Annotated in this window: 111 protein-coding genes, 1 pseudogene and 1 other annotated feature (2 of these 113 only partly in view); of the genes and pseudogenes, 80 read left to right on the top strand and 32 right to left on the bottom strand. The window is 37.2% G+C overall.

From position 1 onward, the window contains the following. A protein-coding gene (locus AC3B5D_RS08445; RefSeq protein ID WP_489840463.1) for an SLC13 family permease crosses the window boundary here: on the top strand, window positions 1–551 show its 3' portion. It extends 547 nt beyond the left edge of the window; 551 of the gene's 1098 nt are visible here — the last part of the coding sequence; its start codon lies off the left edge, out of view; its stop codon occupies window positions 549–551. 125 nt (window positions 552–676) lie between these two features. Continuing rightward, complete coding sequence (locus tag AC3B5D_RS08440; RefSeq protein WP_489840464.1) at window positions 677–1282, top strand: sugar O-acetyltransferase; 606 nt, start codon at window positions 677–679, stop codon at window positions 1280–1282. A gap of 63 nt (window positions 1283–1345) precedes the next feature. Here the strand turns inward: AC3B5D_RS08440 and AC3B5D_RS08435 are convergent, their stop codons facing one another. After that, window positions 1346–1942, bottom strand: a complete 597-nt coding sequence (locus tag AC3B5D_RS08435; protein ID WP_489840465.1) for a sugar O-acetyltransferase — start codon at window positions 1940–1942, stop codon at window positions 1346–1348. A gap of 413 nt (window positions 1943–2355) precedes the next feature. On the opposite strand from AC3B5D_RS08435, the gene AC3B5D_RS08430 reads away from it, so the two are divergent. Together AC3B5D_RS08430 and AC3B5D_RS08425 are read left to right on the top strand one after the other, a co-directional pair. Further along, window positions 2356–3546: an aminotransferase class I/II-fold pyridoxal phosphate-dependent enzyme gene (locus AC3B5D_RS08430; RefSeq protein WP_489840466.1), complete on the top strand. Its 1191-nt coding sequence runs from the start codon at window positions 2356–2358 to the stop codon at window positions 3544–3546. Between the two features lie 14 nt (window positions 3547–3560). Then, a complete protein-coding gene (locus tag AC3B5D_RS08425; protein ID WP_489840467.1) occupies window positions 3561–4550 on the top strand; it encodes a D-2-hydroxyacid dehydrogenase in 990 nt (329 codons plus the stop codon). A 261-nt stretch (window positions 4551–4811) separates the two neighbouring features. Here AC3B5D_RS08425 and AC3B5D_RS08420 read toward each other — a convergent pair whose 3' ends face one another. Continuing rightward, entirely contained in the window at window positions 4812–5315 is a 504-nt protein-coding gene (locus tag AC3B5D_RS08420) for a YbhB/YbcL family Raf kinase inhibitor-like protein (protein WP_489840468.1), read from the bottom strand. Between the two features lie 463 nt (window positions 5316–5778). Between AC3B5D_RS08420 and AC3B5D_RS08415 the strand changes: the two genes are divergently transcribed. After that, on the top strand, window positions 5779–7836 hold the full coding sequence (locus AC3B5D_RS08415; protein ID WP_489840610.1) for a heavy metal translocating P-type ATPase: 2058 nt from the start codon (window positions 5779–5781) through the stop codon (window positions 7834–7836). 45 nt (window positions 7837–7881) lie between these two features. On the opposite strand, the gene AC3B5D_RS08410 is transcribed toward AC3B5D_RS08415, so the two are convergent. Both AC3B5D_RS08410 and AC3B5D_RS08405 read right to left on the bottom strand, forming a co-directional pair. Then, entirely contained in the window at window positions 7882–8223 is a 342-nt protein-coding gene (locus tag AC3B5D_RS08410) for an MmcQ/YjbR family DNA-binding protein (protein ID WP_489840469.1), read from the bottom strand. A 34-nt stretch (window positions 8224–8257) separates the two neighbouring features. After that, the gene (locus AC3B5D_RS08405) at window positions 8258–9199 is read right to left on the bottom strand and encodes a LacI family DNA-binding transcriptional regulator (protein WP_489840470.1); all 942 of its coding nucleotides are present in this window, start codon (window positions 9197–9199) and stop codon (window positions 8258–8260) included. A gap of 72 nt (window positions 9200–9271) precedes the next feature. Between AC3B5D_RS08405 and AC3B5D_RS08400 the strand changes: the two genes are divergently transcribed. From AC3B5D_RS08400 to AC3B5D_RS08390, 3 genes are all read left to right on the top strand, one after another. Continuing rightward, on the top strand, window positions 9272–9412 hold the full coding sequence (locus AC3B5D_RS08400) for a hypothetical protein (protein ID WP_489840471.1): 141 nt from the start codon (window positions 9272–9274) through the stop codon (window positions 9410–9412). 148 nt (window positions 9413–9560) lie between these two features. After that, the gene (locus tag AC3B5D_RS08395) at window positions 9561–9986 is read left to right on the top strand and encodes a LytTR family DNA-binding domain-containing protein (protein ID WP_489840611.1); all 426 of its coding nucleotides are present in this window, start codon (window positions 9561–9563) and stop codon (window positions 9984–9986) included. Continuing rightward, window positions 9983–10435, top strand: a complete 453-nt coding sequence (locus tag AC3B5D_RS08390) for a DUF3021 domain-containing protein (RefSeq protein ID WP_489840472.1) — start codon at window positions 9983–9985, stop codon at window positions 10433–10435. Before AC3B5D_RS08395 ends, AC3B5D_RS08390 begins: the two co-directional genes overlap by 4 nt. A gap of 303 nt (window positions 10436–10738) precedes the next feature. On the opposite strand, the gene AC3B5D_RS08385 is transcribed toward AC3B5D_RS08390, so the two are convergent. The 3 genes from AC3B5D_RS08385 to AC3B5D_RS08375 all read right to left on the bottom strand — a co-directional run bounded on the left by AC3B5D_RS08385 (window position 10739) and on the right by AC3B5D_RS08375 (window position 12798). After that, entirely contained in the window at window positions 10739–11662 is a 924-nt protein-coding gene (locus AC3B5D_RS08385; RefSeq protein ID WP_489840473.1) for a 2-dehydropantoate 2-reductase, read from the bottom strand. An 82-nt stretch (window positions 11663–11744) separates the two neighbouring features. Beyond that, complete coding sequence (locus tag AC3B5D_RS08380; protein ID WP_489840474.1) at window positions 11745–12341, bottom strand: hypothetical protein; 597 nt, start codon at window positions 12339–12341, stop codon at window positions 11745–11747. A gap of 1 nt (window position 12342) precedes the next feature. Beyond that, on the bottom strand, window positions 12343–12798 hold the full coding sequence (locus AC3B5D_RS08375) for a GNAT family N-acetyltransferase (protein WP_489840475.1): 456 nt from the start codon (window positions 12796–12798) through the stop codon (window positions 12343–12345). A gap of 229 nt (window positions 12799–13027) precedes the next feature. Here AC3B5D_RS08375 and AC3B5D_RS08370 point away from each other — a divergent pair, with 229 nt between their 5' ends. Together AC3B5D_RS08370 and AC3B5D_RS08365 are read left to right on the top strand one after the other, a co-directional pair. Then, window positions 13028–13966 carry a nucleoside hydrolase gene (locus tag AC3B5D_RS08370; RefSeq protein ID WP_489840476.1) on the top strand — a complete coding sequence of 313 codons (939 nt, stop codon included), beginning with the start codon at window positions 13028–13030 and terminating at the stop codon, window positions 13964–13966. A gap of 149 nt (window positions 13967–14115) precedes the next feature. After that, window positions 14116–14808 carry a Fic family protein gene (locus tag AC3B5D_RS08365; protein WP_489840477.1) on the top strand — a complete coding sequence of 231 codons (693 nt, stop codon included), beginning with the start codon at window positions 14116–14118 and terminating at the stop codon, window positions 14806–14808. 1050 nt (window positions 14809–15858) lie between these two features. Here AC3B5D_RS08365 and AC3B5D_RS08360 read toward each other — a convergent pair. Continuing rightward, window positions 15859–16407, bottom strand: coding sequence for a TetR/AcrR family transcriptional regulator (locus tag AC3B5D_RS08360; RefSeq protein WP_489840478.1), 549 nt, complete (start codon window positions 16405–16407; stop codon window positions 15859–15861). A gap of 173 nt (window positions 16408–16580) precedes the next feature. Between AC3B5D_RS08360 and AC3B5D_RS08355 the strand changes: the two genes are divergently transcribed. From AC3B5D_RS08355 to AC3B5D_RS08340, 4 genes and pseudogenes are all read left to right on the top strand, one after another. Continuing rightward, a complete protein-coding gene (locus AC3B5D_RS08355) occupies window positions 16581–17585 on the top strand; it encodes a lipocalin-like domain-containing protein (RefSeq protein ID WP_489840479.1) in 1005 nt (334 codons plus the stop codon). 61 nt (window positions 17586–17646) lie between these two features. Further along, the gene (locus AC3B5D_RS08350; RefSeq protein ID WP_489840480.1) at window positions 17647–18663 is read left to right on the top strand and encodes a lipocalin-like domain-containing protein; all 1017 of its coding nucleotides are present in this window, start codon (window positions 17647–17649) and stop codon (window positions 18661–18663) included. A 331-nt stretch (window positions 18664–18994) separates the two neighbouring features. After that, window positions 18995–19445: pseudogene (locus AC3B5D_RS08345) on the top strand (recombinase family protein). 138 nt (window positions 19446–19583) lie between these two features. Further along, complete coding sequence (locus tag AC3B5D_RS08340; RefSeq protein WP_489840481.1) at window positions 19584–20276, top strand: N-acetylmannosamine-6-phosphate 2-epimerase; 693 nt, start codon at window positions 19584–19586, stop codon at window positions 20274–20276. Between the two features lie 219 nt (window positions 20277–20495). Here AC3B5D_RS08340 and AC3B5D_RS08335 read toward each other — a convergent pair whose 3' ends face one another. From AC3B5D_RS08335 to AC3B5D_RS08325, 3 genes are read right to left on the bottom strand one after another with little or no spacing between them, the layout of a single operon-like run. Next, on the bottom strand, window positions 20496–20819 hold the full coding sequence (locus AC3B5D_RS08335; protein WP_489840482.1) for a CHY zinc finger protein: 324 nt from the start codon (window positions 20817–20819) through the stop codon (window positions 20496–20498). Then, window positions 20809–21783 (bottom strand): biotin--[acetyl-CoA-carboxylase] ligase, encoded by a 975-nt coding sequence (locus AC3B5D_RS08330; RefSeq protein WP_489840483.1) that lies wholly within the window; start codon window positions 21781–21783, stop codon window positions 20809–20811. The genes AC3B5D_RS08335 and AC3B5D_RS08330 overlap by 11 nt, the downstream gene beginning before the upstream one ends. 12 nt (window positions 21784–21795) lie before the next feature. After that, window positions 21796–22356: a biotin transporter BioY gene (locus tag AC3B5D_RS08325; RefSeq protein WP_489840484.1), complete on the bottom strand. Its 561-nt coding sequence runs from the start codon at window positions 22354–22356 to the stop codon at window positions 21796–21798. 208 nt (window positions 22357–22564) lie between these two features. Between AC3B5D_RS08325 and guaD the strand changes: the two genes are divergently transcribed. Beyond that, window positions 22565–23911 (top strand): guanine deaminase, encoded by a 1347-nt coding sequence (guaD, locus tag AC3B5D_RS08320; protein WP_489840485.1) that lies wholly within the window; start codon window positions 22565–22567, stop codon window positions 23909–23911. A 46-nt stretch (window positions 23912–23957) separates the two neighbouring features. Continuing rightward, window positions 23958–25289: a uracil-xanthine permease family protein gene (locus AC3B5D_RS08315; protein ID WP_489840486.1), complete on the top strand. Its 1332-nt coding sequence runs from the start codon at window positions 23958–23960 to the stop codon at window positions 25287–25289. A gap of 137 nt (window positions 25290–25426) precedes the next feature. Here the strand turns inward: AC3B5D_RS08315 and AC3B5D_RS08310 are convergent, their stop codons facing one another. Continuing rightward, window positions 25427–26206, bottom strand: coding sequence for a hypothetical protein (locus AC3B5D_RS08310; RefSeq protein ID WP_489840487.1), 780 nt, complete (start codon window positions 26204–26206; stop codon window positions 25427–25429). Between the two features lie 188 nt (window positions 26207–26394). Between AC3B5D_RS08310 and AC3B5D_RS08305 the strand changes: the two genes are divergently transcribed. The 3 genes from AC3B5D_RS08305 to AC3B5D_RS08295 all read left to right on the top strand — a co-directional run bounded on the left by AC3B5D_RS08305 (window position 26395) and on the right by AC3B5D_RS08295 (window position 29672). Continuing rightward, a complete protein-coding gene (locus tag AC3B5D_RS08305; RefSeq protein ID WP_489840488.1) occupies window positions 26395–27732 on the top strand; it encodes an MFS transporter in 1338 nt (445 codons plus the stop codon). A gap of 404 nt (window positions 27733–28136) precedes the next feature. Continuing rightward, window positions 28137–29261: a vitamin B12 independent methionine synthase gene (locus tag AC3B5D_RS08300; RefSeq protein WP_489840489.1), complete on the top strand. Its 1125-nt coding sequence runs from the start codon at window positions 28137–28139 to the stop codon at window positions 29259–29261. A 156-nt stretch (window positions 29262–29417) separates the two neighbouring features. Further along, window positions 29418–29672 (top strand): hypothetical protein, encoded by a 255-nt coding sequence (locus AC3B5D_RS08295; protein ID WP_489840490.1) that lies wholly within the window; start codon window positions 29418–29420, stop codon window positions 29670–29672. 77 nt (window positions 29673–29749) lie between these two features. Here AC3B5D_RS08295 and AC3B5D_RS08290 read toward each other — a convergent pair whose 3' ends face one another. Continuing rightward, window positions 29750–30862 (bottom strand): alpha-hydroxy-acid oxidizing protein, encoded by a 1113-nt coding sequence (locus AC3B5D_RS08290; protein ID WP_489840491.1) that lies wholly within the window; start codon window positions 30860–30862, stop codon window positions 29750–29752. 179 nt (window positions 30863–31041) lie between these two features. On the opposite strand from AC3B5D_RS08290, the gene AC3B5D_RS08285 reads away from it, so the two are divergent. From AC3B5D_RS08285 to AC3B5D_RS08275, 3 genes are all read left to right on the top strand, one after another. Then, the gene (locus tag AC3B5D_RS08285) at window positions 31042–31551 is read left to right on the top strand and encodes a 3H domain-containing protein (RefSeq protein WP_489840492.1); all 510 of its coding nucleotides are present in this window, start codon (window positions 31042–31044) and stop codon (window positions 31549–31551) included. A 109-nt stretch (window positions 31552–31660) separates the two neighbouring features. After that, the gene (locus tag AC3B5D_RS08280) at window positions 31661–32851 is read left to right on the top strand and encodes an MFS transporter (protein WP_489840493.1); all 1191 of its coding nucleotides are present in this window, start codon (window positions 31661–31663) and stop codon (window positions 32849–32851) included. A 161-nt stretch (window positions 32852–33012) separates the two neighbouring features. Next, window positions 33013–33768, top strand: a complete 756-nt coding sequence (locus AC3B5D_RS08275) for a MerR family transcriptional regulator (RefSeq protein ID WP_489840494.1) — start codon at window positions 33013–33015, stop codon at window positions 33766–33768. A gap of 172 nt (window positions 33769–33940) precedes the next feature. On the opposite strand, the gene AC3B5D_RS08270 is transcribed toward AC3B5D_RS08275, so the two are convergent. Together AC3B5D_RS08270 and AC3B5D_RS08265 are read right to left on the bottom strand one after the other, a co-directional pair. Continuing rightward, window positions 33941–34612 carry a matrixin family metalloprotease gene (locus tag AC3B5D_RS08270; protein WP_489840495.1) on the bottom strand — a complete coding sequence of 224 codons (672 nt, stop codon included), beginning with the start codon at window positions 34610–34612 and terminating at the stop codon, window positions 33941–33943. Between the two features lie 146 nt (window positions 34613–34758). Continuing rightward, on the bottom strand, window positions 34759–35649 hold the full coding sequence (locus AC3B5D_RS08265) for an ArsR/SmtB family transcription factor (protein ID WP_489840496.1): 891 nt from the start codon (window positions 35647–35649) through the stop codon (window positions 34759–34761). 230 nt (window positions 35650–35879) lie between these two features. Here AC3B5D_RS08265 and AC3B5D_RS08260 point away from each other — a divergent pair, with 230 nt between their 5' ends. Together AC3B5D_RS08260 and AC3B5D_RS08255 are read left to right on the top strand one after the other, a co-directional pair. After that, window positions 35880–36848, top strand: coding sequence for a glycoside hydrolase family 43 protein (locus tag AC3B5D_RS08260; RefSeq protein ID WP_489840497.1), 969 nt, complete (start codon window positions 35880–35882; stop codon window positions 36846–36848). 28 nt (window positions 36849–36876) lie between these two features. Continuing rightward, on the top strand, window positions 36877–38121 hold the full coding sequence (locus tag AC3B5D_RS08255) for an oligosaccharide MFS transporter (RefSeq protein WP_489840498.1): 1245 nt from the start codon (window positions 36877–36879) through the stop codon (window positions 38119–38121). A gap of 80 nt (window positions 38122–38201) precedes the next feature. Here the strand turns inward: AC3B5D_RS08255 and dsdA are convergent, their stop codons facing one another. Continuing rightward, window positions 38202–39515: a D-serine ammonia-lyase gene (dsdA, locus tag AC3B5D_RS08250; protein ID WP_489840499.1), complete on the bottom strand. Its 1314-nt coding sequence runs from the start codon at window positions 39513–39515 to the stop codon at window positions 38202–38204. Window positions 39516–39687: 172 nt separating this feature from the next. On the opposite strand from dsdA, the gene proB reads away from it, so the two are divergent. Further along, a complete protein-coding gene (gene proB, locus AC3B5D_RS08245) occupies window positions 39688–40515 on the top strand; it encodes a glutamate 5-kinase (RefSeq protein WP_489840500.1) in 828 nt (275 codons plus the stop codon). Beyond that, window positions 40515–41762 (top strand): glutamate-5-semialdehyde dehydrogenase, encoded by a 1248-nt coding sequence (locus tag AC3B5D_RS08240; RefSeq protein ID WP_489840501.1) that lies wholly within the window; start codon window positions 40515–40517, stop codon window positions 41760–41762. Before proB ends, AC3B5D_RS08240 begins: the two co-directional genes overlap by 1 nt. A gap of 175 nt (window positions 41763–41937) precedes the next feature. On the opposite strand, the gene guaA is transcribed toward AC3B5D_RS08240, so the two are convergent. After that, on the bottom strand, window positions 41938–43491 hold the full coding sequence (guaA, locus tag AC3B5D_RS08235) for a glutamine-hydrolyzing GMP synthase (RefSeq protein ID WP_489840502.1): 1554 nt from the start codon (window positions 43489–43491) through the stop codon (window positions 41938–41940). 298 nt (window positions 43492–43789) lie between these two features. Between guaA and AC3B5D_RS08230 the strand changes: the two genes are divergently transcribed. The 9 genes from AC3B5D_RS08230 to AC3B5D_RS08190 all read left to right on the top strand — a co-directional run bounded on the left by AC3B5D_RS08230 (window position 43790) and on the right by AC3B5D_RS08190 (window position 54437). Then, window positions 43790–44869 carry a BMP family lipoprotein gene (locus AC3B5D_RS08230; RefSeq protein ID WP_489840503.1) on the top strand — a complete coding sequence of 360 codons (1080 nt, stop codon included), beginning with the start codon at window positions 43790–43792 and terminating at the stop codon, window positions 44867–44869. A gap of 239 nt (window positions 44870–45108) precedes the next feature. Further along, the gene (locus AC3B5D_RS08225; RefSeq protein WP_489877260.1) at window positions 45109–45762 is read left to right on the top strand and encodes a GTP pyrophosphokinase; all 654 of its coding nucleotides are present in this window, start codon (window positions 45109–45111) and stop codon (window positions 45760–45762) included. 33 nt (window positions 45763–45795) lie between these two features. Further along, the gene (gene rlmD, locus AC3B5D_RS08220; protein ID WP_489840505.1) at window positions 45796–47247 is read left to right on the top strand and encodes a 23S rRNA (uracil(1939)-C(5))-methyltransferase RlmD; all 1452 of its coding nucleotides are present in this window, start codon (window positions 45796–45798) and stop codon (window positions 47245–47247) included. A gap of 156 nt (window positions 47248–47403) precedes the next feature. Further along, window positions 47404–47964, top strand: coding sequence for an ECF-type riboflavin transporter substrate-binding protein (locus AC3B5D_RS08215; RefSeq protein ID WP_489840506.1), 561 nt, complete (start codon window positions 47404–47406; stop codon window positions 47962–47964). A 58-nt stretch (window positions 47965–48022) separates the two neighbouring features. After that, window positions 48023–49708, top strand: coding sequence for an ABC transporter ATP-binding protein (locus AC3B5D_RS08210; RefSeq protein WP_489840507.1), 1686 nt, complete (start codon window positions 48023–48025; stop codon window positions 49706–49708). A 6-nt stretch (window positions 49709–49714) separates the two neighbouring features. Beyond that, window positions 49715–50542 (top strand): energy-coupling factor transporter transmembrane component T family protein, encoded by an 828-nt coding sequence (locus AC3B5D_RS08205; protein WP_489840508.1) that lies wholly within the window; start codon window positions 49715–49717, stop codon window positions 50540–50542. 78 nt (window positions 50543–50620) lie between these two features. Beyond that, window positions 50621–50866 (top strand) — a binding site (T-box leader). Between the two features lie 56 nt (window positions 50867–50922). After that, complete coding sequence (locus tag AC3B5D_RS08200) at window positions 50923–52293, top strand: FAD-binding oxidoreductase (RefSeq protein ID WP_489840509.1); 1371 nt, start codon at window positions 50923–50925, stop codon at window positions 52291–52293. A 17-nt stretch (window positions 52294–52310) separates the two neighbouring features. Next, a complete protein-coding gene (locus AC3B5D_RS08195; RefSeq protein ID WP_489840510.1) occupies window positions 52311–53471 on the top strand; it encodes an aminotransferase class I/II-fold pyridoxal phosphate-dependent enzyme in 1161 nt (386 codons plus the stop codon). 39 nt (window positions 53472–53510) lie between these two features. After that, the gene (locus AC3B5D_RS08190; RefSeq protein WP_489840511.1) at window positions 53511–54437 is read left to right on the top strand and encodes an L-lactate dehydrogenase; all 927 of its coding nucleotides are present in this window, start codon (window positions 53511–53513) and stop codon (window positions 54435–54437) included. Window positions 54438–54535: 98 nt separating this feature from the next. Here the strand turns inward: AC3B5D_RS08190 and AC3B5D_RS08185 are convergent, their stop codons facing one another. Further along, entirely contained in the window at window positions 54536–55393 is an 858-nt protein-coding gene (locus AC3B5D_RS08185) for an aldo/keto reductase (protein WP_489840512.1), read from the bottom strand. A 155-nt stretch (window positions 55394–55548) separates the two neighbouring features. Between AC3B5D_RS08185 and AC3B5D_RS08180 the strand changes: the two genes are divergently transcribed. Then, a complete protein-coding gene (locus AC3B5D_RS08180; protein WP_489840513.1) occupies window positions 55549–56133 on the top strand; it encodes a TetR/AcrR family transcriptional regulator in 585 nt (194 codons plus the stop codon). A gap of 450 nt (window positions 56134–56583) precedes the next feature. Here AC3B5D_RS08180 and AC3B5D_RS08175 read toward each other — a convergent pair whose 3' ends face one another. Next, window positions 56584–57330 carry an amino acid ABC transporter ATP-binding protein gene (locus AC3B5D_RS08175; protein WP_489840514.1) on the bottom strand — a complete coding sequence of 249 codons (747 nt, stop codon included), beginning with the start codon at window positions 57328–57330 and terminating at the stop codon, window positions 56584–56586. A 5-nt stretch (window positions 57331–57335) separates the two neighbouring features. Next, complete coding sequence (locus tag AC3B5D_RS08170; RefSeq protein ID WP_489840515.1) at window positions 57336–58037, bottom strand: amino acid ABC transporter permease; 702 nt, start codon at window positions 58035–58037, stop codon at window positions 57336–57338. 422 nt (window positions 58038–58459) lie between these two features. Here AC3B5D_RS08170 and AC3B5D_RS08165 point away from each other — a divergent pair, with 422 nt between their 5' ends. The 13 genes from AC3B5D_RS08165 (at window position 58460) to AC3B5D_RS08105 (ending at window position 71704) form a co-directional block, all read left to right on the top strand. Then, entirely contained in the window at window positions 58460–59272 is an 813-nt protein-coding gene (locus AC3B5D_RS08165) for a transporter substrate-binding domain-containing protein (RefSeq protein ID WP_489840516.1), read from the top strand. Window positions 59273–59353: 81 nt separating this feature from the next. Further along, window positions 59354–59629 carry an acylphosphatase gene (locus tag AC3B5D_RS08160; RefSeq protein WP_489840517.1) on the top strand — a complete coding sequence of 92 codons (276 nt, stop codon included), beginning with the start codon at window positions 59354–59356 and terminating at the stop codon, window positions 59627–59629. 97 nt (window positions 59630–59726) lie between these two features. Beyond that, window positions 59727–60623 carry a prenyltransferase gene (locus tag AC3B5D_RS08155; RefSeq protein ID WP_489840518.1) on the top strand — a complete coding sequence of 299 codons (897 nt, stop codon included), beginning with the start codon at window positions 59727–59729 and terminating at the stop codon, window positions 60621–60623. Window positions 60624–60885: 262 nt separating this feature from the next. Further along, window positions 60886–62034 carry an AI-2E family transporter gene (locus AC3B5D_RS08150; RefSeq protein ID WP_489840519.1) on the top strand — a complete coding sequence of 383 codons (1149 nt, stop codon included), beginning with the start codon at window positions 60886–60888 and terminating at the stop codon, window positions 62032–62034. 107 nt (window positions 62035–62141) lie between these two features. Next, on the top strand, window positions 62142–63587 hold the full coding sequence (locus tag AC3B5D_RS08145) for a glutamate--cysteine ligase (RefSeq protein WP_489840520.1): 1446 nt from the start codon (window positions 62142–62144) through the stop codon (window positions 63585–63587). 56 nt (window positions 63588–63643) lie between these two features. Continuing rightward, window positions 63644–64054, top strand: a complete 411-nt coding sequence (locus tag AC3B5D_RS08140) for a DUF6508 domain-containing protein (protein ID WP_489840521.1) — start codon at window positions 63644–63646, stop codon at window positions 64052–64054. Window positions 64055–64249: 195 nt separating this feature from the next. Continuing rightward, window positions 64250–65593, top strand: a complete 1344-nt coding sequence (locus tag AC3B5D_RS08135) for an amino acid permease (RefSeq protein ID WP_489840522.1) — start codon at window positions 64250–64252, stop codon at window positions 65591–65593. 73 nt (window positions 65594–65666) lie between these two features. Then, on the top strand, window positions 65667–66560 hold the full coding sequence (locus AC3B5D_RS08130) for an alpha/beta hydrolase fold domain-containing protein (protein WP_489840523.1): 894 nt from the start codon (window positions 65667–65669) through the stop codon (window positions 66558–66560). 14 nt (window positions 66561–66574) lie between these two features. Then, window positions 66575–66793, top strand: a complete 219-nt coding sequence (locus tag AC3B5D_RS08125) for a hypothetical protein (RefSeq protein WP_489840524.1) — start codon at window positions 66575–66577, stop codon at window positions 66791–66793. Window positions 66794–67196: 403 nt separating this feature from the next. Beyond that, on the top strand, window positions 67197–67961 hold the full coding sequence (locus AC3B5D_RS08120; RefSeq protein WP_489840525.1) for a LytR/AlgR family response regulator transcription factor: 765 nt from the start codon (window positions 67197–67199) through the stop codon (window positions 67959–67961). A gap of 335 nt (window positions 67962–68296) precedes the next feature. Continuing rightward, entirely contained in the window at window positions 68297–69070 is a 774-nt protein-coding gene (locus AC3B5D_RS08115; protein WP_489840526.1) for a (S)-acetoin forming diacetyl reductase, read from the top strand. Window positions 69071–69251: 181 nt separating this feature from the next. Next, window positions 69252–70196, top strand: a complete 945-nt coding sequence (locus AC3B5D_RS08110) for a YihY/virulence factor BrkB family protein (protein ID WP_489840527.1) — start codon at window positions 69252–69254, stop codon at window positions 70194–70196. Between the two features lie 137 nt (window positions 70197–70333). Then, window positions 70334–71704, top strand: coding sequence for an NAD-dependent succinate-semialdehyde dehydrogenase (locus tag AC3B5D_RS08105; RefSeq protein ID WP_489840528.1), 1371 nt, complete (start codon window positions 70334–70336; stop codon window positions 71702–71704). Between the two features lie 59 nt (window positions 71705–71763). Here AC3B5D_RS08105 and AC3B5D_RS08100 read toward each other — a convergent pair whose 3' ends face one another. Next, the gene (locus AC3B5D_RS08100; RefSeq protein WP_489840529.1) at window positions 71764–72825 is read right to left on the bottom strand and encodes a tRNA dihydrouridine synthase; all 1062 of its coding nucleotides are present in this window, start codon (window positions 72823–72825) and stop codon (window positions 71764–71766) included. Between the two features lie 237 nt (window positions 72826–73062). Here AC3B5D_RS08100 and AC3B5D_RS08095 point away from each other — a divergent pair, with 237 nt between their 5' ends. Continuing rightward, window positions 73063–74058, top strand: coding sequence for a YeiH family protein (locus AC3B5D_RS08095; RefSeq protein ID WP_489840530.1), 996 nt, complete (start codon window positions 73063–73065; stop codon window positions 74056–74058). A 252-nt stretch (window positions 74059–74310) separates the two neighbouring features. Next, window positions 74311–74862 (top strand): 3'-5' exonuclease, encoded by a 552-nt coding sequence (locus AC3B5D_RS08090; RefSeq protein ID WP_489840612.1) that lies wholly within the window; start codon window positions 74311–74313, stop codon window positions 74860–74862. Window positions 74863–74872: 10 nt separating this feature from the next. Here AC3B5D_RS08090 and AC3B5D_RS08085 read toward each other — a convergent pair whose 3' ends face one another. Then, a complete protein-coding gene (locus AC3B5D_RS08085) occupies window positions 74873–75694 on the bottom strand; it encodes a LysR family transcriptional regulator (protein ID WP_489840531.1) in 822 nt (273 codons plus the stop codon). A 109-nt stretch (window positions 75695–75803) separates the two neighbouring features. Here AC3B5D_RS08085 and AC3B5D_RS08080 point away from each other — a divergent pair, with 109 nt between their 5' ends. The 3 genes from AC3B5D_RS08080 to AC3B5D_RS08070 all read left to right on the top strand — a co-directional run bounded on the left by AC3B5D_RS08080 (window position 75804) and on the right by AC3B5D_RS08070 (window position 79196). Beyond that, on the top strand, window positions 75804–76784 hold the full coding sequence (locus AC3B5D_RS08080) for a TDT family transporter (protein ID WP_489840532.1): 981 nt from the start codon (window positions 75804–75806) through the stop codon (window positions 76782–76784). Between the two features lie 128 nt (window positions 76785–76912). After that, window positions 76913–77425: a GNAT family N-acetyltransferase gene (locus tag AC3B5D_RS08075; RefSeq protein ID WP_489840533.1), complete on the top strand. Its 513-nt coding sequence runs from the start codon at window positions 76913–76915 to the stop codon at window positions 77423–77425. Between the two features lie 370 nt (window positions 77426–77795). Beyond that, entirely contained in the window at window positions 77796–79196 is a 1401-nt protein-coding gene (locus AC3B5D_RS08070) for an APC family permease (RefSeq protein ID WP_489840534.1), read from the top strand. Window positions 79197–79380: 184 nt separating this feature from the next. On the opposite strand, the gene AC3B5D_RS08065 is transcribed toward AC3B5D_RS08070, so the two are convergent. Further along, on the bottom strand, window positions 79381–79767 hold the full coding sequence (locus tag AC3B5D_RS08065; protein ID WP_489840535.1) for a hypothetical protein: 387 nt from the start codon (window positions 79765–79767) through the stop codon (window positions 79381–79383). After that, the gene (locus AC3B5D_RS08060; RefSeq protein ID WP_489840536.1) at window positions 79760–81079 is read right to left on the bottom strand and encodes a Y-family DNA polymerase; all 1320 of its coding nucleotides are present in this window, start codon (window positions 81077–81079) and stop codon (window positions 79760–79762) included. The genes AC3B5D_RS08065 and AC3B5D_RS08060 overlap by 8 nt, the downstream gene beginning before the upstream one ends. A 158-nt stretch (window positions 81080–81237) precedes the next feature. Here AC3B5D_RS08060 and AC3B5D_RS08055 point away from each other — a divergent pair, with 158 nt between their 5' ends. Continuing rightward, window positions 81238–82710, top strand: coding sequence for an MDR family MFS transporter (locus tag AC3B5D_RS08055; protein ID WP_489840537.1), 1473 nt, complete (start codon window positions 81238–81240; stop codon window positions 82708–82710). Window positions 82711–82791: 81 nt separating this feature from the next. Here AC3B5D_RS08055 and AC3B5D_RS08050 read toward each other — a convergent pair whose 3' ends face one another. Together AC3B5D_RS08050 and AC3B5D_RS08045 are read right to left on the bottom strand one after the other, a co-directional pair. Next, window positions 82792–84639, bottom strand: a complete 1848-nt coding sequence (locus AC3B5D_RS08050) for an FAD/NAD(P)-binding protein (RefSeq protein WP_489840538.1) — start codon at window positions 84637–84639, stop codon at window positions 82792–82794. Continuing rightward, complete coding sequence (locus AC3B5D_RS08045) at window positions 84639–85301, bottom strand: NAD(P)H-hydrate epimerase (RefSeq protein ID WP_489840539.1); 663 nt, start codon at window positions 85299–85301, stop codon at window positions 84639–84641. Before AC3B5D_RS08045 ends, AC3B5D_RS08050 begins: the two co-directional genes overlap by 1 nt. Window positions 85302–85442: 141 nt before the next feature. Here AC3B5D_RS08045 and AC3B5D_RS08040 point away from each other — a divergent pair, with 141 nt between their 5' ends. Further along, window positions 85443–85781 (top strand): hypothetical protein, encoded by a 339-nt coding sequence (locus AC3B5D_RS08040; RefSeq protein ID WP_489840540.1) that lies wholly within the window; start codon window positions 85443–85445, stop codon window positions 85779–85781. A 118-nt stretch (window positions 85782–85899) separates the two neighbouring features. After that, on the top strand, window positions 85900–86604 hold the full coding sequence (locus tag AC3B5D_RS08035; RefSeq protein ID WP_489840541.1) for an MIP/aquaporin family protein: 705 nt from the start codon (window positions 85900–85902) through the stop codon (window positions 86602–86604). A gap of 145 nt (window positions 86605–86749) precedes the next feature. Here AC3B5D_RS08035 and AC3B5D_RS08030 read toward each other — a convergent pair whose 3' ends face one another. Further along, on the bottom strand, window positions 86750–87235 hold the full coding sequence (locus tag AC3B5D_RS08030; protein ID WP_489840542.1) for a phosphatidylglycerophosphatase A family protein: 486 nt from the start codon (window positions 87233–87235) through the stop codon (window positions 86750–86752). A gap of 62 nt (window positions 87236–87297) precedes the next feature. Next, window positions 87298–88212, bottom strand: a complete 915-nt coding sequence (locus tag AC3B5D_RS08025) for an NADP-dependent oxidoreductase (protein WP_489840543.1) — start codon at window positions 88210–88212, stop codon at window positions 87298–87300. Window positions 88213–88575: 363 nt separating this feature from the next. On the opposite strand from AC3B5D_RS08025, the gene AC3B5D_RS08020 reads away from it, so the two are divergent. Both AC3B5D_RS08020 and AC3B5D_RS08015 read left to right on the top strand, forming a co-directional pair. Further along, a complete protein-coding gene (locus tag AC3B5D_RS08020) occupies window positions 88576–89904 on the top strand; it encodes an APC family permease (protein WP_489840544.1) in 1329 nt (442 codons plus the stop codon). 111 nt (window positions 89905–90015) lie between these two features. Next, on the top strand, window positions 90016–90462 hold the full coding sequence (locus AC3B5D_RS08015; protein WP_489840545.1) for a transposase: 447 nt from the start codon (window positions 90016–90018) through the stop codon (window positions 90460–90462). A gap of 295 nt (window positions 90463–90757) precedes the next feature. On the opposite strand, the gene AC3B5D_RS08010 is transcribed toward AC3B5D_RS08015, so the two are convergent. Next, window positions 90758–92149, bottom strand: a complete 1392-nt coding sequence (locus AC3B5D_RS08010; RefSeq protein ID WP_489840546.1) for an amino acid permease — start codon at window positions 92147–92149, stop codon at window positions 90758–90760. Window positions 92150–92574: 425 nt separating this feature from the next. Between AC3B5D_RS08010 and AC3B5D_RS08005 the strand changes: the two genes are divergently transcribed. From AC3B5D_RS08005 to AC3B5D_RS07995, 3 genes are all read left to right on the top strand, one after another. Continuing rightward, a complete protein-coding gene (locus AC3B5D_RS08005; RefSeq protein WP_489840547.1) occupies window positions 92575–93984 on the top strand; it encodes an APC family permease in 1410 nt (469 codons plus the stop codon). 147 nt (window positions 93985–94131) lie between these two features. Then, complete coding sequence (locus AC3B5D_RS08000; protein ID WP_489840548.1) at window positions 94132–95121, top strand: asparaginase; 990 nt, start codon at window positions 94132–94134, stop codon at window positions 95119–95121. Window positions 95122–95144: 23 nt separating this feature from the next. After that, complete coding sequence (locus AC3B5D_RS07995) at window positions 95145–95465, top strand: YdbC family protein (RefSeq protein WP_489840549.1); 321 nt, start codon at window positions 95145–95147, stop codon at window positions 95463–95465. 90 nt (window positions 95466–95555) lie between these two features. Here AC3B5D_RS07995 and AC3B5D_RS07990 read toward each other — a convergent pair whose 3' ends face one another. Next, the gene (locus AC3B5D_RS07990; protein WP_489840550.1) at window positions 95556–95930 is read right to left on the bottom strand and encodes a PaaI family thioesterase; all 375 of its coding nucleotides are present in this window, start codon (window positions 95928–95930) and stop codon (window positions 95556–95558) included. A 135-nt stretch (window positions 95931–96065) separates the two neighbouring features. Here AC3B5D_RS07990 and menB point away from each other — a divergent pair, with 135 nt between their 5' ends. The 7 genes from menB to AC3B5D_RS07955 all read left to right on the top strand — a co-directional run bounded on the left by menB (window position 96066) and on the right by AC3B5D_RS07955 (window position 104085). Next, the gene (gene menB / locus AC3B5D_RS07985; protein ID WP_489840551.1) at window positions 96066–96884 is read left to right on the top strand and encodes a 1,4-dihydroxy-2-naphthoyl-CoA synthase; all 819 of its coding nucleotides are present in this window, start codon (window positions 96066–96068) and stop codon (window positions 96882–96884) included. Between the two features lie 97 nt (window positions 96885–96981). Next, window positions 96982–98433 (top strand): o-succinylbenzoate--CoA ligase, encoded by a 1452-nt coding sequence (locus AC3B5D_RS07980; protein WP_489840552.1) that lies wholly within the window; start codon window positions 96982–96984, stop codon window positions 98431–98433. 295 nt (window positions 98434–98728) lie between these two features. After that, complete coding sequence (locus AC3B5D_RS07975) at window positions 98729–99259, top strand: GNAT family N-acetyltransferase (RefSeq protein ID WP_489840553.1); 531 nt, start codon at window positions 98729–98731, stop codon at window positions 99257–99259. Between the two features lie 150 nt (window positions 99260–99409). After that, on the top strand, window positions 99410–100090 hold the full coding sequence (locus tag AC3B5D_RS07970) for a YjjG family noncanonical pyrimidine nucleotidase (protein ID WP_489840554.1): 681 nt from the start codon (window positions 99410–99412) through the stop codon (window positions 100088–100090). Window positions 100091–100231: 141 nt separating this feature from the next. Further along, entirely contained in the window at window positions 100232–101584 is a 1353-nt protein-coding gene (locus tag AC3B5D_RS07965; RefSeq protein ID WP_489840555.1) for an APC family permease, read from the top strand. Between the two features lie 573 nt (window positions 101585–102157). Continuing rightward, a complete protein-coding gene (locus AC3B5D_RS07960; RefSeq protein ID WP_489840556.1) occupies window positions 102158–102853 on the top strand; it encodes a response regulator transcription factor in 696 nt (231 codons plus the stop codon). Continuing rightward, window positions 102853–104085 carry a sensor histidine kinase gene (locus AC3B5D_RS07955; protein WP_489840557.1) on the top strand — a complete coding sequence of 411 codons (1233 nt, stop codon included), beginning with the start codon at window positions 102853–102855 and terminating at the stop codon, window positions 104083–104085. The genes AC3B5D_RS07960 and AC3B5D_RS07955 overlap by 1 nt, the downstream gene beginning before the upstream one ends. Before the next feature lie 250 nt (window positions 104086–104335). Here AC3B5D_RS07955 and rpiA read toward each other — a convergent pair whose 3' ends face one another. Continuing rightward, window positions 104336–105037, bottom strand: a complete 702-nt coding sequence (rpiA, locus tag AC3B5D_RS07950) for a ribose-5-phosphate isomerase RpiA (protein ID WP_489840558.1) — start codon at window positions 105035–105037, stop codon at window positions 104336–104338. A 125-nt stretch (window positions 105038–105162) separates the two neighbouring features. Between rpiA and mutY the strand changes: the two genes are divergently transcribed. The 10 genes from mutY (at window position 105163) to AC3B5D_RS07900 (ending at window position 113662) form a co-directional block, all read left to right on the top strand. Then, complete coding sequence (gene mutY, locus AC3B5D_RS07945; protein ID WP_489840559.1) at window positions 105163–106263, top strand: A/G-specific adenine glycosylase; 1101 nt, start codon at window positions 105163–105165, stop codon at window positions 106261–106263. 35 nt (window positions 106264–106298) lie between these two features. After that, window positions 106299–107195, top strand: a complete 897-nt coding sequence (gene rihC, locus AC3B5D_RS07940) for a ribonucleoside hydrolase RihC (protein WP_489840560.1) — start codon at window positions 106299–106301, stop codon at window positions 107193–107195. A gap of 129 nt (window positions 107196–107324) precedes the next feature. After that, window positions 107325–108044, top strand: coding sequence for a 16S rRNA (guanine(527)-N(7))-methyltransferase RsmG (gene rsmG, locus AC3B5D_RS07935; protein WP_489840561.1), 720 nt, complete (start codon window positions 107325–107327; stop codon window positions 108042–108044). 13 nt (window positions 108045–108057) lie between these two features. After that, window positions 108058–108828: a ParA family protein gene (locus tag AC3B5D_RS07930; protein WP_489840562.1), complete on the top strand. Its 771-nt coding sequence runs from the start codon at window positions 108058–108060 to the stop codon at window positions 108826–108828. Continuing rightward, complete coding sequence (locus AC3B5D_RS07925; protein ID WP_489840563.1) at window positions 108815–109720, top strand: ParB/RepB/Spo0J family partition protein; 906 nt, start codon at window positions 108815–108817, stop codon at window positions 109718–109720. Before AC3B5D_RS07930 ends, AC3B5D_RS07925 begins: the two co-directional genes overlap by 14 nt. 11 nt (window positions 109721–109731) lie before the next feature. Next, the gene (locus tag AC3B5D_RS07920; RefSeq protein ID WP_489840564.1) at window positions 109732–109917 is read left to right on the top strand and encodes a DUF951 domain-containing protein; all 186 of its coding nucleotides are present in this window, start codon (window positions 109732–109734) and stop codon (window positions 109915–109917) included. A 28-nt stretch (window positions 109918–109945) separates the two neighbouring features. Beyond that, the gene (gene ychF, locus AC3B5D_RS07915; RefSeq protein WP_489840565.1) at window positions 109946–111049 is read left to right on the top strand and encodes a redox-regulated ATPase YchF; all 1104 of its coding nucleotides are present in this window, start codon (window positions 109946–109948) and stop codon (window positions 111047–111049) included. An 11-nt stretch (window positions 111050–111060) separates the two neighbouring features. Continuing rightward, a complete protein-coding gene (locus tag AC3B5D_RS07910) occupies window positions 111061–111801 on the top strand; it encodes a DUF1129 domain-containing protein (protein WP_489840566.1) in 741 nt (246 codons plus the stop codon). 31 nt (window positions 111802–111832) lie between these two features. After that, window positions 111833–112522, top strand: coding sequence for a response regulator (locus tag AC3B5D_RS07905; RefSeq protein ID WP_489840567.1), 690 nt, complete (start codon window positions 111833–111835; stop codon window positions 112520–112522). An 18-nt stretch (window positions 112523–112540) separates the two neighbouring features. Further along, window positions 112541–113662 carry a sensor histidine kinase gene (locus AC3B5D_RS07900; protein ID WP_489840568.1) on the top strand — a complete coding sequence of 374 codons (1122 nt, stop codon included), beginning with the start codon at window positions 112541–112543 and terminating at the stop codon, window positions 113660–113662. A 106-nt stretch (window positions 113663–113768) separates the two neighbouring features. Here the strand turns inward: AC3B5D_RS07900 and AC3B5D_RS07895 are convergent, their stop codons facing one another. Continuing rightward, a complete protein-coding gene (locus AC3B5D_RS07895; RefSeq protein ID WP_489840569.1) occupies window positions 113769–114287 on the bottom strand; it encodes a DUF1836 domain-containing protein in 519 nt (172 codons plus the stop codon). A 194-nt stretch (window positions 114288–114481) separates the two neighbouring features. Between AC3B5D_RS07895 and AC3B5D_RS07890 the strand changes: the two genes are divergently transcribed. Further along, window positions 114482–115343, top strand: partial view of an MDR family MFS transporter gene (locus tag AC3B5D_RS07890; RefSeq protein WP_489840570.1) — the 5' portion only. The gene runs 371 nt beyond the window's last position; 862 of the gene's 1233 nt are visible here — the first part of the coding sequence; it begins with the start codon at window positions 114482–114484; its stop codon lies beyond the right edge, outside the window.

Below are 115343 nucleotides of genomic sequence, written 5' to 3'. Positions count from 1 at the left end.
TGTCTATCGATTTAAAACCCGTTGAAAGCATTGACCGGCGTCAATTATTCTTTTTGGTTGTGACAGGTTTGATTTTAATTGCGACCATTTTTGGTTGGTTACCCTTTAATACGGTTGTACCAATTATGTTGATTATATTCCTTATTTATAATCATAAAATATATAAAATGGTGGATTATGGATTATTAACCACATTCTTGTTCTTTTTTATTGCAACTAACAATTTAGCCAACATACATATCGTACAAGATTTAGTTAGTTCCCTATTTGATACGCCGGCACATGTCTTATTTGGTAGTTTTGCATTAAGCCAAATCATTTCAAATGTGCCATCAACAATTTTAATTTCGACATTTACGAATCATGCACATGAGTTGTTTCTAGGAACGAATATTGGTGGATTAGGAACCATTATTGCTTCTATGGCTAATTTAATTGGCTTTCGTGTTTATCGCCAAATTGAACCAGATTCATCTTCAACGTTCTTAAAGTTATTCATGGTGCTGAATTTTGTTATGGCTGCAGTACTATTAGTATTATTTGGTCTATAATTGAAAGATAGCTAGATCCGATGAAAATCATCGGGTCTTTTTTGATAAAAAACTATTCAGTTGTTTTTAAAACATTTATAATAACTAATGAGAGTTTAACTTTTATCGTGAGTCGGAGAGAGACTATGCCTAAAAAATTAGACGAACCAGATGTTGCAGCTTTAGCGAAAAAGCCTATCTTTGATAAGATAGCCGATGGTGATTGGTATCAATATGGTCAGGAACCTCAGTTGCAGGCGATTGTTAAAGCAAGTACGCAGGCCATTCAAAAAATTAATCAGATTGCGATTACTGATTTTGATAAAGCATTAAAAGCGTTACATCAATTAGTGCCAAATATGGCTGACGATGTGGAAGTTTATTTTCCAGTTGTTAATATTGAATATCCTGATAACTTATTTATTGACCAAGGCACATTTATTAATTTGAATTTCACTATCTTAAGTGCTGGTAAAATAACGATTGGTAAAAATTGCTTCTTGGGACCTAATACGCAGTTATACACGCCAAATCATCACCCTAATAATAAGCAATTACGGCGCGAAAATTGGCAATATGATTTGCCAATCACGATAGGTGATGATTGTTGGTTTGGGGGTTCAGTTATCGTACTACCTGGTGTCACGATTGGTGATAACGTTGTTGTTGGTGCTGGTAGCGTGGTAACTCACGATATGCCTAGTAATACGGTGGTTGCAGGCAACCCTGCACGAATTATCCGTCACGTATAAACTAAAAACTGAGAGGTAACATCTAAACAACTTGTTCAGCTTGTCGCTTCTCAGTTTTTTTGTTTAAACAAAGTCTTGACCGATAAAACCAGTTTTATCATCATCAGTGATTTGACGTAATATATGACAAGGATTGCCAACTGCGACAACATGACTTGGTATGTCATGGGTCACCACGCTGCCAGCACCAATGATGACATCGTCACCAATGGTCACACCTGGCAGAACAGTGACATTTGCAGCTAGCCAGCATCGATTACCAATTGTAATTGGCTTAGCGATACAACCACCCAATTCACGTTCACGTGCATCAAAGGAATGATTACTTGTGTATAGGCCAACTTTAGGACCAAAAAGTACACGATCACCAATCGTTACTTTCGCACCATCTAAGATGACAGCGTCATAATTCGCATAAAAATAATCACCAACATGAATGTTACGACCAAACTCACATCGAAAATTTGGGTTAAGATCAGGTGCAATACCAGTACTACCAAATAAATGCTGGATGAGCTGTTCTTTTTTTTCTGGATCAGTTTCAGCGTTGATTTCAGTCGTTAACTTGGTTGAACGATGTCGTTCGGCTACTAAAAGTGGATCTAAGTCATTATATGTTTTGCCAGTGGCCATATACGCAAATTTTTCTTCTAAATTCATGTTATCCCCCTCAATAAAACGTTAACACTAGGTTAGCACAAAGTGTTTTTTTTAAAAATCATCACAATTTTTCGTTGACAAATCTCATTAAATTAGACTATGATTAGAACTATATTAAGAGCCAGGAGTTATTATTCATGAAATTACACAATATGACAAAATTGAATAACTGGAACTATTACTTTCGTTTCTTTAGGTAGTGTTTGTGTCTAACTAATATTAGGTACAAACACGAGATCATGTTTGTACCTGTGGGAATGAGAGCGATTTGGCTCGATTTAAAAAGCCCAACAGGTTAGAAAATAATCTGTTGGGGGAGAATGACATGTCTGTAATGACCCTTGAGATTGTTTTCAATCAAGAGGGCTTTTTTTCGTAGAAATCATACTTGTATTAATGATTAAAGGAGAAAAATGATGGACATGACAACGCATCTTAATAGACGACTAGCAGATGTCAAAGCTTCGAGCATTTTAGCATTTGCAAATTTTGCACAACAAATACCGAATATTGTTAATTTTACGATTGGTGAACCAGATTTTGATGTACCAGAGCATATTCAACAAGCTGCTATTCATAGTATTCAAGAAAATCATTCGCATTATGCTCCTGCTAATGGGACACAGGCATTACGAGAACAAGCTAGCAATTTCTTAGCCACTAAATATCAACAAACGTATGCACCAGATGAAATCATTGTGACAGAAGGGGCAACTGAAGCAATTTATACAGCCATTAATTCAGTACTCAACCCAGGTGATAAAGTCATTATTCCGACACCAACATTCCCATTGTATATTGCAGATGTCACAGTGGCAGGTGGTCAACCAATTTTAGTCGATACGTCATCAACTGGATTTAAATTAACACCAACGGTACTCATTGAGACGTTAAATCGGGTTGGCGATGATGTGAAAATGGTTGTCCTTAATTATCCAAGTAATCCAACTGGGGTTGTGTATTCACAAGCTGAGTTAGATGCCTTAGGAGATGTTCTGCGGGGTAAGCCGATTTTTGTATTATGTGACGAGATATATAGTGAATTAAACTATGATCAACCGCATACGTCATTAGTGAAATCATTACGAGAACAGACCATCTTAATTACGGGTGTTTCAAAATCACATGCAATGACTGGTTGGCGAATTGGCTTCCTATGTGCACCCAAAGCAATTAGTGATGAGTTAAGCAAGATCCATCAGTTTACGATCACAAGTGCCGCAACAGTGGCGCAAGATGCTGCAACAGAAGCTCTTGGACATGGGCAGGATGATGCATTGCCTATGAGAGATGAATATCGGCAACGGCGAGACTTTATTTTAGAAACGTTGGATGAATTAGGCTTTGAAACCGTGAAGCCAGAGGGAGCATTTTATATTTATACCAAGATGCCATCTGATTTAGAAAAGGATGATGAAGTATTTGCATATGATTTAGCGAAACAAGGGGGTGTTGCAGCGGTACCAGGATCTTACTTTGGACCTGGTGGTGAACATTATCTCAGAATGAGTTATGCCACCAGTATGACCGAAATTAAACGTGGTATGACCCAGTTACAGGAATATGTTGCCAAGCAACGGGCAACACAGAGTAGTATAGATTAAAGGAGCAAATAGAAATGAAAATTTTGTTATTGAGTGTTCGACCAGATGAAGAAACAGCGATTAAATCATGGGGTGAACAGCATCCAAATATTGATTTAACAATAGCTGAATGGGAATTACATTCAGATACAGTTGATAAGGTTGCTGGTTATGATGGGGTAGTAATTCAGCAACGTAGTCAAATTGAGTCAGACGTTTATCCACGTTTGCATGAACTTGGCATCAAACAAATAACAACAAGAACAGCTGGCTATGATGTGATCGATGTTCAAGCAGCTAAGACCAATGGACTTGTGGTTAGTAATGTACCTGCTTATTCACCACGGTCAGTTGCTGAGTTGTCTTTGACACATACACTACGTTTGATTAGGAAACAAGAATTAGTTGATCAACGTGTCCGAGAACAAGATTTTCGTTGGGCTGGTTTGCAAGGTAGTGAAATTCATTCATTAACGATTGGTATTATTGGTGCTGGACGAATTGGTGGGACTGCTGCTCGGTTATTTCATGCATTGAATGCAAATGTGATTGCTTATGACATTAAACCAAATCATGAGCTAGATGATGTGTTAACGTTTAAATCATTTGAAGAAGTCTTACAACAAGCAGATGTTATTTGTTTACATGTTGATTTAAATGAAACATCACAGGGATTAATAAATGCAGCAGCATTAGCACAAATGAAACCGACAGCATACTTAATCAATGAATGTCGCGGTCCAGTAGTGGATACAACAGCATTGATCGCTGCTTTGCGCGAGAAACGATTAGCAGGAGCAGCATTAGATACGATGGTTGGTGAAGAGACTTTCTTCAATTTTGATTTACGTGGACAGCAGTTACCAAATCAAGATTTAATCACGTTACGAGAATTTGATAATGTTATTATTACGCCTCATGTTGGGTTCTATACTAATATTGCTGTGCAAAACATGGTAGATATTAGTTTGGATGATACGTTAGCTATTATTAATGGCAAGACAATTGCACATCAAGTTGGATAAAATTTAAGAGAGTGTGAAAAAAGATGCTTTGAAGCCGATTGTAACAACAATTAGATGATTTTGGTTTGCAGTATAACGAAGAACCGGAAGCGCCTAATTGTTGTTATAGTGAGACTCCGGTTTTTTGGAACACGTTTAAAGGCGCTAATCTACCAATCAAAATTGATAGATTAGCGCCTTTTTCAGCTGATTATAACGACTTATGTCTCAGTCCCTTTTCATTTATATGTTTGATGAACAGCTAATGTTTCACATGAAACATTAGTTACTTCGTGCAGGTAAGTCTAATGAATCAACTGCCAGAACGTGACCTTTAATGGCGCGTCGGAAATCATTTAAGAAATAGCCAGCTTTGAGATCTAATTTAGTATCTAGTGCAAACACTTTAATAGTGTAATCATGAGTTTTATCAGGTGGCATTGGTCCAGTATAACTTTGCGTTAGTGTTGGATTATCTAAACGATATTGTGCATATTTTGAATTAGTACCTGGTACGTATGAAATGTCTTTATGAGCAATGTCTTCAGGAATATCACTTACTGGTAAATTAGCAGCTAACCAATGAATCCAAACAAATCCAGCAACGGGTACAGAATCGTAGTCAATAAATACAACTGAAAGTGATGCTGTGCCCGTGGGAATATCATGTACCCGGATTGGAAAATTAACGACAGGTGTATCATCCAAGCGATATTCTGCTGGCGCAAATTTTGCATATTTATCCGGTATGAAATGGTTGTTATCTAATGTCACATCGATTTTCATGAAAAAGCCTCCAAAATTATGATTAGATTTAATCTAACATGTCTATTCAAATAGCGCAATTGTTAACAATCTACAATAATTTCTATACCCATTCAATGGACTAAAATGATGACTTGCTGAGAGTGAATGAAACAGCGGCGTAATTGATTATTCAAAACATTAAGAATTGTGGCATGACTATGCGACAATAAAAGTGTTATTTAAAGAATCAGTGTTAATAGACATTTTCAGACGACGTGCAAAGAAAATACCTAATGAGAAATCAATGTTTGCGCCATTGCTAATTTTGTCAAAGGCAGTGTTTTATTGCTGATTAAGTAGTTATTTTTTATAAAAGTATCTCATTAACTTTGGTGACTACCAATTGGTAATACTTATTGAAATAGATTTTAGTTGCTATTTTTTGTTTACAATTGTAAACTATCGATAGAATATGAAACGAAGGGGGCTTAATCAGATGAACATGAATGAACATGAAGAACATATGAATATGGAGATGCATGAGGAACAGATGGATATGCATCATCAATCTGATATGGGGCATGATGATATGATGATGCATGGTGGTCACATGATGCACATGGGTAATTTAAAAAAGAAATTTTGGTGGTCAATTATTATAACGATTCCCTTATTATTGATGTCATCAATGATGGGGATGAATCAACCACTTATTTATTTTCAAGGTAGTGACTGGGTAGTTGCCCTATTAGGGACAATTATCTTCTTTTACGGTGGTATGCCATTCTTTATTGGTGCAAAAGGAGAATTACAAGAAAGAAAACCAGCAATGATGACCTTGATTACAATGGGTATTACCGTTGCATATGTTTACAGTATTTATTCAGTTGTGGTGAACAATATGTTACATGTTTCACCACATGTGATGGATTTCTTTTGGGAATTGGCGACATTGGTTGACATTATGTTGTTGGGTCATTGGATTGAAATGAATGCGGTCAGTCATGCTGGTTCAGCACTTAATGAATTAGTAAAATTATTACCTAATCAGGCACATTTAATTAATGATCAGGGACAAATCATTGACGTGAAATTACAAGATGTTGTCACAGGTGATCATTTAATTGTTCGTGGTGGTGAAAAAATACCAGCTGATGGGCAAGTTATTAAAGGTGAATCAGCCGTCAATGAAGCGATGGTTACAGGTGAGGCAAAGTTAGTTCAAAAACAAGTTGATGCTAAAGTTTTTGGTGGTTCTGTTAATGGGGATGGGACAATTCAAATTAAAGTTACCGGAATTGGTGAAAATAGTTTTTTGGCACAAGTGACAAAGATGGTTACATCTGCACAAAATGAAAAGTCAGATCGTGAAAATATTGCTGATCGTGTTGCATCTTGGCTATTTTATGTGGCATTAACGGTAGCGGTGATCAGCTTTATTGCTTGGTGGGTGATAAGTGATTTAGCAACAGCTTTACCACGTGCAGTGACTGTTTTGATCATTGCTTGTCCACATGCACTGGGATTGGCTATTCCGTTAGTTATTGCTAGAAGTACTTCTTTAAGCGCTAAAAAGGGATTGTTAATTCGTGATCGTAATGCCATGGAACAGGTTAAAGCGTTGAAATATGTGTTAATGGATAAGACCGGGACCTTAACAGAGGGAAATTTTAAGGTTAATGCATATGGTAGCTTGACTAATGATCTGTCAAATCATGATATATTACGGATGATGGCCACGTTAGAGTCAGGTTCGTCACATCCACTAGCTGTTGGTATCACAAAGAAAGCACAAAAAGAAAATATTTCATATCAGACGGTTAATAGTGATCAAATTAAAGGTGTGGGCTTAAAAGGACAAGTAGATAATCAGGATTATTTCATTGTTTCACCTGGTTATTTAGAGAAAAATAAGCTAGCCATTGATAATCAACACTTTGATAAGTTAGCAAGTGAAGGTAATTCATTAAGTTTCCTTGTACAGAATGATCAGGTATTAGGATTTGTTGCACAGGGTGATCAAATTAAGCCAGCAGCAAAGCAGTTAGTGACAAGATTGCAGGAGCAGGGAATGATACCCGTGATGTTAACTGGTGATAATCAACAAACAGCCCAAGGCGTTGCCAAAGAATTAGGCATAAAAGAGTTTAAAGCACAATTACTACCTGAAGACAAAGAAAAAGCTGTCAAAAAGTATCAGAAAATGGGAAAAGTCATGATGATTGGTGATGGTGTGAACGATGCACCCAGTTTAGCCCGTGCGGACATTGGTGTTGCCATTGGTAGTGGGACAGATGTTGCCATTGAATCGGCAGACGTGGTATTAGTTAAGAGTGATCCACATGATATTATCCAATTTATTGAATTAGCACAGCGGACCACACGGAAGATGACCCAAAATCTTTGGTGGGGAGCTGGTTATAATATTGTTGCAATCCCATTAGCAGCAGGTATTTTAGCGCCAGTTGGATTTGTATTAAGCCCAATGGTAGGGGCGGTGTTGATGTCATTAAGTACAATTATCGTTGCCATTAATGCACTAACGTTAAAAGTTGAATAGCTACAAAGCAGCATCAGATAACGAGTTGTTATGTGATGCTGCTTTTTATGATGTTAAGGAACTACTTTCATGAATCATATGCAATAGTTCTTTTTTTGAGACATCTGTATTGTTAACAGAAATGGTATTCCAATGGGTTTTATTCATATGGTAGCCGGGGAAAATACCTTGGCGTTCACGCATTAATTCGCCATGTTCAGGTAGCAATTTCAGATCAATCAGTAATTCACCATCTTTTTCAAAAATCAAGGCAATGATTTTACCATTAGTCTTTTGTTTCATCACGGTCCAAAGAATTTTTTCAGTACGTTTACCACCATTGAATGGATAATCTTCGAATGAATTGGTATGTGTTTTAACAAGATTAATTAATTCCTGACGTTTCATGAAAAGTCTCCTAAAATATGATAATAATACGAGACTAGTTTGTTGGTAAAGTTGTCTCACCAATGATTAATTCTGGCAGTACATAGACAGAGTCTACATTTTTCCCAGCTAATTCTGCCAATAATAACTTCACCATGTGTTCAGCAATTTTTTTAAGGGGTTGTTGTATTGTTGTCAATGGTTGTTCAGCTAATTGGTGAATGTATATACCATCAAACCCGACAATGCCAACCTCGGTAGGTACTTGTAATCCTTGTTCACGACTAGCACGTAGCGCACCAAGTCCCAAACGATCTGTTGCGGCTACAATGCCTGTATGGGCAACTAAATTATCGTTCATAAAGAAGTCTTGGACAACATGTTCATCGTTTGGTAAACGATGAATTTCAGGCTGATAGCCAGCAACTTGCATTGCCTTGTGGTAGCCGTTTTCACGGTTTGTTTCAAACGGTTCATCAATGTCCATACCTAAGAATAGGATACGTTGATAGTTTTGATTCAGTAGTAGTTGCGTTGCTAAATATGTACCTGCTGTATTGTCAATGTCCACGGATGTGACACCAGATTCGGTACCGTACAATACAACTGGAATCGGTAAGTTATGTAGAACATCGAAATCTGTTTGGCGAGCACCGCTGACTAAGAAACCATCAACATTTGTTAAATCAAAATTACGATCATGACGCATTTCTAAAGTATAACCTTTTGCTTGTAAGGCATCGGTTAAGTGCATCAGTAAGTGGGCGTAATAGGGTTCAATTTCGTTAATATCGTCTAACAAGATAAAGGCAATATTGTAATGACGATTATTTGCTAGTGCTCTACCAGCACGATTTTGTACATAACCTAATTGTTCAATGACCCGTTGAACATCTGTTTTAATTTCAGATGATACCTGTTCAGGATGATTGATCACACGAGAAACAGTCATTTTTGATACATGAGCTTCGCTTGCCACGTCTGATATTGAAACCATAATATTGACCTCGATGCTTTACACTGAAAACGCTTTCTAAAATTTCTAATTTCATAATACCATGAATATTGTATGAAGATAAACTGGCAAACGATTTGGGGTAACATTGGTGGTGTGATTGCTAGTTCATTGCCATTTTGCCTTACAGTAATTGGCGTAGCAAACATAGCTACTCAAGGTGAGTTACTAGCATCAGTTAAATGGTCATTTTAAAAAGCACTAACGTTTATAAAAAAATTTGCACCGATTAATCAATTAAATTGACCAATTATATAAAATTAAATATTGATGAGAATAAATCAGGTATAATAATGCTTATAAAATATAAGACTTATTGGAAAGGAGCATTATTCAATTGAAAGTGAATTTTTTTATAGATGATGACCAGCCAGAACACATTGATTTTCATGTCAAAAAAATAACTCCTGAAATGCAAGCAATTGTCAATAATTTACAACAACAACACACGCAATTATGGGGATATCAAGGTAAGACAGTAGTCCCATTGCAGTCAGATAAAATAATTAGAATTATGACATCATCTGGTGAAGTTCACGTGCAAACTGATTCAGGTATGTATCGAGCGAAACAGCGCATCTATCAATTAGTAGCATTATTACCAGAAAAATTCATTCAAATTTCGAGTGGTGAGATTATCAATTTTGATTTTATTGATCATCTGGAACTGAGTGGTAGTGGAAACATTAAATTAATTCTAATCACTAAAGAAGAAACCTATGTATCGCGACGATTTGTTTCAAAAATAAGGAGGAGGTTAGGTATATGATTCGACAAATGACGAAACGTTTCTTTATGGGCATGCCTTTTGGAATTACATATGGGCTGTTAGTTTCACTGCTAAATGATTATGGACGAGGCAGCCAAATTTACCAACCATACGAAGCACGATTTGCTGAGCACTTTTCTAGTTCGTTACATGCATTTACTGTTGCTATTATCCTATGGGCATTAATTGGATCACTTTTTTCAACTACGTCAATATTATTTCAAAAAGAAAATTGGAGTTTGACGCGACAAACACTAACCCATTTTGTCATAACAGTTTTAGGGTTTATGATGATTGCTTATTTTGCAGGATGGTATCCGTTAAATATTAACAGTATTGCAAGTGAATTGATTGTCTTCGTTATTATATATGTTGCCACTTGGAGTTATACAATGATTCGTGTGAAAAGAAGTATTGATGCTATCAATAAAAAAATTAAAAATAAATAATTTACAAAAATGGGAAGAGTTAAGATTATTTTAATGATTCATTATTTGGAAGAAACATACCAAGCAGATTTGGTCTGTGTGCTTGATTACGGTATCATCTAAAATAATAAAATGAAAATATTCAAAAAATAAGTTGGTATGATAAATAAATCATTCTTATAAATTAAAAATATATTTTAGTAACTTTAAATATGTACAAATTTCAGGTAATCAAGTACAAATCGTATCAAAAGATACAAAACAAACTTTGATATTTTGATAAATAAAAAGCGACTTAATTTTTAATCAAGTCGCTTTTTCTAATTACAATACAATGTCTTCTCGAGCGTGGATCAACCTTGTAATGAATTCGTTTATTGGGGTAGGAATACTTTGCTCTTTTCCCATACGTGCAATTGCACCATTGAGATAGTCAATTTCCGTACGACGACCAGATGCAATATCTTGATGCATTGATGGATAGTGGTCGCCAGCTTGATCAGGCGCTAGTGATGCATTAATCGTTGCCATCGCTAATTCAACAGTTAAAGGAATGTCTTTGGCTTGAGCAACAGCTGTAAACTCATTAACGATTTGCTGTATTAGCATTGGTGTAGCATCACTTTTGTTAAGATCCATAATCTTACAATCTAAAATGGTGCATAGTGTATTTAGCACACTATTTAAACAAGCTTTTTTCCAAATAGACAATAAAACATTATCGCTTTGTCGAGCATCTAATCCGGCTTCATTTAAAGTATTGTTAATTTTAACAACTGTTTCATGTGAAACATTTTTAATTGCTTGAAATTCAATATAACCTGAACCATTCAAAGCAATAGCTCCAGGACCAATTAACTCGCTAGTCCATAAAGTGGTACCCACTAGCAAAGCTAGGTTTGGAGCAACCTTTTGAATAGTTTCTAAATTACCAATACCGTTTGATAAACATAAAATAGCCGTCTTGTCAGTTAATAAATGTGCAATTCTTTTAAGCATATCACTTAACTGCATAGCTTTTGTAAATAGTAAAATCAGATCAAAGTGATCATGAACATCTTCAGGAAAAGCAGCTGGAATTTTAACAAACTGTTGTTTTCCAGCTATTTCTACAGAAAGACCGTTTTTATTAATATTGGCAATATGTTCTGGCCATAGATCCAATAGTGTGACTTCATTACCAGATTGTTGGAGCATGTAGCCAAAACGGCTTCCCATAGCGCCACTACCCGCAATTGCTATTTTCATGATGTATCCTTTCTATAAAAGCATTTTTGTATAGCTCATAGAATCATTTTATCAGATTTACATTGAATATAGGATCGCTAATTTAGGAAGCCATCTTGTTGGTCGATAACAGGTGCTTTCGCTTAATCACGATAAGCATTAATGAGGTGTTCAGTATTAATAGATAAACAGGAAATGCATAGGTACTAAATGACCAATGTGTTGTCGCAGCAAGAATACCAGTTGTTGCAGAAATAACGCCACCTGAGTAATAAACAGGTGTCTCGGTTGTCGGATAGAACCAGGCCTTACGTAAAGTTGGAATAGATGCAATTCCATCACTTAAAATTGAAAACACAATTGCTAAGATTGGATTATTAGTTAGTTGCCAAATAATTAATGCAAAGATAGCAACAAGACCACATAAATAATCAATGGTATTTAATTGCCAATAAGCAGATTTATTAAAGAGCGATGCAATAAACACGAGCATTGGCATAAATCCAGCCATAAAAACAGGCAAAATTGCCCAATCAAATCCGCTAGCTGAAATGCTTGCAACAACAGAGATTAAGGGAGAAATACCCCACAATAACCAAGTCACTTTATTAGGTTGTACTTTGCCCTGCAGAGTCGCTATTAAATAGAATGAGCCAAATATAATAGAACAGGCAGCACCAATTAAAACAAGATATTGCAAACTAATGTCCTCCAACTAAAGTCATATCAATATGAGGAATGTTGTCTTCTAAATAGACGTCAGAAACCGGTTTGAATCCAAATGATTCATAAAATTGACGTAGATAGTTTTGTGCACCAATTTTAATGGCTTGATTAGGATAAATACGGTGAATTTCTTGAATGGTTGCTGAAACAATTTCGCGACCATAATGCTGACCACGGAAAGACTTTGCGACAAGTACACGACCAAAACGAATATACTGCGGATTATCATCAGCGATAATTCGAGTATAGGCAACTAATTGATCATCAATCGTCAGGCAGACATGGCGGGCTTTAAAGTCGGCTTGATCAACTTCTTGATAGGCACACTCTTGTTCAACAACGAATACTTTGGTGCGCTCTTGCATAATGGTTATCATATTTGAACTTGTGAGTTCATCAGTATTTTTAATAATTAATTGTTTTTTTGTCATAAATAATATCCTTTTAGTGATTACCTGATTAGGTAATTATAAAAATTTTCCCTAATGCTTTATATTAGCATATAAATTTTACGTATTATCAATTAAATATTCTGATTTCGGTAACAATGATTTAAAATTTAGAAAGTAAAAAGTGTGTTTTCCGAATTTTTAACTTGACTAGCGTGGCTAAATTTCGTATTGTTTAAAGAAAATAACGAGAATTAGTGGGGAATTTTTAATGATAAACGTGTATTTCAATCACGATGGCAACGTTGATGATTTAGTATCATTATTACTTTTGTTACAGATGCCGGATGTTAATCTTTTGGGTGTTGGGGTGACTGATGCTGATGGGTACGTTGAACCGTCAGTTTCGGCATCAAGAAAGATTGTTGATTTATTTGGTCATGAAGGGCGTCAACCATTAGACATTGCGAAGTCAAACTCACGTGCAAGTCATCAATTTCCAAAAGAATGGCGTTTAAGTTCATTTTCTTTTGATGATTTTCCAATTTTAAACGAACACGGGACACCAAAAACACCAGTTGCTGAAAAACCAGGACACCTTGATATGATTGATAAAATTAAGGCATCTGAAGAAAAAGTGACCCTTGTTATGACTGGTCCCTTATCAGATTTAGCTCGTGCCTTAGAGGTTGATCCAAGCATTACCGAGAATATTGAAAGTTTACACTGGATGGGCGGTGCGCTTAATAGTAAGGGTAACGTTGCTGAGCCAGGTGCTGATGATACGATGGAATGGAATGCTTACTGGGATGCAGAAGCAGTTAAGCGTGTTTGGGATTCTGATTTAAAGATTGTGATGGTTGGTTTGGATAGTACTGATCAGGTGCCATTGACACCCGAATTGCGGTCACGTTGGGCAAAGCAACGTCAGCATCCAGCCATTGATTTGATAGGTCAGGGCTACTCATTAGTTCACTCTTTTGAAGCCAATTCAATCTACTATTTATGGGATGTGCTAACAACATTAGCTAGTCGCTATCCAGAATTAGTCGAATCAGTACAAGTAAAAACGGATGTTATCACGACTGGTGAATCAGAAGGTCGTACTTATCAAACAGATGATGGTCGTGAAATTACTTTTGTCACGAGTGTAGATGCAGCTGCTTTTTATGATAAAATCGATGAATTAGCCAAATTAGGCGATAAGTAAATAAAACTTTGAAAAATACGATAATCTGTATGGATTGTCGTATTTTTTGATGGTATATTTTCTATAAATTAGATAATTGGCGTTTTTCATTCGGATTATAATAATGAAACGTGAATAAATGATATATATAACATGAGGAGGAAATTTTAATGACACGCTCACAACAATATCTTGATATATATTGTTTTACACCCGAAGAAAATCGGCGCTTTGCACGATCAAATTTTACCAAGTTAGTATATACTAATGCCCGTTTTGAGGGAGTCAATACGACTTTACCGCAAACGCAAACAATTATGGATGGCATGAGTGTTGCAGGTGTGCCAGTGGCAGATGTTTTAACAATTGTTAATTTAAAACGTGGTTGGCAATATGTCACAATGCAAGAAGTTCCCTTAACTTTGTCACTGGAAAAAGAAATCAATAAAATTGTGGCTGCCGAAGATGCTTTAGTACCTGGTGAGTTACGGCAAGGAACAGGAGGTGTTCATTTAGGACAAAATAAATATTTTGAGCTCCCTATGGTTGATGAAAAAACTGAACAAACATATCTACAAAATTTATTAAGTTCAGAACGAACAACTACGGATAAAGCCTTAACAGTTATGTATCATAATATGCGGCAACAAATTTTTTGGGATGGGAATAAACGGACGGCTACTTTAGTTGCTAATAAAATTATGATTGACGGTGGTGCAGGCCTTATTAATGTGCCGTTAGATAAATGGGCTAAGTGGAATGAGTTAATTGCTGATTTTTATGACACAAATGACATGCAAACCATTAAAGAGTGGACATACCAAAATGGTATTCAGGGCTTAGAAGTGCGGTACAACAAATAAAGTTTATATAAGTAATTTGATCCAAAAAACAATACATAATTGGATGTCAAAAAAATTGAAATGTGTATTCCACATTGTTGATATTGCCTACATTTACTAAATTAATCATCTAGATAGTAATAACGAGCTCACTTTTCCACTTAACACTTGACTATATGTTCACTTAAAACCAGCAATTTATCCAACAAAAACTTATGATGAATAACATTGTACTTGGATAATATTTCGCTAATTAATTTACCTATTTTTGAAGATTTAATAGTTAAAATTAGGCTCAATTTCAAATAGCATGAAAATCGTGAAATTGTCTCATTGAGTTTGTGAAAACTGCTCATTAATTTGATGGTCATTACATCAAATTTATGAGCTTTTTGTTTATTAATAAACCGTTAAAAGTGTTTGTAATGCATGATGATGGAATAGTTCAAAGCGAATTCTTAAAGCATACGTTTTAAAACTATGAAAATCATACGCTGTACGATTAATTTATTTAATACGAGGTGATGAGCGCGTCCTTCAGGCATGACTTCATTAAAATTACCATCATTAGAAATCAAAAAAATAATATTCTTATCTTTTCTTTTAAACCAACTGAATTTAGAATAGAAGCCATTTATGGACATCAATAAACACCTCGTTTCTTATTTTTTAGACAACTATATTTTACGCCGGTATTTTTATTGGTGTTTTTTTCTTGTGAAAAAGAGCAAAATAAAAGCGTGAAATTTTTACTTTCATGCTAAAAAGTATAGAGCCGAAATTAACAACTATTCAACGATAAGACCAAAAGCGCCTTTAAATAGGCGCTTTTTCGTGAATTCTGGTAGTTGCTGGAGGCATGAGTATTTGTTCAAAATTTTTATATACTTATCCACATTAGAGGTCCTTTCCAAAGGGATTTTGTTTGGCAGACTAGTTCCAGCTAGTCTGTTTTTTTCTTTGTCATAAATTATATAGAAAAACAAAGAAAAAGGAACGGATGACTAATCTGTCAGATTAGTTATCCGTACTAAATATTGTAGAACCATTTTCAATACATTTGACTGTCAGCTACTGGTTCTTAATAAATAATGTTGCTGTATTTTGAGCCATTTCACCCACTGAAAGACTATGGTCTTCACATAACCACCATTCAACGATGCCAGCCAGAGCGTGTGATTTGAATTGATTTGAGAAGTTACCGATATATTCATTATTTGAAGAAATCGTGGTTCTCGTTAATTCATTGATGATCTGTTGTTTAAATTTCTGTTGAAAATATTTTACTCCGTCGCCCTTTAGCATTAATACAAAAAAATCATAGTTATCTTCAAAAAATTGGTAAACTGTTTTGAAATAAGATTCTAATTCTGTGGCATCAGAACTAAATTTGATCTGTGCACAAATTTTTTGCAACTCTAAAAGTTTAGCCGCAATACAGTTATTTAATAAATCATATTTATCTTCATAATGAAAATAGAAAGTGCCACGATTAATATCGGCTTCTTTTGTGAGCTCATTAATTGTGATGGTATTAAGATCCTGTGTTTTTAGTAACTTTAATAGTGCTTGTGTAATTGCTGTTTTTGTTTTCTTGACCCTACGATCTTCTTTTTGCATGAGAATCCTCCTAAGATTTTGGTCATTTTTGTTTATTTGTTGAATATTCAACAAAAGGAGAGCAAATAACCATTGAAAGTATGGTTGTTACTGGCTATCATCATAACAAACACTTGTTAAAAATAAAACACTTGTTGAAAATTAATCTGAAAAAATGTGTAAGGAGAGAAAATATGGGTTTATTAAGTAATAAATTAATTCAATTACAGACTAAAAAGGATCCAAAATACAAGGCTTCAGAAAAATTGCTGTGGGACCGAAAGTATAATTCTAGTTCATGGTTTGTAATCGGTCATTTCGAAGATAAGGGACATCGGTTAAATTATTTATATCATTTGATGGTCTGGCCAGATGATCAAACAGGTGAGCCAATGTTAAATTCGGTGGTCTCAGTTACTGATGAAACGACAGGCTTTTATCGGGGAGAAGACAAATTCTATCCCTTAGATCAAGCAGAGATAGCAGAAGATCATTTTGCAATTAAAGTACCCAACGGTTCAATGGAAGGGGACCTAGAGCATCTCCACATTACTGGGGAGCTTGAAGGAGTATCAATGGATATTGACCTTGATTTGAAAGATGCAGTTATCTATAATGCCGGATCTGGTTCGTTTAAATTGGCAATAATTGATGTTAACCAATTTTCTAAGCCTAACATCGACCCAAGTGGCACACTTTTGATAGACGGACAGAAATACGATGTTTCAGGAGATGCCTGGTTTGATCGACAATGGCAAAAAGTTCCCGAAGCAAAAGGAAACAGTACTAATAATGATCCTGTTACTAGTGGAAAAATACATTGGTATTGGTTAGACCTTAATCTAGATTGTGGAGATAAATTAAGTCTGTGGTGTGTAGAGGTCGCTAAAATTACTAGAGCTTGGGCCACCGTTTGGCATACAGATGGGACAACTGAAGTGGTTGATGTTACACCATTTTCAAAATACCACCCCAAAAAATGGCTTAGTCCAGTATCAGGTCAGAACTATCCAATCGAGTTTACGGTCAATATCCCGCAACTGGACGCTGATCTTCATGTTACACCTTATCCTGTGGAACAAGAGATTGCCTCAGAGCACATTAGTAAATATGAAGCGGCGAGCCAAGTGGAAGGTACTTACCTTGGTAAAAAAAGCAAAGGATTTTGTTACGTTGAGCTTGTGGGTGGCTTCTCATAAAATTGATGATTAATTATTAAACTGGAACTCTAAAAATGTAAAATAGTTGGAGGGTATCTTAATGCGAAAAAATTTGAGCGAGAATATACAGACAATGCCGTTAATGATGTTTCCTAAAGTAGATTTATCGAAAGACTTATTACTTAAAAAGGATTTTATTACCAATTCATGGTTTGTATGCGGTCATTTTGAATCAGATGGACATATTTTGAATTTCTTTTATGATGTATTAATTGGTGGTGTTCCCAATCAAAAATCAATGATTATGGAAAGCATGTCTGTTACAGACCAGACAACCAAAGAGACAATTGATTTTAGCAAAGCATATCCTGCTGAAATATGTACTGTATCAGATGATTGTTTGAATATTATTACACCAACCGCATCCTTGTCAGGTACACTTGACCAATTTAATTTGAAAGCTTCCGTAAAAAATATAGATATAAATGTCACATTAATTCCAAAAGGATACCCAATATATAACGCTGGCGATGGCAATTTTAATATTGCACATTTAGCCTCTTATGAATATTCACTTCCACAAATTGAAACAACAGGGACGATGGCAATTAAGGGGAAATCATATACTATTGATGGTATTTCATGGTTTGACAGGCAGTGGGGAGGAGATTCAAAGGCTCCCACTGCTGCAATTCCCATTGTTCCTAAATGGGCATGGATGGATCTCAATCTTGATAATGGAGATTTTTTAAGTCTCTGGGCACTACCAATAAATAAAGAACGAGAAATTGGCTGGGTTACAGTTCTTCATCCAGATGGCACCCAAAGTATTTTTAATATCGAACCACTACTACCAAAGGTAACGGAATATTATCATAGTGATATTACGGGAATTGATTATCCAGTTCATTGGCATATTTCAATTCCTGATGCGGATGCACAATTAGAAGTTATCTCAGATCCAGTTAATCAAGAAGCATACTCAGCTGAAGTTAAGAGCTTGACGCATTTCGAGGGTGCAAGCTTCATCAAAGGTACTTACGGAGGGAACCCCGTTTCTGGCTATTGTTATGTAGAGTTAATGAATTGGGACAGTAATTTTAAAGAAAATATTTAGCGAAGTAAATAGTTTCGTTGTGATATTAATAATATCAGGCAAAAGATGCTGATTCGTTTATCCGATGGAACAAAAGGTCGCCTCAGAAAACATTAGTAAATACGAAATAGTAAATAAAGTAAACCCCTAAAAAAGTTGCCACACCTAATACTTGACTACATTCTCACTTACTTAGAATCAATAACACTAAACAAGTTATAACTTAACGGTTTTGGAAAGTAGGTAATGTAAAGTAGGTAATGTTATGAAGTATGGTTATGCACGAGTGAGTATACCTGACCAAAAACTAGGAAATTAAGTCCAACAATTACAAGCCACAGATACTGAAAAAATTTATCAAGAAAAATTTACCAGCATAACCACGCGTCACCCCCAAAAATTTAATCAACTGCTAAAAATACTAGCCACTGGCGATATGCTAATCATTATCAAGCTTAATCGTTTTGCCAGAAACACTTGAGACGCCTTAGACATCATTCAACAACTTTTCAACCAAGGTGTTTAAAGTCCATATATTGAACATGGGCGTTATTGATGATACATCCACTGGAAATTTTATTTTCACGATTTTTAGTGCGTTTGCCCAATTTGAATGAGACATGATTGTGACGAGAGAAAGCAGGTAGGCAGAGCCTATGCGAGAAAACATGACTCCCATTTTAGAGAGACGACCTGAAATCTATACAGATGAACAAATTCAATTTGCTTATGAGTTACGTCAGCAAGGCATAATTTATAAAATGATTGAACGGAAAACAAGTATTAGCATTAAAACCCAGTAACGATGGTTTCAATCTCTCCATACGAAAAGAAAAATATGGAAAAGTTTATAAAACGGTAATGGTGCATAAAAACATGTTGTGCGATTACCGTTTTTTATCATGTTACAATATTAGAAGAACGACTAGGAGGGAAGTCAGATGGATAAGCAGACATTTGTGAATCAGATTCACAATGGTTTAATTGTTTCATGCCAAGCGTTACCGGGTGAACCACTTTATACTGAAAAGGGCGGTGTGATGCCTTTATTAGCACTTGCAGCACAACAAGGTGGTGCTGTTGGTATTCGGGCAAATTCAGTACGCGATATTAAAGAAATTAAAGCGACGGTTGATTTGCCAATTATTGGTATCATTAAAAGAGATTATCCACCAGAAGAACCTTACATTACGGCAACGATGCAAGAAATTGATGAGTTAATGACAGTCAGGCCTGATGTGATTGCTTTTGATGCGACGTTACGTCCCCGACATGATGGTATCACGGTCAGCGAATTTATTGGCCAAGTTAAGGGAAAATATCCTGATCAATTGTTAATGGCAGATACTGCAACTTTTGCTGATGGTCAAAATGCCTGGCAAGCAGGTGTTGATTTTGTTGGTACTACCCTGGCTGGCTATACATCGAATAGTCAAGTGATTGATGGTCCTAATTTTGAATTAATACAACAGTTAGTAGATGCAGGTATTGATGTGATTGCAGAAGGTAAGATACATACACCTGCTGAGGCAAAAAGAATTCAACAAATGGGTGTTGCTGGTGTTGTCGTTGGTGGCGCTATTACACGGCCAAAAGAAATGACAGCGCGTTTTGTTGCGGCATTACACGATTAAATACATAAGCGCTATAAATATTTAATGGGCTAAAAATAAGACGATATATACAATAAGGACCATGAGTCTAACCAGGTTAATTTGGTAGATTCACGGTCCTTTTAAGTGTGTTTCAAAAGATAAAAGTTATGATAACAACGAGTGTACTGCCTATTTAGGCCTCAATCTGTATCACGATAATCTTCACGTCATATTTGGGGTTAAATATGTTTAAAAAAACTAAGCTTTAAAATAAATATGATGATGTAATTGACAACGTGGATTAAACGAATGTTGGCAAAACGGACAACGATTTTTAGCATAAATTTGATAATCCATTGTATGACGACACACACCACAAAGAATCGACTGCTCATCCGGATTTGTTGGGACAAATTGATGGGTCATTAATTGATCATGGCACAAATAACAAGCAAAATACTGTTGACATGTCTGGCAAAGGAGTGCAGCAACGTCATTTTCAGTATGATAGTGTTGGCAACGACCGTCTTGATCAATGTCAATGCCATATATTGTTGGATCAAGGGGGGGATTAGAAGACATGAGTTTTAATCACCTCACCACTTGTAAATGATTTTGTCATGCCATTTTCATCTTGGATGACTAAACCACCATCGTCAGCAATCTGTTTTGCAACACCAGTAATCGTACGGGTACCTAATTTCAACGTGACACGTTTACCAATGACGTTTGAACGACGACGATATTCTGTTAACAGTGACGCAACATTACCGTCATTGTAAGCTGTAATGATACGTTTTGCTAAGGTAACTAATAAACGGTTGCGATCGATTGACGCTGTTTGGTTAATACCTTGTGCAATATTAGCAAGTTCATTTGGGAAATTTTTCGTTGTTAGATTTAGACCAACGCCCATAATAAAAGCTGATGTAGACTGTGATTCTAGTTCAATGTTGGCTTCTGTGATGATACCTCCAACTTTTTTATCATCGATAAACAAATCATTTACCCATTTTAGGTCAATGTGCTGTTCTGGGAAAAATTCTTCAAGGGTTTGTGCAATGACAACGGCCATGCCGGTAGTTAGTAAACCGACTTGTGACCAATCATCAGATGTATTTGGCAAAATAATAGTAAAATACAAGCCACTAGTAGCTGGTGAAAAGAATGCACGTCCTCGACGACCATAACCATTTGTTTGTGATTCAGCAGCAAAAATAACTGGCTGTGTGATAGGATGCGTTGTTAAATATTGTTTTGCTAAAAATTGTGTTGAAGTCACTTCTTTTTCAATATAGATTGCTTCATAGAGTGGCTCGTTTTCGTAGTAATGAATAATGTCAGCATCTAAAAAGGGCGTGCCTATATATTGATAACCAAGATTTTTACGACTAATAATGTCATGATTTTTCTTTTTTAGCGCATTGATTGCTTTCCAAATACTTTCGCGACTAACGTTTAAGTCTGTCGCTAATTTGTCACCTGAAAGCCAGGTGCCTTTGTTTGCTAATAATTCATATAATACTTGTTGTTTTGTTGTTACCAAAATAGAACTCCTTTAAAAAATACCTTGTAAAGCAGGAAGTTTTCTTAATCGTCTTGAAATGATGACAGATAAAATGGCTTTGATCGTATCACCAGGCAAGAAAGCAATATTTGACGTTAGGGCAGTCATGAATGGCATATGTGACTGGATAGATAGCCAGACTGAACCGATAAAATCAATCAATAAAACACCAGCAACGAGAACAATGATTAATTCTAGCCACCAAGATAGTAATCCCTTTCGATGAAATAGATAAATAATTGAACCAAGGACAGCAGGTACGAATAACCAAGCAAAAAGATAACCACCTGTTGGTCCAATAAAAATAGCAGCACCACCACGACCACCAGATAAAACGGGCAATCCAAACAAGGCTAATGCCAAAAATAAGACTAATGCTAATGTACCATACTTCGGTCCTAGAATTTCACTAGCTAATAGGACACCTAAATTTTGCAAGACGATTGGGATAGGAATAAAGCCTAAGGGGATTCCTGGAAAGATACCTAAAACGATTAAAATCGCAGTCATCATGGCAGCGAGAGCTAATCTGTGTGTTTGATTTTTTTTCATAAAAAGCGTGTTTCCATTCCTAAATTTTTAATACACAATTATTATATGCATTAGTGACCCTTAAATCAATATGTAGGTTACTAATGAATAAAAGCGAACAATTTAAATGATTGATTTGTTTTAGTTAATTTTTTTATACTTATTTAGGTGCGGATGGTGCAAATGTTTGTTATAATTTGATTTGTTCACAAACAATCGAATTTTTGAGGTGACTATTATTATTTATCAAACAGTTCTTAAGGGTGGCTATTATACGGCCCTTGATAAAAATCAAATTATGTATCAAGCAGATAGCTTAATTTGTATCAACGAACAGGGAAACATTGCGCACATTGCAAAGCCAACTGACAGCGACTATTCAGCAATCCTAGAAAAGGCAAAAGCTAATGATTCATTAGTCGTATTGGCAAATGATCAAGTCATTCTGCCAGGATTTATTGACTTACACGTACATGCTCCACAATGGCCAAATGCAGGTTTGGCCCTTGATCGACCATTATATGAGTGGCTGGAGGAATACACATTTCCGTTGGAAGCGAAATTTAAAGATGCTCAATTTGCGCACTTAGTTTATGACAATCTGGTTGAGACGATGCTGGCTAATGGGACGACAACAGCGCTTTATTTTGGTTCTGTAGACAATACCGGAAATGTGGCATTGGCGAAAGCTTGTTTAGCACATCATCAACGAGGATTTGTTGGCAAAGTCGTGATGGATAATCCAGAACAAACACCTGAATATTATCGTGATAAATCAGCACAATCTGCATTAGCAGACACAGAAGAGTTTATTCATATCGTTGAAAAATTAAATGACCAACAACCAATACCTGTCACACCGGTTATTACGCCTCGATTTTTACCGTCTTGTACGGATGAGGTACTGGCTGGTTTGGGAAAATTGGCAGCGAAATATGATTTGCCGATTCAATCACACTGTAGTGAAAGTGATTGGGAAAATGGCTATGCATTGGAAACACATGGTCAACGAGATGCAGCAGTGCTTGATCAATTTGGTTTATTAACAAATAAAGCAGTTATGGCACATGGTACCATGCTAAATGACGAGGACTTGAATAGATTTAAAACACGGGGTGTTGGTATTGCGCACTGTCCAATTTCAAATGTTTATTTTGGAAATGCTGTTATGCCCGCCAGAAAAATTTTGGCTAAGAATGTAAAAGTTGGTTTGGGAACAGATATTTCTGGTGGATTTGATGCCAGTATTTATCAAAATATTCGGCAAGCAATTATGTCGGCACGGCTGTTAAATGATGGTGTTGATAATCGTTTAGCGCCTGAAGAACGTGGGCGTAAAGAGACATCAATTACTGCTAAAAATGCCTTCTATATGGCAACGATTGGTGGTGCCGAAAGTTTGAATTTAACAACAGGTCAGATAAAAACAGGTTATGCAGCGGATTTACAGATTTTGCATACCAAGTATCCAACATTTGGACACCAAAATGCGACGGAGATGTTTGAAAAATTAATGTATCAGACAACATCATCGGAAATTGATCATGTCATGACGCAAGGAATATTTGTTAAGTAAATTGTTTCATGTGAAACATAGTGGACTAAAAGGAGAAGAGAAGTTCATGGCTGAAGAGAAGAGCGGGTTGCTAATTGGTGCGAATGATAAGGTACCGGTTGCTGAGGCAGGTTTATTAGGATTACAACATGTGCTAGCAATGGATGTTTACGTACCACCGCTAATTATTGCAGGACTACTATCATTAAGTGCTACGCAGACAACAGGATTTTTACAGGTTGCATTTTTGGCTTGTGGTATAGGAACATTGCTACAAACATCAGTGTTTATGAAGATGCCAATGTCACAAGGTCCATCTTATGTACCTGTTGGAGCAGTTGCTGGTGTTTATTTTGCCAATGGCGCTGCTCACGGAGGAATGTCTGCTGTTATTGGCGCAACATTAGTTGGTGCTATTCTGTTAATCTTGTTAGGACTCTCAGGTGTTTATCAAAAGATTGTTAATGCATTAGTCCCTGCAATTGTTGGGGGAACAATTATTACTTGTGTTGGACTATCGTTATTACCGTCAGCCTTAAATGATAATATTTTTAAAGCGAGTGGTAATATTTTTCAAAATATTGAATTAGCAGCAATTACAATGGCTGCTTTACTCGTATCAATTGCGATTGGTACATATTTACCAAAATTGCAAAAAATATTTAAGATTGGTTCGATCGTGATTGCTTTAGCAGTTGGGACAATCGCGTCGTCTTTTATGGGCGTTATGAATTGGCAAACGGTTAATGATGCAGCTTGGTTTAGTTTACCTAAGTTTACAGCGCTACATTATGGCATTAGCTTTAATTTATCAGCTATTATTACATTTATTATTATTTTTATGGTGCTAACTTCAGAGACAACTGGTACTTGGTTTGCAATGAGTGCAGTAACCAACGAAAAGATAACTGATCAGCAATGGAATCGTGGTATTATTGGTGAAGGTGTGAGTTGTGCTATCTCAGCTTTGTTGGGTAGCACGCCAATGACAGGTTATTCAACGAACGCTGGTGTGGTATCAATTACTGGTGTTGCAAGTCGTCGTGTTTTCGTTGCTGCTGGTATTTGGTTTGTTATTCTGGGATTTTTTGGTAAATTATCAGCATTATTGGCAGCTGTACCTTCTGCGGTGATTGGTGGGATATTCGCAGTGATTGTCGTTATTATCATGTTGAGTGGTTTGAATGTTATCGGTGACTTGAATATGACTGGCAATAAGGGTTATGTCATTGGTGTACCAATTGTGATGACGCTAGCACTTGTTTTTCTACCTGATAAGGTAACAAACGCAGCGCCACAGTTGTTACAATATTTGTTGGGCTCACCCATTACAGTTGCAGCCATTACAGCTGTTATACTAAATTTATTACTCTTGAAAAGAGAAAACACAACAAAGTAATGACAGATTTATGTTAATTTAAAAAAAGCTCATGCACTAATTGCATTTTGAAAAAGCCATCAATCTTCCTATTTTTATAAGGGAGATTGATGGCTTTAAAAATGGCTCAAAAGACTGCAACCGCATTGTCATAATGATTATTTAATGATAGTTAATTCATTTAATGTTTTGCCAGCTTCGTTTTTGATTTGTAACCAACTGTTAGTACCTGCAAAGTATAGAAAAAGGCCAACTTCATTAACACTTTTCAGAATAATGTCAGTAGTCGTTATATTGTTATCAAAGTCGTTGGTGTGTTCACTACGAAGTTTTTCACCAAAACGTGCAGAAAAGCCAACTGAGCCATCTTTGTTTAAAGGCGTATCTGAACGCATGATTGCGCCTTTCTTAATCAATAATTGATTTCGTTGCTGCCAATAAACAGTCGCTTTGGCACCTTCATAATTGATATAAAAAGGTTCAGTAGCAATTTCCTTTGTCCATTGATGTCGAGGTTTAGCAACCTTTTTGGACTTAATATTTTGAAAATAATAGCCAAAGCGAGCCATAATTGTTATTAAACCAGCGATTGTTGGTTCTAATTGGGTTTGAATATGATGAGGTACTTTTTCAACAATTTTATCAGAGAGTAAGCCATTCGTTTGTGCTGTTAGAATTAATTGGCGGCAGATATATGTTGGTTCAGATTCCCAATTTGAAGTTGGTAAGGTAATCAACATTATATCGTCTGCATTGGTTGTTTGAACGCCAGTGGCCATGACAATATCTTGTAATTGTTTCTTTTGAAATAGTAAGACAATAGTTTGTGTCGCAATATTTGCGGGCATCTTTGGTAATAATTGGATACTGATATTTTTTTCTGTCCAAATGATATCTGTTGTTTTCTGATTGATACAGACAGTTAAGTTAATAGCCATAGTAGTCCGACACTTTCTTTTATGAAATAGTGATTGCTTGCTTTTATCATATCAAAATAAGTACGAAAGAACAGTGAAACACTGAAAAATTTTTTCGATAAAAAATATTTTTTTATTAAAAATAAAGTCATATGAATAAGATTATAATAAATTCGAATCTTAATTTATCATGAAAGGATGTTTACTGTATGGCATTAAGTCAATCAAAAAGGAACCTATTTGTTTTAACATTATTGTTAGGCACTTTTACGATGTCAATTAGCCAATCAAGTTTATCGACAGCATATCCGACATTTATGGCATATTTTCATTTACCTGCGAGTACCATTGCTTGGTTAACAACGGGTTTTATGTTAATGATGTCAGTGGTGATGCCATTATCACCATGGTTAATGAGCAACATGCCATTTAAAAAATTATATCTGAGTTTGTTAGGTATTTTTGCAGTTGGGACGTTATTTATTATTTTGGCACCTAATTTTCCATTAATGATGGTCGGACGCTTGATGGAAGGTTTTAGTGTTGGCGTGTTATTTCCATCATACCAATCAATTATTTTAGCGATTACACCCAAAGAACATCGCGGTACCGTTATGGGAACGGTTGGTTTGGTGATGGGCTCAGCTTTGGCAGCTGGTCCAATTATATCGGGTATTGTACTGCAATTTTTTCATTGGCAAGCTATTTTCGGCCTTTTTTTGATGGTATTAATCATTGTATTTGTATTAGCCTTAAAATTTGTGCAAAGTCCGTTAGCGATAGAAAAGTCGCATTTTGATTTTATTTCAGTGATTTTATCGGCAGGTATAATTGGCCTACTTTACTTTATTAATGAGGTTTCTAAAATGAGCTGGCGTGATTATCCAAACTGGTTGATTTTAGGTGTGTCACTTATTTTATTAGTGATGTTTGTTAAACGACAATTGCATCTGTCAAAACCATTGTTACGGTTGGATATTTTACGCATCACTAACTTTGATTTAGGCGTTGCTCTGACTTCGTTGTCATATATGTCATTAATTACAGTTACAATTATCATGCCATTGTATTATCAGCAAATGTTGGGACTATCACCCTTGTGGTCGGGATTCTCATTGGTACCAGCGGCTGTTTTATTATCTGTGTTAAATAAAAAGAGCGGGCAGTTAGCGGATAAGATTGGTTTTAAAACGGTGATGTTATTTGGCTTTGTCATGTTCATAATTGGTTGGGCGTTGTTACTATTTTGTAGTGACTGGCATAATATTTGGCTAGCAATTATTTGTACAATGATTATTGAAGCAGGGAATGCCTTTTCCATGATGCCTGCAACTACGCTAGGAGCAAATTCTCTAAAAGATGAACTGATTCCACATGGATTATCAATTATTGCGACAGTTCGCCAAATTGTGGGATCAACAGCGATTGTCGTTGCAACAGTTATTTTAGGAACACATCATTTTAAAGGCGTCTTTTTAACAATGATGATGTTAGCAATTATAGCCCTGCTGTTGGTTAGTAAAATAAAAGATTATCATAAAAACTAGTGACGAGAGACTGCTTGTTTATTATAAATAAAAGATCTTTGTATTTTTAAATGTAATGGAATAAATTTTTTTACTTGCATATGCAATTTACCAGTGATAAACTTTTGTTTAAATTAGAATATATTAAAAATAAGATAAGAAGAGTAGTTACCATATATATTTTACAGAGAGTCTTGTTGATGAGATTAGGCATTGAAAATGGTAATGAAGATGAGCTTTGATAATTTTTTATTTGTGAATGCAAATAAAACGTCTGACTTCGTTATCGGTCTGTTGAGGCATTATTTTTGTATGGTATTTTATATAGAATGATGTAAATAGGGATGGTAACGCGATCATTCGGCCCAAAGACAATTATTGTCTTTGGGCCTTTTTTAATTTTAAACACTAAAGGAGTAGATACAATGACAACAGCAACTCAAATAAAATTTCCCAATCATTATGATATCGTGGGTAGCTTTTTACGAACAGATGCCTTAAAAGCAGCTCGTGAGCAGTTTGAAAAAGGTGAGATCACACAAGATCAATTAATAGCAGTGCAGCATGCGGAGACCAAGAAAATTGTTGAAAAACAAGTTACATTAGGGTTAAAGGATGTGACAGACGGTGAATTTAACCGTTCTTGGTGGCATTTAGATTTCCTATGGGGATTAAATGGGGTCGATACATATGATTATCATGAAAGTTACAAATTTCATGGTAGCAAAACGCGGACTGATAACGTGCAATTAGTTGGTAAAGTAGCTTATAATCCAAATCATCCATTTTTTGCAAGTTACGAGTATTTAGCATCTATTACGCCTGATGGTGTGACACCAAAGCAAACGATACCATCACCAACAATGCTTTTCCGTGATAATCGAAGTGACAATTGGTCAAAATTTTATGAAACATATGATGAATATTTAGCCGATTTGGCAACAGCCTATCATCAGACAATCCAACATTTTTATGATTTGGGTGCACGATATGTGCAATTGGATGACACAACTTGGGCATATTTGATTAGTAAATTGCATGAAACAGCTGGTGATCAAAAAGCGCATCAAGAATATTTGCAGATGGCAGCAAATGCTGTGAAGGTCATTAACAGTGCACTAGCTGACTTGCCTGAAGACTTAACAGTCACGACACATATCTGTCGGGGAAACTTTCAGTCAACGTATCTATTTTCTGGTGGCTATGAAGACGTTGCATCATATTTAGGTCAATTAAATTATGATGGTATCTTTCTAGAATTTGATGATAGTCGTTCAGGATCGTTTGCACCACTTGAGCAAATATGGCATGGTGATCAAAATAAGCGCATCGTTTTAGGATTAGTTACCTCTAAAAAGCCAACATTGGAAGATCAAGATGCCATTATTGCTAGGGTTCAAGAGGCAGCCAAAATTATACCGCTGGAAAATTTGGCGTTATCAACACAATGTGGTTTTGCTTCAACTGAGGAGGGGAACAAGTTAACGCAAGAAGAACAGTGGCATAAGTTACGCTTTGTTATTGAAACAGCGAAAAAAATCTGGGCTTAATTAATGTAAGCGTTTCAATAGAGAGACAGTGATGTCAGTGTATCATCAATCATTAAGACAAAGAGTAAGTGAAAATCTGCTATACTAGAACTAATAAGTCAAATGATTGATGAAGTAAATAGATAAACAAGCGTTCTCTTGGAAAGGATTATTATCATGACACTAACACCTCGCATATCAATTGCTACTATGATGACGGTTTTGCCGTTGAAAGGACAAATTTTCTTAGAAAAATCCGCAGAGGGTTATTTCACGACGTCTGATTTGGGTCCCAAGATTACTATTACGGTAAAAAATCCAGATGATATTGAACAAATGTTAACTGAATTTAGTTTCTTTATCGATGAACATTCTGTTGATGAAAATAATAATGAATTAATTCGTTACACTGATTTAGCGTTAATGCGATAAACATCATTAAAGGAGCTGTTGATTGACCAGATCAACAGCTCCTTTTGCATATAACAGCTCAATGTCTTCGTTATATTTTATTGAAATAACTTTGCTTTTTGGACGTCAGCGATTGTTTTTGTGCCTGCCAATTGCATTGTAATCTTTAGCTCATGCGTCAATTGATTAACAACTGAAGCAACACCTTGAGCGCCACCTAAAGCTAAACCATAAATAATGGGCCGTGACAATCCAATTAAATCCGCACCACATGCCAAGGCTTTGAAAGCGTGCGAACCACGACGCACACCGCCATCGAAAATAATTGGGACACGATGATTAACAGCTGTGGCAATACCTGGTAAGACATCAAATGAAGCTGGGCCACCATTTAATTGACGGCCGCCATGATTTGATACCCAGATACCCTTAGCACCAGCATTGATAGCAAGCATGGCATCTTCAGGCGTTTGAATGCCTTTTATGATGACGGGTAAATGAGTATAATCGATCACGCGTTTAATATCTGTTATGCCAATCTGATGTAATTCATTGTCAAAAACATCTTTACCATGTCCAGCCATCTGATTTGATTGACCAGACCCTGACTGATAGTCTTCAAGGTTGGCCATTGGCACAGGAAAATGAAAATCATTAACAATATCGGCTTCTCGATAACCTTCAGCTGTAATATCAGTCGTGACAACGATTGCTTGACAACCTGCTGCAGCTGCTTTATCTAAAAGAAATTTGTTTAAATGATTATCTTGGCTAAGATAAAGTTGGAAGAATTGTGGTGAGCCATGTCCAGCGGCTGCAGCATCCGCAATGCGCTTAGATGAATAAGTACTTTGAGTCATTAGAGAACCGGTAGCTGACATGCCCTCAGCAGTGGCAATTTCACCACGTATATGAGCAATCCCTTGTGCAGCAGCAGGCGCCATAACAAAAGGTGTTTGCAAAGGTAAGCCAAAAATATTAGTGGATGTATCGGGGTTACCAATATTTGATAAAACATGTGGTAGGATTTGTACATGATTAAAGGCAGTTGTATTTTCATTTAGTGTCCATTCATCTTCAGAGCCACCGCGAATAAAATCAAAACTACCTTTTGGCATAATCTCTTTTGCTTGCGCCTCTAAAGAGGGTAGATTAATGACTTGTAGCGGTTGCTCTCGTTCACTTAATTCATAACCATTAATAATTGTCATAGTCGTGTCTCCTAATATTTCATGAGTTCTTTCTAATTATTTTATCATTTAAATTTATTTTTGCTGTAAAATCGTAAAAACTGGCATAATTAATTGTAAAATAGCCTAGAAAGATTTTATTATATGGTCCATCAGGTTATATTTATAGTTAAGGAATAAAAAATAAAAGGGGTGAGCAAATGACAGGTATTCAACGACAAGCGGCGATTAAAGCAGCTTTAAGTAATCCAGATACAGTAATTAGTGCCAATAAGTTTGCCAAGCAATTCCATGTTTCACGCCAAACGATTGTTGGTGATATTGCGTTGTTACGTGCCAGAGGAGAGCAAATTACAGCAACACCACAAGGGTATCGCTATCAAACAAAACAGCAGTATAGTACGATTTTGGTCGTGCAACATGATGCAGATCAGATAGAAGATGAACTAACAGCATTGGTACAAGCAGGTGTCATGATTGCAGATGTGCAAGTCGATCATCCAGTTTATGGTTTATTAAAAGGTGAATTAGCGATTCAATCGATTGCTGATGTCAAACAATTTGTTTATCATCTAGATCAAACAAATGGGGAACCATTATCAACCTTAACGAATGGCCTTCACATGCATCGCATTGAATATAGAGATGTTGCCACTTTGGAAACAGCAAAAAACGCGCTTCGGCAATTACATATTTTATATGAAAATTAATTGGGTTGACAAGACACCCTACGGATTGCTATGATTTAACCATTGCAAGGTGACAAGACACCTAGATGGGAGTGAACTGATTTTAAAGCGATCAGTATTGTGAAGCGTTATGAGTAATATTAAAAAGTTGTTGACGGTAACCGGATTAGCTTGGTTATTTGATGCAATGGATGTTGGCCTATTATCATTTATTTTGGTTGCTATTCAACAGGAGTGGGGACTATCATCTGTCCAAGTCGGATGGATTGGGTCTGTTAATTCTATTGGATTAGCGGTGGGAGCCATTACTTTTGGTGCATTGGCTGATCAAAAAGGGCGTAAGCTCATGTTAATGACAACATTATTAATTTTTTCAATTGCGACAGGTTTATCAGCCTTGACTATTGGATTTGTTAGTTTTATCGTTCTTAGGTTTTTTGTGGGTGTTGGTTTAGGTGGTGAGTTACCAGTTGCCACAACTCTTGTGTCCGAGCGTGTCCCAAAAGAAAAACGTGGCCGAATAATTGTGCTATTAGAAAGTTTTTGGGCGATTGGCTGGTTGATTGCTAGTTTGCTAGCCTATTTCGTTATGCCTCATTTTGGTTGGCGAATCACATTAGTTATTTCTGCATGTACAGCGTTCTATGTTTTCATTTTGCGTCGTCATTTACCAAATGATAAACAAGCGAAAAATGTGACACAAGTACCCAAAGAATCTGTTATAGAAAAGTTAAAGAAATTATTTCATGCGGAGCACCGCAACCAAACGATTATGTTATGGATAGCATGGTTTATGATCATGTTTTCATATTATGGTATCTTTTTGTGGCTACCCAGTGTCTTAATTGGTAAGGGCTTTAGCACGGTGAATAGTTTTGGGTACGTTGTTATTATGACATTAGCGCAATTACCTGGTTACTTTACGTCAGCTTGGTTGGTTGAAAAGTGGGGTCGTAAGCCAGTTATTGCGACATTCTTAGCTGGAACTGCTATTTTTGCAGCTGTATTTGGCTTTTCAACGAGTTTAACCATGATCATGATTTCGGGGATGTTACTATCATTCTTTAATCTTGGTGCTTGGGGTGCAATGTATGCTTATACGCCAGAATTATATCCAGCAGCTATTCGAGCAACTGCTAATGGTGCGGCAGAAGGATTTGGTCGTTTAGGAGGTATTTTAGGACCACTATCGATTGGATTTTTCTTGAGTCATCATTTATCGTTTCCTTATATTTTTGGTGTCTTCAGTGTGGCATTAGTCATCGCAATCATTGTTATTTTGTTCTTAGGCAAAGAAACACGGGGAACGACAATTGATTAGAGACGTTGTTTATTAACGCAGGCTATTCATGATATATACGAGAGAGATTTTCCAATATTGTTTGGGAAATCTCTATTTTTTATATATTTAAAATTTTTAGTTGACCTTAACGCTACGTTACCCTTTATGATGTACTTAACATAAAAGAAGGAGGGATAGTCATGGCCTACACTATAAAAAAAACGGCCGAACTGTCAGGGGTTAGTACACGAACCTTACGCTATTATGATGAAATTTCACTGTTGAAGCCAGCACAAATTAATTCATCTGGTTATCGTTTGTATGGAGAAAAAGAAATTAATCGATTACAACAGATTTTGTATTATCGTGAGTTAAACCTGAATTTAGAGGATATTAAATCCATTTTAGATGATGTAGATTTTGATGTCGAACAAGTACTTGAACAACATTATCAGAAATTATTAGCGAAAAAAGAACGACTTGAAGGATTATTAGATAATCTAGAAAAAACGATGAAGTATTATAAAGGAGAAGTAGAAATGACAGATACTGAAAAATTTATGGCGTTTAAGGAAAAGAAAGTTCTTGAAAATGAACAGAAATATGGTGACGAAATGTGTCATCAATATGGTGAAGATGAAGTTAAGCAGACAAATAAAAAATATTTACGTTTGACAGAAGCTGATTTTGAAGAAATGAAAGCAACCGAAAGAACACTGTTTAACCATTTGAAAAACTACATTAAACAACCCATGATTGAAAGTGAAGTTGCAAAAGAAATTTTTATGTTACATAAAAATTGGTTGAGTTTCACTTTACCAAATTACTCGACAGAAATGCATAAAAATATTGGGACAATGTACGTAGAAGATAGTCGTTTTAAGTCGTATTACGATCTCCATCATAAAGGGACAGCGCAGGCATTACATGATATTATTCAATATTATGCAAATTAGATGATTTAATTGTTTCACATGGAACAATTAAGTTAAGTGGTTAGTCAAAAAAAGGCTGTCAATCAGCCATTTTAACTTGGTTGATTGACAGTCTTTAAATATGTTCTAAAAGATCAAAGCATCGTAATTTATTTTCACATCTTTTAATGTTATCTGCATTACTACATCAATATTATTTTTGATAAATTTTTTTCAAATTAGTAATGTCTTGTTCAGATAAAGTTGTTTTTCCTTGGTCAATTGGATACATGACTGAATCTTTGTTTTGGGTATGATCTAAACCAAGTGCGTGGCCAACCTCATGGATAGCAGCTGATAAACGAATTGGATAAGCAGTGTTAAGAGTGGCTTTACCGTGGTTATAATCAGATTGAATTAACCCATATCTTGAGTAGATTTTAGGACCACCAACACCGAGTTCTTGCAGACTACTTGTACTATTGATTTGTTTATTATAAATACCCAAACGCAGAGTGTTTTTTGAGTTATTTTGATTAGTTGCAGTTATTTTAACAATACCAGTTTTGTTATAAATATTAATTGCTTGTAAGAAAACAGTGCGGACTTGAGTGGGCACATTATTATCAAAATAATAGGTATAAGTGTTCGCCAGGTCTTTATTGACGACGATTGATTCAATACCAGTTGATGATTCAGTTGTTGTTTTCGTTTGTGTTGCTGTTTGTTTCTCAGTGAGCAGTGGAATTTTTTCAGTCCATGTTTTTAAATTAGTTGTTAATGAGGTGACTTGACGATTAAGTTGCTGGCTGATGGTGGGTGTTGTTGCCCAATGATAAACGATGACGGCAACAATAATTAGTATGAGACCTTTAAAAAATTTCAAAATTGCTACCTTCCTTGGGTTGATTGTGCAACAAATTTATCTTCATACAATAACATATGAAGGTATAAATTACCTTATAACTAAAAAGGAGCATCTTTAAATTCTTTTGTGGATAAAGGATTTTGAAGGTGCTTCTTTTTATGTGGTCAACTATAAAATAATTTTAAATTAATGTCTTGGTCATAATTACCAAATCCTTTACCAAAAATGGTACAACCACCTTGATTTTCGGCATCTGTTTTGATAGCTAGCCGGATTTTAAAAGTTTGTCTAGAAATATCGATATCAGATAATGAAATTGAAGTAAATGGTTGCCCGTCTAGGTAGGTACCGTGGTCAGTAATACGCAAAATCTTTTGAATACCATATTGATTAACATTATCTGGTACCCAGTCGGGTGTGTATTTACCACGAGTATCTGAAAAATCACCAGGACTAGTCCATGTACCGATTTTAACGTCATTAATGTAAAAAGTAATGTCTGATGGCCAAACATTATTTGAGAACGGAAATTCTGATCCAAGCTCCATGGAGAGATCTAACATTTCAAGATGTTCATTTTTTGTCAAAAAATTAGGTGATTGATATTCAACAAAACCATTAGAAAACCAAATCATACCTGCATAAATTCGTTGTGGATCCATGAAATAAGCAGGATTATCTACTTTACCAATATAGTCATTAGGACCGGCTAAACCACAAGAGGGTTCAACAGAAAAATCTGTGTAATGTCCCACAGGAATATTGGTTTCATGGACATCAAAAGATGGATAAATTCGTTCAGGAAATCGGACTGAAATGTTATCTACTTTCAGCATGGACAGTTTATTATGACCATTTTTTTCAAAGGCAATAATGCCAGCATCAGCTAAAGTCTGCAAATGTTTCAAAGTGATTGTGGTACTAATGCCAAGATGTGCAGCAATATCCCTGACGTTAAGTTTTTCGTGAGATAAAATTTGAATAATTTTTAGACGCATTGGATTTGCGAGTGCTTTGTAAACGGGTAATGAATTGTCTGAAATATCTAGTTGCATACGCTAACTCCTAAAATAACATAAATGTTTATCATTATTTTAATAATAACATAAACATTTTTTATATAGCAATATAAAGGCTTTTTTGGTGATTTATAAACAATAAAAATGTTATTTGTTGTATAAAAATGGTTTAAAAGATTAACAAAAAGGTATTGAAAGCGTTTGCACTGTGATTTAAAATGAACATGTTGAAAAATAAAGCACACATTGAAAAGGGTGGTAAAAAAATGATCGATAGTTACATCAACCCGTTAATTATTCAACGAGCTGATCCTTACATTTATAAACACACAGATGGCTATTATTATTTTACAGCGTCTGTCCCTGCTTATAATTTAATTGAAATTCGTCGTGCTAAAACGATTAACGGATTAGCTCATGCAATGCCGCGAACTGTTTGGCGTAAACATGACAGTGGTGAAATGAGTCAATTGATTTGGGCACCAGAAATACATTATATCAATGATAAATGGTATATCTATTTTGCTGCTACTGATACAACTGAATTAGATGAATTAGGGATGTTTACACATCGTATGTATTGTATTGCATGTGATAATGATGACCCAATGATCGGAGAAGCAGCTTGGCATGAAAAGGGACAAATTTTAACTGATAAAGATACCTTCAGTTTGGATGCAACATCATTTAATCATAATGACAAGCTCTATTATGTTTGGGCACAAAAAGACAAGACAATTACAGGTAATTCTAATATATATATTGCTGAAATGTTGAATCCTTGGACGCTTAAGACAAAGCCAGTGATGCTTTCAAAACCTGAATTTGATTGGGAAACAAAGATTTTTTCAGTGAATGAAGGACCAGCCGTTTTGCAACGAAATGGCAAGATATTTATCACATTTTCTGGGTCTGCGACTGATGAGAATTATGCAATGGGGATGTTGTGGATAAATGATACGGACAATATTTTAGATGCAAATAAGTGGCATAAACTTGATCATGCAATCTTTCAATCCGATATTGATAATGGTTTATATGGTCCGGGACATAATTCTTTTACCGTTGCAGAAGATGATAAAACTGATTTGTTAGTATATCACGTACGTAATTACTTAGATATAAAAGGGGATCCATTATATGATCCAAATCGTCATACAATGGTGCAACCATTTACTTGGGATGACAAAGGATTTCCAGTATTTGGCAAACCAACCCCATTTAATGTTGAGTAATTTCTTTAATGAAAAGAAGGTATAGATTATGGATCAAACGCAAAATACACAAAAAAAGCATTTTTGGAGTTTTTTTGGCACTGATGTCAGTTATTTCTTTATCTGGCAAATTGTGCAAGGCTTCCTGGTACTTTGGCTAAAACAAGAAGCAGATTTGAGTGGTGGTCAAGCTGGCTTTGTTTTTTCCTTTTTAGCATTTGCATCACTATTTTATCAACCCGTATTTGGTATTATTTCAGATAAATTAGTCTTTAAGAAGACATTACTATTATCAATCACAATAGCTGCTATCTTAATCGGTCCATTTTTTCAGTGGCTATTTATACCATTACTACATTTTAACTCATTGTTAGGCGCAATTATTGGTGGTTTCGCGTTAGCCTATGTTCTTAACGGTGGTGTTGCAGTTATTGAATCTTATGTTGAACGTGCAAGTTTAGCTAATGGCTTTGAGTATGGTCATGCCCGTATGGGAGGTTCAATTGGAGGCGCATTAGCATCATTCGTTGCTGGCTTGGTGTTTGTTAAAAATCCATTCTTGGTTTTCTGGATATGTTCACTTGCTGGGATCATATTGACTTGTCTGGTAATTTTTGGTGATCGTATTAACTTTGCTAATAAAGATGCAGCAGAAGGCGCAAGTTCAGCACCTTTAAATGTTAAAACAATTTTATCCATTTTTAAAATTAAAAATTTCTGGATTTTAAGTATTTTCTTCATGGGAACATCAGCTATTTATGATGTGTTTGATCAACAGTTCCCAGTATTTTATCAAACATTCTTTACTAGTGCTGCTGCTGGAACTGTGGCATACAGTCGTTTGCTTACAACACAAATTGCTTTAGAAGCCTTATTAATGATTCCAATGCCATGGATCATTAATAAAATTGGTGCTAAGAATGGACTGATTGCTTATGGTGTTCTAACTTTCTTACGGATTACATTGAGTGCAATTGCCCCTAATTTCTGGTTCTTAACATTTGTTCGTCTGCTTGCATCATTTGAGATGCCACTCTTCCTCGTCTCAACAATGAAGTACATTGCTGGCGCATTTGATTTAAGATTGTATGCCACGATTTACGCTTTGGCATTTAATTTTGCAAAACAAATATCGTTGTTTATTTTCTCGACAATTGCAGGTGATCTTTATGATAGTGTTGGCTTCCATACGACATATTTCGTCTTAGCTGCATTAGTCGCTTGTGTGACAATTATTGCGGTGTTTATGTTGAAGAAAGAGAACCCAGCTCAGGCGGGAGAAGTCGCGGAGTGATCATCGCACGGATAATTTGGCTAATAAAAAACGATCGGCATCTGGTAACGGATTTCGATCGTTTTTGTGTTTAGAAATTGTTAAATAAGGACGCCTTTTGACTGATTTAAAAGTTGCTTCCCTTTAGCATAATTGTCATCGCGCTCACTTTGTGGCATCATACTTCCCCCGGTTGCCCAAACGATATGAGTTGCATTGGCTGTATTGAATGCGGGTATATTTTTAATAGTTGGTGCAATACCAGTAAAACCGGCAGCCGCTGAAGGCTCAACAGTGATATGTTGTGTATCTTCTAATTGTGTGACATATCGATAAATATCATTGTCAGGGAAGGTGACGCTACCAAATAGCAATGTCCGCATGACCTTACCAGCAACGCGTGATGGACGGCCAACTGCCAGACCATCGGCAGCGGTTAAACCATCTAGACCGATGTCATAGACTGAAATCTGGTCATTTAATTTTGTCATCATACCAAGGGTGACAGAAGGAACATGTGTTGGTTCACAGAAGATGGCGTGCACATCAGGACCTAAGATTGTTTTTAACCCAAAGGTCACGCCACTTGGACTACCACCAACACCTGCTGGCAGATAAACGATGACCGGATGGTCTGAATCAACTACAATGTGCTGATTCTTTAGCTGTTTTTGTAAGCGAACAGCTGCAACAGCATAGCCTAAGAATAAATCGCTTGAACCCTCATCATCTACAAAATGGCTATTTGGATCAAGCGCAGCATCAGCACGTGCTTTCGGGATGACTTCTGAGAAATTCGTGTTGAATTCTTTGACAGTGACACCATTTTCACGTAATTTATCTTTTTTCCATTGACGAGCATCATGTGACATGTAGACGGTTGTTTTAAAGCCGAAAGTGGCAGCAACAATGCCAACGCTTAGTGCAAGATTACCTGTTGAAGCCACGATAACGCCGTAATCAGCAAATAACTGGCGATATTCATCAGAAGCTAAAATACGATAATCATCCATGTAAGCTAAGTTACCATGAGTCATTGCGATTTCTTCGGCAAATTTTAGCACTTCATAGATACCCCCGCGAGATTTGATTGAGCCGGAGATTGGTAATTGGCTATCAGCTTTTAGATACAAATGACCAGCAAGCTGATGGTTTTGATGATTCCAAGTTTTTTGCATGTTATCTAATGAAATCAAGGGAGATTCAATCATGCCGTTTGTTTCAGCCGTTTCCGGGAAGACAGTCGCTAAGTAAGGTGCAAAGCGGTCTAGACGAGCAACGGCATCAAAAATATCTGATTTTGAAAAAGGGAGATCAGCCTGCTGAGCATAATCTGGGTTGCGCCAAAAAATTGGCTGTTCATTGATTAAATCTTTGATTTGGGGATGTTTTGCTACCAACGTTTCTAAGTCCATGTTATCAATCCTTTCGTCTTTAAATTATAGCGTTATTATAACGCGAAGAAAGTGGCACGAAACCAATTGTGTTAAGTAATGTAACATGACCGATGTTTATTTATTGCTATATTATTTTCGTGGACTATTGTAGAATTAAGGTAAAATTTAATGAGAAATGGAGGCGAATCATATGGAGTCAGCCCGCCAGATGACAAATGTTTCGCGGATTGTTGTGAAGATTGGTACGAGTTCTTTGATGCATGCGAACGGTAAATTAAATTTGCAGGCAATTGATCAGTTGAGTTATACCCTAACTGGCTTAGTTAACGAAGGCAAACAGGTGATTTTAGTTAGTTCAGGGGCGATTGGTGCTGGAATGGGTCAATTGGGTTTGCAAAAGCGACCAGAGCAGATTCAAAAGCAACAAGCTTTAGCTTCCATTGGACAAAGTGAATTAATGACGGTTTATCAGCAACGTTTTGCTGCATATGGTCAAAAAATTAGTCAAGTATTGTTAACGCATGATGTGTTAGATTATCCACAAAGTCGTGAATATGTTCATAACACGATGGAACAATTGCTGGAATGGGGAGTCATTCCCGTTGTTAATGAGAATGATACGGTTGCTGTTGATGAATTGGATCATCGAACAACTTTTGGTGATAATGATCAACTGTCTGCAATCGTTGCAATTCATTCTCACGCAGATTTGTTGATTATGTTATCAGATATTGATGGTTTCTATACGAGTAATCCTCATAAAGACCCAGACGCGAAATTAATTAAGGAATTGCATCAAGTGACTGCTGATTCGCTACAAAAAGCAGGTGGTGCAGGATCGGTGTTCGGTACAGGTGGTATGACAACAAAGTTGAAAGCAGCTGCTAATATTTTGGCACATGATCAAATGATGGTTTTGGCAAATGGGGCTAATCCATCAATTATTTTTAATATTATGAATGGTGAAGCGTTGGGAACCTTATTTATTCCTGATGACACCAATGAGGTACATCAATAATGACAGAATTATTAATTGAAATTGGAAAAAATGCACAGCAGGCTGCACAACAGTTAGCACAATTATCAACAGCCGCTAAAAATCAAGCCTTGCTGGCAATTGCGGATGCATTGGAGACCCAAACGACGAAGATTTTGATTGCTAATCAGGCTGATTTAGCAGATACGACAGGACTAGCAGATAAGTTTGTTGATCGTTTGACGTTAAATGCAGATAGAATTGCGGGGATTGCAGCAGGTGTTCGACAGGTTGCTAGTTTGCCAGATCCGTTGGGAAATATTGAACGCGGTTGGACAACACAAGCAGGATTAGAAATTAGTCAAAAGCGAGTACCGTTGGGTGTTGTGGGCATTATTTATGAAGCACGCCCAAATGTCACGGTTGATTCAGCGGTATTGTGTTTTAAATCCGGGAATGCCGTTATTTTACGTGGTGGTAAAGAAGCAATACATACTAATATGCAAATTGCGACAGTTATTCGTGATGTGTTGCGTGAACAGGGATTACCTCAGGATGCAGTGCAGGTCATCACGGAGACCTCACATGAAGTCGCACAGCAATTTATGCGGTTGAACCAGTATGTTGATGTTTTAATTCCACGTGGATCAGCCAGTTTGATTCAAACAGTTGTGCAACAGGCAACTGTCCCTGTTATTGAAACTGGGGCTGGTAATTGTCATATTTATGTTGATGAAACGGCTGATTTGCAGATGGCTGAAAATATTGTGATTAATGCAAAAACACAGCGACCATCTGTTTGCAACGCTACTGAAAAATTACTTGTGAATGCAGCGATTGCTCCACAATTCTTACCACAAATTGCGAAAGCATTGGTCGCTAATCATGTGGCAATTCGTGGCGATGAACGAACCTGTGAAATTTTAGGTGATCAGGCACGACCAGCACAGCCTGAGGATTGGGATACGGAGTATAATGATTACATTATTGCCATTAAAGTAGTTGATACCCTGGACGAGGCAATTAGCCACATTAATCAACATAATACGAAACATTCTGAAGCAATCATTACAACGAATTATGAACATAGCCAACGATTTACGCAGCAAATTGATGCCGCTTGTGTTTATGTTAATGCATCAACCCGCTTCACAGATGGTTTTGAATTTGGGTTCGGTGCGGAGATTGGTATTTCAACGCAAAAGTTACATGCACGTGGTCCAATGGGCTTAAAAGAATTAACAACAACGAAATATGTGATTTTAGGTCAAGGTCAGATACGAGAATAAAAAATAAGCGACTGAGACATCAGTCGTTATGATCAGTTGAAAAAGGCGCTAATCTATCAATTTTGATTGGTAGATTAGCGCCTTTAAACGTGTTTCAAAAGACTGAATCCTTTTGGAACATTCTCTTTTAATTGTAAAAAATTGTCGAACGTTGGCAATTGCTTAAATGTCAGTTTTATTCCCACTCAACAGTTGCGGGTGGCTTAGCTGTAATATCATAGACGACGCGATTAACGTGGTCAGTTTCGTTAACGATGCGGCGAGAAATTTCTTCTAGCACGTCCCAAGGTAACTTTGCAAAATCAGCGGTCATGCCATCAACTGAAGTAATGGCACGGATTGCAATGGTGTAGTCGTAGGTACGACCGTCACCCATGACACCAACTGAGCGGACACCAGGCAAAACAGTAAAGTATTGCCATACTTCGCCATCTAAACCTTGCTTCGCGATTTCATCACGTAAAATGGCATCAGATTCACGAACAATTTCTAGCTTATCTTCTGTCACTTCACCTAGAACACGGATACCAAGACCTGGTCCAGGGAATGGTTGACGCCAAACAAGTTCATGAGGCATGCCAAGCTTTTCACCAAGTGAACGCACTTCATCTTTAAACAACTTGTTTAAAGGCTCGATTAATTGGAATTGAATATCTTCCGGTAAGCCACCAACGTTGTGATGAGATTTGATTGTTTGGGCAGTATCCGTACCTGACTCGATAACGTCAGTGTATAGGGTTCCTTGCGCTAGGAAGTCAATGCCATCCAATTTTGCGGCTTCTTCATCGAAGACACGAATAAATTCGTTACCAATGATTTTACGCTTTTGTTCAGGATCTGTTACACCAGCTAGTTTCGTCAAGAAACGTTCTTGTGCATCAACTTTGATGATGTTTAGACCAAATTTACCACCAAGCGCTGCCATAACCTCATCAGCTTCGTTCTTACGAAGTAGACCATGATCTACGAAAATTGAGGTTAGTTGATTACCAATTGCTTTGTGTAGTAACACGCCGACAACTGATGAATCAACACCACCAGAAAGGCCAAGCAAGACGCGCTTGTCACCAACTGTTTCACGAATTTTAGTAATTTGTTCTTCAATAAAGTCATCCATTGACCAATCACGTGAGGCATGCACAGCGTTGTCGATAAAATTCTCAAGAATTTTCATACCGTAAACTGTGTGGCGCACTTCAGCGTGGAACTGCACACCATATAATTGGCGCTCAGGATTTTCCATAGCGGCAATTGGGGTGCTATCTGATGTAGCAACAGCTGTGAAACCATCAGGAACAGTGCCAACATAATCACCGTGGGACATCAAAACAGTTTGCGTTTCAGGTGTATCAGCAAATAATGCTGATTGATCATCGGTTACCTTTAGAACTGTCTCACCGTATTCAGATGTATTGTTAGCGGGTAGTACCTTACCACCTGGTAACATATGTGCCATTAGTTGCATACCATAACAAACACCAAGAATTGGAATGTTAAGATTGAAAATTTCTGGATCGACAGAAAATGCACCATCATCATAAACTGAGTTAGGTCCACCCGAGAAAATTAGGCCTTTGGGTTGGAGTTCTTTAATTTCAGCTGCGGTAATAGTGTGTGGCTTTAATTCAGAATATACACCCAGTTCACGAATACGACGTGAAATGAGTTGGTTATATTGAGAACCAAAGTCCAAAACAAGAATACTATCGTGTATATCTGTATTGGCCATGATATCCCCCATTTAATTGATAATTCTATTATACGTACTTTATGATATTTTTCAATGTACTTTTAAAATAATGTTCGTTATTAAAACAAATAAAAATTAACATCATTTACACATCTAAAACTCATTTAAATTAATGATTTTGACATTAAGTAAAACGTTTTGACATATTTTATCATTATATAAAAATTAGCTTGCATTCTAGTTGTGAGACCGCTATAGTAAATAAAATTATATATTCATAAAGAACTCTTAAATGAGTGGTTGGGTTGAGGGACTAATACTTGGAGGTATTAATAAAATGGTTTCACGTCGGATGATGATTGTTGGTGGTGTTGTGGTCGTCGCAGTTGTGGGGATTGGTGTTGCATCAATGAATGGTAGCCAATCAAACAAAAATGATCAGTTCACTGCAGCAATGGTATCAGATACGAATGGTGTGAATGATAAAGGATTTAACCAAAGCGCTTGGGATGGACTGCAAAAATGGGGCAAGCAAAACCATTTAACAAAAGGGAAAGACGGTTATAATTACTTTCAACCCAAAACAGTCGCTGATTATGATACCCAATTAACGCAAGCGGCAACAGCAAACTATAATTTAGTCGCTGCTATTGGGAATACTTTTAAAGATTCTGTTGAAACGGTTGCAAGTAAGCAACCAAAAACAAAATTTGTTTTGGTTGACGAACAAGCAGATAAGAAATATAAAAATGTCGCTTCTGTTAAATTTCATTCGGAACAATCTTCATATCTAGTAGGGGTTGCGGCTGCTAAAAAAGCACAAGAATTAGGCGATAAAACGGTTGGCTTTATTGGTGGTATGCGAAATTCAGTTATTGAGTCATTCTTAGCAGGTTATCAAGCCGGTGTGAAATCAGTTGATCCAAGTATCAAAGTAGATGCCACTTTTGCAGGGACATTTTCTGACCCAGCCAAAGGACAAACGATTGCAAAAGCTAAAATTGCTCAAGGAGAACATGTTATCTTCCAAGCCGCCGGTGGTGTTGGAAACGGTGTTTTCCAAGCTGCCAAAGATCAAAGCGCAACCTTACCATCTGGTTCAAAGGATAAAGTTTGGGTAATTGGTGTTGACCTTGACCAAACGAATATGGGTAACTACAAAACGAAAGATGGTAAGCGGGATAATCTGACATTAACATCATCACTAACAGGAATCGGACGTGGTGTGCAATTAATTACAAAAGCTGCTCAAAATGGTAAATTCCCTGGTGGTAAGACGGTTTATTATGGCCTAAAAGAAGGCGGCGTTGGTGTGGTGACTAAACATTTGAATGCTGATGAAAAGAAGGCTGTTGAAACAGCAAAAGATAAGATTATTGCTGGTGATATCAAGGTGTCAGCTATACCAGAAAAATAAATAAAATAGGCGTCACAATATATTTTTGAGACATATGACGTGAAAAGCTGAGATTATCTGATTTTTTAGTCAGGCATAATCTCAGCTTTTTTAATATCGCTAGTCAAAAATTGCCTTTTTAAGCAATGATTAACGAAAAGTATCGTATGATTGAGTATAATAAAAATGATATGTCTTGTGCGTTGTGAATAAATCAGATAAAAAGGGAATAAATAACGATGAATACGAAAAGAAATACTATGAGCGTTAAAAAAATTCGCCAAATGATTGGTGGCAGAGATGGTTTTGAGTGGGTTGCAGAACAGATGACGCAATTATCACAAATGTACCAATTATATGAATCTGCACAACATGAAATATCAACAAAGTTGGAAAATTTGGATGCTGAATTTGAAGTGAACTATAATCATAATCCGATTCATCACATTGATGGACGAATGAAGGATCCAGAAAGTTTAATGGGTAAATTAAAAAAGAAAAATCTTGAACCTAATGTCACAACTATCAAGAAAAATATTTTTGATATTGCTGGCTTACGTGTTATTACTAATTACATTGATGATATCTATACTGTTGAAAAATTATTAACACAACAAGACGATGTTGAAGTGATTAAACGTAAAGATTATATTGAACATCCGAAAGAAAGTGGTTATCGTAGTTTGCACTTAGTTGTCAAAGTTCCTGTTTTTAAGGCGCATGATGTTGAAGCGGTGCCTGTCGAAATTCAGATTCGAACAATTGGCATGGATATGTGGGCTAGTCTTGAACATGAGTTACGATATAAAACGGATGTTGACCGTGCTGAAGAATTTGCGGATAATTTAGTAGATAATGCAAAGGCATTGTTTGAGATTGAGCAGAATTTTCAAAAGATCCATCACGAACTTTAAACAACAAAAGAAAGAGCTATTGTAGAACGAATTATGGAAAATAAATATGTAAAGAATCACAATAAACATCAACATTTTAAAAAATCTGTTGATGTTTCACGTGGAACAAAAGTAAAAACCAAGACACCAGTCCGTGTAACTATTGGGGATCAATTATTGATCACAATTAAACGATTAGGAATCAATGGTGAAGGCATTGGTTATTATAAGCGTAAAATCACATTTATTCCAGGCGCATTACCAGGTGAAGTCGTTGAAGTTGAGGTGACGAATGTTACTGATAAATTTATTGAAGCACGCATTCGTAAATTCAAGCAAACATCAAAACAACGTGTGACACCTATTGATAACCAAGAAGTGGGTGGCTTTGAATTAGAACATCTCGCTTATGAAGGACAATTACAATTTAAGCAAGATGTTATTCGGCAAGCGTTGGAAAAATATCGACCAGCAGGCTATGCGCATTATAAGTTATTGCCAACGATTGGTATGGCTGACCCTACAGGATATCGTAATAAAGCTCAATTTCCGGTACGTGAAGTCAACGGGCGACTAGCAGTGGGAATGTATAAACGGCATTCACATAAATTAGTGGACTTACCAGTTGTTACAACACAACATCCAGCGACATTAAAAGTTGTACGCACGGTTCGTGATATTTTAGCAGAGATGCAATTACCTATTTATAATGAACGAAAAGATAAAGGTGTGATTAAAACATTAATTGCACGTGTCTCAGAATCAACAGGGCATGTTCAATTAACGATTGTGACCAATGGACGTTCACTACCAAATGCGGATGAACTAATTGATAAAATTCATGTTGCCTTACCAGAAGTTGTATCAATTCACCAAAATATCAACCGTGGTAAGTCATCATTAATATGGGGTGATGATACCCGTCAAATTTGGGGCGAAGATTATATTACAGAACAGATCAATGGCAAGACATTTAAATTATCACCGCGTGCCTTTTTTCAATTGAATCCACGGCAAACGCAGCGACTATATCAAGAAGCAATTAAAGCGTTGAACTTGACGAAAGCGGACAAACTGATCGATGCATACTCAGGTGTTGGAACGATTGGCATTTCGCTAGCTGATAATGCAGGAGAAGTTCGTGGTATGGACACGATTGCAGAATCAATTGATGATGCAAATGAAAATGCAGTGGATAATGGCATTACGAATGCGACCTATTATGTTGGAGCTGCAGAAAAACTTATTCCACAATGGACTCGTGAAGGATGGATTGCAGATGCGATGGTTGTTGACCCACCTCGTACGGGGCTAGATAGTGCATTACGACAAACAATTTTAATAACGAAACCAGAAAAATTTGTTTATGTATCATGTAATGCTTCAACTTTAGCACGTGATTTAGTGGACTTAGCAAAAGTTTATCGTGTTGATTATATACAATCGATTGATATGTTTCCTCAGACAGCTCGTTGGGAGGGAATTGTAAAGTTTACAAAGAAATAATGGTTAAAATTTTTTAAGTGATTGTTGACGATAATGCTATTATGTTAGTATGTTGATTGTCAGCAGGAGAAGTTAATAATGATTAACTGACAATGCTAACTGTCATTAGTGTTGTCTTTTTTGTTTCTGTGAGTAAATGATTGGGAGGATTAAGGAATGAAACAACGTAAGGGGCTGTCAACGCGGTCAGTTGTTGCGACGGGTATTGGTGCTGCTGTATTTCTAATATTATTTAAGTTTGTTGCTATTCCAACAGGGATTCCAAATACCCAAATTAACGTTGCCGAAGCGTGGCTATCGTTAATAACAGCTATTTTTGGACCAATTGTTGGTGGCTTAGTTGCCTTTATTGGGCATGCATTAAACGATGCTATTTCATATGGTTCCGTTTGGTGGAGCTGGGTTATTTCAGACGCTTTGTTTGGTGTTATTTTAGGAATAGCTGTCAAAAAATTACAGCTAACAAATGGTAATTTAACGACTAAAAAGTTGATTGCTTTTAATATTTGGCAGTTACTTGCTAATATTTGTGCGTGGAGCATTATTGCACCATTGGGTGATATTCTAATTTATAGTGAACCGGCAACAAAAGTATTCTTACAAGGATTTGTATCAACGGGTATTAATTTCTTATCAGTTGCTATTTTAGGAACGTTGTTATTAATTGCCTATAATAAGACACAAGTTAAGCAGGGTTCATTGAAGGAAAAAGATTAGTCAATATTGAGTGGGATTATCCTACTCATACATATAAAAATAATTTAAGGAGCGATGTATGACAGCAGCAATTCAAATGCAAAATGTGTCGTTTAAATATGATTCGCAGTCAGAACCAACGTTACATCACATTAATTTATCAATTGCGCCAGGTGAACGTGTTTTATTGTCAGGACCTTCTGGCTCTGGTAAAACCACTTTAGGGCAACTGTTAAACGGATTAATTCCTCATGCGTATAATGGTGAAATAACGGGGAATATTAAAATTAATGGGCATGATATTCAAGAGCAGTCTATTTTTGAACGTTCATTTGATATTGGGACAGTTTTGCAGGATACTGATACGCAATTTGTCGGTCTAACGGTAGCAGAAGATATCGCATTTGCTTTAGAAAATGATCATGTTAGTCATGATGAGTTATTAGATAAGGTTCATCAATGGGCAGAAACGTTACATTTGGATAAGTTACTTAAGGCGGCACCACAAGAATTATCGGGTGGCCAAAAGCAACGCGTCGCTATGGCAGGTGTTTTAATTGATGATAGTCCTATTTTGCTATTTGATGAACCACTGGCTAGTTTAGATCCTGCTAGTGGGCATCGTATGCTCGCCTTATTAGATGAATTACAAGAAAAATATCATTTGACAGTAGTGATGATTGAGCATCGGCTTGAGGATGTGTTACAACATCGGTTAGATCGGGTCATTGTATTGGATAAAGGAACAATTACTTTTGACGGCACGCCAGACGCTATTTTACGGTCAAATACATTACATCAATATGGATTAGCAATGCCTGGTTATTTGAAAATTTTACAGTTGGCAGGTGTTGATCTTGATTCGTTAACAGATATTACGCAACCGCTGAAAGTCTCTGGTACAAATGTGAAGGCAAAGTTACAAGCTTTGCAACCAAAATCTTTGTATTCAGAAGTAAAAGCAACATCTGAAGCGATATTGCATGTTGAACATGTTGCTTTCCAATACGCTAAGCAACGACTTTTTACAGATGTTTCAATGGATTTATATCAGGGTGAATTGGTTGCTTTAGTGGGCAAGAATGGTTCTGGTAAATCAACTTTAAGTAAGCTGATTGCAGGGTTTATTAATCCAACGAGTGGGCATATTAGTTTAAAAAATGTGGGAGATTTGGCACAGTTATCTATAAAAGAACGGGCAGACTATATTGGTTATGTCTCACAAAATCCCAATGATATGATTACGCAATCAATTATTTATGATGAAGTGGCCAGCGGGTTACGCTTACGTGGGCTGACAGAGGAAGAAATTAAGCCACGTGTTTATCGTTTATTAAAATTAGCAGGATTATATGGGATGCGTGAATGGCCAGTGACGGTGTTAAGTTACGGACAAAAAAAACGTTTAACAATTATTAGTGTGTTAGCACTAGAACCAAAAGTTTTGATTTTAGATGAGCCAACAGCTGGTCAAGATTATGCGAATGCGCAAGCAATTATGCAATTTGTCCAAGAACTGAATGTCACCTTTGATACAACTGTTGCGGTGATTACGCATGATATGTCGTTAATGTTGGCAGTTGCTGATCGGGCATTAGTTTTGGTAGATGGTCAATTATTAGCAGATACGACTCCGGCAGAATTACTAAATAATGCTGAATTGGTTGATCAAGCCGATTTGCATATTACGACAATTCATGAGTTGGCACAACAATATCATTTAAAAAATCCAGCTGGTTTAACAGCTTTAATTGGGAGAGGATAGACGGTGATGAATAATATATTTGGTTATCAACCAGGACAGTCCATCATTCACCAATTAAGTGGTGGAACAAAATTATTAATTTTCTTAGTATTAACCATCAGTGGGATGTTAAGTTTCGATGTTCGTTATCTTATTTTGTTAATGGCTTTGTCAATTATTGGTCTGAAAATTGCTGGTATTCATTGGGAAAATGTGGCCACAATTGTTAAATTTGTGGCTGTGTTTGCAGTCATGAACCTATTATTAATTTATCTATTTGCGCCACAATATGGCACGACGTTATTTCATAGTAAAACAATCATTTTGGGTCAAGGCTTTTATGCACTTACTGTCGAACAGTTGTTTTATGAATTTATTGTGCTTGCAAAATACTTTTTTAGCTTACCGTTAGCCTTAATCTTCTTACTGACAACTAATCCAAGTGAATTTGCTGCTGGGTTAAATAAAATTGGTATTTCATACCGAATTTCATATGCAGTAGCATTAACGTTACGATATATTCCTAGTATTCAACAAGAATTTATAACAATCAGTCATGCCCAACAAGCACGTGGTTTTGATATGTCAAAACATGCACCAATGACGCAACGGATTAAAGGTGCTGTTGGTATTATGATGCCCTTGGTATTTTCATCATTGTCAAAGATTGATGAGATTAGTAGGGCAATGGATTTACGTCGTTTTGGTAAAGAAAAGAAACGAACCTGGTATTATGCACAAACGTTTAAGTATCACGATTGGTTATTTTTAATTGGCGTTATTATTTTAATTATCTTTGAAGTGATATTGATTAAGGTAACGGGTAGTCGTTTTTGGTACCCATTTGCAGCATGATTTTTAAAATGTGAATAAAATGAGAACTCTTTAATTAAATGATTGACTTTTCATTATTGGCGTCTTACCATTATATGAGTAAACATGATGATGAGGTAGTAGCCTGTGGTGAATACGCAAAGCGAGTTGCAAATGGTGTGAGGCAATCGGTTCAATCAGGTGAATTTTGGCCTAGGAGTGATTGAAATGATGAGTAGTGATAGCTATAAGTTATTTCCGGTGATGCCCGATATCGCATATAAGTATGCAATCAATACTTAAAGAGCAGTTTGCAGTGATACAAACTGAAACACGGGTGGTAACACGATATTTATCGTCCCGTCGTTCTATTCTATTATAGAGATAGAGCGACGGGATTTTTTTATAGCAAAAGGAGCAATATGACAACAACAATTTTTTCATCTTTGCAGTTGCCAGATGGTGAAGTGTCACAAGATGAGCAAACGTTAAAAACGTATGGCACAAATTACTATACGCAAGAAATCACAACTGAAATATTACCGGATGCCGTTGTATTTGCTGAAACAATTGCTGATGTTCAGGAAACGCTACGTTTTGCAACAGCCCATCAAATTGCGGTTGTACCGCAAGGAGCTAAAACATCAATTGTTAATAGCGCAGCCGGTTTAACAGGTAGTCTAATACTGAATGTATCACGGATGAACCACATTTTAGCCATTGAGCCAGAAAATCAAGTGGCTATTGTTGAACCAGGGGTATTAAATGGCGATTTGGATGCAGAGGCACGTCAAGCAGGTTATTTCTTTTCACCAGATCCTGGGTCGAAACGGATTAGTTCAGTTGGAGGGAACATTGCGACTAATGCAGGCGGTATGTCATCGTTAAAATATGGGACAACCAAGCAATCCGTTTTAGGATTAAAAGTTGTGTTAGCAAATGGTGAATTGATCACACTTGGTGGTAAGACATTTAAAAATAACGTTGCATATGATTTTACTGATTTAATGATTGGATCGGAAGGCACATTAGGTATTATTGTTGAAGCCACGGTTCGTTTACTACCAGTACCATTAGGTGGTGCCATTACGGGCTTAGCAACCTTTCCGACGATTCATGAATTAATGCGTGCTGTACAAGCAGTGCAAGCTAGTGGTGTGAACCCATCAATGTTAGAAATTTTGAATCGTGTTTCGATTGAAGCGTTAGATGAATATGAAAATAGTCATTTGGGTAGCCATGGTGAACAAGCCTTATTGATTTTTCAAATTGATGTTGCTGTCGCTGGTGTGTTGGATAAAATTGATAACCTCTTACATGAATATGGGGCAACGAAGATTGATGTGACAGAAGATGCTGAACGAACAGCTGAAATTATTAAAATTAGGCAAGATATCTTTGCTGCTGGTGCCCAATATGGTCGCTTAATTGTTGAAGATATTGCCGTACCGCTGGGTAAGTTAGCAGATGTTGCTGATAAAGCTGAGGAACTAGCAACAAAATATGATCAACGATTACTTTTGTTAGGGCATGCGGGAGATGGCAATTTGCATCCGGATATTATTTTGCAGGATAAAGATGGCACCTTACCAGCAGATACACAAAAATTTATTAATGAATTATTAGATTTTGTTATAAAATCAAATGGAACAGTTAGTGCAGAGCATGGCATTGGCAGTTTAAAAAATGCCTGGGTACCAAAACAATTAGATGCAAATGTTCGTGTATTACAAAAGCAAGTGAAACAAGTATTTGATCCACTGGGAATTTTAAATCCAGGTCGGAAAATTTAAAAAATGAGGGAATGAACATGGGAGTAAATAAGCGTGTTGCAGCAATTAAGCCAAATGCGATTCGAGCATTTGACGATGAAACAAGTGGTGTTGAAGGTATTTTGAAATTAACACTCGGTGAGCCTGATTTTACAGTGCCGGCACATGTTAAGAAGGCAGCGATTGCAAGTATTGAAGCAGATGATTCACATTATGCACCAGCTGCTGGTACAGTTGCTTTACGAGAAGCTATTCATCATTTTATGTTAGACCGTTATGGCTTATCATATGATGTTGATTCAGAAATCGTTGTTACCTTGGGTGCGACTGAAGGTATTTATGATACATTTACGGCATTTATTAATGAAGGCGATAAGGTATTGTTACCTGCACCAAACTTCTCAATGTATGATCCGACAATTGAGTTAGCTGGTGGTGAAGTTGTCTACGTTGACACGTCAGAATCAGGTTTCTTGTTAACACCAGAACAATTGCAAGCAGCTATTGATGAGTATGGTGATCAATTAACCACAGTGATGTTGAATTATCCATCTAACCCAACAGGCGTTACCTATACCGCTGAACAACTATCAGCTTTGGCTGATGTATTACAGGGAACTAATATTACAGTGATTGCTGATGAAATTTATTCTGAGTTAACTTATAATGCACCACATACATCAATTGCAAAGTTTCTACCTGAGCAGACCATTATTTTGAATGGTGTCTCAAAGTCACATGCGATGACGGGTTATCGGATTGGTTTCATTGTGGGGCCAAAAGACTTATTGCGACCAGCTGCCTTGTTACATCAATTTACAGTGACAGCAGCTTCAAATCCTGCCATGGCAGGAGCAGCGGAGGCCTTGGGTTCAGCACAGGGTAAGTTAGATTCTAAGGCAATGCGTGAAGCTTATCGTGAGCGACGTGATTACTTGGTACCGGCTTTACGCAAGCTGGGCTTTGAAATTACTGAACCAACGGGTGCTTTCTACGTCTTTCCAAAGTTACCAGCAAATGTTGATCAGGATGATTATGCATTTAGTGTTGATTTAGCAAAACGTGGTAAGGTAGCCGTTATTCCAGGATCAGCTTTTAATGTTGGCGGAGAGGCGCATATCCGTATTAGTTACGCAGCATCAATGGCAACATTACATGAAGCTGTGAAGCGCATTGGTGACTTTTTGGCCAACTATTGATTGAAGTAAGAACAATGATAATTTAGAGGGGAGAATATTATGACACGTAAAGTTGGTATTATTGGTATGGGACACGTTGGGGCAGCAGTTGCCCATAGTTTAACAGCACAAGGAGCAGTTGATGATTTTGTTTTCATTGATACGAATGAAGCAAAAGCGACCGCTGAGGCATTAGATTTTGAAGATGCCATGGCTAATCTGGAGTTTCATGCGAATTATGTCGTGAATGATTGGTCAGCATTAGCTGATGCTGACGTTGTTGTTTCTTCAGTTGGAAAGATTTCATTGCAAGAAACGACAACAACGAATGATCGTTTTGTTGAACTGAAATTTACCAAGCAACAAATTGCAGGTGTGTCTAAACAATTAGTTGCATCTGGCTTTAAAGGTATTTTGGTGGTCATTACAAATCCAGTAGATGTTATTACAACGATGTATCAACACTATACTGGTTTCCCAGCAGAACGTGTTATTGGTACGGGGACATTGCTAGACACCGCACGTATGCATCGTGCTGTTGGGGCAGCCTTACAGGTTCATCCAAAGTCAGTTAGTGGCTACAACATTGGTGAACATGGTAATTCACAGTTTACAGCATGGTCAACAGTTACTGTTAAGGATCAACCAATCACAGATTATGACTTGCCATTATCAAAGTTAAATGATGAAGTACGTGATGGGGGTTATACCGTTTATAACGGTAAGAAGTTTACCAGTTATGGCATTGCAAGTGCTGCTAGTCGCTTAACCAAAGCTGTTTTAACAGATAGTCATGAAGAACTACCAGTTTCAAATTATCGTTCTGAATACGATGTTTATGTGTCATATCCAGTCATTGTTGGTCGTGAAGGCGTCGTGGATCAGGTCGCTTTGCACTTACCAGCTGATGAACAAGAGAAGTTGACTGCTTCAGCACACTTTATTAAGGAACAGTATGATAAAGTAATTGCTGAACTGGGTGAATAAGCACACAATAATAGTTGAAATAGTATTTATTTTGTTTAATTACTTAAAAAGGCTGAGACAATAATTTTTGTCTCAGCCTTTTCATACTTATTTAATAGTTAAAACTCAGTTTGCGATGCATCTTGGTGGGTACCGGCAACACCTTCTAATTGATCTAAAGCAGCCATTTCTGCGTCTGTTAGTTCAAAATCAAATACATCAGCATTTTGTGCAATGCGTTCAGTGTGTGTTGATTTAGGTAATGGCAAGAAACCATGTTGCAATGACCAACGAATAAGAACTTGGGCGGTTGACTTATGATGTGTGTCAGCAATATCATGAATAGCTGGAACAGCTAGTAACGATCCAGTGCCTAATGGTGAGTAGGCTTCTGTTAAGATATCGTACTTTTTATTGAAAGCAACGATATCTTGCTCCAAATCAGATGGGTTAATAAATAGTTGATTAACCATTGGTCTAATCGTTGCTGTTTTTAGCAGAGCTTCAACGTGTTTGATTTGGAAATTTGAAATACCAATGGCGCGAATCTTACCATCTGCATAGGCATTTTCCATAAAACGCCAAGCTTCAGCATTTGCTTTATCCCAGTTACGACGATTAATTAGTGGATTTGGCCAATGAATCAAGTATAAATCAAGATAATCCAGTCCTAAAAGTTTTAATGACTTATCTAATGCGATTTTAGCGGCTTCATAACTATGGCTATCATTCCATAATTTCGAAGTCACAAAAAGTTCTTCGCGTGGGATACCAGAATCCTTAATGGCGCGACCAACTGAAGCTTCGTTACCATAGGCAGCAGCTGTGTCGATGTGACGATAGCCAGCTTTCAAGGCATCTAAAACACTTTGATAAGCAACATCGCCATCAGGCGTTTGCCAAGTACCAAAGCCAATGACTGGAATTTTAACGCCATTAGCCAAGGTAAATGTATCTGTTAATGATGAAATAGTCATATATGTACACTCCGTATTTAATAATTTTAGTCAAAATTTGTTGACTATCTACCGTCCAGTATAGCAGAGAATTTTAATAAACAAAATTAGATAGTTTGTATACTATTAATAGTTGGGTATAATAATAAAGACAATCATTTGAGAAAGGAAGCAAGATGTCGAAAGTTACAAAAACAGCCATTTTTGAGGCGACCCAAGCCGTTTTAATGGAAAAAGGTTATGAAAAGGCACGCCTTGCCGACGTAGCTCGTAAATTAGCCATCACACCCGCTGCTTTATACAAGCATTTTGCCAATCGTGATGCATTATTCCAAGAAATGGATGAAGACTGGTTAAAGCACGTTGACGAGCCAATCATTGCAGCCAGTGAGCGTGTGCCCGCTGAAGATCGTGTGCAAGCCTTACATGATTGGCTATGGTTACTCTCAACACGTCGTCAAGCAAGTTTTGCAGCGGCACCAGAAATGTTGGCTTTTTATAAGTTTGAATTGGGAAAACACAATAGTTTGATTGAACCACGTCTCAAGGAGTTTGCAAGCGCTGTTGAACGTATTATGGCGTGGCATACATTCCGACAACAACGTGGTCAAACCGTGATGCAAACGTTCACGTACTTCTATCATCCATTTTTTGCAGGTCGTTGGGATGATAATTTATTTAAAACGATTTTCGAAACGACGTGGCAAGAATTATTACCAGTGATTCAACAAGGATTAATTGAAACTCACGAAGAAAAATAACAAAAGACAGGCAATAACTTTGCCTTTAAAGCGATTCGTCGAACATATTAATATTAGAAGTAAAAACGGAAATGGTGATTATTTGGTATGGTATACAATATATGCATCAAAGTTCAATAGTTTGGAAAATAATCGATAATATATTTGTAATTATTATTAATTATATATTTAGTAAATTGATAATTTTTAAAGATGGGTAATGACAGTGAACAAAATGAAAACTTTTATTCATTTTTTTGAAGACACCTATTTGCATATTCTAGACAAACAACATGCGCCGTTGATTCGCAATAAATTATTTTTTTCTTTAGTGTGCACTTCAAGTTGCAAGTTGCCACAATAAAAAAGGGTACTGATAACTGATTTTTCAAAAATTAGTTATCAGTACCCTTTTACTGTAGAAATGCTTTTGATAAGTACTATTTACTACCAACATCTTGTTAGGATAGTTTAAGCATCTTGATCAAATTTAAAAGCATTTAAGAAGTGGTTAATACGTTCAGTGGGCTTATTAAAGAAGTCATCTGGTGTGCCATCAAAGTTAATTTCACCATCTTCCAAAAATAGCATGCGATCTGCTGCATGACGTGCAAAATCCATATTGTGTGTAACGATGATCATGGATTGATTTTCATGTGCTAAATCATTTAGTACACGTAATACCTGCGCTTCAAGTTCAGGATCTAAGGCTGAAGTTGGTTCATCTAGTAACAAATAATCTGGTGCCATGGCCATTGCACGCGCAATCGCAACACGTTGCGTTTGACCACCTGATAATTGATAGGGATAACGATTAGCCGTTTCGTCCAAATTGACAGCAGTCAATAATTCGTGAGCGTGTTTGGTTGCTTCAGATTTTGATTGTTTTAGCACATGTACTGGTGCCTCAATCATATTACCCATGATCGTTAAATGATCAAACATCCGTGGTTGTTGAAAAACCATGCCAGTTTTTCGTCGCACCCAAAGTAGCGTTTCAGTCGTTATCGGTAAACTTAAGTCGATGGTTCGTTCATCAAGCGTGTATTTACCAGTATCTGGTCGTTCCAATAAATTTAATGAACGAAGTAAAGTTGATTTTCCTGATCCAGATGGGCCAACAATCACGGTTGTTTCATGTGGATTAAAGGTTACGTTGATGTCCTTTAAGGCATGATGTTCAGTATATTTTTTGTCAATATGTTCTAATTTTAGCATGTGGTTTACCTCTGATCCTTGACGAAACGGTCAGCCCAACGTTGAATATAGCGTTGGGGAATTGACAAGATAGTAACAAATAAAGCGTATATCACAGCAACTAATAGATACATTTGTAATGGTTCGAAATTGACAGCTGCTAGTTGTTGGGACAGGTAAAACATCTCGACAATGGTGACAACTGATGCTAACGAAGTGTCTTTGACTAGCGAAATGAATGAATTAGCCAATGTGGGAATTGAGATACGCGTAGCTTGTGGCAAAATAATACGCATAAAAATTTGGCGATCAGTCATGCCCAATGCTGCTGCTGCTTCACGTTGTGTATCAGGAATTGATGAAATAGCCGCGCGGATCGCTTCAGAAGCATAAGCGCCGGTATTTAGTGACAATACCCAGACAGCAGCAGTCCAACCAGATGGTGACAACCAACTGATACCTAGTTTTGGTAGACCATAAAAAACAACAAATAATTGCACTAGCATTGGTGTTGAACGGAAAATCCAAACATAAAACCATAAAATAAATTTGAGTAGACGCCAGCCAAGATCACCCAAGCCAGTTGCATGAGGTACATACGATCGCAAAACTGCTACTAAAGCAGCAATGACAACAGCAATCACAAATGAAATTAATGCTAAAGGTATTGTGTATTTAATACCTGCAATGATCAATTGTGGTGCATAAGTTGCAATAAATTGAAACATGAGTCATCCTTTCAAAAATGAACATAAAAAAAGTGTTAAACCATCTTAGTGAGTAAGATGCCTAACACGTTTTTGGCGATTATTAGATTGGCGTACACCAAGATAACCTACCGCAAAAAACGCGTTAGGCTTTCACAAGTTATATTATTATTTAACGAATTGTGAAACATCAGCATACTCCTAAAATTTTGAGTCCTAAATAATTATCTGCCTTTATTTTAGGTGTCTTACTAATTAATTGCAAGTAAAATTTATGAATTGATTAACTAGTTGACAAATGATTCGTCAGCAGAGTATGATTTGCGACAGAAAAGAAGTGAGGTATTTGGGGATGCGATGTTAATTTAGCGAGCACTAATTAAAAATATGACATAATATATTGATTAATATTTAAATTCTGCTTTAACAAAGGAATGGGTAAAATGAATAAATATACAAAAATTGTTACAGCAACTGCGATAACATTGCTTGTGGCTGGTGGTAGTGTGAGTGCGGTGACACCAAGTATTGCTGCTAAGACTGTACCAACTTATGAAAAAAATTTACATAAAAAAGGCACGTTGACAGTCGGTCTTGAAGGGACGTACTCACCATATTCTTATCGGGATAAGTCAGGTAAACTGACTGGTTTTGAAGTTGATTTATCAAAAGCAGTTGCTAAAAAAATGCATTTAAAAGTTGCTTATTCGCAAACAAAATTTGATTCTTTAGTGGCAGGATTGGAATCGAATAAATATGATGTCGTTTATAACAACATGGGCAATACAAAAGAACGTGCAAAGAAATTTGCATTTGCGGCGCCTTATTTGTATACCAAAACGGTTATGATTACCAAAGCAAATTCAGATATTAAAACAGCCGCAGATCTAAAGGGCAAGAAGTCAGCCCAATCAGCATCATCAAATTTTGGTCAGGCAGCTAAAAAGGCTGGTACAAAGGTTGTGTCCGTACCTGGTTTTGCTGAGGCGATTGATTTAGTCAATTCTGGTAAAGCAGATGTGACATTGAACTCGCAAGATTCATGGGGTGTGTATAAAAAAGCGCATCCAGAAACAAAATTAAAAGCAAAAGTGACGAATGTCTTAGGTGATACGTCAGCTTCACCAATGTTAAATAAGAAAAATGAAGCTTTAGCAAAGAAAATCACGAAGGTACAGAAGCAATTAGCCAAAGATGGCACGATTGCAAAACTTTCAGAAAAGTATTTTGGATCTGATTTGACGAAGAAACCATAAACTGACGTTATAATAAAAGTGCAGACGGAACGCTTTGGTATCCTGTTGTAAAGTATTTCAAACGATCGGGAGGGATAGTGAATGTTAGTTGCAAAGAAAATTATTGTCCGTGGTCGTGTGCAGGGTGTTGGTTTTCGTTATACAACGAAAATGATTGCTGATCAGTTAGATATCCAGGGTCAAGTTTGGAATGAATCAGATGGCTCAGTACACATTGAAGCGCAGGGTGAAAGTGCAGCGATGGCGGATTTTATTTCAAAAATTAGTGTTGCACCATCACCATATGCACGTATTGATTCAGTTAAAAGTCAAGATATGCCAGTTCGTGAAGGTTGGCATCAGTTTCGGGCACATTAAAGCATATCAACATTTAATCAGTCAGCGAGTAACATTGCATGACTGATTTTTTTCGTGTAAGCTGAGGTGTTGAAAGTTTTTTAGGAGGTTGTGGAAAATGAGTATGAAAACATGGTTGAAATTCGTTGAAGTTCAATCATTGGTAGCAAGTATTTTACCACTTATTTTAGGTAACTTATACGCCGCGATTACGTATCAAAAGTTTCATATAACTTTTGCAATTGTCTTTGCGATTGTTGTCATTGCGTTACAGATGGTGGCAAATGTTTGGAATAATATCCAAGATTTTAAATCGGCAACCAGTGAAGAATGGAAAAATGGTGTCAATAATATTATTGGTAACGGTGGTATTTCACAAAGCCAAGGTTGGACAACCATGATTGTACTAGCGTTGATTGCAGCTGTCGGCGGCTTGTGGTTGGCTGTGCAAACGGGTTGGCCATTGCTTATTATGGGGTTGATTGGTTTTTGGATTGTTTATTGGTATGCGGGGACACCACTACCATTATCACGGACTCCTTTTGGCGAATTAGCTTCAGGATTAACGATGGGCTATTTGATTTTTTTGAGTGCAACTTACGTCAATATTGCACCAATATTTAACGGTGAATTAGTGCTTAAAGCAATTATTGCGTCAGCCATTGCATGGTTTGCGATTGGCGATATTATGTTTGCCAATAATATTGGTGACTACAACGAAGATGTTGCTGAAGGTCGGCATACATTAGCTTGGTATTTAGGTAAAGATCGTGCTGTCAAAGCATTTGGGTGGGTTTACATTGCAGGTTATATTATGTTGATCTTAGCAGTCGTTCTTGGCATTTTACCTTGGTTATCACTCGTTGCTTTGTTGTCATTGCCAATTGTGATGAAGAATGCAAAGGCGTTTCAAGCAAATCCCATTAAGCCTAATTTTCCATATGCGATTAAGAATGCTGTTGTCATTTCGCTAACGTTGGCGATCGGACTGATATTAGCATTGCTTTTTGATTAAGTACTGTAAAGCAAGTAAATTATACAAAATAAGTGATTGTCGAAATAAATTCATGTGATATGAATTTATTTCGATTTTTTATTTTTTAGTAACAGGATAAATTGTGGATAACCTGTGTAAAACTTTTAACGTCTATTAGGTTAAAATTAGTTCGTTCGTTTAATACATCACAAACAAACGTAGACCTGATGAATTATTGGTGGTCGATTTATGTTGTTGGAATATCTGGTATAATTAGAAAAAATGAAAGTGAGGTCGTGAAGTGTTAGAACATTTAAAGCAGTCAAAGACACTGTTTTGGACGCTTGAACTATTAGCAATTGCATTATTGGTGTTAATTGTGACACAACTACGCTTTATTCTTGAACCAATTGGTCAATTTATCGGGGCTGTTTTTGTCCCTTTGATCATCTCAGGGTTTCTATATTATTTATTAAATCCAGTGGTCAATGTTTTACAAAAAATACCATTAGGGAAAGTAAAGCATGTTAGTCGAGGATGGTCGATTACCATTGTCATGTTGCTATTATTAGGGATTTTAATTGCATTGATTTTAACGTTACTACCAGCTTTAGTAGAACAAATTGCGGGGTTGATCAAAAATATTCCAGGATTGGTTGAAACTATGCAACATTGGGTTAATCAATTGAGTCATGTTGATATGGCCAAAGAATATGGAATCAAAATTGATCTTGATAAAATTCAACAGCAAGTTCAAAAATTCGGTCAAACAGTGGTTACTGGTGTGGCAACCAGTTTGAGTGTTGTGGTAGCAAAATTAACTAATTTTACAATTACGGCAATTACAGTGCCAGTTATGACAATTTACATGTTAAATGATGGTCATAAACTTTCACCATTTATCCAAAAATTATTTCCGGAACGGCAACAATCACGTATTTCAGATGTGTTAGCGCGTTTGAATCATACAATTGCCCAGTATATTAGTGGGCAAGCATTGGAAATGATTTTTGTTGGTGTTTTTACAACAATTGGCTATTTTATAATTGGTCAAAATTATGCGTTGCTGTTAGGCGTGTTTGCTGGATTAACCAATATGATTCCATATGTGGGGCCTTATATCGGGTTAGTGCCAGCATTGTTTGTGGCTATTACAGACTCGCCATTACAAGCTCTTTGGGTTATTGTTGTTGTATTGATCGTGCAACAAATCGATAGTAATTTGATTTATCCACGTGTTATGGGTGCTTCGTTGCATATTCATCCATTAACGATTATTGTGTTACTGTTGGCAGCTGGTAATATTGCTGGGATTGCTGGCATGATTTTGGCAGTGCCATTCTATGCAATTATTCGAACAGTGATAGTGTACACATGGGAACTTTGGCAGTTACAAAAAACAACAAATGTTGAGACACAAAGCACATCTGATGATGAAACGATCGTCTAATTGACAAAAATCCTAGCAAACGATTGGATGAGCCTTTGTGTGTGGTAGATAACCATAGACAAGGGCTTTTTGTCTATTTAAAGTTAATCAATTGAGGGGCATGACGTATGGTAACTGATTTACATTTAGGACAAATAATAAAAGAAAACAATTTATATACAGAATTACTTCAAGGTAAGTTTGGTATTGAATTAGAAGCACATCGTGTGACGAGAAAAGGTCGTTTGAGTCGAGCTGATCATTCATCAAAGTTAGGTTCAAGACGCATGCATCCGTACCTACAAACTGATTATAGTGAGACACAAGCAGAGTTAGTAACAGAACCTGTCGGATCATTTGAAGCAGCTAGAGACCGTTTGCTCCAATTACAATGGATTTTACGTCATCATATGGCTGATGATGAGTCTATTTGGCCATTAAGTATGCCACCACAATTACGGAAAGATGATCTACAGTGGTTAGACGAAAATTTTGAAAGAACGTGGGTCCAAGATTATCGCGATTGGTTATTGCATAAATATGGTTCAACTCATGAAATTATGACGGGTTTGCATCTCAATTACTCATTATCAGATGAATTATTACAGAAACTATTCAGCGCAAGTGATGTGAATGATTTTGCAACATTTAAAAATGATGTTTATTTCTACTTAGCACGGCAAATCGTTGCACATCGTTGGTTATTTAATTATTTATTTGGTGCGGCACCTTTTAATTTAAATGATACCGATTCAAGGACACCACAGTTTCATAACCCTGTGCGTTCTTTACGAACTAGTGATTATGGTTTCGTCAATGATCAAGGAGAAAAATTGGATTATATCGGTGATTATGATGATCATCAACGACAAATTGATGAGCTCGTATCACAAGGAAAATTATTCTCTGAACATGAGATTTATGGACCGGTTCGTTTTAAGAGTAATCATGAAAATGGTGTCAATACGGATTACATAGAGATTCGCATTTTAGATACTGATCCATTTGATATTGCTGGTATTTCAGAAAATGATTTGAATTTGATTCATTTATTACTTATTTATTTTATTAGTGATGAAGATGATTTAACGGCAGATATTTTGCAGCAGCATGAGCAATTAGCCAATGAAATTTCTTTGCAGAACCCTATGATGGATCTGCCTAATAAAAAAGATGCTTTTGCGATTATGAAAAAAATTTCACAATTAGCGGATCATTTTGGGATGCGATTTAATGATGGGTTATCCTTGATCACTGATCGGGTGCTAACGCCCGCTAAAACGCCAGCAGCCAAGTTAATAGCATTAGCCCCAGATGTTGCGACTATGCAAGCGTGGGCAACAAAAATTGGTAATGAGAGAACAGATTATTTTAAAGCACACGAAGACGAATTATTTGAGGCGTACTTTGGGGATGGTCCTTTAACGCAAATTGTGCGGGATGCCATTACCGCTGGGGTACGTGTTTTGGATTATGAACCACAACAAGTGCTTTTAAAATTTGGCGAACATGAAGAGATGATTACAACGCCAGTAAATTTGACAGATGTTTTCCCGGAGTTAAATATTTACTAACTATAAATAAGTGATAAAATAACAATTAGTATGAAACTAATTGGAGGATTTTGACAATGAGAAAGCAACATCCATTTAATTTTGAAAAATGGGAGCAATTCTTAGCCGAGGCTGAAGGAAATCCAGTTGCTTGGGTTGCTGGTGATCATGTCACAACGCACCCAGTCTATGATGATCGCATGCTAGCACTTGCCCAGGCTTTTGAATGGTCAGATTATTATGACCAAAACTTTGAACGAACGTTGCACCAAAAAGCACATGATCAATTATTGGAAGAGACTGTTGATTTGATTGCACGAACAAGTGATGATTTTAGGGAATTACGAGCAGTTACCTCAGTTGTCATTCATGGTGAACGTCGATTAGAGGGGTTGTGGGCAGCCATGTTGGAAAAGGGGATTTTACGACGGTTACTACAACGATTACAAGTAAAAACACCAGCTGATTTTCCAGGACCAAATTATTAAATCATGTCAGCGTTAAGAACAATTTTTTTAAAATAAGGAAGAGATGTCGATAGAAATTTCTGTCACAATCTCTTTTTTTTTGATTATGAAAATGATAAAGTTAAAAGATATTATAAAATTCTTATATACTAGTTAATATATATGCAAGAGAAGTCCGATATGTACTGCATATTTATTAAAAAAAGGAAGTGGATAATGGCAAAACAACAAGGTTCTCCTCAGAAATTGGAGCGAGGTTTAACCGGTCGTCATGTTGAGATGATTGCCTTAGGTGGTACGATTGGAACGGGGTTGTTTTTAGGAGCGGGTCGTTCGATTAGCACTGCCGGTCCAGCGATATTGCTTGTTTATATTATCGTTGGGATATTTATGTTTTGGATGATGCGTGCCTTAGGAGAATTGCTACTAACGGATCCTAATCGCGCAACATTCGTTGGATTTATTGAAAAATATGTGGACCCTAAAGCAGGCTTCATTATCGGTTGGACTTATTGGCTGGGGTGGATTACCATTGCGATGGCTGAATTGACAGCGGTTGGTAATTATATGAAATTTTGGTTTCCAGGTATTCCGATTTGGATTTGGGAAGTAATATTCTTAGCCATTTTATATGGTATTAATATTGTTGCGGTTGCTGCCTTTGGTGAAACTGAGTTTTGGTTCGCAATGATTAAGATCGTTGCTATCTTAGCGATGATTGCGACAGGGATTATTATGATGGTATTGCATACTAAAACGTCATCTGGCGTCACATCGATTAGTAATCTATGGCAACATGGTTTTGTTGCCCATGGTGGTCATCATCTGTTATCAGCCTTTCAAATGGTCTTCTTTGCTTTCTTAGGCATTGAATTTGTTGGTATGACGGCAGCGGAGGCACAAGATCCATATAAAAATATTCCGAAAGCCATTAATTCAATTATTTTGCGAATTTTAATTTTCTATATTGGTGCGTTGATTGCCATTATGTGTATCCAACCATGGACGAATTATAGTGCCAGTGAATCACCATTCGTGCAGGTTTTTGCAGGTATTGGGGTCACTGGTGCAGCAGGAATCATCAATTTTGTTGTATTAACAGCCGCTGCGTCTTCATTGAATAGTGCTATCTTTACGACTGGACGGATGTTATATTCGCTATCAAAGGGTAAGGGCTATGTTGGTAAGTTAAATACTCGGTTTATTCCTCGAAATGCTATCAATGTGTCAATGATTTTAATTGCACTGGCAGTTGTTTTAAACTTTTTCTTTCCGGCAAACGCTTTTGATTTAGTCACATCAATTGCATCGGCTGCATTTGTGGTGATGTATGCTGTTTTGGTGTTTGCACATGTTAAGTATCGACAATCAGATGACTTTAAAAACGGTAAGCAATTGTTCAAAATGCCGGGTGCACCAGTAACGGATTATCTAACTATTGCCTTTTTGATAGGTATCTTTCTAATTTTGTTGTTCACACCAGCAACGATGCCAACCACAATTTTGGCGTTAGTTTGGTTTATCATAATGATTATCATAAGTTTACGAATAAAGAGTTAAAAATAGTGTATGATGAAAGGATAGTTGTGTAGGCAATTATCCTTTTTGATTATGGAAACGATAGGGGGTTAATATGACAGAGAGATTTATTGATCGTGATTACACACGAACTTTTGCTAAAACAGATTATATTAAACAGCAATGGCAAGATATACCGTATATGGCAGGATCACGACATGATTTGGATATTTATCTACCAAATGAAGGTCAGGGACCATTTCCAGTCATTGTTGATGTATTTGGTGGTGGATTAGTTTTTGGTGATAAGAGTTCACACAAACTTGAACCAGCTCTTCGACTATTGGATAAAGGCTATGCTGTTGCTAGCATTTCATACTCTTTGATACAAGAGGCTGATTTTCCAACGCAGATATATGAAGTGAAAGCAGCAATTCGCTTTCTTCGAGCACATGCAAATGAATATCAATTAGACATGAACCATGTTGCATTAATGGGTGAGTCTTCAGGTGCGCATTTGGCATTATTAGCGGGTGTAACCGCAACGAAAAAAGAGATGGATAATCGTGATTTTGGGGATTATGCTGATCAATCTGAACAAGTAAATGCCATTATTTCATTATATGGTCCTTATGTATTTGATCAATTTGTGCCGCAATTCAAGGAAAGCGGTGTTACGCCGGCTTATTCTGAGACGGGAACAGCAGAATCTTTTGAAGGACAAATGTTTAAACAACAAGCGCCAAAAGATGACCCCCAAAAAGTTAAGGCATATAATCCAGCCACATATTTTAATTCACAGATGCCACCAATATTAGCATTTGCAGGAACGGCAGATGTTGTTGTACCATATCAACAGACGGTGAATATGATTGCCGACGCACGTCAGTTTGTTAGTGATGATCGTGCTGAAATTCACATCATTGAAGGTACTGGGCATGGACCAGATGCTTATATGACACCTGAGTATACAGAAATCAAAGCCAATTTCTTGAAGAAATGGCTATAATTTGAGGTTAAAGAATGATAGGTGCTTTTGGTAAAACTTTTTTTCGGGCAACGCCACAACAATTATTTGTACAATTAATGATTGACATTGTTTGGTATTTAATTTTTCAACCAACTGACACGCTATCAGTTTGGGTGTATATTCTTATTTTGCCTGGTTTTGATTTGATATCTGCAATTGGTAGTTTTTGGAACTATGTTAAAGATAATAAAACAACAAAAACGAATAAATGATGTTTCATGTGAAACATTGAAAATCGCTGACCTAATTTATTGGGGTCAGCGTTTTTTTAATTTATTGAACGTTAAATAAGCAAAAATGAACGGATAATATTTTTTTATCAGAATTGTTAGAAATGCTTTACGATTTTATATAGACGTGTCATAAGAGATGATATTCGAAAAATGTCAGCGCTATTTTTAAAAATATAGATAAAATATGACTGGTCATTTATAAAAAAATACAGTCTGTTTTTTTGTTAGGAGAAGTGAAATATGACAATGTTTAACGGCATCGGCAATTTGTTATTAGTTATCAGCCTACTGATAGTATTTGTCTTTTTGGGTATGAAATAGCTATTACAATCACTGAACAGACTCAAATAATTCAGATCGTTTTAATGGTAGAGGACAAGTAATGTTAGAGATAATAATTTTAGAAGATAATCAACGACAATTAGACTGGTTAACTAGTTTTATTAGCCGATACACAACGTTTGAAGAATTAGATACGACCATTAAGATGGCGACAACTGATATTGAGCAGGTAAAGAAATTCGTTGAGACTTGTGATCACCAAAATGTGCTTTATTTTTTAAGTATTGAAATAAACCAAGAAAACTCAAGTATTGATTTGGCTGAACAAATACGTCACAAAATGCCTTTAGCAAGCATTGTTTTTATTACAGCGTATGAAGAGTTGTCATTAGTAACTTTAGAACGAAGATTGGCACCATTGGATTATATTTGCAAATCAAAAGATACGATCGTGATTGAAGAAGCGATACGACAAGATATTATTATTGCTCAAGAATTAGTGATTAAGCATATGCAACGAACGCAAGAAAAATTTGTTTATAGACTACGTAACCATTATTATGAGATTCCAATGTCAGACATTATGTATATTGCTTCAAAGCCAAATCAGGTAAATCGAGTGATTGTCCATGCGCAAAATATGGTTGTAGAGATCAACGACTCATTGTTGAACATTGAGAAAAAATATCAAAAATTATTTCGATGTCACAAGGGATTCATAGTAAATCTAACCGCCATTCATTACTTTGATATTGAAACAAATCGAGTCTATTTTGATGATCAGAACAAAATTTGGTGCCCGTTGTCAATTCGAAAGAAAAGACAATTTAAAAAAGCTTGGCATCCATTACGGCATTTCATTTAACGCATAATATATGAAAGATAACGTTTAAATTTCATTCATTCATGGCGGTGTGTATACGGTATGATTGTCTATATGAAGGAGGTGAAAGAAAAACATTTCAGTGATTATTCATGAGAAATACTCATTTTTAAAAAGCGTACGACAATGGTATTTCTTATTGGTGCATTTCGAAATAGACGACATTTTGTGATTAAGTATTTAAATATAACCGCTTTGTTAGTTTACTACCACTAATGGCGCGGTTATTTTTTGAAGATATTGTGACTTTTTTAACAAAAGAGGCATCTTGTGCTAGAATGAAGTTGTTTTAAAGAATAACACTGGAGGGATTAGTAATGACAAAGAAAGTTGCAATGATTACTGGTGGTGCACAAGGAATTGGTGAAGCAATTGTCCGTCGATTAAGTCAAGATGGTTTTGCGGTTGCAGTTGCTGATTTGAATGAGCAAAAAGGTGCAGAAGTTGCTGCAGATATTGAAAAAAATGGTGGAACTGCCATGGCAGTTAAGCTAGATGTTTCTGATCGTGATGACTTCTTTGCAGCAGTAAAACAAGTGGCTGAAAAACTTGGTGGGTTTGATGTATTAGTTAATAATGCTGGTCTTGGTCCAACAACACCAATTGATACAATTACTCCTGAATTATTCGACAAGGTTTACCATATTAATGTTGCCGGTGATATTTGGGGTATTCAAGCAGCTATTGAACAATTTAAGAAGACTGGTCATGGCGGCAAGATTATTAATGCCACTTCACAAGCTGGTGTCGTGGGTAATCCAAACCTTGCATTGTATAGTAGTACAAAGTTTGCAGTGCGTGGTTTAACACAAGTTGCAGCACGTGATTTGGCAGAAGACAATATTACAGTAAATGCTTATGCACCAGGTATTGTTAAAACACCAATGATGTTTGATATTGCTCATGAAGTGGGTAAGAATGCTGGTAAGGATGACGAATGGGGTATGCAAACCTTTGCAAAGGATATTGCATTGAAGCGTCTTTCAGAGCCTGAAGATGTTGCAGCAGCAGTTGCTTTCTTAGCTGGACCAGATTCAAACTACATTACTGGACAAACAATTGAAGTTGATGGTGGTATGCAATTCCATTAATCACATGGTTTAAATAATAAATGAAATTGATGATGAACTAATAACTAGTTCGTGATCAATTTTTTTATTGGTGCTATTTTTAACGATCAAATATTCAATAAGCATTAAACTAACGTCATATTTGCTATCTATCGCAAACATTGCGATACTAGACGTATATTTAACGAAGGAGGGAGTAGACATGCGACAAATACTTGTTGATGTTCATCGCCTGACAAAAAAGTTTCAACTTGATCAGTTAAAAACGTATATTCAGCGTGGTAATTTAAAAATGGTTGGACCAACAATTACGTATTATACTTTATTATCGCTTGTCCCTATTTTGATGAGTGTGGGGGCAGTCGCCAGTTTAGTGGGATTAGATGCGCATGATTTGATCACATTACTTTCTGCACAAATTCCTAGTAATATCATGTCCATTTTGGCACCGATTATTAAATCGGTACTAAAAGGTGGTGTCGGGATTTTGTCATTTTCAATTTTGACGACAATTTGGGCAGCAAGTTCTGTCTTAGCTGTTTTTCGTAAAGCATTCAATGGTGTTTATGATGTACCTGAACGCGTCAGTGGTTTATTGACTCGAGTGTTTAGTTTTTTATGGTTAATGGTTATTTTAGTTTCTGCTGGTTTGGTGATGATTGTCAGTGCTATTTTGCCTGCAGTGATTGCTGCAATTCCAGGAATTAGTTGGTTAGAGTTTATTACGAAACAACGCTGGTTAATTACATTAATTGGTTTATGGATCATTATGTGTGTGTTTAATGCGGCTATGCCTGCAAAGCGGACTGCATTTAGACCATTAGTTGTTGGATCAGGAATTGAAGTTGTTCTGATGATTATTTTGAATTATTCGTTTGGATGGTATGCACAGTTTACAGTAAAAAATGTTGGTTTTTATCAATCATTAGGATCACTGCTTGTGTTAATTGTCTATTTAAATTTAGTAGGGACAATGATGGTCGTTGGGCAAATTTTGATTGCTTGGTTATCAGGGATTTTTGCAACCACTTTGAATCCAGAAGATCCAGTGCCATCAGCAGCTAAGCGACCTGCACCAGCACGTCGACCAGCTGTTTCGATTCAAAAAATCACAAGCCATCGTCGACGGGGAAAAAGGCGACGTTAAAGGATAGATTGTGATTTTTTGTACACTTAAAATAGTAGCTTGTGAAACTTTGTATCCCCTTTTTTAAGTTATTGGCGTTATAATATTCTTATAGCGTGGAAGCGCTAACATTTGTCGTTTATATTAAGGGGGATATTATGGCATACAAAACAACTTATCCGTATACTGGGGAAATTTTACAGGAGTATGATAACGCAACTGCTGAAGATTTAGAGCAAGCATTGACAACAGGTCATGCTTTATATAAAACGTGGCGTGGGACGCCGGTTAGTGAACGTGCACAAATTTTGCAAAAAGTTGCTGATGCGATTACTGAACACAAGGAAGAATTAGCGAAGGCAATGACCTATGATATGGGAAAATTATTGACTGAAGCTGAAGGCGAAGTGGATTTATGTGCAAGCATTGTTGCTTATTATGCGCAAAAGGGTGAAGAATTTATGGCAGACACACCATTAGAATCACCTGCAGGAAAGGCACATTACATCAAGCAATCAACTGGTGTCATCGTAGCCGTCGAGCCTTGGAACTTCCCATTGTATCAAGTCGTACGTGTTTTCGCACCAAACTTTATTGTTGGTAATCCAGTTCTTTTGAAGCATGCTTCAATTTGTCCAAAATCAGCACAACTGTTTGCAGATTTGGTCATCGAAGCTGGGGCACCAAAGGGCGCTTTAACCAACTTATTTATTGACTATGATTTGGTTTCAAAGGCCATTCATGATCCTCGTGTTGCTGGTGTTTGTTTAACAGGATCTGAGCGTGGTGGTGCTGCTGTAGCTAAGGAAGCCGGTGAAGCACTCAAGAAGTCTACTTTGGAACTTGGTGGTAATGATGCGTTTATCATTTTAGATGATGCCGATTGGGATGAAGTTAAGGCAGTTGCACCAGGGGCACGTTTGTATAATGCTGGACAAGTCTGCACATCATCAAAGCGTTTCATTGTGATGGCTGATAAGTATGACGAGTTCATTGATATTCTAAAGGAAGGCTTTTCAAAGGCGAAGTTAGGTGATCCAATGGATCCAACAACTGATGTTGCACCATTGTCATCAAAGAGTGCCCAAGAAAAGCTACAAAAGCAAGTACAATCAGCTATTGATGGTGGTGCCACATTGGTTTACCGTCAAGATCCGGTTGGTGGTGACGGCTTCTTCTTTGAGCCAACGATCTTAACAGATATTACGAAGGATAACCCCGTTTACAACCAAGAAATGTTTGGACCAGTCGCTTCAGTTTATAAAGTTAATTCTGAAGAAGAAGCGATTGCTTTAGCTAATGACTCAAGTTATGGTCTAGGTAACACGGTCTTTTCAAGTGACATCGAACATGCGCAACGTGTGGCAGCTCAAATTGAAACAGGGATGTCATTTATTAACTCCGGTTGGGCTTCATTACCTGAATTGCCATTTGGTGGTGTAAAGAACTCGGGATATGGTCGTGAATTAAGTGAATTAGGATTGAATGCCTTTGTTAACGAGCATTTAATTTTTGAACCAACAAAATAACAGATAATATGAAAAAAGCAGATCATCTTTCGATTTTTGAAAATGATCCGCTTTTTTTGTTATTTTGTTGTAATTGCAATCGTATCAGCAGCCTTTTTTGCTGCCCATTGTTCATCGAATTGATCTAGTAATTCACGAACTTGGGTCGTATTTGTGGTATCCATTAAAGCAACGCGTAAATCTGAGGCGTATGAAAAATGACGAACGTAGATTTTAAAGAAGCGCTTCAATTTTTGGAAATGCATGGGACCAAATTCAGCAGTGAATTGATCATATAAATCTAGTTGCATACGTAGCAATGTTAATGTTTCATCAAGTGTATGCTCACGAGGTGTGATTTCAAAAGCAAATGGATTTTCAAAAATGCCACGACCAATCATGATACCATCAATACCAGGATGTTGGCGGACTAACTCAAGACCAGCAGTACGGTCTTTGATATCACCATTAATTTGTAATAGCGTATTTGGTGCAATTTGATCACGTAACGCGATCAAACGATCAATATACTCATAATGTGCTGGTACTTTTGACATTTCCTTACGAGTACGCAGATGAACAGTTAATAGTGGGACATCTTGTTTTAAGATGAATGGAATCCATTCTTCAAACGTATCGATTTGATTAAAACCTAAACGTGTTTTGACAGAAACAGCAAGACCAGCTTTTTTGGCGCCAGCAATAATATCTTTGGCATTGTCAAAGTGACGAATTAAATCTGATCCGCCACCATTTTTAACAACTGTGGCAGCAGGACAGCCCATATTAAGATCAACGGCTTCATAGCCACGTGCTTTTAAATCGAAACAAGCCGTTTCAAAATCGATAGCACGGTCACCCCATAATTGTGCAACGGGCATTTTTTCTGATGGGTCAACATGTAAACGACCTTGTACCGTAAATTTTGCCTTCGGATGCGTGATGCTACGCGCATTTGTAAATTCAGTGAAATAAACGTCGGGGCCACCAGCGGCGGCGACAACGCGGCGAAAGACAGAATCAGTCACTGCCTCCATCGGTGCCATGGTGAAGAAGGGGATGGTTTCTAATCCTGGTACAGTAGGATGTTTTTGTGCATCGGCAACAACTTTTTGCCAATAAGGTGATTTAACTTGGACCATTTCTAATGCCTTTCTTATATAAAGTATTTATTTTCAAATCATGTCTTGTAAAACATGTCTTGTAAAATTTTTAAAACCTTATCCATAGTAGCGATATTTTGAAAAATTTTCAAGATATTAACTTCTTAAAAGTACACAAAATCAATTTTTCGTTATCCTCAGGACAAATAACATGTGATTTTGATGACAAGGTGTATAATGAAAATAATTTGCTTTAGGAGTTATTTAGGAGTTTATATGAGAATACATAAGAATATGGTCGCCGGCATTGTGCTGACGTTTTTATTAGCCTTAGTTGCTAAATTATTGTCGCCATTATTACCAACATTAGGTGCTGAAGCATTGGCGATGTTGGCAGGTATTGTTTTGGGTAATACAGTATTTGCAAATCAGCGTTGGGCAGCTGGTGTGAAGTGGGCAGAAAAATATCCTATCGAAATTGGCATTGCTTGTTTAGGATTGAATGTCACCTTACAAAATATGGCATCATTAGGATGGCGTGGCGTCATCTTTATTCTATTACAAATGGCTTTGACCATTGTCTTTGTGATGTGGCTGGGTGGTCGTGTCTTTAGGGTTGCACCAGAATCAGCAATGCTAATGGGTGCTGGTAACGCCGTTTGTGGTTCGAGTGCGATTGCATCGGTAGCACCAGCTGTCGGTGCGACTGACGATCAGCGACGTACTTCAGTTGCAACAGTCTCACTAGCTGGTGTTGTCCTGTTGTTTGTTTTACCAATTCTAGGACCAGCAGTTTTGCCAAATAATATGATGGTGAGTGCCTTAATTGGTGGTACTGTCCAATCAGTTGGTCAAGTTTCTGGAACAGCTTCTTTGGTTGGTGGTAGTGTTGTGACTTATGCACCAATCTTTAAAATGTTACGTGTGATTATGCTATCAGTTGTTGTCATTTTTATGGCACGGCATGCTTCAAAATTGGCGGTCGACGGGACAACAGCGACAAAAACAAAGATTAGTATTTCTTGGTTTGTGACCACGTTTATTATCTTCATGTTGATCAATTCATTTATTTCACTACCACATGTGTTAACGCATACTGCACAAGGTGTGACAAGTTTCTTTGGTATCGTTAACTTGGCTGGGATTGGTCTAAATCTAAAATGGACAACGATTAAATCTTCAGGTGCTAAGTTCTTAAGTTATGGTTTGGTAACGATTATTTTCCAAGTATTGGTTGCCCTTGCTTTGATTTATTTATTGATGGGTGCCTAAATTAATGATATAAAAAAATAGTTTTATGCAAAAGACCGGTAATCTCATCATTTAGTAGGGAGATTATCGGTCTTTACTGCAACAGCGGTGATTGTAGCAGGTCTAGTTATTAAAGTCATTTAATTACTGTTAAAATAAGACTAACGCGCGTTTCTATCATTGCTTTTATGACATCTTAAGAGATAAGTAAGCTAAAGAAGAATTAGAAAAGGTTTTATGAAAAATATTTTGGGGAAGGATCAATAGGTGGGGATGTTATTTACAAATTTAAAAAATTATGTCGTGTTTGACTTAGAAATGAACGGGAGTAACCAGATTATCGAAATTGGTGCCATAAAAATTACTGGTGCCAAGAATATTGAAAAATTTTCGATAATCGTTAATAATCCGCCAGTCGGTAGTGCTATGAAATCTTTTCGATATATTACTAAAGCTATGGGCGGTAAAGATGGTTGGATTACGTTAGATATGATTAACCATGGTATTTCTGAAGAACGAGCATTAAATCGATTTATGCGCTTTGTTGGTGATTATGCCATTGTTGGTCATGCGATTGTTGATGGGGATGTGCAATTGATTAAAGAAGGGCTACAACATCATAATCTAGGTAAGTGGGAGACACGCGGGAAATTATATGATACACAACAGATTCATGGTGCAATTACGGGTAATCCTCAAGATATTTCTTTAAAAGATTTGGCGGAAATTTATGGCGTTAATTTAGGGGAACAAAAGCATCGTGCTTTACCGGATGCCAAAGAAACATTAGCTATTTTTTTGGCAATGAAAAAGGCATGGCGGTAGTAACTGATTATTATTGTGCGCTTTGTTTAAGCAATAGATTGATTTTATTGGCTAATGTTTTTTCCAGATCATTAGCTGTCAAACTATATAATGTTCTTCTAAAATGTTCGTTGAGTTCAGTGTACGGTAAGGTTGCTGGCAGGACACTTTTTGACATAATTGTTTCACCGATGCCTTGCAAGACGAGGGCAATAATTAACTCATTACGATTAATTTGCATCTTATTTTTAGGCAAGACACTATATTCTTCAAAAAATTGTTGGGTATAGTGGGCAATTCCTGAACCGGGTTCGCGCACTAACCAAGTACCTGTTTGGTCACCAATACGTACTAGTTGGTCAGTTGTAATTTTTTGACGGTACATTTTTTCAGGATTAATTAATAGCGGTTTCTCTACTAACCCGATATCTAACTTTTTTTGTTCGAGTTGTTTTGCGATGTAGTTTGAATTACCAACGGTTACCTGCCAATCAATGGTTGGTAATTTTTTTTGCGCTATTTCAAAAAAATTCGTGGCAAGCATTTGTGATACTGTTTGAGAAAAGCCAATCCGCAGTAATTTGCGGTTAGGGGTTTTTAAATGCGCTAATTGATCTTGGGTGTTTTGCCAAATATTTCTCATTTTTAATGCTTGTTCATAAAGAATTTTACCTTCAGCGGTAGGTTCAATCGTTCGGTGTTGCCCACGAATAAATAGAGGATGACCAATGTCTTTTTCTAATTGTTTCATTTGAATAGAAATGGTCGGTTGAGTAACAAATAACGTTTGTGCAGCAAGTGAAAAACTTCTGGTTTCATATACTAAGATGAAGGTTTCAAGATATGGATTCATGGTGCACTCCTTTATAAATAATTTTTATATTTATTATATAAATGATTAATTTTATTTATCATAACACAGTCTCTATAATAAAAGTGGTAATAAATTGAAGGAGAAAATGATGAGACAAGTATTGAAGAAAACGCCAATGGCATTGTGTGGTTTGATTTTAGGTATGGAAGCTTTAGGTAATTTGTTGATCATGAATCATCTTGTTACTTTAGGTAATTTTGTTGGTATTGTTGGCATGGTGCTGATGCTATTAATTTTATTAAAATTAATGATGTCATTTGGTAGTGCCTATAGTGAAATGTTAAATCCAGTTGCGGCGGGTACTTTACCAACATTTACGATGTCGTTGATGTTAATGGCCATGTATTTTAACCGTTGGGGTGTGACGCGCTTTGCACTCGTACTATGGTCTCTTGCAATTATTGTTCATCTATTGATTATGGTCACTTTTTGCTGGGTAAATTTGATTCAAACAAAACCGTCTCTACAAGCTGTTTACCCAAGTTGGTTTGTCATGTTTGTGGGTATTGGTGTTGTATCAGTTAGTGCGCCAATGTTTAATGTGTTTATTGGTCAACTATTTTTCTGGCTAGCGCTTAGTTTATATGTTATTGTTTTTCCAATTGTTATTTTTCGTTTGATTCGTCTGCGTGAAATGGCAGAAGGAGCATTACCGCTATTAACGATTACGGCAGCGCCAGCATCACTTTGTTTAACAGGGTATTTAAATAGTTTCACGCAGTTTAACCATATTTTTGCTATTGCTTTAGCAATATTTGCGCAATGTTTATATGTGACGACACTATTTTTCATGATTCGTATTTATATTTCTGCAAAGCATTCTGTTTTGCATTTCTATCCTAGTTTCGCAGCCTTTACTTTTCCACTCGTTATTTCATCAACAGCGTTGACTGTTTTATCAAATCGCTTAAGTTTATCAGTTGGTTTCATAACGTTAGCACGAATTGAATTAGTTATCGCTGCTATCGTTATTGTGTATGTCCTTGGTCACTATATGAAGTTTTTTACAGAACTTTTAAAAATGAATCGCGTCACCACAACGGTCGTTGCAGATGTAAAAAATAAATAATTGAAATTTTTCAAAAAAGGGTTGGGTTTTTTTGTTGAATTTGTTAATATAATGTTCTGCTATTTAATCAATTTAGTAGCTATTAAATAAGAAACGTTCTATAGATAATAGACGCGGAGGAGACGATTATGTTGATGTACACAAGACCAGCTCAACCAAAAGATTTTCCAGCAATTTGGGCTGCGTTTCAAGATGGCGTTGCATACTTGGGCGAACAAGGCGCATCGCAATGGCAGGGCGAAGGCGCACCAGATAGAGCATTATTTGAAGCAGATATCGCAAATGGTTGGGGAATCGTTTTGATTTATGATGGCCAAGTTGCGGGTTATGGTTCGCTAGTACCCGGTCCTGAAGCTGAATATGAAATTTTGCAGGGTGAATGGGTTGGTGAAGAACCAGAGTATGTGGCCATTCATCGAGTAACCATTAATTCATCGATTCGTGGTAAAGGTGTTGGGAAGACTTTGACACGAGATTTAGTTAATTTAGCACGTGCACGCGGTTATCATGATATCCGCATTGATACATTTCCTGAAAATGTGATTATGCAAAATGTCATTGCAAAGACAGATTTTGAATATCGTGGCATGGTACCCTTTGAATATGGTGATCGTTTAGGTTATCAATTATTAGTAGATTAATATATTTATGAGATTTTTTTCATAAAGCAATTGACTTTCCTCACAAATAGGCTTAATATCTACAAGTAAGCTAAAAGAAAAGGAAATGTAGACATGCAAAATCATTTGTCAGTAACGCAAGCGTTTTATTACTTTACGTATTTCGGCTAGTCATCCGAATTATGCGTAGAGTGATTTGCGCTGATCATTTGGATGACGGTAAAGTATCCAAATGTGTGAAGACGAGTGAATCACTTGTGATGCATTATCTGCATGGGCACGTATTGGATACTAATAGTAATCCAATGCGTGTTTTTTGTTATTTTAGTTATTTTTATTTAGTTACTGATAAATGAGTTTGGCCATTGTATCTACAAAAAGGAGTATATGTATGGGAATATGGCAGAGAATGTTTAAACGAGAATCATTAGACAGTTATATGTCGAGTGATGGTCATTTTGAAAAGTCATTAAATGCAAAAGATTTGATGGCATTAGGAATTGGTGCTGTGATTGGGTCAGGAATCTTTGTTTTGCCAGGAACTGTGGCAGCGACAACAACTGGGCCAGCTATTATTTTTAGTTTTATCTTAGCAGCGTTAGTTTCTAGTTTGGTTGCTATGGCCTACTCTGAAATGTCAACAGCAATGCCTGTTGCAGGATCAGCCTACTCGTATGGTAATGTTATTTTCGGTGAAGTGATTGGTTGGGTATTAGGCTGGGCATTGATCTTAGAGTATATGTTAAGTGTGTCGGCTGTTTCAACTGGGTGGTCAGCTTATTTTGCGAATTTAGTATCACCACTGTTTAAGATACCAACGGCTTTATCAGGGGCATACAATCCTGCCCAAGGCACTTATGTTAATATCGTTGCTGTGATCATTGTCTTGTTAATTGGTTTGTTATTACGTGGTGGTTTACGTCAGTCAAAGCGTGTTGAAAATGCGATGGTATTGTTGAAGATCGTTATTATTTTGGCTTTTATTATTATTGGTGTTTTCTTCATTAAAAGTAGTAATTATCATCCTTTAATTCCTAAACGTGTCAACGGAGCCTTTGGCTGGCGTGGGGTGATTACAGGAACGTCGATGGTCTTCTTTGCTTTCCTAGGGTTTGATGCCTTGTCATCATCTGCTGCTGAAGTGAAGAATCCAAAGCGCAACATGCCAATTGGTATTATTGGTACATTGATTGTCGCTGCCGTATTATATGGTGCGATGGGATTGGTACTAACAGGAATGGTGCATTATACAAAGTTGAACGTTGCTGATCCAGCTGCCTTTGCCCTACAACAAGTTGGTCAAAACTGGGCATCACTTATTATTACAATTGGTGCTTTGATTGGTATGGCTACAATGATGTATACCATGACCTATGCTGCTTCTCGTTTAATTTATGCGGTTGGTCGTGATGGCTTGTTGCCAGGTGGTGTTGGTAAACTGAATAAACAAGGCAATCCTAACCGTGCACTAACAGTAGCAACAATTGTTATTGCTATCTTTAGTGGGCTAGTGCCATTGGATAAGTTGGTTGACTTGGTTAATGTTGGAACGTTACTAGCTTTCGTGGTTGTTTCATTAGGAATCATACCATTGCGTCATCGCAAGGATGTTAATCATGATGGGTACAAGATGCCAGGATATCCAGTAATGCCGATTATTTCAGCATTGTTATCTGGTTTTTTGATTACACAACTACACGCAGAAACATTGATAGCAGCAGCCGTTTGGTTTGTTATTGGATTAATTTTGTATATGACATATGGTATTCGTCATTCAAGAATGAATAATTAAATGATTGTATCATCAAGATATCACGTTTTTTATTAACTGAAGAGAGCCGGTAGTCTATCCATTTTAACGATAGATTATCGGCTTTTAATGTGTTCTAAAAGATTACAACATAATGGTAATAACAGTTGTGCTCTTCAAAACATCCTTAGCATATGTTTCTTTAAGGTGATTCCAAATGAGATGTCTATTTTTGCACAGACCATAGCTGATACCAGGGAACATGGTGATCACCAATGATAACGGCCTCATCTGTATAGCCCATCACATGACCGGTAATCATTTGAGGAATAACGCCATTCACTGACTGCGTATTTAGTTGAATGGCGACGGATTCATGTTGGGCGTAGGCTTCAAATAAAATCTTTGACATTAATATTGGCGACATTTCTGATGAGCGCGAACGTTCATTAGCTGTCTTTAAGGCCTGCGCGGTTTTTTGAACTTGTTCAGTATGATCCGATAAATAATAACCTTGCCATTTCATCATGCCACGATCATAATAATCATATTTAAAAAAATTTGCGGCCTGTTTTAGTATGTCGACATTGCACGACTGTGGTTCATTAACCATAAGCATTACCCCCATTATGACCACCAACTAAACCAACACGGTCAAGCATGGTACCACCAGCAAGACTGGAACTTTTGAAAATCGCATCAACGCCAAATTTCTGCCTGATCATATCAATTGTTTGATCTAAGCGATGCTGTTGTTCCAGATCATTTGGCGAAGTAAAAAGATCCAATTGTTCCTGACCAGCAGGGCTTAATTGACCAGCACTGATATTAATATGACGAATCACTTCGCCGTGATAGTGTGAAAGGAATAATTGCTGAAGCGTTTGGGTAATTGGTAGATTGAGATTAGTAGGTGTGATCGTAGTTTGGACATTGAAACCATGGTTTACAGTTGGATTATGATAGCCAACGCCCAAACCAAGTGATAGTTGTTTTGTTACCAAATTTTTGGCGCGTAAACGACTAGCGATTTGTTCACCAATTTCACGAATGATAACCATCATCTCAGCAGGATTATCGTAGTCGTGGGGTAAAACCTGACTATTGCTTAATGAATGATTTTGGGGATGATACTTTTCACGTACGATGCTACGATCAATTCCCCAAGCAAGTGCATATAATTCACCGCCAATAATGCCAAATTTTTCAATCAAATGATATGGATTATGAAATGCTAAGTCTTGCATTGAAAAAATGCCAAGACGATTAAGTTTTTTTGCGGTACGCGTTCCGATGTGCCAAACTGCTGTTAATTGATTAATTGGCCATAAATATTGAGGAATTGTTTCATAATGCCATTCACCAATTAAGCTAGCGTCATGTTTTGCGGTAATATCCAGAGCCATTTTTGCCATTGCCGGATTATCACCAATACCAACAGTTGTATAAATACCGGTTTGCTGTTTAATTTTCATTTGAATCATACGAGCAATTTGTTTCAGCGTTAAATGATGACCATGACCGAATTTTGAAATAATGTACTGGTAGCTATCTGTGATATCTAAAATTGATTCATCGATCGAGTAGATATGGAGATCTTCTTCTGCAACAAATTGCCGATAGATGTCATTGATTTCTTGATTTTTTTTAATATAGTAATTCATACGTGGTTCAGCGATAATGAGGTTAGGATCATCTGGTACATCACGTTGCCGAGTGACATTACTGATGCCAAGGTTCTTTTTCGCTAAAGGAGATGCGGCTAGAACTAAACCACCATTAGTATTTTCTTGACGACTCATGACAACAAGCATTGTTTTTAAAGGGTGACGATGACGGGCAACACATTCAACACTGGCATAAAAACTTTTAGAATCAATGACAAAAATCGCACGTCGTGGTTCTTGTTGATAGACATCAAACATAAAATAGCCTCCAAATTAACTTTAACTTAATATTAGGATAAACCTAATATTTATTTTGTGCAACTATCTTTTGTCGTTGGTGGTTTGCTTGTCGTTGGTGATTGCCTTATGATAAGATTGATTGTTAATGGAATTTAAAAGGAATAGGAGCGATAGGGTTGGAAAAAGAAAAAACAAATAGGGGCATGGTAACGCTGGCCTTATTTATCGCGACTTTTTTGAGTGCGGTAGAAGGAACAATTGTTTCGACAGCGATGCCAACGATTGTTGGTGACTTGGAAGGTATTTCCATTATGAATTGGGTGTTCTCAATTTTTTTACTAACAAGTACGTTAACAACACCAATTTATGGTAAGTTAGTTGATAATATTGGTCGTAAACCAGTGTTTATTGCTGGGCTGATTATCTTTTTAACGGGTTCTGTATTAAGTGGTCTTTCAGATAATATGCCAGAATTAATTATTTGGCGTGCCGTACAGGGTGTTGGTGCTGGGGCGATTTTACCAATTTCTAATACGATTATTGCGGATATTTATCCACCAGAAAAACGTGCGCAAATCATGGGAATTAATAATTCTGCATGGGGTATTGCTTCAGTTGTTGCACCATTACTGGGTGGCTTGATTGTTGATAATTTTACCTGGCGATGGGTATTTTTCATTAATTTACCTTTCGGCTTACTATCGATGGGATTGATTTTATTATTTCTCAAGGAAGACAAATATGAAACAAGGGGTCATTTAGACTTTTGGGGCATTATTTGGTTGTCTATTACCATTTCAGGTATTTTGTATGGTGTTGAATTATTGAATAAAACACAAATTAATTGGTGGATAGTGGGCATCATTTTTATTGTAGTCGTGATTGGTTTACTATTATTTATTCAACAAGAAAAACGTGCAGCAGATCCAATTATTTTGCTTGATTTATTTAAAAATCGCACATTTGTTATTCAAAATTTTGCTGTTGGTATGATGTCAGTCTTCTTAATTGCCTATGATGTCTATGTACCATCTTGGACACAAGGTATTTTAGGTTTACCAGCAACATTAGCCGGATTTGCAACTACACCAAGTTCAATTTTTTGGATCGTTGGCTCATTTATTGCCGGAAAGCTGTTATCAAGATTAACACCACAAAAGATTTTAATGATCAGTATGGGCTTGTTGGTCGTCAGTGGTGCAGTATTATCATGCTTACCAGCGATGATACCATTTTTTGTTTTCTTGATCGTCGGTGTCTTCTTGGGTACTGGTTTTGGGATAACAGTAACTGGCTCAACTATCATTTCGCAAAGCGTTGTGTCAACTAAGCACATTGGTATGGCAACATCATTTAATACATTGGTTCGTAGTTTATCGCAAAGTATTTCAATTTCAATATTTGGTATTGTGATGAATCAATCATTGCAAAATGGTATGGCACAACATACTGATAAGCATTTAACAGTCGCAATGTTTAATAAAATGATTAATCCACATACGGTAAATGAATTACCAAACAAAATTGTTCCGGTGATGCATCAAATTTATCATACAGGATTACGAAATATTTTTGTTATTGCTGTTGCTTGTATGTTGGTGGCATTTATTTATAATTTGAAACATCAAGATCAAGGTGTTGTTCAATAACTAATCAAAAAAAGAGTCGTTATTTTCCAAAACTGGAGAATAACGACTCTTTTGTGATAATCACGGATTATATTTCAAGATTTACTTAAAAATTGCTTGGGCAATATTTTCTGCATCATTCAAATTCTTATCAGTGATATTTGGTCGTGGTGAGAAAGTGGTAAACCATGACCAACCTTCTGTTGGAACACCCCAAATAAACAGACCAGGAACTTCTTGATCGTCTTGATTGATGACAGTGAGGTTTTGTTTGTTCATGCGGGCACCACCTACTGAGTAGGTAGTACCATCTGCTCGTGTATAGATTGCTTCACTGAGGACACCTTTTTCACGTAAATGACGCAATAATGGATTAATGGTATGAGATAGTGCAGGACCAGATAAGTGGGCTTCTACTAAGTTATCAACGGTCCACTGACTGTTACGGCTGTCACTAGCAACAAAATGATTATCTTGAACAGTTACTTTTAGATGAGGTGCAGCAACAGTTAAGAGACCCGTTTCAATAAGGGCACGCATTTGTTCAATGCGTAAAATCGGTGGGCCAACTGAAATCAGAGAATTCAATGGATTAAAGTGTTTTAAGAATTTTTCGTACTCATCAGCATTTAAATAACCAGCATCTAAGTAGTGACGAATCACAGAACGAATATCGCGAAGCATATCAAATGCACCTGCATAAGGGGCATCATTATTTCCCTTGTAGGCATCATTAATGTCCCAAGTTAAATAATTCATCATAAAATCACTATATTCAACTTCGTCAGGAACATCAGCCACCGGATTGAGAATACGTTGCCAATCCATAATGTATTCCTCTGCAACGCCAAATTGACGTGCCGTTGCGTTTAAATCATTACTCTCTGCCAATGCAGTCATAAAGTGATCCGCATTGAATGGCCAAGTAATACCAAAATCATTAATTGTATTATGATAATGTTTATATTCTAATTCTTTTTGCAACAACTTAAAAAAACTATCGTAAGATAATTGACCACCATTGTCGGCCGCAAGCTTGTCAAGATTTTCACTAGTAAAGAAAAGTGGTTGGTAACCAGCATTAACTTTTTGATTAATGCCACGTGCATGTAATGGCAAGCCGCGACGTGAACCAGCGATGATGTGAGGTTCTTGACCAGATGGTAGATAATATAAGATACCATTATTATCACGAGCGAAACGACCACCACGCCCAATGGTCAACTTAGCCAAATAATCAAAGAAACTGAGACCTAGACCACGTAAAACAACTTTTTGGCGAGCTGGAATGTCATCTAGTTTTGCTTCTGCTGGATGAGTTGCTGGCACATATGACATATTATTATATTGTGTTGCTGCATCAGCAAATGTTTGTTGCTCTTCTGACAAAGCATTATCGACCATACCAGTTGCCATGACGATTTTGTCTGCAGTAAATGATGTGCCATCGTCCAAAGACACGTCGAATTGATGGTCATGTTTGACCGCATCAATCACTTGTTTACGTTCATATGACAACATGACATTGCTTGGTACTTGTGTCCCTAAACGTTCATAGAACCATTGACTATAGACACCAAATAGGGCACGTGATGTAAATCGATTTGGATTAATGCGCGCGATTTCGTCAAGAAAATACTCTTCGTTTACAAAATGACGACGTGTCACATATTCTTTACCATACGTTATTGCCCATTCATAAAAATTTGGTCCATAAGTAGCAGTAGCAGTATGATTTGGCACAGATGGATCGGGGAACAACGTTAACTGGCGAGTGACCGTATTCATTAAGAAAATAGGATCTTGATCTGGATTCCAGACACGACCACCAATAGGAAAACTATCATAGAGCGTAATGTCGACAGGTTTGGTTGTCTCTTTTGCGTATGCCATGAGTCGTTCTAGTAACGTTAAATTACGCGGTCCGGCACCAACTAATACGATTTTCATTAGGTGTGACTCTCTTTCTTAAAATTTGTTAGTTCTTCTGGTGAATAGATACCAATGTCTTTCACATAGATATTACCAGCACGTTTCAGACCTTCATTTTGTAGTAATCCTTTTTTAGGATATGCAAACGTGACGGTTGCTGTTGCACGAATGGCTGAACCTAGGATAGTACCTGTTGTAGCATGTAAACCAGAAGGAATATCAACAGACACGACTGGAATATTAGCGGAATTAACACGCTTGATGATATCACCTAACTTGACAGGTACTGGTTTAGACAGACCAGCACCAAACAAGGCATCAACGATAACCGTATAGTGGCGAAAATCATGCACACGATTTTGTGGTGTTACCCCATATTTGCGGGCGATGTCGAGTTGTTTGGCAGTATTAGGTGTCGCACGATGCTCATCCCCTAGTAATAGCAAATCAACATTGACCCCTTTTTGAGCCAACATACGGGTGATTGCGATACCATCCCCACCATTATTACCTAAACCAGCAATGACTAACACGTTAGATAAATCAAAAGTACCCGCACCAAGGACTTCCATTACTGATATGGCTGCTCGTTCCATCAAAACTAATGGATGGACACCAATTTCATCAGTGGTATAGTGACTAAACCGTTGCATTTCTTGTGCAGTGACTGACTCAATCATGAAAAGCAACCTCCTTTAAATATTTTATGTTAATAATTAATTATGATGTTCAGTGTTTATTATATCGCAACTGACTGTTAAAATGTTTCTAGTACAATGTTTTTTTATATTAAGTAAGCAAAATGTAAAGGGGGTAAAGAGATGGATATACAAAAAATTCCAGAGGATATGCAAGATGTGCGTGATCGAGTCGCTTTAATGGCTGGCCGTGGCTTTACGGTATCAGAAGAAGATGTTATCAAAGAAGCATTGAAATTAGGCTTTCAGTCGATAGTCGACGAAAAAATGGATGGTAACTATTATACTATTCGTTGGGACGAAGCGTTCCATGACTTACAAGTTTATGGCATCGATAATGAATTAGTCGGTTCAGCGACGCCAAAACCAGATGGACCCGATTTTATCAAGCAATTTGAGCTTAATGCAACCAATACATGGTTTACTTTAGATAAAGATGCTTTAGACATTATTGGTCGTTAAGTTTAAAAATTTGTTAATAAAGCTGAATTTAAGTGCAATAGTGTTATATAGTTAGAGTTAGTTTATTTATTTCGTTATTGAAAGACGAAGCAATCTTATTAAGGAGCAATTATTGAATATGGAAAGTAATATGCGTAAATATCTAGCAGAGTTCTTTGGAACGTTAATGTTAGTTGCTGTTGGTACTGGAGCGGTTGTTCTAGTTGGTGTACAAACTGGCCCATTACCAGTTGCGTTGGCTTTTGGTATTGCATTAGCCGGTGGTGCTTATGCCTTTGGACCAATTTCAGGGGGTCACTTTAACCCAGCTGTTTCATTGGGAGCTGCCATGAATGGTCGTATCACATGGAAAGAATTTGTTGGCTATGTTATCGCACAATTAATTGGTGGTTTAGCTGGTTCAGCTGTTGTTTGGGCAATCATGAAAGGTGTTGGCGCAACATCAACGATGATTAAGCAAGTTGGTTTTGGTCAAACTGATTACACAACGCCAGTTTCATTTATGGGAGCAACGGTTATTGAGATGATCCTAACATTCTTCTTTGTGCTTGTTATTTTGATGGTAACTTCAAAGAAAGCTGCTAGTTCATCTGTTGCTGCACCAATGATCATTGGTTTGACATTGGCAGCTTTGATTACAGTTGGTATCTCTGTAACAGGTGCTTCATTGAACCCAGCACGTTCATTTGGACCTGCTGTCTTCTTTGCAATGTTTGGCTCAGCAACGGCATTAACACATGTTGCGGCATACTTCATCGGACCTTTGGTAGGTGGTGCATTGGCAGCCTTAGTTGCTAAGTATGGCCTTGGTTCAGAAGAATAAATTTTATTAAAATTAAAATAAATAGGGAGTTAACCCTATTATTTACAGTAAAGGCCGTGAATCTAACCATTTTTAATCTGGTAGATGCACGGCCTTTAACTGTATTTTAAAAGAAAAATCGAAACGGTATGGTGATTGTCATTTTTTAATCATGTGCGATTCTGGCTTCGGCTGCCGCCGCAATAGCTGCCACGATATCATCGATGAAAGTGTTAACGCGGCCACCGTTGTGTTGCTCATCGTTTAATTTACCAACGATGCCGGGCTTTGTGCGATCTAGATAGCCAAAATTAGTCCATGAAATTGTGCCGTAGACACCTAAGATTGACATGACTAATTGTTCATCAATACCATAAGTTGCATGGTCCCGACTAATGCGATCTTGTAATGGATCGGGTAACTGGTGGGCTTCGGCCAAATCATCAATGGCTAATCCAGTCATAATTGCGTCTTGTACTTCAGTTTTGTGTAAAACGTGTTGGACAGAATCGATGGCAGTGGCGAGTGATAAATCTGGTATATGATCATGTTGACCAGCGACAACTAGTTCAGCAATATCAGATAATTGCACACCACGATCTTGCAACATTTTAATGACATCTTTGTAATAATCCCGTTCAGTAAATAACATTTTCGTATACTCCCTCTTCTGTACAATGGGATTATTGTATCAAAAGATCGCGGATTTTAAAATTAATCAAAAGTTAGTACTGTTTTTCCTTGGAAGGAATGTTGACGTGCTTGTTCGTGAACTTGGCGAAGATTAGATAAGGTGAATGGTAATACTTGACCGATTCGTAATTTAATTTTGTTGTTAGCCATATCACTAAATAATGCTTCAAGGTTCGGACGCTTACCATCAGAATAAGTACTGGCAGCATCGATTGGGAAAGCATCAATGGCAGTCTCATCCAATCCAACAATACTGCGTAGTTTGCCACCATTTTTTAGAATTTTAGCTGATTGTATAGAGACTGGTCCGCCAATCGTGTCTAACACAGCATCAAAATCAGTTAATTGTGTTTCATAATTCGTATGATAATCGACAGGAGTGACATCGCCAAAAGACTGTAAATAATTAAAGTCGGCAGGTTTTGCAGTGGCATAAACTTGTGCACCAATATTTAGTGCAGCCTGGATGGCAATTGAACCAACAGCACCAGCACCGCCTTGAATGAGTACTTTTTGACCAGATTGTACATTTAAATCACGATGGATCATCTGATAACCAGTTGCCGCACCAATGACAGCTGCAACGGCATGGATGTCATCGATCACAGCAGGAACTTTCGCGGCTGATGATTGACCAACAGGAACAAATTCAGCATAAGTTTTTTGATGACGGGTGGCTGCAATACGATCACCTACTTGAAAGTCAGTCACTTCCGAACCAATCGCAATGACTTCGCCAACAACGCTTGAACCAGGAATGAGAGGTAGTTCCTCTGTCGTTCCCATTTGACCAGCAATAAATTTGACATCGTAAGGATCAATTGCCACAGCGTGATTTTTAACCAATAGTTGTTTCTTTAGTAATTTTGGCATCTCTGTTGTAATTGTTGTTAATTCATCAACAGCACCATAATGATTTAGTTGAATGGCTTTCATAAAAATACCTCCTTAAGGGTCTATAGCTATATTTTAACGTAATTTTGGGATAAAGTTTTAACGCAAAGTATTGTTATATCTGATTATCAAAAATACGGCGTAAAAATAGTCTTTTAATAAATAAAATGAAAAATAAATTAAAAAATGGTTGCCAAACAATAAGACATATGATAATTTAAGTATATTGAATTAATACCAAACAACGGAGGACATTATTATGACTAATTTAAATCAGTTACAAATTAATATGATGATAACGTCCTCTGACTCAACTGTGTACCTAAACAGTTGAGTGTTTTGAGGTGATTAAAAAATTATCGCAAACCCAAGTTGAATGGCTTTTTTTATTGAAGGAGAATAGAAATGACAACAGGAAAAGATGATTTAAGGCGTTCGATGGGTGTTATGACAGGGATATCAGTCGTAATTGGTACAGTCATTGGGTCGGGGATATTTTTTAAGCAAGGGCAGGTTTTGGAAACTGCTGGTGGTACGACGGCTGGACTAGCAGCCTGGGCTGTTGGAGGAATTATTACGTTAGCAGGAGGCCTAACGTTGTCAGAAGTTAGCTCAAGATTGCCTGAAACTGGTGGCATCTATATTTACATGAAGAAATTATATGGTGAATTTATTGGCTTTTTGACTGGTTGGACACAAGTCGCTATCTACGCACCCGCTATTATTGCCTCAGTGGCAGCTTATTTTGCGCAATTATTTGCAGATTTTTTTAATATTTCAACACAATGGGTGCCGTTGATTGGTATTGTGACTTTATTTTTAATTACGATTATGAACTCATTTGATAATCGTATTGCGGGTGCTTTTCAGGTCACAACGACAACGATTAAACTTGTCCCCATTGCTGCCCTGATTATTTTTGGTATATTTTTTGGCAAAGCTGATGCGCTTGGACAAACAGTCCATCATATGGCAACAACCACGTCAGGTAATTTTGGTCTTGCCATTTTAGCAACTTTGTTCGCTTACGATGGTTGGGCAACGTTAGCTAATTTGGGTGGTGAAATTAAAAATCCTCGACGTAATCTACCTCGGGCGATTATTGGTGGCTTGTTGATTGTTATTTTAGCTTATGTGGGTGTTACCTACGGGATTTACCAAGCTGTCCCAGCTAATCAAATTGTTAGTTTAGATAATGAAGTGCCTTATACAGTTGCTAGACAAGCTTTTGGGGTTATCGGTGGTAAATTACTGGCTATTGGTATTTTAGTTTCAATGGCAGGTACACTAAATGGTAAGATGTTAGCCTTTCCACGAATGGTTTATGCAATGGCAGAAGAAGGTGTTTTCCCACATTATTTAAAGAAGGTCAATCAAGCAAAAGCACCCATCGCAGCACTATGGACAACTGCTGGTTTAGCAGCCGTTTTGATTGTTATTTCAGGTGCTGATTGGCTCTCAGATATGGCCGTTTTCGTTATTTGGCTATTCTATGCAGCAACATTTTTTGGTGTCTTCATTTTACGCTTACGTGATAAAAAAGCAGGTGTGAAACCCAACGACTTATTATTCAAGGTACCATTGTATCCGGTAGTACCAATCATTGCGATTGGTGGAGCACTCTTTGTTTTGATCAATACATTAATTGCTAGTTTCTCGATGGTATTGATATCGTTTATTTTTGTTGCGCTTGGCATACCAGTTTATTACTATTATCAACGAAGTAATAAATAAAGAGATACGACGCTTACTAACTATGATTGACTAAAATTAGAAACTAGTTGTTTCCTGAAAAAATATGCGATAATAAATATAAAAGTATAAATGAGTAGGGAGAATGTCAGTATGGGAAAATATCATGTGACAAATTATGAACAAATGTCGTTTGATGATTTTAATCAGCCATCAGGATTGCCTATTGATCGTCAAAATCGATGGGTCGTGCGTGCTGATAAAATTCCGTGGCATGATTTAGAAAAACAATATGCATTAGTATTTACAAGTAATCGTGGTCCGAAGCCATTGCCCTTTCGTTTGGTTTTTGGGGCACTCATGATTCAACAATTACTAGAATTAACTGATGAGGAAACGCTCGAACAAATTAAAGAGAATCCTTATTTACAATATTTTGTGGGATTGTCTGGTTATGTTTATCAACGGCCATTTAGTTCTTCCACGTTAAGTCGTGCACGACAACGTATCGGGGATGCTGAAGTATTAGCGATGGTCAATCAAATTGAAGATATGATGATTGCAGCAGGCGTCACGTCTAAAATTGGAAAACGACACTAAGTTAGAAAAATAGTTATATTAAAATAAATGAAAAAAGTCGTCAATTTACCTATTTTGGATAGATTGACGACTTTTAAACGTGTTCCAAAAGACTGAAGCCTTACTGTAACAACAATTAGGTGCTTCCGGTTCTTCGTTACACAACGAACCAAAATCACCCAATTATCGTTACAATCAGCTTCAAAACGTCTTTTGTCGCACTCTCATTAAACGTGTTCCAAAAGACTGAAGCCTTACTGTAACAACAATTGGGTGCTTCCAGTTCTTCGTTATACTGCGAACCAAAATCACCCACTTAGTTCGCAGCATGCTTTTTTCGTTGTATGAAGAAAATGATTGATAAGAGAATTAAGAATCCAGCGCCAATGCTGACAGAAATTCGCGTATCTGGATTAATAAACATGAAGATAACAATGACAATCAATGAAATTAGTGCAAAATAGTTTGCGATTGGATAAAGTGGCATTTTAAATGGATGCTCAGCCATCAAGTCTTTATTTGAAGCACGGAACCTTAATTCAGAAAATAGAATAACAAACCAAGGAACCATACCAGGCAAGACACTTGAGCTGTAAACCAAAACGAATAAGTTAGACGTTGATTTGCTATAAGCAGAAAGGACCGTATTTAAAATCAAGCCAAGTAGGATACCACCTGAAATTGCTAGAATTGAAACATAAGGCACTTGATGAGATGATAAATATGACAATGGCTTAGCCGTTTCACCATCTCTTGATAGCTTAAATAACATACGACTTGAACTATAAATACCAGAGTTTGCACCTGACATGGCAGCTGTTAGAACAACGAAATTAATAATACCAGCAGCGCCTGAAATACCAACTTTAGAAAATGTTTCAACGAATGGTGAACCAACAGCAGCTAGTTGATTCCATGGGTAGATTGTAACAATAACAAAAATAGCACCAATATAGAAAATTAAGATTCGCCAAACGATTGAACGAATTGATGAGACGATGGCATGCTTGGGATGTTCAGCTTCACCAGCTGTGATACCTAATACTTCAATCCCTTGATATGAACCAACGACAATTGACATGGCAAAGATGAATCCTTTAAAACCACCAGTGAAGAAACCGCCGTGTTGCCATAGATTCGCAAAACCAATGGCGTGCCAATGATTACCTAAGCCTAAGAAAATGACCATTAATCCTAAGACGATCATGATGATAATCGTGACGACTTTGATCATTGCAAAATAAAATTCCATCGTACCATAAGCCTTAGCTGATGTTAGATTAGCGAGTGTTAATGTTGCAATGACAACAACGCCTGATACCCAACCAGGTAAGTGAGGCCACCAATAATTTAAATAAGTGCTAACGGCGATAACCTCGCTAATTCCTACGACAATATATTGGAAAACATTACTCCATTTTGTGAGATAGCCGGCTAGGGGATGAATATAATTAGAGGCATAATCAGCGAATGAACCAGTTGTTGGATTAATAAAAATCATTTCCCCTAGTGCACGCATCACTAAGTATAAAATAATCCCCACAAAAGCATAGGCAAGTAATACAGAAGGACCTGTCCATTGAATGGTAGATGTTGATCCCATGAAGAGACCGACACCGATTGTGCCACCCAATGCAATCATCTGCATTTGCCCACCTGTTAGTGAACGTTTTAGTTCACGTTCAGTTTCAACCTGTTTATTTTTCATCTGCTCGACTCCTTTTTTACTAAAAAGTACACAAAAAACCGTCCAATCAACCTGCACCGCGAAAGGGGTGTCGAGCTGATTGGACGGTTTGTTAATAATCAATAGCTATTAACAACACATTAAATAACCCAACCAGCCAGAATGGTGGTTGAGGTGGTGGTCGTTAGGTGATCCGTCAAGATTAAGTTTTTCACTTGTTGGTGTAACATAACAATTTCCTCTATGTGTTAATTAATAATTAGAAGAATATCATTATTAATCATGAATGACAAGTAGTAATTTAAAAAATGTTAATTTATATGACGTATTTCTTAATTAATTAGTAATAATAAGTCAGCGTGATGGCACATAACATGAGAAACTTTTACCAGTCTTAATGATTTGATTCGTTAAGATAATAAAAATAAGTAATTGAGGAACGCTGTATGTCAAAATTGCGTTTATGGCAAAAAATGATTCGTCGTGAAGATCCGAGCAACTATGCTGATAAAGATAGTCAGTTACAGCCGGTATTAGGGAAACGAGAAATGATCGCCATGGGATTAGGAACAGTGGTTGGTGCTGCGGTATTTACAATGCCTGGTATTGTGGCTGCAGAATATGCTGGACCGGCAGTGACCATTTCGTTTATTGTGGCTGCATTAATTGCTGGCTTATCAGCGTTAGCCTATGCAGAACTGGCTTCCGCTTTGCCATTTGCCGGGTCCATTTATTCATGGGCAAATGTTATTTTTGGTGAATTTATTGGTTGGCTGGCAGGTTGGGCTATTTTGGCAGAATATTTAATTGCATTAGCACTTGTTTCGTCTGCTTGGTCATCTTACTTTCAAGGGTTTTTATCAAGTTTTGGAGTGGCATTACCCAAATTTTTTCAAGCCTCTTTTAACTGGCAACAAGGTACTGGCTTTGACTTACTAGGAGCATTAGCGATTCTGGCAGTTGGTTATTTTGCATCATGTGGTATGCGCCAAATTGCACGCGTTGAAAATTGGTTGGTCATTGGTAAAATCATTGTAATTATCGTTTTTATTGTGGTGGGTGCGACAGCAGTCCAAGTCAATCATTGGGTACCATTTATTCCACAACACCAAGTAGGGACACATTTTGGTGGACTAACAGGAATTATGGCTGGTGCAACCCAAATTTTCTTTGCTTATATTGGTTTCGATACGATTGCTGCAAGTTCAGCAGAAGTTAAGAATCCACAGAAAACCATGCCGCAAGCCATTGTGGGCACGTTAATTATTGCGACACTCTTATTTGTTGCTGTGTCATTAGTATTGACGGGTATGTATCCTTATGAAAAATTTGCAAATAATGCTGAACCAGCTGCATGGGCTTTACGTGAGTCTGGTCATTTATTGACGGCTAATTTATTATCGGTTGTGGCATTAGTCGGCATGTTTTCAGGATTAGTGGCCCTACTCATTGGTGGGTCACGTTTGGTTTATTCATTTGGACGAGATGGCTTAATGCCACGTCAATTTGCTAGACTAAATTACAAAGGCATACCTAAAACAGCAATCTATGTCATCACAATTGTTGCTATTGTATTAGGGGGGATTTTTCCAGTCGGCATGTTGGCAAATTTAGTATCTGCAGGCACTCTGATTGCATTCATCGTTGCCGGATTAGCTGTTTTAAAACTGCGTAAACGAACAGATATTGCCCATAATGGTTATAAAATGCCATTTTACCCAGTGTTGCCAATGATTGCAGCACTTTCAGCATTTTGTTTACTTTGTTCACTGAACATGGCAGCAATTCTATTGACAGTCACATGGATTGTTGTTGGCATGATCATATATTTTGCGTACGGGAATCAACATAGTTAGTAAGTATTAGACGTGTTAATAATGAAAGAGATAGAGTCATTAGGGGTGTACCTTTTGTGGCTTTATTTTTTGCACCAAAAGATTTTCGTTAAGCATTGTGCGATAATGAATAAATAATAAACGTTCAAATTGATGGGAGAAAAGTCGATGAAAAAATTGTTGGTTTTAACAACAGGTGGGACGATTGCATCAACGAAAACGGCACGTGGCTTAGCGCCAGGCATGACGGCTGATGAATTGATGACTTATGTTGTGCCACGTGATGATGTTCGCATGTCCGTTGAAAATATTATGGGAAAAGATTCGACAAATATGCAGCCAGAGGATTGGTTAATTATTGCTGGACGTATTTTAGAACACCAAGATGAGTTTGATGGTTTTATTGTGACACACGGTACGGACACAATGGGCTATACAGCTGCCGCATTATCATATTTGCTGTATGGGCTTAAAAAGCCAGTTGTTTTAACTGGTTCACAGATACCACTCGGAGAAACACAGTCAGATGCCATTCGTAATTTAGATGATGCAGTGACGTTTGCCAGTCAAACACATTTGGTGGGTGTGTACTTGGTATTTAATGGTTTAGTGATGATGGGAACACGAGCAGTAAAGACAAAGACTAAGAGCTACGATGCTTTTGAAAGTATTAATTATCCCTATTTAGCCAGTGTTAATGCAGGTCAAATGGTATCGTTATATGAACCAGAACCTGAAGAACCACAACTTAAAGCACATACATCATTAGATCCAAATATTTTTGTCTTAAAAGCATTTCCAGGATTGTCTGTCGATATATTTGATTATCTGGTTACACCTACGCATGGCGTAATTATTGAAAGTTTTGGAAATGGTGGGTTACCATTCCAACGTCGTAATTTAATTCCAGGCATTGAAAAATTAATTGCAGCGAATATTCCAGTAATCATCACAACGCAAATTTTAGAAGAAGGACAAGATATCAATCTTTATGAGGTTGGTAAACGTGTCGCTGATGCGGGTGGTGTGACAGTTGGTGATATGAATACGGAAGCTGTTGTGGCAAAATTAATGTGGGTATTAGATCAAACACGCGATCCGCAACAAATTACAAAAATGATTCAGACACAAGCAGCGCATGATATTGGTTTTGTTTGAAGATAATGAATAAGGAGGCAGATATGGCAAAGTTATCATATGATATTTTAGAAAAATTTGGCACATTATCAACGAGTAAAAGTGGTTGGGAATTACAGTTAAACTTTGTACAATGGGGTGATAATCAGCCTAAGTTTGATTTACGTTCATGGTCACCCGATAATAGTAAGATGGGTAAGGGATTGACCTTATCACATGATGAAATTGTTGCATTATATGATGTGTTGACAAAAGTATTGGCCGCAGAACATGCACCTGTAACAGATGTCACGGGTAATGATGACGGCACACCTGCAGCATCAACAGATGAACGACCAAAATGGGGTCGTCTAGACGAGATGTAAAAGAATATGGTATTGAGACTAGCAATTTGTTATGAAAATAAGTAGATTGCTGGTTTTTATTTCGCATAATATCGCAACTGCCGTTAATGATTAATGTTTTGTCGCTATCATTATCGTGACAATTGATGTTGACGTATGTTGTTGCGTCTCTGCAATGATTGTGTCCACTGTCCATGTTTGAATACGCTGGCCTAATTTGATTGGCGTTGCAACTGCAAGTAATGTCCCATCGGTTGCAGCGTTTAAATGATGCGTGTGAATATCCACACCAACAGGAATTTTATCTGGTTTTGTTAAACTTGCATTGGCGCCTAAACTAGCAGCAGTTTCAGCAAGAAAAGCATTGATACCACCATGGACCATACCATAGGGTTGCTTAATATGATCTGTAATTGGTAATTGAATGATGACTTTCTGAGCAGTAACAAGTTTATTTTCAACATTTAAAAATTTTAATGCGTCCATAATCATACCTCATTTTAAATTAGTCGTTGATTAACCATCATTTTAATATTAATTTGGAAAAAATAATAGAAAAGATTATAATGCACTAGTAGTGTTTATCAGACAGATATAAAAAATAGGAAGTGGCAAACAAATATGACAGTAGAATGGTCAACAGTGAAAGAATACTCGGAGATTTTCTTTGAACGTGCTGATGCGATTGCTAAGATTACAATGAATAATCCACGTCATCACAATGCATTCACGCCAGATATGGTGCAAGAAATGATTGATGCCTTTTCAATTGCGCGTGATGACGCTTCGATTGGTGTGATTATTTTGACTGGTGAGGGTGACAAGGCCTTTTCATCAGGTGGTGATCAATCAGTACGTGGTAATGGTGGTTATGTCGGACATGACCATATTGCCCGATTAAATGTATTAGATTTACAACATTTGATGCGAATTATTCCAAAGCCAATTATTGCAATGGTCAAGGGTTGGTCAGTTGGTGGTGGGAACATCTTACAATTGGTTTGTGATTTAACGATTGCTGCTGATAATGCCATGTTTGGTCAAACTGGACCTAAAGTTGGTTCATTTGATGCTGGATACGGGTCAGGATATCTTGCTCGTGTCATTGGTCATAAGCGTGCCAAAGAAGTGTGGTTCTTAAATAAATTTTACACAGCACAAGAAGCTTATGAAATGAACTGGATTAATCGCGTTGTGCCATTAGCAGAAGTCGAAGATGCAACCCTTGAATGGGCAAATATTATTTTACAAAAATCACCGACGGCTTTGCGTTTCATTAAGGCTGCGATGAATGCAGATACAGATGGTTTAGCTGGTTTGCAACAATTTGCAGGCGATGCAACCATGTTGTATTACACAACTGATGAAGGAAAAGAAGGCAAGAATGCCTTTCTTGAGAAGCGTCAACCAGACTTTACAAAGTATCCAAAATTCCCATAGAAATTTCGTTAAACTCGGTAAGCAACAAGCGATTGTCTGTTATCGAGCTTTTTATTCGACATCAGGTTTAAAAAGAAAAGATAAGAGAGTGATTATTTTGGAAAATTGGTTAACAAAACGAGCAAATTTGTCGCCAAATCGGTTGGCAATACAATATCAACAGGACACATTAACGTTTAGCCAGTTAGCGACAGAGGTACAACGGCTAGCGTCACAATTAGTGACAATTGTTAGAACTGATGATCGTGTTGCTATTATTACACCAAATCAATTGACTGGTTATTTAATGATTTTAGCTGTGCAACAATTAGGGAAAACAGTGGTTTTAATTAATCGACGTTTATCAGCACGAGAAATTGATTTTCAATTGCAGGATGCTGGTGTTCGTGTGGTCGTTCAAGATGATGATTTTCATTTAACGCTATCTGCCAGTAAGCAAGTGTCGTTTACAGAAGTACTAGCTACACCAATAACTAATATCGTGTCACCAGTTGCTGATTTTGATCTTAATGCAGTAACATCCATTATGTATACATCTGGTACGACCGGTCATCCGAAAGGTGTGATGCAAACGTTTGGAAATCATTTTTATTCGGCAATTGGTTCAGCATTAAATTTAGGTGTGATGCCAGGTGATATCTGGTTAGCAGTTGTGCCAATTTTTCATATTAGTGGTCTGTCTATTATGATGCGTTCACTAATTTATGGTATGGGCGTGCGGTTAGTTGAAAAATTTGATGTGCAAGCTATTAATCAATTGCTATTAAATGGTGAAGTAACGACTATCTCAGTTGTGCCAGTGATGTTGACACAATTATTAGCTGCTTTACCAGCTGATAAACGTTATCATCAACATTTTCGAACAATGTTATTAGGTGGTGGACCAACAGATTTAGCAACGCTCCAACGAGCAACTTCAGCAGGTATTGAGGTTGTGCAATCGTATGGTATGACAGAAACGGCGTCGCAAATTATTGCTTTCGATGCAGCCAGTGCGCAAACAAAAATTGGTTCAGCTGGCAAACCGCTATTTCCTGTTTCAATTCGGATTGCCCATCAAGATGCGCAACAACATGGTCGTATTCAAATTAAATCACCAACATTGGCAGTTGGCTATTTAAACCAGCCAGAAAAATATGCACAATCATTTGAAGCAGGTTGGTTTGATACAGGTGATATGGGTTGGCTTGATGATGAGGGCTTTTTGTATATTGATGGTCGAGAAGGCGACATGATTTCATCTGGTGGTGAAAATGTTTTTCCTGACGAAATTGAATCTGTTTATGCAAATTTGTCTGAAATTAAACAAATTAGTGTGGTTGGTATGCCAGATGAAAAATGGGGTGCTGTACCCATTGCATTCATTGCGTTCACTCAGGGTGAATCATTATCCCGCCAAACTTTACGAGAATTCGGTCGACAAATGCTAGCACATTACAAAGTACCAGCTCATTTTTATTTGTTAGAAAATTTGCCACGTACGGCTAGTGGTAAGATACAGCGTCATAAGTTACGTAATTTGGTAACGAGTGCAACAGAAATTCAATAAGCATAATCCTTGAATTTTCAATTTGAGCGACTATAATGGTTGGTAATCTAGGAAAGGGGGTGATACGTTTTGGCAGATATACACAATCAACGAAACGTATCGCCCTTGTAAAAGGAAACAAGGGCGATACGTTCTGTATAATTTAGTAGGTAACTACTAAATAGATTATGCGGATTGTAATCAACAGCATAATCGGGAGCATCAAGTGACGAACTTGATGCTTTTTTTATTATCTTATATTCATGTTATAATCGTGAGGAGTTTAGAAATTACGTTAAAGAATGAGGTGTTAGAAATGGAGATCATTGATGTTACGCCAAAAACGCAAACAGACTGGGAACGCATTTATTTTGAAGCTTTTCCAGAATATGAGCGACGTCCCATACCAGAGTTAGTCGCTATGTCTGAACAACAAAGTGGCACCCGTATGCAAGTCATTATTGATAATGATCAGGTTGTTGGTGTGTTGTACCTATGCGAAATCGGTACTCATAAGGCTTTTATTTTGTATTTTGCGATTGATGCAACGATTCAAAGCAAAGGATATGGTAGTCGGGCTTTAGCGATATTACAAAAGCGCTATTCTGATGGCATCATTTTAGAAGCCGAAGAGACTGGGACACAAGCGGAAAATGAAACGCAACGTGTTAAGCGTTACGCATTCTATACCCGCAATGGTTTTCATGATAAGCAGTTACTTTCGGAAAATTCAGGTGGCACTTTTCACTTGTTAGCAACGACGTCAGATATTACGGCAACTGAATATTTACAGGCAATGCAAGTATTATCAATGGATGCGGTGGTTCGTCGCACAAACAATCAATAAGGATGATTAATAACAAATTGATTGTTTAAACAGTTAGAATTTGTAGAAAAAACGACAATCTACCAACATAAGGATGGGTAGGTTGTCGTTTTTAAAGTTCGGACGATAAGCAACGTTAGCGAATGACAGTTAGAACCTGTCGGAGGAGCGATGATAAAATATCTTATTTTTGATTTGGATGACACATTGTTAGATTTTCAAAAGAGTGAAGTTGTCAGCGTGCAACAACTATTAAAGCGTTACGGGGTAACAGATTTAACGCAAGGTGTAACAATATATCAAACGATTAATCAACATGTTTGGCAGCAGATTGAGGCGGGTGCACAACGGCAACCATTATTTGATCATCGTTTTACAGAAACGTTTGCAACATTTGGCATTGATGTTGATGGTGTTCAAGCAGAACGCCAATATCGTGAATTATTAAATCATCAATTTTATACGTTACCAGGTGCTGAACACTTATTAAGTGATTTGTATAAAAATAATTTTACGTTGCTTGTAGGTACCAACGGTGTTAAACAGACGCAACTTAATCGTTTGGTGGGATCGGGTCTCGCCAAATATTTTACTGATTGTTTTATTTCGGAAGATATTGGCTATGCGAAACCCAGCGTAGCATTTTTTACACCGATTTTTGCGAAGTTTGACGAGTTGACCAGTGATAATGCAATGATGATTGGGGATAGCTTACAATCAGATATTTTATGTGCCACACGGGTAGGCCTTAAAAGTATTTGGTACAATCCACAGGCACTGCCGAATACACTGAATGTACAACCGACTTATACAGTTAATAATTACCAACAAATTAGGCAAATTCTGTTATAGGCAAATAATGTTTGGTTTTTTCTAAAGATTATCCTATTAGTGGGATTATTTGCTAAAATAAGTCTTAATAAATGTATTGTTGTGTTTAGTCGATGTGTTAATCATCTGATAAATTATGGGATTGAGAAAGGTAGGTTTATTATGGCGCAGAATGGGCTGAAACCAAGCATTAGTACCTTTGGTATTATTTCTTTAGGTGCTGGTGGAGTCATTGGTAGTAGTTGGATTTATACAAACAGTCAATTTTTTCACCAGTATGGTGCTGGTGGTGAAATCTTTGGTTTGTTAGCCGCATCAGTATTAGCGATTTTAGTATCATTATCATTTGCTGAATTATCAACAATTTATCCCAAAGCTGGTGGTGAAGTTGTTTATGGTTATAAAGCATTTGGTAAGAAGGGTGGTTTGTTTGCAGGTTGGGCACTGCTTGGTTCATATTTGAGTGCATTAGCATTTTATGTTACAGCATCAAGTATGTTGCTATCGCAAATTATCCCACAGATTGCCACGGGGCCAACCTATTCGTTTGCTGGCGTGAAGGTACATTACACCGAGCTAATTTTAGGGGTACTCATCACTTTGTTTATTTTTGCAATTAATTATCGAGGTGCAAATCTAACAAGTAATGTCCAAATTGTTTTGTTCATCCTGTTAGTATTAATTGGGATTGTTTTAGTTGTTGTTGGTTTTAGTCACGGTAAACCAAGTAATTTCTGGCCAGCCTTTTACGATGGTCAAGCCAAGACACCGGAAATTTTTCGCTTTATCTTACCTGCAATGACATTCCTAACAGGTTGGGAATCAATTGGGGTGATGGCTGAAGAAGTTAAAACACCGGCGCGTAAAATTGGTAAGATCGTTGTGATAGCGATTGTCATTGCAGCGGCTTATTACTTGCTTGTGTTGTTAGCTTCAGCTTGGGTACATCCATGGCAAAGTACAGCAAAGATGGAAATGGGAACGATTGATGCCTTTAAGGCAGAAGGCTTCCCACTATTAGGAACAGCGGCCTTTATTATTTCGTTCTTAGGATTAGGAACGAGTTTCTTAGCTTTGTTCTCAGCAGCACCACGTTTGATTTATTCATTAGCCGAACAAAATATTTTGCCTCGTTACTTTGCGAAAGTTCATCCAAAGTATGGCACACCAAGTCGTGCAATTATTGTGACTTTGATTTTAGTCTTAGCATTAGGTTGGCTGGGTAAAGGTGCGTTAACTTATTTCTTAGATATTGGTGGCTTTTTAACGGCCTTAGCTTGGGGAATCAATGCCTTTAATTTGTGGGCGATTCGTAAAAAGTATCCTGAATTAAAGGGTGGTTTTCGTAATAAACATTTGTGGTTACCAATACTCGGTGGTGTCATAGCCATTTTGATTGCGATTTCGACTATCATTCCCGGCACGGGTGTGTCATTAGTTTGGCCATATGAGTATGTCATTCTAGGAATTTGGATCGTTATTGGATTGGTCAGTTATTTTTCAAGTAGAAAGTAATTGGTTGTCACGATAACAGATCATGTGAATGATGATTATGTGGTATTTTAGATGGTTAGGTGATTTTGGTTCATAGGATAGCGAAGAACCGGAAGTGCCTAATGGTTGTTATAGTAAGGCTTCAGTCTTTTGAAACATGTTTAAATAGAGTGCGACAAAAGACGTTTTGAAGCCGATTGTAACGATAATTAGGTGATTTTGGTTCATAGGATGACGAAGAACCGGAAACGCCCAATGGTTGTTACAGTAAGGCTTCAGTCTTTTGAAACACGTTTAAGGGCGTCAATCTACCAATTAAGTTGATAGATTGACGCTTTTTCAGCTAGTTAGAACGTCTTTTGTCTTTTAATATCGATCAACAGGTGAAATCATTTATGTTACGCAATGTGTTATTTTTCGAAAATGGTGTGAATTTTAAAGAACGGTTGCTTTTTTTGTTAGCATAAGTGATTTATAATTTAAAGCGTAAACCTTAAATATTTAAGGTTAAGGTAAGCTAAAGATAGGTAGTTTTTAAGGTTCAGCGACTATATTAACCATAACGAAATAACCAAGTGCAAAAAGGGGTACATTATGACAGAAAACACGATTAAATTATTAGTTGTCGAAGATGACTATGCGTTGAATGATACAGTGAGGGAAACAATTGCTGAGTTAGGTGAAGTCGTTCAAGTTCATGATGGTGATGAGGGATGGTTTGAAATTGAATCTGGGGTCTATGATGCTGTTATTTTAGACGTCATGTTACCTGGACAAGACGGTTTTACGATTTTAAAGAAAGCAAAAGAACAATTTCCAAATCTACCAATCTTAATGTTAACTGCTAAGGGTGAATTGGCAGATAAAATGCAAGGATTTGATTTAGGTGCTGATGAATATATTACGAAACCATTTTATAAAGAAGAATTATTAGCACGTTTGAAGACGTTACTTCGTCATACAGGTGTTCTAGGTCAAGATGGCGCCTTGGAAGTTGGCAATGTACAAATCTTTGTGGATCAACATAAAGTTTTAGTTGATGGCCAAGAAGTTAGTTTGCAAGGACGTGAGTTTGGTCTGTTAGTTTATTTAGTACAACACGTTGGTCAGATTGTTACGAAAGATCAAATTTTTGATCGACTATGGGGATTTGATTCTGATACGTCACTAACAGTTGTTGAAGTTTATATGTCTAATTTACGTAAGAACTTGCGTCAAGCGGAGGCCCAAGTTAATATCAAAACATTGCGTAATGTGGGTTACACATTAAACGCAACAACTGAGGAATAATGACAAACAAAAAGTCAACGAAGACACGTCACATTCGTTTAAGAAAGTTGAAATTACCGAAGTGGCTGCAAAGAATCCGCACTTCGCTGTCACAGCAAGTTAAAATGACTATCCTAATGGTCGTTGGGTTTACCTTAGTGTTTGTTTTGATTGGTACTTTTTCAATTAGTCAATTTCGGACGGTGATGTATGGCAATGCTCAGTCTAGAGTCGGGCGAGCATTTCAAGTACCTGCAAATCGTTTTGACCGGCCAGTTGTTCAAACTGAAACGGCACAAATTACTGATTATGTTGATTCTTTTAAAAGAACGTTAAAATTACCTAAAGCAAACCATGTTTATTTACGTCAATATCGTGGTAGTTGGTATTTCTTTAATCGACATGGTAATGAATTAGCTTATGTTGATGTCACAACTGAACATGCATTGGTAGAATCATATCAGACACGATTGTTTTGGATTTATGTGTTGTCTGAGTTGGCCTTGTTATTAATGGGTATAGCATTAACGCGCGCGAATATGCGACCGATCATTCGATCTTGGAACCAACAACGGACCTTCGTGGCTGATGCAGCCCACGAATTTAAAACACCAATGACAGTTATTCAAAATAATTTGGAACGGATGCTTGAACATCCAAATGATACCGTGATGGATCAAGTTGAAAGTGTTGCTAATGCCTTGACTGAAGTGCGCCATTTAAATCATTTAACTGGTGACTTATTGACATTGTCACAAGCTGATGCAGATATTCCAATGTTTGCTTTTGAGGAAATGGATCTTGCAAAAACCGTTCGTGAAGTTGGTGATATCTATGAATATAATGCTAATGAAAAGAATCAGACATTATCAGTTGATGTACCAGAAACATTGTCAATTGTTGGTGATGCACAACGATTACGTCAATTATTAGTAATCCTGACTGATAATGCGCAAAAGTATGCTGGTGAGGGTGCTAGCGTGACAATTTCGGCAGCAGCAACGAATAACAATATTAAAATTATGGTTGCTGATACTGGTAAGGGTGTGTCAGATGAAGATAAGAAGCATCTGTTTGATCGTTTCTATCGAATTGATAAAGCCCGATCACGTTCAACGGGTGGTCATGGGCTTGGCTTGGCCATTGCAAAGTGGGTTGTACAAGGTCATCGCGGTACGATTGATATTTTGGACAATCAACCACATGGGACAATCTTTAAGATTTTAATTCCTAAAAGTCAAAAAAATACGTAGTTAAAAAAGATAGTGTGACAAAAGACGTTTTGAAGCCGATTGTAACAACAATTAGGTGATTTTGGTTCACAGTATAACGAAGAACCGGAAGCGCCTAATTGTTGTTACAGTAAGGCTTCAGTCTTTTGGAACACGTTTAAAGGCGCTAATCTACCAATCAAAATTGATAGATTAGCGCCTTTTTCCGCTGATTATAACGATTTATGTCTCAGCCCCTTTTGTCTTACTCTCGTTTTGAATAGTGATTACTTTAAATTAAGGGCTGGGGATGTGAATCGAATATCTCAACCGTTTCATCTTGACGCCCAACAACAACCTGGTCAACCACATTTAAAAATAAGCCATGTTCGACAACACCAACCATGCTAGCTAATTCACGACCTAATTTAAATGGGTCAGGCATTTTATCAAAATGGAGATCAAATAAATAATTAGCTGAATCCGTGCGCACGGGATTACCGTTCTGATCTAAACGCCATGTTGGTTGATAACCAGCGTATTGTAGACGCTTGAACAATTGATCGGCACCATAGGGAATAATTTCAACTGGCAAATAATGAGTCAATTGTGGGGCTAGTTTAGTATCATCGATGACCCAAATATTACGTCGTGAATTGACGGCAACAATTTTTTCCCAAAGTAATGCAGCACCACCACCTTTAATAGCAGCAAAATTCTTGTCAATTTGGTCGGCACCGTCGATTGTTAAATCGATGTGATCAACATCATCAACGTTATGCATTGGAATGCCAAGTTTTGCTGCTGTACGACGAGTTTTATCAGAGGTTGGCACTCCTTTAATATTTAAACCTTCTTCTGCGACACGTTTCCCCAAAGCTTCGATGACATAAGCGATTGTTGAACCAGAACCGATACCAACGACCATACCATCTTCAACGAACTCAGCTGCACGGTACCCAGCCATTTTTTTAAGTGCAGTTTGATCTGCCATAATGATAATGCCTCTTTCTTATTTTTTATAACACTATTATCTCTCATTATCAGTGAGTTAGGCAAATCTCAGGTTAGAAAATGTTACACTAGGTAAATAACTTTTAAAAAAGGTGGCAAAATGTCATGATCGAGATGTGGCACGAAGAAAAAATTAACGCGTTTAGACAGACTTTATTACAATGGTATGATCGAGAAGGTCGGGCAGATTTGCCTTGGCGACAGGATCATGAACCTTACCATGTTTGGGTGTCTGAGATTATGCTACAACAGACACAAGTACAAACCGTGATACCGTATTTTGAAAGATTTATGGCAACCTTTCCAACAATCAGTGATTTAGCAAATGCACCAGAGCAAGTATTGTTGAAAACATGGGAAGGTTTGGGATATTACTCACGTGTTCGTCATATGCAAAAAGCTGCCCAACAAGTTGTTAATGAGTATGCAGCAGTTTGGCCTAATAATATGCAGGATTTGCAAAAATTGGCTGGCATTGGCCCATATACAGCAGCTGCGATTGCAAGCATTTCATTCAATGAACCCGTACCAGCAATTGACGGGAATGCTTTTCGTGTTTTGGCACGGTTATTTAAAATTGATGCAGATATTGCACAAACCAAAACGCGACAAATTTTCTTTGATGTTGGTAAAAAAATTATTGATCCACAACGACCTGGAGATTTTAATCAAGCGATAATGGATTTAGGGTCATCTTATATGAGTGCTAAGAATTATGATAGTGAACATTCACCAGTAAAAGCATTTAATGCGGCATATTTAGATGGCACTGAAGACTTTTATCCAGTGAAAACCAAGACACCCAAGCCAAAGCCTGTGACTTATTTTGCCATTGCAGTTCAGTCACCTGTTGGTTACTTATGGGAACAACGACCAGCAAATGGCTTATTGAGTCATTTTTGGACGATGCCGTTATATCCATTAACAGATTTCGTACAGGACACAGACGCGAATTGGACAGAAGATGAAATGATTCAAGCAACGCAAAAACGATTAGCGATGGATTATGGTATCGTGGCTAATTTAAAGAAGTTACCTGGGCGACCAGTAACACATGTTTATACACATTTAAAGTGGACCGTTACCATTTTAACCGCTGAAGTGAGTGCACAACGATTAACACGTGGTAAATGGCAAACGATGGCGGATAGTCAAAAAGATCCACAACCAAAAATACAAGAAAAAATATGGCAACGTTTAAAGTAGGCGTTTATGAATAATGAAAACAGGTGGACAAAATAATGGAAAAAATATTATTGGATATGGATCCAGGAATTGATGATGCAGCTGCGATTGCAATTGCATTAACAGACGATACCTTTGAAGTACAATTGTTAACAACGGTTGCTGGTAATGTGTCAGTTGATAAGACAACGCGTAATGCACTACGATTAGTGGAATTTTTTCACAAATCAGCGACTGTATCTGTTGCTGCTGGCGCTACTCGTCCTTTAATCAAAAAATATGAAGACGCGGCGGATATTCATGGTAAATCAGGTATGGCTGGCTGGACATTTCCACCTGTGACCAGCAAGCCTTTAACTGAACATGCAGTGACAGCAATTCATGATGTCTTAAGTAAGAGTGAAGAACCTTTAACGCTTGTTGCAACAGGAGCCTTTACGAATATCGCATTATTGATTCGGATGTATCCAGAAATATTGCCTAAAATAAAACAGGTCGTTGTGATGGGCGGATCTTTAGGAAAAGGCAATATAACGAGTGTTGCTGAGTTTAATGTGTATACTGATCCCCATGCAGCAAAGATATTATTCGAATCAGGATTATCAATAAAAATGATTGGTTTAAATGTGACTTTACAGGCGTTATTAAGTAAAGAAAACATTGATAAATTAGGTGAAATCAATCAAACAGGTAAAATGCTTCAGTCATTATTTAAATACTATGCAGACGATGAAGATGGTGCAAAACCGATGCATGATGTGAATACATTGTTTTATCTAGCGCATCCAGAATCCTTTCAATTTCATGACTATCAAGTGACTGTTGTCACAGAAGGACCAGCCATGGGAGCAACTGTTGTCCATGAAAATTCAGCGACAAATGTTAGCGTGGCAACATCTGTAGATGTTATAGCATTTAATAATTGGTTTATAAACAAAATTTCAGCGATTTAATGGCATAGGTGTTGGTGTTTCACGTGGAACATTAACACCTTGTTTTTTAGATTCAACCACGTCAATCTATTGAATAGATAGGCATTTTGCGGTATTCTTTTAGTATTGGAATCAGTTTGGAGAAAGATAATGAATCCCGAAGAATTTGCGGCGGCACTACGCGAAAAAAACGTTATTTTAGATGATAAACAATTGTCACAATATCAAACATACTATAATCGTTTAGTAGCGGTGAATGAACATATGAATTTAACTGCTATTACAGAGCGCGATGAAGTGTATTTAAAGCATTTTTTTGATTCACTGACTTTAGCTTGGGCCTATCCAAAGTTACAGACTGAAGCGCTTCATATGATTGATGTTGGTGCAGGAGCAGGTTTTCCGTCATTACCATTGAAAATAGCCTTTCCACAATTGAAAATTACGATTATTGATGCACTTAACAAGCGAATTAAATTTTTACAAGAATTAGTCACAGAACTTGGACTATCAAATGTAACAGTTGTTCATGCTCGTGCGGAAGAGTTTGGCCATAAGAAATCACCACACCGTGAGCAATATGACGTTGCAACTGCACGAGCGCTTGCGAGATTAAATGTATTGGGTGAATTAACGCTACCGCTTGTTAAAGTTGGGGGAGCACTTTTAGCCATGAAAGGTAGTGCTGCCGATGAAGAATTAATTGAGGCAAAAGATGCCATAACAAAATTGGGTGGCAAGATTGGTGAAACGATCCCAGTTAATTTACCAAATGGTGATCCACGATCAATTATTATCATTCATAAAAAAGTGGCCACACCTAATCGTTATCCACGGAAACCGGGAGATCCAGCGCGTAAGCCACTGTAGGAAGGGGAAAGTAATGGGACACATTATTGCATTGGCAAACCAAAAAGGTGGTGTTGGTAAAACAACGACTACTGTCAATTTGGCTGCATCATTAGCAACCTTTGGTAAAAAAGTACTCATCATTGATACTGATGCCCAGGGGAATGCGACTTCAGGTACAGGTGTACATAAGTCAAATATTTCGCAAGATATTTATGATGTATTAATTAACGATGTACCGTTAGAAGATGTTATTTTACCAACTTCACATGAAGGTGTTGATATTGTACCAGCAACAATTCGGTTGGCTGGTGCGGAATTAGAGTTAGCGCCAGTGATGGCACGTGAATTACGCTTGAAAAATGCGCTTGGTGACATTCGTGAACAATATGACTACATTTTAATTGATAATCCACCTTCATTAGGACTGGTGACCATTAATACTTTTTCAGCAGCTGATTCGATTCTAATTCCTGTCCAGGCAGAGTATTATGCGCTAGAAGGTTTGGGACAATTGATGAATAACATGAAACTAGTGAAAAAGCATTTTAATCCGGATTTGGAAGTTGAAGGGGTCTTAATGACGATGGTGGATCCACGGACAAATTTGTCTGCTGATGTTATTGAAAATGTTCGTGAGTACTTTGGTAGCGAGGTTTATGACACTGTTATTCCACGTAATGTCCGTTTATCAGAAGCACCATCACGCGGTATGGCGATTATTGACTATGACCCTAAGTCTAAAGGGGCAGAAGTTTATACACAATTAGCAAAGGAGGTCCTGACATCTCATGGTGAAATCTAAAAAAACAGGTTTAGGTGGCCTTGGTAAAAAAGGTGGTGGCTTAGGAGCTTTGTTTGCTGATCAGGGTCTTGATACTTCAGTGGCAACTGGTGATGAAGTGCGAGATATTGCGGTTGAAAAGATGGTTGCTAATCCATTTCAACCACGACATGTTTTTAACGAGGAAAAGCTACAGGAATTAGCAGAATCGATTAAACAAAATGGCGTGTTGCAACCGGTTATTGTCCGTCATAATCCTCAAGATAGTAGTCAGTATGAACTGCTTGCTGGTGAGCGTCGGTGGCGAGCATCACAGTTAGCACAAGTAACTGAGATTCCAGCAATTGTCCGTAAATTAGATGATAATCAAATGTTGCAGGCAGCGATTCTTGAAAATTTACAACGTGAAGATCTGACTCCCTTAGAAGAAGCGCAAGCCTATCGTGATATGATGGATGGCTTGCATTTAACGCAAGAACAAGTCGCTAAGCGGTTAGGAAAAGCTCGTTCGGCGGTCGCAAACTTTTTGCGCTTGTTAAATTTGCCCGATGAAGTAAAAGATTTGCTGAATGAAGGCAAATTATCAATGGGACAGGCACGAACATTATTGGGTTTACGTAATAAGCGACGTATTGTGCCAGTTGCTAAGCGAGCCATTACAGAAGGAATGACGGTTCGGCAATTAGAACAATTAGTGAATAAACTTAATGAACAATCTGAACCAGTGAAAAGTCAACCAAGTTTGTCACCATATATCAAAGCTTCAACAACTGCTTTGGAAAATAAGTTTGGTACGAAAGTTCATATGACACGTAATCGTAAAGGCGCTGGTAAAATCGAGATCACTTATTTGTCAGATGAAGATTTAAATCGTATTTTCGAAACCTTAGGCATTGATTTAGATAAGGGATAATGGAGGCAGTGATGTATAACTTACATGATATTGTTGAAATGAAAAAACCACATGCATGCGGTGTTAATAAATGGCAGATTACACGAGTTGGTGCTGATATGAAAATTGTCTGTCAAGGTTGTCAACACCAAGTCGTTATGACACGTCATGATTTTGATAAACGATTTAAACGTGTCTTACAAAATACACAAGATTAATGAATGAAAAGAGAGATAGGTAAATAAAATGGCTCTTACAGCAGGAATTGTTGGCTTGCCAAATGTTGGTAAGTCGACTTTGTTTAACGCAATTACAAAGGCCGGTGCGGAAATGGCTAATTATCCATTTGCGACAATTGAACCAAATGTTGGTATGGTTGAGGTACCTGACGATCGTTTGGATCGTATTCAAGAGTTGATTCCAGCAGACAAAGTTGTGCCAACGACTTTTGAATTTACAGATATTGCGGGAATTGTGAAAGGCGCTTCACAAGGAGAAGGACTTGGCAATAAGTTCTTAGAGAATATTCGTCAAGTGAACGCGATTGTGCATGTTGTACGAGCTTTTGATGACGATGATATTACACATGTTTCTGGTAAAGTTGATCCATTGGATGATATTGAAACCATTAATACCGAATTGGTGTTGGCTGATTTAGAATCAATTGATAAGCGTTATAGTCGTGTGGAAAAAACAGCTAAGTCTGCCAAAGATAAAGAAGCTATTGCAGAATTAGCCGTTTTGGATCAATTGAAACCAGCTTTGGAAGCGGGTAAACCTGCCCGTTCTATCGAATGGGATGACGATGAACAAAAAATCATTCATAATTTATTCTTACTAACATCAAAGCCAGTACTATACGTTGCAAATGTTGCCGAAGATGACATGGCTGATCCTGAATCATCTGAATATTACCAACAAATTAAGCAATATGCTGAAACAGAAGGTGCTGGTGTCATTGGTATTTCTGCTCGGGCTGAAGAAGAGATTGCGGAAATGGATGATGATGATAAGTCTGAATTTATGGCATTACAAGGCATCACGGAACCTGGGTTAAATCGATTGATTCGAGCTGCCTATCATATGCTTGATTTGCGGACCTTCTTTACGGCTGGTGGTAAGGAGACACGTGCTTGGACATTTCGTGCTGGCATGAAGGCACCCCAGGTAGCGGGTGTTATTCACTCAGATTTTGAGCGCGGTTTTATTCGCGCTGAAACAGTTTCATTCGAAGATTTAGATAAGTATGCATCAATGAAGGCGATTAAAGAGGCTGGTCGTCGTCGTTCAGAAGGAAAGGAATATGTTGTGCAAGATGGTGATATTATCGAATTCTTGTTCAATGTTTAATTGGGGGAAATATGACAGAGTCAAAGGAACAAACACAACCACAGGTGCCAGAGCCTACACTACCGACGGTAAAAGAACTCGCAACTTCTGGGTTAACAAGGCGTAATCAAGAGTTTATCCGTCAGATGGTCATTATTGCAAATGGCGATGAATCAAAGGCTCAACTGATTACCGAGGTTGGTGCAAAATTATTAACAGCACAAAAAACGGGTGTGACAGCAAAGCAATTATACAATTCACCAGCTGAAGCAATGGGCTTAAAAACTGAAGCAGAGGAAAAGAGTGAAGCTGGACGTGGCTATGCGAGCTATGGTTTTTGGCCATTGGCAATTGATAATGGGATTGCCTTCTTTATGATGTTCAGTTTTATGTTTGGGTTAACATTACTTTTCAGTGGTGCTGGCGCTTCAAACGGTTCGGCTGGTGCAGCAGGGATTACGTCATTAGTACTAACTTCAGTATTGGGTGGTGTCTTCTTCGCAGCAGTTACTTTAACTATTGCACCACGTAAAGATGGTAAGCATGTGTCATTTTGGAAAAAAGCGATTGTCTCAGTGGTGGCCTTTGCAATTTGGTTCTTGGCATATCTTGGCCTTGCCTATTTGCCTGCAATTATTAATCCTTTGTTGCCAGGATGGTTATACATTGTTTTTGCCGTTATTGCCTTCTTCGGATTCCGCTATTGGCGTGCAAAGACCGGTATTCGTGGTGGTTTCCTAGGTACAAATACACAGCCACAGTCTAAAAAATAAGTAGCCAAAAGGAAGCAACGAGGGTAGATTAATGAAGATTTTGATTGTTGATGATGATCATGAAATTGCTGAATTACTAGAAATCTACGTCAAAAACGAAGGCTATGAGCCAGTAATTGCTAGCGATGGTAAAGAAGCCATGACAAAGATTCGGACAAATCCTGATATCGGTTTAATTATTTTAGATATTATGATGCCCGAAATGAGTGGTACAGAAGTTTTGAAGGAAGTTCGTAAAGATAATCCAGTGCCTATTTTATTGCTATCGGCTAAGTCAGGAGCGATGGATAAAATCCAGGGTCTTATTACGGGTGCAGATGATTATGTGACAAAACCATTCAATCCATTAGAAGTGATGGCACGAGTGCGTGCTTTGCTCAGACGAGCACAAAATGGTTTGGCACAAGCAACGCCAGAAGTATTAGATGTTGGTCCCTTGACGATTAATAAAGATAGTCATGAAGTGCGAACAGCTGATGGTGTTGATATCAATTTAACAGCACTAGAATTTGGTATTTTATATTTACTTGCGTCACATCCAAATCGGGTGTTTAGTGCAGACGATATTTTTGAACGCGTTTGGCAACAAGAATCAGTTGTCTCAGCAAAAACAGTCATGGTCCATGTGTCACATCTACGTGATAAATTGGAAGCTGCTACCGGTGGTAACCAAGTTGTCCAAACAGTATGGGGTGTTGGCTACAAGATCGAAGTACTTTAATTAAGAAAGGCAGTGGGGATGAAACAAAAAATGCTGAATTGGCTGATGCTAATGGTCAAAGCAGTGGTTTCTGCCCTGCTTTTTGTATGCATGGGGATTGGTTTGATTCTCATCATTCAACCAAGTTGGCAGGCTACTAATGTCTGGTCAGAATTAATCTTAGTTACTAGACAGTCGCCAATATTGGTCGTTGCTGTCGGTGTCATTTTATTAGTTATTTGGTTGGGCTTTTTTTGGCAATTTTATGAACAGATGAAGTTGGCGGAATTGATTTTTGCGGTACATGAGTTAGTACCACAAGTTAGCGATACAAAAAGCGCAGGATTGGCAGTTAATCATTGGGGTAGACGGTTACGACCATTAGTTCAGAATGTGAACGATGTGTTTGAAGCTGCTCAACGGACAATGGTTGAAGAACATGAAATTGAACGATCAAAGGATGAAATGGTGACTAATGTTTCACATGATTTACGGACACCATTAACTTCTATTTTGGGTTATCTTGGGTTGATTATTAACGATAATGGTCAACAAAAATTGAGCCGTGCTGATATTATGAAATACGCACAAACAGCTTTTGATAAATCAGGACAAATGAAATCTCTAGTAGAAGATTTATTTGATTACACACAGGTACATCAAGTTGATTTTAAATTACATTGGGCACCATTAGACTTAGCTGCCATGTTACAGCAGTTGGCTGTTAATTATGAATTAGAAGCGAAACAAAAGGGTGTTGTCATTTCAGCAGTATCTAATCCGACAGTTATTGAAATGGTGGGTGATCCAGATCGCTTGGCACGCGTCTTTATGAATCTTATCAATAATGCATTAAAGTATGGTGAAGGTGCCACATTTGTTCGTTTGTCTGCAAAACAGGTGGCAGATAATCAAGTTGAAATTCGAGTGACAAATAATGGTGCGAAAATTCCAGCAGAATCAATCAAGCGGTTATTTGATCGATTTTATCGTGTGGAAAGTTCTCGTAATACCAAAACAGGTGGAACAGGACTTGGCTTGGCGATTGTTAATGGTGTGATTAATGCTCATGGTGGTCAAGTGCGTGTTGAATCAAATGATGATTTGACAAGCTTTATTATTTTATTGCCTTTAACACCGGAAGAAGAAAGTGGCGAATAGTAAAATTAATCAATTAATTATATTACTAGAGCCGTGAATCTACCAGATTAAAATGGGTAGATTCACGGCTCTTTAAATAGCTTTTATCACACGCGTAACAGTCAAATTATTTCGTTGTTGGTACTTCTTTGATAGGGTGCTGTGCTTGTAATGTGGCTAATATTTTTTCGGCTTCTAATTTATGGAATAAAACACTAGCAGCAGATTGCATGAGTTGTGTTTCTAATGATGATCCTTCAGTTGGCGTACTGGTTGGGTTTTTGAAAAAGCCCAGCAATGTATCAACAAATGAATTATATGCATTCTTAGGATAATCATCTGCTGTGATTTGATCGATTGCTGCACGAATTTGATCTAATGAAAAAATAGGTTTTAGTAACGAAATGATTAAAATATCAGCAACCTGTAGCGTTTGATACTTCTTTTTAATTGGTGCTAAAATCATCTTTTTCTTCACATAGTTGTTGATCATTGTAGAGGTTACGGTTGGCATCTCAAGTGGTGCTAATACTTTGTTGATAAATTCTACAACTTGATCCATGTACAAATCAAAATTAGGCAAATCATCCCAATATGGGAAAATGATGTCCTCAAAATTATTTTTTTTTAAATTAGTTATCGTCATAGTTAGCAGCCTCGTATCTTTTCCTTGTTTATAGGGGCAATTATATCACATCTAGACTGTAAAACTAAATGTTAGTAATCCATAGACTAAAATACTGTTAAATGAAACAACGGAAGCTATTTTCGTGCGACAATGGTCGTTAGCTTGTGGTAACATAGAAACAATTTGAATTTATGGGCTAAGGGGTAAAGGTTATGCAGGAATTTATGGCGCTTAATCGAAATTTGAAGTTAAGAACGTTGACTGTGTTTTTAACAGTTCTATTAGGTAGTTCGATTGGCCCCAATATGACAATTTATTATGTGCAATACTTTGGTGCATTTGTTTCGGGATTTTTATTAATGGTTGTTTCAGTTGCTGGTTTTATTGCTGGACTTTATGGTGGCCATTTATCAGATGTGTGGGGCCGTAAACGGACAATCCTGGTTGGTTCGGTATTAATTATTACGGGCTATGGTCTGGCGATGTTAGTCAATGCACCTTGGTATACAAATCCATATATCACTTTTATTGGGTTTTTAATGGCGTCAATTGGTGCTTCGTTATCAGATCCAGCAGAACAAGCGATGATGATTGATGCCTCAACAGTAAAAAATAGGAAATTTGTTTATGCCCTGATTTATTGGGTAATTAATATTGGTGTCATGTTAGGTGCCGCAATTGGTGGATGGTTTTTCCGAGACTATCTTTTCGAATTGTTATTGGGTTCAACGGTGGTGGGTTTGATCAATGCTGCAATTGTGAAATTTGGTATGTCTGAAACTCTGGATATGACGAATGTGCAAGCTAATTCATCGGTCTGGAGTGCGGTAAAATCATACGGACAAGTATTATCAGACAAACGATATGTGCTATTTATGTTTGGTTCTATTTTTTCAGTTGTTATTTATTCACAACCAGATTTCTATTTAGCGGCTCATCTAACACAGTATTTCCATGATTATACATTTGTAGGGATTCATTTTTATGGTCAACGAATGCTTTCCTTTATGTTGGTTATTAATACCGTTGTCATTGTGTTAGCAATGAATGCTATTAATCGCTATACAAACCGTT

It is taken from the genome of Weissella sp. ESL1177 (genome assembly GCF_058107185.1).
This window is presented reverse-complemented; position numbering and strand designations above follow the sequence as displayed.

Coding starts and splice junctions, on each gene's coding strand:
- AC3B5D_RS08440 (WP_489840464.1), top strand. CDS start 677: ATGCCTAAAAAATTAGACGAACCAGATGTTGCAGCTTTAGCGAAAAAG.
- AC3B5D_RS08435 (WP_489840465.1), bottom strand. CDS start 1,942: ATGAATTTAGAAGAAAAATTTGCGTATATGGCCACTGGCAAAACATAT.
- AC3B5D_RS08430 (WP_489840466.1), top strand. CDS start 2,356: ATGATGGACATGACAACGCATCTTAATAGACGACTAGCAGATGTCAAA.
- AC3B5D_RS08425 (WP_489840467.1), top strand. CDS start 3,561: ATGAAAATTTTGTTATTGAGTGTTCGACCAGATGAAGAAACAGCGATT.
- AC3B5D_RS08420 (WP_489840468.1), bottom strand. CDS start 5,315: ATGAAAATCGATGTGACATTAGATAACAACCATTTCATACCGGATAAA.
- AC3B5D_RS08415 (WP_489840610.1), top strand. CDS start 5,779: ATGAATGAACATGAAGAACATATGAATATGGAGATGCATGAGGAACAG.
- AC3B5D_RS08410 (WP_489840469.1), bottom strand. CDS start 8,223: ATGAAACGTCAGGAATTAATTAATCTTGTTAAAACACATACCAATTCA.
- AC3B5D_RS08405 (WP_489840470.1), bottom strand. CDS start 9,199: ATGGTTTCAATATCAGACGTGGCAAGCGAAGCTCATGTATCAAAAATG.
- AC3B5D_RS08400 (WP_489840471.1), top strand. CDS start 9,272: ATGAAGATAAACTGGCAAACGATTTGGGGTAACATTGGTGGTGTGATT.
- AC3B5D_RS08390 (WP_489840472.1), top strand. CDS start 9,983: ATGATTCGACAAATGACGAAACGTTTCTTTATGGGCATGCCTTTTGGA.
- AC3B5D_RS08385 (WP_489840473.1), bottom strand. CDS start 11,662: ATGAAAATAGCAATTGCGGGTAGTGGCGCTATGGGAAGCCGTTTTGGC.
- AC3B5D_RS08375 (WP_489840475.1), bottom strand. CDS start 12,798: ATGACAAAAAAACAATTAATTATTAAAAATACTGATGAACTCACAAGT.
- AC3B5D_RS08370 (WP_489840476.1), top strand. CDS start 13,028: ATGATAAACGTGTATTTCAATCACGATGGCAACGTTGATGATTTAGTA.
- AC3B5D_RS08365 (WP_489840477.1), top strand. CDS start 14,116: ATGACACGCTCACAACAATATCTTGATATATATTGTTTTACACCCGAA.
- AC3B5D_RS08360 (WP_489840478.1), bottom strand. CDS start 16,407: ATGCAAAAAGAAGATCGTAGGGTCAAGAAAACAAAAACAGCAATTACA.
- AC3B5D_RS08355 (WP_489840479.1), top strand. CDS start 16,581: ATGGGTTTATTAAGTAATAAATTAATTCAATTACAGACTAAAAAGGAT.
- AC3B5D_RS08350 (WP_489840480.1), top strand. CDS start 17,647: ATGCGAAAAAATTTGAGCGAGAATATACAGACAATGCCGTTAATGATG.
- AC3B5D_RS08340 (WP_489840481.1), top strand. CDS start 19,584: ATGGATAAGCAGACATTTGTGAATCAGATTCACAATGGTTTAATTGTT.
- AC3B5D_RS08335 (WP_489840482.1), bottom strand. CDS start 20,819: ATGTCTTCTAATCCCCCCCTTGATCCAACAATATATGGCATTGACATT.
- AC3B5D_RS08325 (WP_489840484.1), bottom strand. CDS start 22,356: ATGAAAAAAAATCAAACACACAGATTAGCTCTCGCTGCCATGATGACT.
- AC3B5D_RS08315 (WP_489840486.1), top strand. CDS start 23,958: ATGGCTGAAGAGAAGAGCGGGTTGCTAATTGGTGCGAATGATAAGGTA.
- AC3B5D_RS08310 (WP_489840487.1), bottom strand. CDS start 26,206: ATGGCTATTAACTTAACTGTCTGTATCAATCAGAAAACAACAGATATC.
- AC3B5D_RS08305 (WP_489840488.1), top strand. CDS start 26,395: ATGGCATTAAGTCAATCAAAAAGGAACCTATTTGTTTTAACATTATTG.
- AC3B5D_RS08300 (WP_489840489.1), top strand. CDS start 28,137: ATGACAACAGCAACTCAAATAAAATTTCCCAATCATTATGATATCGTG.
- AC3B5D_RS08295 (WP_489840490.1), top strand. CDS start 29,418: ATGACACTAACACCTCGCATATCAATTGCTACTATGATGACGGTTTTG.
- AC3B5D_RS08290 (WP_489840491.1), bottom strand. CDS start 30,862: ATGACAATTATTAATGGTTATGAATTAAGTGAACGAGAGCAACCGCTA.
- AC3B5D_RS08285 (WP_489840492.1), top strand. CDS start 31,042: ATGACAGGTATTCAACGACAAGCGGCGATTAAAGCAGCTTTAAGTAAT.
- AC3B5D_RS08280 (WP_489840493.1), top strand. CDS start 31,661: ATGAGTAATATTAAAAAGTTGTTGACGGTAACCGGATTAGCTTGGTTA.
- AC3B5D_RS08275 (WP_489840494.1), top strand. CDS start 33,013: ATGGCCTACACTATAAAAAAAACGGCCGAACTGTCAGGGGTTAGTACA.
- AC3B5D_RS08265 (WP_489840496.1), bottom strand. CDS start 35,649: ATGCAACTAGATATTTCAGACAATTCATTACCCGTTTACAAAGCACTC.
- AC3B5D_RS08260 (WP_489840497.1), top strand. CDS start 35,880: ATGATCGATAGTTACATCAACCCGTTAATTATTCAACGAGCTGATCCT.
- AC3B5D_RS08255 (WP_489840498.1), top strand. CDS start 36,877: ATGGATCAAACGCAAAATACACAAAAAAAGCATTTTTGGAGTTTTTTT.
- dsdA (WP_489840499.1), bottom strand. CDS start 39,515: ATGGACTTAGAAACGTTGGTAGCAAAACATCCCCAAATCAAAGATTTA.
- proB (WP_489840500.1), top strand. CDS start 39,688: ATGGAGTCAGCCCGCCAGATGACAAATGTTTCGCGGATTGTTGTGAAG.
- AC3B5D_RS08240 (WP_489840501.1), top strand. CDS start 40,515: ATGACAGAATTATTAATTGAAATTGGAAAAAATGCACAGCAGGCTGCA.
- guaA (WP_489840502.1), bottom strand. CDS start 43,491: ATGGCCAATACAGATATACACGATAGTATTCTTGTTTTGGACTTTGGT.
- AC3B5D_RS08230 (WP_489840503.1), top strand. CDS start 43,790: ATGGTTTCACGTCGGATGATGATTGTTGGTGGTGTTGTGGTCGTCGCA.
- AC3B5D_RS08225 (WP_489877260.1), top strand. CDS start 45,109: ATGAGCGTTAAAAAAATTCGCCAAATGATTGGTGGCAGAGATGGTTTT.
- rlmD (WP_489840505.1), top strand. CDS start 45,796: ATGGAAAATAAATATGTAAAGAATCACAATAAACATCAACATTTTAAA.
- AC3B5D_RS08215 (WP_489840506.1), top strand. CDS start 47,404: ATGAAACAACGTAAGGGGCTGTCAACGCGGTCAGTTGTTGCGACGGGT.
- AC3B5D_RS08210 (WP_489840507.1), top strand. CDS start 48,023: ATGACAGCAGCAATTCAAATGCAAAATGTGTCGTTTAAATATGATTCG.
- AC3B5D_RS08205 (WP_489840508.1), top strand. CDS start 49,715: ATGAATAATATATTTGGTTATCAACCAGGACAGTCCATCATTCACCAA.
- AC3B5D_RS08200 (WP_489840509.1), top strand. CDS start 50,923: ATGACAACAACAATTTTTTCATCTTTGCAGTTGCCAGATGGTGAAGTG.
- AC3B5D_RS08195 (WP_489840510.1), top strand. CDS start 52,311: ATGGGAGTAAATAAGCGTGTTGCAGCAATTAAGCCAAATGCGATTCGA.
- AC3B5D_RS08190 (WP_489840511.1), top strand. CDS start 53,511: ATGACACGTAAAGTTGGTATTATTGGTATGGGACACGTTGGGGCAGCA.
- AC3B5D_RS08185 (WP_489840512.1), bottom strand. CDS start 55,393: ATGACTATTTCATCATTAACAGATACATTTACCTTGGCTAATGGCGTT.
- AC3B5D_RS08180 (WP_489840513.1), top strand. CDS start 55,549: ATGTCGAAAGTTACAAAAACAGCCATTTTTGAGGCGACCCAAGCCGTT.
- AC3B5D_RS08175 (WP_489840514.1), bottom strand. CDS start 57,330: ATGCTAAAATTAGAACATATTGACAAAAAATATACTGAACATCATGCC.
- AC3B5D_RS08170 (WP_489840515.1), bottom strand. CDS start 58,037: ATGTTTCAATTTATTGCAACTTATGCACCACAATTGATCATTGCAGGT.
- AC3B5D_RS08165 (WP_489840516.1), top strand. CDS start 58,460: ATGAATAAATATACAAAAATTGTTACAGCAACTGCGATAACATTGCTT.
- AC3B5D_RS08160 (WP_489840517.1), top strand. CDS start 59,354: ATGTTAGTTGCAAAGAAAATTATTGTCCGTGGTCGTGTGCAGGGTGTT.
- AC3B5D_RS08155 (WP_489840518.1), top strand. CDS start 59,727: ATGAGTATGAAAACATGGTTGAAATTCGTTGAAGTTCAATCATTGGTA.
- AC3B5D_RS08145 (WP_489840520.1), top strand. CDS start 62,142: ATGGTAACTGATTTACATTTAGGACAAATAATAAAAGAAAACAATTTA.
- AC3B5D_RS08140 (WP_489840521.1), top strand. CDS start 63,644: ATGAGAAAGCAACATCCATTTAATTTTGAAAAATGGGAGCAATTCTTA.
- AC3B5D_RS08135 (WP_489840522.1), top strand. CDS start 64,250: ATGGCAAAACAACAAGGTTCTCCTCAGAAATTGGAGCGAGGTTTAACC.
- AC3B5D_RS08130 (WP_489840523.1), top strand. CDS start 65,667: ATGACAGAGAGATTTATTGATCGTGATTACACACGAACTTTTGCTAAA.
- AC3B5D_RS08125 (WP_489840524.1), top strand. CDS start 66,575: ATGATAGGTGCTTTTGGTAAAACTTTTTTTCGGGCAACGCCACAACAA.
- AC3B5D_RS08120 (WP_489840525.1), top strand. CDS start 67,197: ATGTTAGAGATAATAATTTTAGAAGATAATCAACGACAATTAGACTGG.
- AC3B5D_RS08115 (WP_489840526.1), top strand. CDS start 68,297: ATGACAAAGAAAGTTGCAATGATTACTGGTGGTGCACAAGGAATTGGT.
- AC3B5D_RS08110 (WP_489840527.1), top strand. CDS start 69,252: ATGCGACAAATACTTGTTGATGTTCATCGCCTGACAAAAAAGTTTCAA.
- AC3B5D_RS08105 (WP_489840528.1), top strand. CDS start 70,334: ATGGCATACAAAACAACTTATCCGTATACTGGGGAAATTTTACAGGAG.
- AC3B5D_RS08100 (WP_489840529.1), bottom strand. CDS start 72,825: ATGGTCCAAGTTAAATCACCTTATTGGCAAAAAGTTGTTGCCGATGCA.
- AC3B5D_RS08095 (WP_489840530.1), top strand. CDS start 73,063: ATGAGAATACATAAGAATATGGTCGCCGGCATTGTGCTGACGTTTTTA.
- AC3B5D_RS08090 (WP_489840612.1), top strand. CDS start 74,311: ATGTTATTTACAAATTTAAAAAATTATGTCGTGTTTGACTTAGAAATG.
- AC3B5D_RS08085 (WP_489840531.1), bottom strand. CDS start 75,694: ATGAATCCATATCTTGAAACCTTCATCTTAGTATATGAAACCAGAAGT.
- AC3B5D_RS08080 (WP_489840532.1), top strand. CDS start 75,804: ATGAGACAAGTATTGAAGAAAACGCCAATGGCATTGTGTGGTTTGATT.
- AC3B5D_RS08075 (WP_489840533.1), top strand. CDS start 76,913: ATGTTGATGTACACAAGACCAGCTCAACCAAAAGATTTTCCAGCAATT.
- AC3B5D_RS08070 (WP_489840534.1), top strand. CDS start 77,796: ATGGGAATATGGCAGAGAATGTTTAAACGAGAATCATTAGACAGTTAT.
- AC3B5D_RS08065 (WP_489840535.1), bottom strand. CDS start 79,767: ATGGTTAATGAACCACAGTCGTGCAATGTCGACATACTAAAACAGGCC.
- AC3B5D_RS08060 (WP_489840536.1), bottom strand. CDS start 81,079: ATGTTTGATGTCTATCAACAAGAACCACGACGTGCGATTTTTGTCATT.
- AC3B5D_RS08050 (WP_489840538.1), bottom strand. CDS start 84,639: ATGAAAATCGTATTAGTTGGTGCCGGACCGCGTAATTTAACGTTACTA.
- AC3B5D_RS08045 (WP_489840539.1), bottom strand. CDS start 85,301: ATGATTGAGTCAGTCACTGCACAAGAAATGCAACGGTTTAGTCACTAT.
- AC3B5D_RS08040 (WP_489840540.1), top strand. CDS start 85,443: ATGGATATACAAAAAATTCCAGAGGATATGCAAGATGTGCGTGATCGA.
- AC3B5D_RS08035 (WP_489840541.1), top strand. CDS start 85,900: ATGGAAAGTAATATGCGTAAATATCTAGCAGAGTTCTTTGGAACGTTA.
- AC3B5D_RS08030 (WP_489840542.1), bottom strand. CDS start 87,235: ATGTTATTTACTGAACGGGATTATTACAAAGATGTCATTAAAATGTTG.
- AC3B5D_RS08025 (WP_489840543.1), bottom strand. CDS start 88,212: ATGAAAGCCATTCAACTAAATCATTATGGTGCTGTTGATGAATTAACA.
- AC3B5D_RS08020 (WP_489840544.1), top strand. CDS start 88,576: ATGACAACAGGAAAAGATGATTTAAGGCGTTCGATGGGTGTTATGACA.
- AC3B5D_RS08015 (WP_489840545.1), top strand. CDS start 90,016: ATGGGAAAATATCATGTGACAAATTATGAACAAATGTCGTTTGATGAT.
- AC3B5D_RS08010 (WP_489840546.1), bottom strand. CDS start 92,149: ATGAAAAATAAACAGGTTGAAACTGAACGTGAACTAAAACGTTCACTA.
- AC3B5D_RS08005 (WP_489840547.1), top strand. CDS start 92,575: ATGTCAAAATTGCGTTTATGGCAAAAAATGATTCGTCGTGAAGATCCG.
- AC3B5D_RS08000 (WP_489840548.1), top strand. CDS start 94,132: ATGAAAAAATTGTTGGTTTTAACAACAGGTGGGACGATTGCATCAACG.
- AC3B5D_RS07995 (WP_489840549.1), top strand. CDS start 95,145: ATGGCAAAGTTATCATATGATATTTTAGAAAAATTTGGCACATTATCA.
- AC3B5D_RS07990 (WP_489840550.1), bottom strand. CDS start 95,930: ATGGACGCATTAAAATTTTTAAATGTTGAAAATAAACTTGTTACTGCT.
- menB (WP_489840551.1), top strand. CDS start 96,066: ATGACAGTAGAATGGTCAACAGTGAAAGAATACTCGGAGATTTTCTTT.
- AC3B5D_RS07975 (WP_489840553.1), top strand. CDS start 98,729: ATGGAGATCATTGATGTTACGCCAAAAACGCAAACAGACTGGGAACGC.
- AC3B5D_RS07970 (WP_489840554.1), top strand. CDS start 99,410: ATGATAAAATATCTTATTTTTGATTTGGATGACACATTGTTAGATTTT.
- AC3B5D_RS07965 (WP_489840555.1), top strand. CDS start 100,232: ATGGCGCAGAATGGGCTGAAACCAAGCATTAGTACCTTTGGTATTATT.
- AC3B5D_RS07960 (WP_489840556.1), top strand. CDS start 102,158: ATGACAGAAAACACGATTAAATTATTAGTTGTCGAAGATGACTATGCG.
- AC3B5D_RS07955 (WP_489840557.1), top strand. CDS start 102,853: ATGACAAACAAAAAGTCAACGAAGACACGTCACATTCGTTTAAGAAAG.
- rpiA (WP_489840558.1), bottom strand. CDS start 105,037: ATGGCAGATCAAACTGCACTTAAAAAAATGGCTGGGTACCGTGCAGCT.
- mutY (WP_489840559.1), top strand. CDS start 105,163: ATGATCGAGATGTGGCACGAAGAAAAAATTAACGCGTTTAGACAGACT.
- rihC (WP_489840560.1), top strand. CDS start 106,299: ATGGAAAAAATATTATTGGATATGGATCCAGGAATTGATGATGCAGCT.
- rsmG (WP_489840561.1), top strand. CDS start 107,325: ATGAATCCCGAAGAATTTGCGGCGGCACTACGCGAAAAAAACGTTATT.
- AC3B5D_RS07930 (WP_489840562.1), top strand. CDS start 108,058: ATGGGACACATTATTGCATTGGCAAACCAAAAAGGTGGTGTTGGTAAA.
- AC3B5D_RS07925 (WP_489840563.1), top strand. CDS start 108,815: ATGGTGAAATCTAAAAAAACAGGTTTAGGTGGCCTTGGTAAAAAAGGT.
- AC3B5D_RS07920 (WP_489840564.1), top strand. CDS start 109,732: ATGTATAACTTACATGATATTGTTGAAATGAAAAAACCACATGCATGC.
- ychF (WP_489840565.1), top strand. CDS start 109,946: ATGGCTCTTACAGCAGGAATTGTTGGCTTGCCAAATGTTGGTAAGTCG.
- AC3B5D_RS07910 (WP_489840566.1), top strand. CDS start 111,061: ATGACAGAGTCAAAGGAACAAACACAACCACAGGTGCCAGAGCCTACA.
- AC3B5D_RS07905 (WP_489840567.1), top strand. CDS start 111,833: ATGAAGATTTTGATTGTTGATGATGATCATGAAATTGCTGAATTACTA.
- AC3B5D_RS07900 (WP_489840568.1), top strand. CDS start 112,541: ATGAAACAAAAAATGCTGAATTGGCTGATGCTAATGGTCAAAGCAGTG.
- AC3B5D_RS07895 (WP_489840569.1), bottom strand. CDS start 114,287: ATGACGATAACTAATTTAAAAAAAAATAATTTTGAGGACATCATTTTC.